General features: G+C 69.2%; 83 protein-coding genes (1 of these 83 running past the window's edge). 37 read left to right on the top strand and 46 right to left on the bottom strand.

Annotated elements, in window-relative coordinates; translation table 11 throughout:
• Positions 1-455: 455 nt before the first annotated feature.
• The 3 genes from ACT53U_RS11125 to ACT53U_RS11115 form a co-directional block, all read right to left on the bottom strand.
• The gene (locus tag ACT53U_RS11125; RefSeq protein WP_476155022.1) at positions 456-806 is read right to left on the bottom strand and encodes a hypothetical protein; all 351 of its coding nucleotides are present in this window, start codon (positions 804-806) and stop codon (positions 456-458) included.
• A 116-nt stretch (positions 807-922) separates the two neighbouring features.
• Positions 923-1,729: a tRNA1(Val) (adenine(37)-N6)-methyltransferase gene (locus tag ACT53U_RS11120; RefSeq protein WP_476155021.1), complete on the bottom strand. Its 807-nt coding sequence runs from the start codon at positions 1,727-1,729 to the stop codon at positions 923-925.
• A complete protein-coding gene (locus ACT53U_RS11115; RefSeq protein ID WP_476155019.1) occupies positions 1,726-1,959 on the bottom strand; it encodes a putative signal transducing protein in 234 nt (77 codons plus the stop codon). The genes ACT53U_RS11120 and ACT53U_RS11115 overlap by 4 nt, the downstream gene beginning before the upstream one ends.
• 240 nt (positions 1,960-2,199) lie before the next feature.
• On the opposite strand from ACT53U_RS11115, the gene ACT53U_RS11110 reads away from it, so the two are divergent.
• The 4 genes from ACT53U_RS11110 to ACT53U_RS11095 all read left to right on the top strand — a co-directional run bounded on the left by ACT53U_RS11110 (position 2,200) and on the right by ACT53U_RS11095 (position 5,319).
• Positions 2,200-3,219 carry a polyprenyl synthetase family protein gene (locus ACT53U_RS11110; RefSeq protein WP_476155074.1) on the top strand — a complete coding sequence of 340 codons (1,020 nt, stop codon included), beginning with the start codon at positions 2,200-2,202 and terminating at the stop codon, positions 3,217-3,219.
• A gap of 90 nt (positions 3,220-3,309) precedes the next feature.
• A complete protein-coding gene (locus ACT53U_RS11105) occupies positions 3,310-3,714 on the top strand; it encodes a DUF350 domain-containing protein (protein ID WP_476155017.1) in 405 nt (134 codons plus the stop codon).
• A gap of 85 nt (positions 3,715-3,799) precedes the next feature.
• Positions 3,800-4,165, top strand: a complete 366-nt coding sequence (locus ACT53U_RS11100) for a hypothetical protein (RefSeq protein WP_476155015.1) — start codon at positions 3,800-3,802, stop codon at positions 4,163-4,165.
• Entirely contained in the window at positions 4,162-5,319 is a 1,158-nt protein-coding gene (locus tag ACT53U_RS11095; RefSeq protein WP_476155013.1) for a glutathionylspermidine synthase family protein, read from the top strand. The genes ACT53U_RS11100 and ACT53U_RS11095 overlap by 4 nt, the downstream gene beginning before the upstream one ends.
• Positions 5,320-5,322: 3 nt before the next feature.
• Here ACT53U_RS11095 and ACT53U_RS11090 read toward each other — a convergent pair whose 3' ends face one another.
• Positions 5,323-6,168, bottom strand: coding sequence for a 4-(cytidine 5'-diphospho)-2-C-methyl-D-erythritol kinase (locus tag ACT53U_RS11090; RefSeq protein WP_476155011.1), 846 nt, complete (start codon positions 6,166-6,168; stop codon positions 5,323-5,325).
• Positions 6,165-8,147, bottom strand: a complete 1,983-nt coding sequence (locus ACT53U_RS11085) for a tetratricopeptide repeat protein (RefSeq protein WP_476155009.1) — start codon at positions 8,145-8,147, stop codon at positions 6,165-6,167. The genes ACT53U_RS11090 and ACT53U_RS11085 overlap by 4 nt, the downstream gene beginning before the upstream one ends.
• Positions 8,148-8,527: 380 nt before the next feature.
• Between ACT53U_RS11085 and ppdK the strand changes: the two genes are divergently transcribed.
• The gene (ppdK, locus tag ACT53U_RS11080) at positions 8,528-11,197 is read left to right on the top strand and encodes a pyruvate, phosphate dikinase (RefSeq protein ID WP_476155007.1); all 2,670 of its coding nucleotides are present in this window, start codon (positions 8,528-8,530) and stop codon (positions 11,195-11,197) included.
• Positions 11,198-11,391: 194 nt separating this feature from the next.
• Positions 11,392-12,426, top strand: coding sequence for a Tle-like phospholipase domain-containing protein (locus tag ACT53U_RS11075; protein WP_476155005.1), 1,035 nt, complete (start codon positions 11,392-11,394; stop codon positions 12,424-12,426).
• A 49-nt stretch (positions 12,427-12,475) separates the two neighbouring features.
• Here ACT53U_RS11075 and ACT53U_RS11070 read toward each other — a convergent pair whose 3' ends face one another.
• From ACT53U_RS11070 to ACT53U_RS11060, 3 genes are all read right to left on the bottom strand, one after another.
• Entirely contained in the window at positions 12,476-13,783 is a 1,308-nt protein-coding gene (locus ACT53U_RS11070; RefSeq protein WP_476155003.1) for a class I SAM-dependent RNA methyltransferase, read from the bottom strand.
• Positions 13,784-13,868: 85 nt separating this feature from the next.
• Positions 13,869-14,609 (bottom strand): TlyA family RNA methyltransferase, encoded by a 741-nt coding sequence (locus ACT53U_RS11065; RefSeq protein WP_476155002.1) that lies wholly within the window; start codon positions 14,607-14,609, stop codon positions 13,869-13,871.
• Between the two features lie 13 nt (positions 14,610-14,622).
• A complete protein-coding gene (locus ACT53U_RS11060) occupies positions 14,623-14,805 on the bottom strand; it encodes a hypothetical protein (protein WP_476155001.1) in 183 nt (60 codons plus the stop codon).
• Between the two features lie 155 nt (positions 14,806-14,960).
• Between ACT53U_RS11060 and ACT53U_RS11055 the strand changes: the two genes are divergently transcribed.
• A complete protein-coding gene (locus tag ACT53U_RS11055; protein WP_476154999.1) occupies positions 14,961-15,179 on the top strand; it encodes a hypothetical protein in 219 nt (72 codons plus the stop codon).
• A 55-nt stretch (positions 15,180-15,234) separates the two neighbouring features.
• Positions 15,235-16,557 (top strand): nicotinate phosphoribosyltransferase, encoded by a 1,323-nt coding sequence (locus ACT53U_RS11050; RefSeq protein ID WP_476154997.1) that lies wholly within the window; start codon positions 15,235-15,237, stop codon positions 16,555-16,557.
• Between the two features lie 10 nt (positions 16,558-16,567).
• Here the strand turns inward: ACT53U_RS11050 and ACT53U_RS11045 are convergent, their stop codons facing one another.
• Positions 16,568-18,508 carry a methyl-accepting chemotaxis protein gene (locus ACT53U_RS11045; RefSeq protein ID WP_476154995.1) on the bottom strand — a complete coding sequence of 647 codons (1,941 nt, stop codon included), beginning with the start codon at positions 18,506-18,508 and terminating at the stop codon, positions 16,568-16,570.
• Positions 18,509-18,639: 131 nt separating this feature from the next.
• On the opposite strand from ACT53U_RS11045, the gene ACT53U_RS11040 reads away from it, so the two are divergent.
• A complete protein-coding gene (locus tag ACT53U_RS11040; RefSeq protein ID WP_476154994.1) occupies positions 18,640-19,128 on the top strand; it encodes a YaiI/YqxD family protein in 489 nt (162 codons plus the stop codon).
• Here ACT53U_RS11040 and ACT53U_RS11035 read toward each other — a convergent pair whose 3' ends face one another.
• The 9 genes from ACT53U_RS11035 to ACT53U_RS10995 all read right to left on the bottom strand — a co-directional run bounded on the left by ACT53U_RS11035 (position 19,129) and on the right by ACT53U_RS10995 (position 28,665).
• Entirely contained in the window at positions 19,129-19,830 is a 702-nt protein-coding gene (locus ACT53U_RS11035; protein WP_476154992.1) for a DsbA family protein, read from the bottom strand.
• A complete protein-coding gene (ribB, locus tag ACT53U_RS11030; protein WP_476154990.1) occupies positions 19,827-21,173 on the bottom strand; it encodes a 3,4-dihydroxy-2-butanone-4-phosphate synthase in 1,347 nt (448 codons plus the stop codon). The genes ACT53U_RS11035 and ribB overlap by 4 nt, the downstream gene beginning before the upstream one ends.
• Before the next feature lie 126 nt (positions 21,174-21,299).
• A complete protein-coding gene (locus ACT53U_RS11025; protein ID WP_476154988.1) occupies positions 21,300-22,985 on the bottom strand; it encodes a methyl-accepting chemotaxis protein in 1,686 nt (561 codons plus the stop codon).
• Between the two features lie 246 nt (positions 22,986-23,231).
• A complete protein-coding gene (gene aroC, locus ACT53U_RS11020; RefSeq protein ID WP_476154986.1) occupies positions 23,232-24,335 on the bottom strand; it encodes a chorismate synthase in 1,104 nt (367 codons plus the stop codon).
• A 96-nt stretch (positions 24,336-24,431) separates the two neighbouring features.
• Positions 24,432-24,845 (bottom strand): hypothetical protein, encoded by a 414-nt coding sequence (locus ACT53U_RS11015; protein WP_476154984.1) that lies wholly within the window; start codon positions 24,843-24,845, stop codon positions 24,432-24,434.
• 135 nt (positions 24,846-24,980) lie between these two features.
• The gene (locus ACT53U_RS11010) at positions 24,981-25,802 is read right to left on the bottom strand and encodes a dienelactone hydrolase family protein (protein ID WP_476154982.1); all 822 of its coding nucleotides are present in this window, start codon (positions 25,800-25,802) and stop codon (positions 24,981-24,983) included.
• A 72-nt stretch (positions 25,803-25,874) separates the two neighbouring features.
• Complete coding sequence (locus tag ACT53U_RS11005) at positions 25,875-26,468, bottom strand: histidine phosphatase family protein (RefSeq protein WP_476154981.1); 594 nt, start codon at positions 26,466-26,468, stop codon at positions 25,875-25,877.
• 563 nt (positions 26,469-27,031) lie between these two features.
• Entirely contained in the window at positions 27,032-27,517 is a 486-nt protein-coding gene (locus ACT53U_RS11000; protein ID WP_476154980.1) for a hypothetical protein, read from the bottom strand.
• A gap of 8 nt (positions 27,518-27,525) precedes the next feature.
• Positions 27,526-28,665: an ImmA/IrrE family metallo-endopeptidase gene (locus ACT53U_RS10995; RefSeq protein WP_476154979.1), complete on the bottom strand. Its 1,140-nt coding sequence runs from the start codon at positions 28,663-28,665 to the stop codon at positions 27,526-27,528.
• A 109-nt stretch (positions 28,666-28,774) separates the two neighbouring features.
• Between ACT53U_RS10995 and ACT53U_RS10990 the strand changes: the two genes are divergently transcribed.
• Positions 28,775-29,671 (top strand): IS1 family transposase, encoded by an 897-nt coding sequence (locus tag ACT53U_RS10990; protein WP_476154977.1) that lies wholly within the window; start codon positions 28,775-28,777, stop codon positions 29,669-29,671.
• A 724-nt stretch (positions 29,672-30,395) separates the two neighbouring features.
• Here ACT53U_RS10990 and fabI read toward each other — a convergent pair.
• Both fabI and ACT53U_RS10980 read right to left on the bottom strand, forming a co-directional pair.
• On the bottom strand, positions 30,396-31,214 hold the full coding sequence (gene fabI / locus ACT53U_RS10985; protein WP_476154975.1) for an enoyl-ACP reductase FabI: 819 nt from the start codon (positions 31,212-31,214) through the stop codon (positions 30,396-30,398).
• Positions 31,215-31,325: 111 nt separating this feature from the next.
• Positions 31,326-32,039 carry an SOS response-associated peptidase gene (locus ACT53U_RS10980; protein WP_476154973.1) on the bottom strand — a complete coding sequence of 238 codons (714 nt, stop codon included), beginning with the start codon at positions 32,037-32,039 and terminating at the stop codon, positions 31,326-31,328.
• 103 nt (positions 32,040-32,142) lie between these two features.
• Here ACT53U_RS10980 and ACT53U_RS10975 point away from each other — a divergent pair, with 103 nt between their 5' ends.
• The 4 genes from ACT53U_RS10975 (at position 32,143) to ACT53U_RS10960 (ending at position 34,068) form a co-directional block, all read left to right on the top strand.
• Positions 32,143-32,673 carry a hypothetical protein gene (locus ACT53U_RS10975; RefSeq protein WP_476154971.1) on the top strand — a complete coding sequence of 177 codons (531 nt, stop codon included), beginning with the start codon at positions 32,143-32,145 and terminating at the stop codon, positions 32,671-32,673.
• A 5-nt stretch (positions 32,674-32,678) separates the two neighbouring features.
• Complete coding sequence (locus ACT53U_RS10970; protein ID WP_476154969.1) at positions 32,679-33,182, top strand: NUDIX hydrolase; 504 nt, start codon at positions 32,679-32,681, stop codon at positions 33,180-33,182.
• Complete coding sequence (locus tag ACT53U_RS10965; RefSeq protein ID WP_476154968.1) at positions 33,166-33,579, top strand: TIGR02301 family protein; 414 nt, start codon at positions 33,166-33,168, stop codon at positions 33,577-33,579. Before ACT53U_RS10970 ends, ACT53U_RS10965 begins: the two co-directional genes overlap by 17 nt.
• 228 nt (positions 33,580-33,807) lie before the next feature.
• Positions 33,808-34,068 carry a hypothetical protein gene (locus ACT53U_RS10960; protein ID WP_476154966.1) on the top strand — a complete coding sequence of 87 codons (261 nt, stop codon included), beginning with the start codon at positions 33,808-33,810 and terminating at the stop codon, positions 34,066-34,068.
• Here ACT53U_RS10960 and ACT53U_RS10955 read toward each other — a convergent pair.
• Positions 34,060-34,701, bottom strand: a complete 642-nt coding sequence (locus ACT53U_RS10955; RefSeq protein ID WP_476154965.1) for a LysE family translocator — start codon at positions 34,699-34,701, stop codon at positions 34,060-34,062. The genes ACT53U_RS10960 and ACT53U_RS10955 overlap by 9 nt on opposite strands.
• A gap of 142 nt (positions 34,702-34,843) precedes the next feature.
• Here ACT53U_RS10955 and ACT53U_RS10950 point away from each other — a divergent pair, with 142 nt between their 5' ends.
• The 5 genes from ACT53U_RS10950 to ACT53U_RS10930 all read left to right on the top strand — a co-directional run bounded on the left by ACT53U_RS10950 (position 34,844) and on the right by ACT53U_RS10930 (position 39,525).
• Entirely contained in the window at positions 34,844-35,575 is a 732-nt protein-coding gene (locus ACT53U_RS10950; protein ID WP_476154963.1) for a hypothetical protein, read from the top strand.
• Between the two features lie 343 nt (positions 35,576-35,918).
• Positions 35,919-36,791: a CAF17-like 4Fe-4S cluster assembly/insertion protein YgfZ gene (gene ygfZ / locus ACT53U_RS10945; RefSeq protein WP_476154961.1), complete on the top strand. Its 873-nt coding sequence runs from the start codon at positions 35,919-35,921 to the stop codon at positions 36,789-36,791.
• A 500-nt stretch (positions 36,792-37,291) separates the two neighbouring features.
• Complete coding sequence (locus tag ACT53U_RS10940; RefSeq protein ID WP_476154960.1) at positions 37,292-37,903, top strand: HD domain-containing protein; 612 nt, start codon at positions 37,292-37,294, stop codon at positions 37,901-37,903.
• A 105-nt stretch (positions 37,904-38,008) separates the two neighbouring features.
• Positions 38,009-38,533, top strand: coding sequence for a tyrosine phosphatase family protein (locus ACT53U_RS10935; RefSeq protein WP_476154958.1), 525 nt, complete (start codon positions 38,009-38,011; stop codon positions 38,531-38,533).
• Positions 38,530-39,525: an NUDIX hydrolase gene (locus ACT53U_RS10930; RefSeq protein ID WP_476154956.1), complete on the top strand. Its 996-nt coding sequence runs from the start codon at positions 38,530-38,532 to the stop codon at positions 39,523-39,525. The genes ACT53U_RS10935 and ACT53U_RS10930 overlap by 4 nt, the downstream gene beginning before the upstream one ends.
• Here the strand turns inward: ACT53U_RS10930 and ACT53U_RS10925 are convergent.
• The 3 genes from ACT53U_RS10925 to ACT53U_RS10915 form a co-directional block, all read right to left on the bottom strand.
• The gene (locus ACT53U_RS10925; protein ID WP_476154955.1) at positions 39,514-40,461 is read right to left on the bottom strand and encodes a hypothetical protein; all 948 of its coding nucleotides are present in this window, start codon (positions 40,459-40,461) and stop codon (positions 39,514-39,516) included. The two genes, ACT53U_RS10930 and ACT53U_RS10925, sit on opposite strands and share 12 nt — an antisense overlap.
• 74 nt (positions 40,462-40,535) lie before the next feature.
• Positions 40,536-40,886 carry an arsenate reductase (glutaredoxin) gene (arsC, locus tag ACT53U_RS10920; protein ID WP_476154953.1) on the bottom strand — a complete coding sequence of 117 codons (351 nt, stop codon included), beginning with the start codon at positions 40,884-40,886 and terminating at the stop codon, positions 40,536-40,538.
• 81 nt (positions 40,887-40,967) lie between these two features.
• Positions 40,968-42,206, bottom strand: coding sequence for an MFS transporter (locus ACT53U_RS10915; protein ID WP_476154951.1), 1,239 nt, complete (start codon positions 42,204-42,206; stop codon positions 40,968-40,970).
• Positions 42,207-42,529: 323 nt separating this feature from the next.
• Between ACT53U_RS10915 and nadA the strand changes: the two genes are divergently transcribed.
• The 3 genes from nadA to nadC all read left to right on the top strand — a co-directional run bounded on the left by nadA (position 42,530) and on the right by nadC (position 46,366).
• Positions 42,530-43,789, top strand: a complete 1,260-nt coding sequence (nadA, locus tag ACT53U_RS10910) for a quinolinate synthase NadA (protein WP_476154949.1) — start codon at positions 42,530-42,532, stop codon at positions 43,787-43,789.
• A 76-nt stretch (positions 43,790-43,865) separates the two neighbouring features.
• The gene (locus ACT53U_RS10905; RefSeq protein ID WP_476154947.1) at positions 43,866-45,491 is read left to right on the top strand and encodes an L-aspartate oxidase; all 1,626 of its coding nucleotides are present in this window, start codon (positions 43,866-43,868) and stop codon (positions 45,489-45,491) included.
• Positions 45,488-46,366, top strand: coding sequence for a carboxylating nicotinate-nucleotide diphosphorylase (gene nadC, locus ACT53U_RS10900; RefSeq protein WP_476154945.1), 879 nt, complete (start codon positions 45,488-45,490; stop codon positions 46,364-46,366). Before ACT53U_RS10905 ends, nadC begins: the two co-directional genes overlap by 4 nt.
• 70 nt (positions 46,367-46,436) lie before the next feature.
• Here nadC and ACT53U_RS10895 read toward each other — a convergent pair whose 3' ends face one another.
• Positions 46,437-47,462, bottom strand: coding sequence for a hypothetical protein (locus ACT53U_RS10895; protein ID WP_476154943.1), 1,026 nt, complete (start codon positions 47,460-47,462; stop codon positions 46,437-46,439).
• 187 nt (positions 47,463-47,649) lie between these two features.
• Positions 47,650-48,624, bottom strand: coding sequence for an ArgK/MeaB family GTPase (locus tag ACT53U_RS10890; protein WP_476154941.1), 975 nt, complete (start codon positions 48,622-48,624; stop codon positions 47,650-47,652).
• Between the two features lie 42 nt (positions 48,625-48,666).
• Here ACT53U_RS10890 and ACT53U_RS10885 point away from each other — a divergent pair, with 42 nt between their 5' ends.
• From ACT53U_RS10885 to ACT53U_RS10860, 6 genes are all read left to right on the top strand, one after another.
• On the top strand, positions 48,667-49,635 hold the full coding sequence (locus tag ACT53U_RS10885; RefSeq protein ID WP_476154939.1) for a pYEATS domain-containing protein: 969 nt from the start codon (positions 48,667-48,669) through the stop codon (positions 49,633-49,635).
• 56 nt (positions 49,636-49,691) lie between these two features.
• A complete protein-coding gene (locus tag ACT53U_RS10880; protein WP_476154937.1) occupies positions 49,692-50,141 on the top strand; it encodes a hypothetical protein in 450 nt (149 codons plus the stop codon).
• Between the two features lie 80 nt (positions 50,142-50,221).
• The gene (locus tag ACT53U_RS10875) at positions 50,222-50,740 is read left to right on the top strand and encodes a DUF3124 domain-containing protein (protein WP_476154935.1); all 519 of its coding nucleotides are present in this window, start codon (positions 50,222-50,224) and stop codon (positions 50,738-50,740) included.
• Positions 50,741-51,049: 309 nt separating this feature from the next.
• Positions 51,050-52,165 carry a branched-chain amino acid ABC transporter substrate-binding protein gene (locus tag ACT53U_RS10870; RefSeq protein WP_476154933.1) on the top strand — a complete coding sequence of 372 codons (1,116 nt, stop codon included), beginning with the start codon at positions 51,050-51,052 and terminating at the stop codon, positions 52,163-52,165.
• Positions 52,166-52,366: 201 nt separating this feature from the next.
• Positions 52,367-53,299 (top strand): ZIP family metal transporter, encoded by a 933-nt coding sequence (locus ACT53U_RS10865; RefSeq protein ID WP_476154931.1) that lies wholly within the window; start codon positions 52,367-52,369, stop codon positions 53,297-53,299.
• Positions 53,300-53,356: 57 nt separating this feature from the next.
• A complete protein-coding gene (locus tag ACT53U_RS10860; protein ID WP_476154929.1) occupies positions 53,357-53,839 on the top strand; it encodes a Dps family protein in 483 nt (160 codons plus the stop codon).
• 447 nt (positions 53,840-54,286) lie between these two features.
• Here ACT53U_RS10860 and hutU read toward each other — a convergent pair whose 3' ends face one another.
• The 4 genes from hutU to hutI all read right to left on the bottom strand — a co-directional run bounded on the left by hutU (position 54,287) and on the right by hutI (position 59,774).
• A complete protein-coding gene (gene hutU, locus ACT53U_RS10855; protein WP_476154927.1) occupies positions 54,287-55,954 on the bottom strand; it encodes a urocanate hydratase in 1,668 nt (555 codons plus the stop codon).
• Positions 55,955-56,175: 221 nt separating this feature from the next.
• A complete protein-coding gene (gene hutG, locus ACT53U_RS10850; protein WP_476154925.1) occupies positions 56,176-56,991 on the bottom strand; it encodes an N-formylglutamate deformylase in 816 nt (271 codons plus the stop codon).
• Positions 56,988-58,559, bottom strand: coding sequence for a histidine ammonia-lyase (hutH, locus tag ACT53U_RS10845; protein WP_476154923.1), 1,572 nt, complete (start codon positions 58,557-58,559; stop codon positions 56,988-56,990). Before hutH ends, hutG begins: the two co-directional genes overlap by 4 nt.
• Positions 58,560-58,562: 3 nt before the next feature.
• Positions 58,563-59,774: an imidazolonepropionase gene (hutI, locus tag ACT53U_RS10840; protein WP_476155072.1), complete on the bottom strand. Its 1,212-nt coding sequence runs from the start codon at positions 59,772-59,774 to the stop codon at positions 58,563-58,565.
• A gap of 110 nt (positions 59,775-59,884) precedes the next feature.
• Here hutI and ACT53U_RS10835 point away from each other — a divergent pair, with 110 nt between their 5' ends.
• Positions 59,885-61,255: a formimidoylglutamate deiminase gene (locus ACT53U_RS10835; protein ID WP_476154921.1), complete on the top strand. Its 1,371-nt coding sequence runs from the start codon at positions 59,885-59,887 to the stop codon at positions 61,253-61,255.
• A 243-nt stretch (positions 61,256-61,498) separates the two neighbouring features.
• Here ACT53U_RS10835 and ACT53U_RS10830 read toward each other — a convergent pair whose 3' ends face one another.
• Both ACT53U_RS10830 and ACT53U_RS10825 read right to left on the bottom strand, forming a co-directional pair.
• Complete coding sequence (locus ACT53U_RS10830; RefSeq protein ID WP_476154919.1) at positions 61,499-62,233, bottom strand: UTRA domain-containing protein; 735 nt, start codon at positions 62,231-62,233, stop codon at positions 61,499-61,501.
• 91 nt (positions 62,234-62,324) lie between these two features.
• Positions 62,325-62,645, bottom strand: a complete 321-nt coding sequence (locus ACT53U_RS10825; protein WP_476135207.1) for an NIPSNAP family protein — start codon at positions 62,643-62,645, stop codon at positions 62,325-62,327.
• A gap of 214 nt (positions 62,646-62,859) precedes the next feature.
• On the opposite strand from ACT53U_RS10825, the gene ACT53U_RS10820 reads away from it, so the two are divergent.
• A complete protein-coding gene (locus ACT53U_RS10820; RefSeq protein ID WP_476154917.1) occupies positions 62,860-63,435 on the top strand; it encodes a DJ-1/PfpI family protein in 576 nt (191 codons plus the stop codon).
• Between the two features lie 89 nt (positions 63,436-63,524).
• Positions 63,525-63,854 (top strand): ribbon-helix-helix domain-containing protein, encoded by a 330-nt coding sequence (locus tag ACT53U_RS10815; RefSeq protein ID WP_476154916.1) that lies wholly within the window; start codon positions 63,525-63,527, stop codon positions 63,852-63,854.
• A gap of 76 nt (positions 63,855-63,930) precedes the next feature.
• On the opposite strand, the gene glyS is transcribed toward ACT53U_RS10815, so the two are convergent.
• The gene (gene glyS, locus ACT53U_RS10810; RefSeq protein WP_476154914.1) at positions 63,931-66,213 is read right to left on the bottom strand and encodes a glycine--tRNA ligase subunit beta; all 2,283 of its coding nucleotides are present in this window, start codon (positions 66,211-66,213) and stop codon (positions 63,931-63,933) included.
• Between the two features lie 137 nt (positions 66,214-66,350).
• Entirely contained in the window at positions 66,351-67,022 is a 672-nt protein-coding gene (locus ACT53U_RS10805; RefSeq protein WP_476154912.1) for an NAD(P)-dependent oxidoreductase, read from the bottom strand.
• Positions 67,023-67,188: 166 nt separating this feature from the next.
• Here ACT53U_RS10805 and ACT53U_RS10800 point away from each other — a divergent pair, with 166 nt between their 5' ends.
• On the top strand, positions 67,189-67,584 hold the full coding sequence (locus tag ACT53U_RS10800; RefSeq protein ID WP_476155070.1) for a winged helix-turn-helix transcriptional regulator: 396 nt from the start codon (positions 67,189-67,191) through the stop codon (positions 67,582-67,584).
• 15 nt (positions 67,585-67,599) lie between these two features.
• On the opposite strand, the gene ACT53U_RS10795 is transcribed toward ACT53U_RS10800, so the two are convergent.
• Complete coding sequence (locus tag ACT53U_RS10795) at positions 67,600-68,034, bottom strand: DoxX family protein (RefSeq protein ID WP_476154911.1); 435 nt, start codon at positions 68,032-68,034, stop codon at positions 67,600-67,602.
• A 179-nt stretch (positions 68,035-68,213) separates the two neighbouring features.
• Complete coding sequence (locus ACT53U_RS10790; protein WP_476155068.1) at positions 68,214-69,125, bottom strand: glycine--tRNA ligase subunit alpha; 912 nt, start codon at positions 69,123-69,125, stop codon at positions 68,214-68,216.
• A gap of 217 nt (positions 69,126-69,342) precedes the next feature.
• Between ACT53U_RS10790 and ACT53U_RS10785 the strand changes: the two genes are divergently transcribed.
• Complete coding sequence (locus ACT53U_RS10785) at positions 69,343-69,675, top strand: hypothetical protein (RefSeq protein WP_476154909.1); 333 nt, start codon at positions 69,343-69,345, stop codon at positions 69,673-69,675.
• A 107-nt stretch (positions 69,676-69,782) separates the two neighbouring features.
• On the opposite strand, the gene ACT53U_RS10780 is transcribed toward ACT53U_RS10785, so the two are convergent.
• On the bottom strand, positions 69,783-70,061 hold the full coding sequence (locus tag ACT53U_RS10780) for a hypothetical protein (protein WP_476154908.1): 279 nt from the start codon (positions 70,059-70,061) through the stop codon (positions 69,783-69,785).
• A gap of 401 nt (positions 70,062-70,462) precedes the next feature.
• Positions 70,463-71,404, bottom strand: a complete 942-nt coding sequence (locus tag ACT53U_RS10775; RefSeq protein ID WP_476154906.1) for a uracil-DNA glycosylase — start codon at positions 71,402-71,404, stop codon at positions 70,463-70,465.
• 325 nt (positions 71,405-71,729) lie between these two features.
• Between ACT53U_RS10775 and ACT53U_RS10770 the strand changes: the two genes are divergently transcribed.
• Positions 71,730-73,406, top strand: coding sequence for an electron transfer flavoprotein-ubiquinone oxidoreductase (locus tag ACT53U_RS10770; protein ID WP_476154904.1), 1,677 nt, complete (start codon positions 71,730-71,732; stop codon positions 73,404-73,406).
• A gap of 146 nt (positions 73,407-73,552) precedes the next feature.
• Here ACT53U_RS10770 and ACT53U_RS10765 read toward each other — a convergent pair whose 3' ends face one another.
• Together ACT53U_RS10765 and ACT53U_RS10760 are read right to left on the bottom strand one after the other, a co-directional pair.
• A complete protein-coding gene (locus tag ACT53U_RS10765) occupies positions 73,553-74,212 on the bottom strand; it encodes a DedA family protein (protein ID WP_476154902.1) in 660 nt (219 codons plus the stop codon).
• 44 nt (positions 74,213-74,256) lie between these two features.
• Entirely contained in the window at positions 74,257-74,943 is a 687-nt protein-coding gene (locus ACT53U_RS10760) for a glycosyltransferase (protein ID WP_476154901.1), read from the bottom strand.
• 163 nt (positions 74,944-75,106) lie between these two features.
• Here ACT53U_RS10760 and ACT53U_RS10755 point away from each other — a divergent pair, with 163 nt between their 5' ends.
• The 3 genes from ACT53U_RS10755 to ACT53U_RS10745 are packed head-to-tail and all read left to right on the top strand — an operon-like array spanning position 75,107 to position 77,410.
• Positions 75,107-76,237, top strand: coding sequence for a PA0069 family radical SAM protein (locus tag ACT53U_RS10755; RefSeq protein WP_476154900.1), 1,131 nt, complete (start codon positions 75,107-75,109; stop codon positions 76,235-76,237).
• An 11-nt stretch (positions 76,238-76,248) separates the two neighbouring features.
• Positions 76,249-76,692 carry a VOC family protein gene (locus tag ACT53U_RS10750; protein WP_476154898.1) on the top strand — a complete coding sequence of 148 codons (444 nt, stop codon included), beginning with the start codon at positions 76,249-76,251 and terminating at the stop codon, positions 76,690-76,692.
• Positions 76,679-77,410: a ribonuclease HII gene (locus ACT53U_RS10745; RefSeq protein WP_476154896.1), complete on the top strand. Its 732-nt coding sequence runs from the start codon at positions 76,679-76,681 to the stop codon at positions 77,408-77,410. The genes ACT53U_RS10750 and ACT53U_RS10745 overlap by 14 nt, the downstream gene beginning before the upstream one ends.
• A gap of 117 nt (positions 77,411-77,527) precedes the next feature.
• Here ACT53U_RS10745 and ACT53U_RS10740 read toward each other — a convergent pair whose 3' ends face one another.
• The 6 genes from ACT53U_RS10740 to ACT53U_RS10715 all read right to left on the bottom strand — a co-directional run.
• Complete coding sequence (locus ACT53U_RS10740) at positions 77,528-78,019, bottom strand: F0F1 ATP synthase subunit B family protein (RefSeq protein ID WP_476154895.1); 492 nt, start codon at positions 78,017-78,019, stop codon at positions 77,528-77,530.
• A 10-nt stretch (positions 78,020-78,029) separates the two neighbouring features.
• Positions 78,030-78,572: a F0F1 ATP synthase subunit B gene (locus tag ACT53U_RS10735; protein WP_476154894.1), complete on the bottom strand. Its 543-nt coding sequence runs from the start codon at positions 78,570-78,572 to the stop codon at positions 78,030-78,032.
• Between the two features lie 121 nt (positions 78,573-78,693).
• A complete protein-coding gene (locus ACT53U_RS10730; protein ID WP_217931114.1) occupies positions 78,694-78,918 on the bottom strand; it encodes a F0F1 ATP synthase subunit C in 225 nt (74 codons plus the stop codon).
• A gap of 58 nt (positions 78,919-78,976) precedes the next feature.
• Positions 78,977-79,735, bottom strand: a complete 759-nt coding sequence (locus ACT53U_RS10725; protein ID WP_476154892.1) for a F0F1 ATP synthase subunit A — start codon at positions 79,733-79,735, stop codon at positions 78,977-78,979.
• Between the two features lie 143 nt (positions 79,736-79,878).
• Entirely contained in the window at positions 79,879-80,307 is a 429-nt protein-coding gene (locus ACT53U_RS10720) for an AtpZ/AtpI family protein (RefSeq protein ID WP_476154891.1), read from the bottom strand.
• A gap of 327 nt (positions 80,308-80,634) precedes the next feature.
• On the bottom strand, positions 80,635-82,358 hold the 3' end of the coding sequence (locus ACT53U_RS10715; RefSeq protein WP_476154889.1) for a chromosome segregation SMC family protein. The gene runs 1,732 nt beyond the window's last position; 1,724 of the gene's 3,456 nt are visible here — the last part of the coding sequence; the start codon falls outside the window, past its right edge; the stop codon is at positions 80,635-80,637.

The following is an 82,358-nucleotide window of genomic DNA, read 5'->3' as shown; positions in this document are numbered from 1 at the left end:
GCTCTCGGCTCTCGGCTCTCGGCTCTCGGCTCTCGGCTCTCGGCTCTCGGCTCTCGGCTCTCGGCTCTCGGCTCTCGGCTCTCGGCAAAAAGGGCATCCATCCGTGTCAACGTCCATCATAAAAATGCATGACTCATGCATTTTTATGATGGGAATGACGGCCGAGTTGCGGGCAAGTGCGTGCATCGCGGATGATGCACGAGGCTTGGCACGCCGAGACGGAACACCGGAGCACGAAACGTCGAGACGGAACTCGAACCCATCGCAAGCCGAGAGACACGACGGGCGCCACGGCCGCGAACGTCGACAACCCCGGCGCGGCAGCACGACGGCCGTGTCGTGTCTTCCGATCCACCGCGTTCGGGCAGCGGCGTCCGAGATCGTGTCTTCGAGCGACCGGGCGCGACCGGCGGGCGGCGTCGAAGGTCACCCGCCGGACCGAACGCGAAACCGCCTCAGCGGTTCAGGTCGACCGAGCCCCAGCAGTCCGGGCCCTTCCAGGTGCCGGCGATGTTGTGGGCGGTGACCTTGCCGGTGAAGTGGACGTCGCCCTTGGGCGAGGCCATCACCGCGGTGAAGGAACCGTCCGACTTGACCGTGCCCGAGGCGCGATCGCCGGAACCTTCGTAGGCGTAGCCGATCAGTTCGATCGAGCCGCCCGAGACGTTGCCGTTCATCGGCGTGACGCCGGCACAGACCGCGCCGCGACCACCGGCGACCGACGAGGCGCCCGAATAGCTGTCGGCGAACGCCGGAGCGGCGGAGGCGGCGAGAGCGAGGGCGAAGATCGGGGCGAGAAGGCGCATGACGAAACTCCGAATGCACGAGCCGTCCGAGCGACGGCGAGGCGCACGTTAGACGAGGCGGCGCGGGCTGGAAACCACTTCGCGGTCACAGGTCCGGGAATTCCTGCCCTGCCGCGTCATCCGTTGCTCGCGATGATCTCGTCGCCCGCGAGATCCGCCCGACCGCGCAGGATCGCGTCGGCCGCAGGAAGATAGAGGTCGGAGCCCTCGGGGTGGAGCACCAGCCCCGGCAGGATCGAGGGCCGCGCCCGCGAGCCCTTGGTCGCAGTCACCAGCAGGCGATGGGCGGGCGCATCGGCGCGCGGGTGGACCGGGCGGACGGCGACGTCGCCGAAGCGGCCGGAAAGGGCGGCGAGGATTTCGTCGAGCCCGTCGCCGCGGAAGATCAGGCCGAGCCGGCCCTTCGGCGCCAGGACCGAGGCGGCGACGCGCATCCAGTCGGTGAGCGTACCCTCGGCGAAGACATGGGCGGCGGCGCGGCGCGCGTCGGGCGAGGGGCGGACGCTGCCGGGGGCGAAGAAGGGCGGGTTGACGATCACCCGGTCGAAGCTCTCGCGCGGCAGGGCGGCGTCGCGGACCGCGCCCCGGCGCAGCACGTCGACCATCGCGACCGTGACACGGGCGCCGAAGGCGGCGTTCTCCCCCCGCGACGCATTGGCGCGGGCGAGCGTCGCCGCTTCCTCGTCGCGCTCGGCGAGGACGACGGCGAGGCCGGGCGCGCGGGCGGCGGCGAGCAGCCCCGCCGTACCGACGCCGGCGCCGAGATCGACGAGACGGCCGGTCGCAGCGCTCGGTACCAGTGCCGCGAGCAGCACCGCGTCGAGACCGGCGCGGTGGCGGCCCTTCGCCGGCTGCTCGATCGAGACGCGGCCGTCGTGGAAACGGTCGAGCGTGGTCGCGAGCCCGTTGATCGGCGCGCTCATCGGCGGTTCTCGGCCACCAGTTCGCTGCCGAGGCCGGCTTCGGCGAGCAGTCGGCGGGCGGCGGTCTCGTCCTCGTCGGCGACGAGGAGGCGACGCGGGAAGGCGCCGATCGCCCCTTCGAGGGTGGAGATCGCGGCATCGGCCACCAGGACCGGCACGTCGATGCCGGCGAGCAGCGCCTCGACCGCCGAGATCAGCACCGGATCGTTGCTCCTGACGATTTCGCGCATGGCACGCCTCCCTCCCCTCCTGCCTAGGCCCTGCGGCGGGCGGGGGCAAGGGTGCGCTCCCCCAGAGCACGACTTGAGGCGGCGGCGGCGGTTGCCTATTCTCCGACCGCGGCGTGAAAACGACGGCGCGAAAGAGATTCGAGGCCGTCTTGCCTTCTGGTATCGACGGCGCCCGAGGGGAATGCTACGCCCCTCGAGGGATTTGGGACCGATCTGTCGGTCGATGACGAGGTGTCGGTTGTGGGCGTCGTGGTTTCTCTCGAGGACGGCAAGAAGCGTCCGGAAGCATCGGTCGAACCGCTGGTGCGGCTGGTGGCCGCCGACATGGACCGCGTCAACGCGCTGATCCTGTCGAAGGCCGGCTCCGACGTGACGATGATCCCGGAGGTCGCCAACCACCTGATCTCGTCGGGCGGCAAGCGGCTCCGGCCGATGCTGACGCTCGCCGCGGCCCAGATGTGCGGCCATTCCGGCGACGGTCACGTCAAGCTCGCCATGGCGGTCGAGTTCATGCACACCGCGACGCTGCTGCACGACGACGTCGTCGACGAGAGCGACATGCGGCGCGGCAAGCTCGCCGCGCGCAAGCTGTGGGGCAACCAGGCGAGCGTGCTGGTCGGCGACTTCCTGCTCGGCCAGGCCTTCCGCGTCATGGTCGAGGTCGGCTCGATGCAGGCGCTGGGCGTGCTGTCGGATGCCGCCGCGATCATCGCCGAGGGCGAGGTGATGCAGCTCGCCGCCGCCAAGAACATGGCGACGACCGAGGACGAGTATCTCGCCGTCATCCGCGCCAAGACCGCCGCGCTGTTCTCGGCCGCGGCGGAAGTCGGGCCGATCATCGCCGGCTCGGGCCGCGACGCCGAGGCCGCCTTCCGCTCCTACGGCACCAATCTCGGCCTCGCCTTCCAACTGGTCGACGACGCGCTCGACTACGGTGGTTCCTCCGCCCAGCTCGGCAAGAACATCGGCGACGACTTCCGCGAAGGCAAGATCACGCTTCCCGTCGTGCTCGCCTATCGCCGCGGCTCCGACGAGGACCGCGCCTTCTGGAAGCGCTGCCTGCAGGACGGCGGGGCAGCCGAGGGCGACCTCGAGAACGCCATCGAACTGCTGAAGAAGCACGACGCCATCGCCACCACGGTCGAACGCGCCCGCCACTACGGCGCCATGGCCAAGGATGCGCTCGCGCCCTTCAAGGACGGACCGCACAAGCGAGCGCTGGTCGAAGTGGTGGATTTCTGCATCAGCCGGGTGCACTGAGGCCCGTGACGAAAGGCGTGCCGGCGACCGATTGAATCGGGTCGCCGCCGCCCCTACTCTTCTCGCGTCCCATCGACGCGAGGCGAAGCCGTGCCCGACCTGATCGCGAATCTCGTTTCCTTCTTCGCCTATTTCGTCGGGGCGCTGGCCTATGGCGGCCTGTTCGGGCTGATCTACACGCGGCTGACCCCGCATCGCGAGTTCCACCTCATCGTCGGCGAGCGCAATGCCACGGCGGCGATCGCCTTCGGCGGCAGTCTCGTCGGCTATGCGCTCGCGGCCTCGGCGGCGATCCACAATGCCCGATCGATCGCCGAGTTCGCCGTGTGGGGCCTGGTCGCCGTGGTGACGCAGGTCGTCGCCTATCTGGCGGCGCGGATCTTCCACCACGACCTGTCGGACGCGATCGAGCGCAACGTGCTCTCGGCCGGCGTCTGGGTCGCGGCGGTGTCGATCGCCGTCGGCCTCGTCTCCGCCGCCTGCATGAGCCCGTGAGATGGCGAGGCGCACCACCCCTCCCCCGGACGGGCGACCGCCACGCAAGGCATTCGGCCGCCGCGGCGTCGCACCGCCCCCGGTCATGCAGGAGGTCGCCCCGCCCGAGCCGCCGGGCAGACGACGCATCCGCCGCATCGCGCTCGGCGTGACGGCGGCGACCGCCCTCTCCGCCTTCGCCTGGGACGGCGGCTGGTTCTCCCGCAAACCGGACTGCGATCCGAGCGACCCGATGGCAGCGGCCGAGCCCGAATGCCGCGACCGCAAGGCCGAGCCGGCCCAAGCGACCAGCCGTTCGAGCGGCGGCGGCGGTTGGCACTACTGGGGTTGGTCGTCGTTCTCGCGTTCGTCGAACACGGTGACGCACGTCTCGACGTCGACGCCGACCGCGTCGGTCCAATTCGGCGGCTTCGGCAAGACCGGCGCCGCATTCCACGGGGGCGGCTCATGAGGCGCGAGCCCTCGCCGGTCAGACCCGATGCGGCGGCGCGTTTCGCGGCGATCGGCTTCGACTTCGCCACCATCGACGGCGAAGCCTATTGGGACGAGAGCGCGCGGTATGTCTTCACCCTCGACCAGATCGAGCAGGGACCGGAGGCGGCGACCGAGGAACTGGCGGCGCTGTGCGACGAGCTGGTCGACCGCGTGGTGCGCGACGAGGCGGCCCTCGCCCGGCTGAAGATCCCGGAACACGCCTGGGGTCCGATCGCCGAGAGCCGGCGGCGGGGCGATCCCTCGCTCTACGGCCGCTTCGACTTCTCCTGGGACGGCGCGGGCCCGCCGAAGCTCCTCGAATACAACGCCGACACGCCGACCGGCCTGCTCGAGGCGGCCGTCGTCCAGTGGCAGTGGCTCGAGGACATGGTGGCGCGCGGGGCGCTGCCGGAGGAGGCCGACCAGTTCAACTCGCTGCACGAGAAACTGGTCGAGCGCTGGCGGACGATCGCCGGCGCCGGGCCGCTGCATCTCGCCTGCATGCGCGAGAGCCGCGAGGACTCCGGCACGACCGACTATCTCGAGCATTGCGCTCGTTTGGCCGGCATCGAGACGATCGGCTTCGACATGGGCGACGTCGGCCACGACGGTTTTCGCCTCGTCGACCGGCGGGCGATGCCGATCGATCTGCTGTTCAAGCTCTACCCGTGGGAATGGGCATTCGCCGACGAGTTCGGCCGCTCGGACGCGGTCGGGCGCACGCGCTTCTTCGAGCCGCCGTGGAAGCTGATCCTCTCGAACAAGGGCATGCTCGCGCTGCTGTGGGAGATGGCGCCGGGCCACCCCAACCTGCTGCCGACCTTCTTCGAGGACGACCCGAAGGCGCGCATCCTCGGCGACCACTACGCCCGCAAGCCGCTGTTCTCGCGCGAGGGCGCCGACGTCCGCCTCGTCGATGGGGGAACCCGCGCGGAGGGACCGGCCGGTGGCTATGGCGCCGAAGGATGGATCCGCCAGACGCTGGCGCCGTTGCCGCGCTTCGGCGAACGCTTCCCGGTGATCGGCTCCTGGGTGGTGGGCAACGAGGCCGCCGGCATGGGGATCCGCGAGGACGTCTCGCCGGTCACCACCGACCGGGCGTGGTTCCTGCCCCACGTCATCCTCGACTGACCGTCAGGCCGCGAAGATCCCGAAACACGTCGCCCCCGAACCCGACATGCGCGCGAAGAGGCAGCCGGGGCGGGCGCGCTGGGCGGCGAGCGTCTCGGCGATCGACGGGGCGATGGAAATCGCCGCCGCCTCGAGGTCGTTGCGCGTCGCGCCGAGCCAGTCGACGAGGGCCGCCACGTCGGCGAAGCGCTCGGGGAGCGGCGGCAGCGGCGGATTCTCGCGGGAGGCGAGCGCGCGGAAGACCGCCGGCGTCGAGACCGGCACGCCGGAGTTGGCGAGTTCCAGTCGGAAGGGCGGCAGGGGTGCGATCGGCGCGATCTCGTCGCCGATGCCGCGGGCGCGCAGCGCTTCGCCGATCACGCACATCGGCACGTCGGCACCGAGCGGCAGGGAAAGCGCCGCCAGACGCTCGCGGCCGAGATCGAGACCCCAGAGCCGATCGAGCAGGCGCAGCGTCGCCGCCGCGTCGGAGGAGCCGCCGCCGACGCCCGAGGCGACGGACAGGTGCTTTTCCAGCCGCAGATCGACCGGGAAGACCGATCGGCCGCGGCGGGCCGCCTCGTCGGCGAGGAGGCGGGCGGCGCGCAGGACGAGATTGTCGTCGCCGGCCGAGAGACCCGCGGCGTGGGGGCCGTCGATCGCCAGCGACACGCGCGCGCCGGTGCCCGCGGCGCGGGCGGCCGAGACGGTGTCAGACCAGCCGCCGTGGACGACCAGCGTGTCGAGCAGGTGATAGCCGTCGGCGCGACGGCCGGTGACGTGCAGCGCCAGATTGACCTTGGCGGGCGCCGCCTCGACCGCGATCGAAGCGGGGCCTTCCCGTTCCGGCGCGGCGGCCGGGGCCGTCACTTGGCCTCCGGCGCCGGCGTCGCGGGGGCGGCGGGAGCCGGGGCTTCGGGCGCCGGAGCGGCCGGCGTCGTGGCGGCAGGAGCGGCAGCGGCAGGAGCAGCCGGCCCGGGCGCCGGAGCGGCAGGAGCAGAGGCGGCGGCAGGGGCCGGCGCCTCTGTGGTCGGAGCAGGAGAGGCCGCCTGGGGCGCGGGCGCCGGAGCGGCGGGGGCGGCATCGGCGGCCTTGGCGGGGCGCGAGGCGGCGTCGTCGATCCAGCCGTTCTTCAGCTTGGCCTCGATCTTCGCCTTGTCGTCGGGCTCCGGCTTCATGTCGAGGGCATGGCGCCACTGGAACGTCGCCTCGAGCGTGCGGCCGACCTTCCAATAGGCATCGCCGAGATGGTCGTTGATGACCGGATCGTCGGGCTTCAAGAGGATCGCCTTCTCGAGCTCGGTCACCGCCTCGTCGTAACGGCCGAGCTTGAAATAGGCCCAGGCGAGACTGTCGACGATGTAGCCGTCGTCGGACTTCAGCTCGACCGCCTTCTTCACCAGTTCCAATCCCTTGTCGAGATTGATGCCCATGTCGATCCAGGAATAGCCGAGATAGTTGAGCACGTGCGGCTCGTTCGGCATCAGCTCGAGCGCCTTGTAGAAGTCGGCCTCGGCCTTGGGCCACTGCTTGGTGCGCTCGTAGGCGATGCCGCGATAGTAGAAGAACGACCAGTCGTTCTTCGTCGGCTTGTCGATCAGGTCGATGGCGCGGGTATAGACCTTGGCGGCTTCCTCGAAGTTCTTGGCGGCGCGCAGCACGTCGCCGAGCGCGACGATCGCCTCGAGATCCTTGGGCGTGCGCTTGATCACCGCTTCGAGGTGACGGGTCGCCTCGGCGTGGTTCTGCAGCAGCGTGTAGTAGCGGCCAACCTGGATGTCGGCGACCGGGCGCAGGCGCGAGGCGTCGGGGATGCGGTCGAGCAGGGCGATCGCCTTCTCGTACTGCTTCATCTGGCCCTCGAGGCCGGCGAGCGAGACGAGCGGCAGTTCGGCCGAGGGGTCGAGCCACAGCGCCAGCTGGAGATACATGGCGGCGATGTCCTCGCCGCCGTCGCGCGCCAGCGCCGAGCCGATGCCGTAGAGGAATTCGGCGGCGCCCGCCTGCGGCGTCGTGATCATCGCCGCCGGCTTGCGGCCGGCCTCGATGTCGGCGCGCAGCGCGGTCATCACCGGATGGTCCGGCACCTTGGTCGCGAACTCCGAGAGGACAGCCAGCGCCTCGTCCCTGCGGCCGATGCGGGCGAGATGGCGCGCCCAGGCCTCGACGATGCGCAGCGCGTTGCGATCGGCGTCGAAGGCGGTCTTCAGCCGCTTCGTCGCCTCGTCGGTCTTACCGGCGCGCTCGGCCATCAGGCCGACGTGGTAGTTCTTGAAGACGCCGTACCAGTCGAGGCCGCCGACCTTGTCGACCACTCGGGCGGCGCCGGCGAAGTCGCCGCGGCCGCTCTCGGCCCAGCCGGTCAGGACGGCGACGGTCAGATCGGAAAGCGGGCGCGGCTGGACGGCGCCGAGGTTGGACTTCACCCGGTCCCAGCGGCCGCGCTTCAGCGCGTCGACGCCGAGGACGAGACGGGCGAGCGGATGCTGGCGAGCGGTGCGCACCAGCCCCTCGGCGAGGCCGACGGCCTCCGCCATCCGCCCGTCGGCGAGCAGCAGCTGGAAGGTGCGCTCGGCCAGCGCCAGATTGCCGGGATCGAGCGTCAGCGCGTTGTCGAGATAGGTGGCGGCGGCCGTCACGTCGCGCGACTGGCCGGCGAAGCGGCCGGCGAGATAGGAGCCGGCCAACGTCGGCGGCGTCTGGATCGACAGGAAGTCCGGTTCGCCCTGCGCGGCTTCGGCGAGAGTGCCGGAGAGAACCAGCGCGAGGCCGGCGAGTGCCGCCCGAGGCCGGGCACGACGAAGACCCGAGACGGCGCGGAGGATGACGGTGCCGGACGACATGCGCATGAAACTCTTTCGATTTCCCGCGAGCGCGGGCTCGCGTCCTTGACTGGCGATACGATCCGACACGCCGGGAGCGGGGACCGGGAGACTGAAAGATGACCGAGGGATGTGGCTTTCCCGAGACGCGTCCGGCCGGTTCCTGCGGCCGGGCGAGAATGGCCTTTTCCCGCCGCGATGTGAAGCACGTTTCGCCCGGACCGCCGGAACCGCGACGTTTCGGTGGATTATTCGGGCAAGAGACGTGCCGGACCCGACGCGACGTTTCGCCATTCGTGCGACTTGGGACTTGCGTCGGGGGGTAACCGGATGCAAAGCATCGATGATCGCCGAGGACCGTCGGAGAGGGCCCACGTTCACTCGGGGACGGAGACGGGAGTGGTCCTATGACGAAGTGGGTGTACTCGTTCGGCGGCGGTTCGGCCGACGGAACGGCGGAGATGAAGGCGCTGCTCGGCGGCAAGGGCGCCAATCTGGCGGAAATGTCCAACCTCGGCATCCCGGTGCCGCCCGGCTTCACCATCACGACCGAGGTCTGCACCGCGTTCTACGCCGGCGGTCGCACCTACCCGGTCGAACTGGCGGTGCAGGTCGACGCCGCGCTCGATCGCATGAGCGCGATCACCGGCAAGCGATTCGGCGATCTCGCCGATCCGCTCCTCGTCTCGGTGCGCTCCGGCGCCCGCGCCTCGATGCCGGGCATGATGGACACGGTCCTCAACCTCGGCCTCAACGACACGACCGTCGTGGCGCTGGAGACGGTGGCGGGCGACGCCCGCTTCGCCTGGGACAGCTATCGCCGCTTCATCCAGATGTATTCCAACGTCGTGCTCGACCTCGAGCATCACGAATTCGAGGAGATCCTCGAGGAGTACAAGGAGCTGAACGGCTACGTCCTCGACACCGACCTGACGGCCGACGACTGGAAGAAGGTCATCGTCTCCTACAAGGCGCTGGTCGAGCGCGAGACCGAGAAGCCCTTCCCGCAGGATCCGCGCGAGCAGCTGTGGGGCGCGATCGGCGCCGTCTTCGGCTCGTGGATGAACGCCCGCGCCATCACCTATCGCCGGCTCCACGACATCCCGGAGAGCTGGGGTACCGCGGTCAACGTCCAGGCCATGGTCTTCGGCAACATGGGCGAGACCTCGGCCACCGGCGTCGCCTTCTCGCGCAACCCGTCGACCGGCGACAAGCGGCTCTACGGCGAGTTCCTGGTCAACGCCCAGGGCGAGGACGTGGTCGCCGGCATCCGCACGCCGCAGAACCTGACGGAAGCGGCGCGGATCGAGGCGGGCTCCGACAAGCCGAGCCTCGAGACGGTGATGCCGGCCGCCTATGCCGAGTTCGTCGCCATCTGCGAGCGGCTGGAGAAGCACTACCGCGACATGCAGGACGTCGAGTTCACCGTCGAACGCGGCAAGCTGTGGATGCTCCAGTGCCGCATCGGCAAGCGCACCACCAAGGCGGCGTTGAAGATGGCGGTCGACATGGTGGCCGAAGGCCTGATCACGCCGAAGGAGGCGATCGGCCGGATCGACGCGGCCGGGCTCGACCAGCTGCTGCATCCGACCATCGACCCGAAGGCGGACCGCAAGATCTTCGCCCACGGCCTGCCGGCCTCGCCGGGCGCGGCCTGCGGCGAGATCGTCTTCACCTCGGAAGAGGCCGAAGCCGCCACCCAGGCCGGCCGCAAGGTCGTGCTGGTGCGCGTCGAGACGAGCCCGGAGGACATCCACGGCATGCATGCCTCGGAGGGCATCCTGACCACCCGCGGCGGCATGACCAGCCACGCGGCGGTCGTCGCCCGCGGCATGGGCAAGCCCTGCGTCTCCGGCGCCGGCTCGATTCGCATCGACTATCACGCCGGCACGATGACCGCCGACGGCGTCACCCTGCGTCGCGGCGACAAGATCACCATCGACGGCGCCGCCGGTCAGGTGCTGGTCGGCCAGGTTCCCATGCAGCGGCCGGAACTCTCCGGCGACTTCGCCACCCTGATGGGCTGGGCCGACGAGGTCCGTCGCATGGGGGTTCGCGCCAATGCCGAGACCCCGGCGGACGCCAAGGTCGCGCGCTCCTTCGGCGCCGAGGGCATCGGTCTGTGCCGCACCGAGCACATGTTCTTCGACGAGGGTCGCATCGTCGCGGTGCGCGAGATGATCCTCGCCGACACCGAGAAGGAACGGCGCGAGGCGCTGTCGAAGCTGCTGCCGATGCAGCGCGCCGACTTCGTCGCGCTGTTCGAGATCATGCACGGGCTTCCGGTGACGATCCGTCTGCTCGACCCGCCGCTGCACGAGTTCCTGCCCAAGACCGACGAGGAGATCGCCGAGGTCTCCGCCGCCATGGGCGTGCCGGCGGCGAAGCTCAAGGAGCGGGCGGAGGCGCTGCACGAGTTCAACCCGATGCTTGGCCATCGCGGCGTGCGTCTCGCCATCTCCTATCCCGAGATCTACGAGATGCAGGTCCGGGCGATCTTCGAGGCGGCGATCCAGGCCGCCAAGGAGACCGGCGAACACGTGGTGCCCGAGATCATGGTGCCGCTGGTCGGCATCAAGTCGGAGCTCGACTTCGTCAAGGCACGCATCGACGCCGTGGCGAAGGAAGTGGCCGACAGGACCGGCGTCGCGCTCGACTACCACGTCGGCACGATGATCGAGCTGCCGCGTGCGGCGATCACCGCCGACAAGATCGCGGAAGTCGCGGAGTTCTTCTCCTTCGGCACCAACGATCTGACGCAGACGACCTTCGGCCTGTCGCGCGACGACGCCTCGAAGTTCCTCAACACCTACCTGCGCGGCGGCTTCCTCGAGCACGACCCCTTCGTCACCATCGACAAGGAGGGCGTCGGTTCGATGATCGAGCTGGCGGCGGAACGCGGACGCAAGACGCGCCCGAACATCAAGCTCGGCATCTGCGGCGAGCACGGCGGCGACCCGGCCTCGGTGCGCTTCTGCGAGACGGTCGGCCTCGACTACGTCTCCTGCTCGCCCTTCCGCGTGCCGATCGCGAGGCTCGCGGCGGCCCAGGCGGCGTTGCTGCACGCCAAGGGGTGAGGGATCGGGCAAAACCCGATTGCTCCCGACAGACGATGAACGAGGCCCCCGCGAGGGGGCCTTCTTCGTTTCGTCGACTGCGGACGGCGTCACCGCCTCGCCGAGGCGATTGACGGATCACTCGATACCATCATTAATTGCAATTCGTCTCGGTACGACGATGGGCAAACTCTCGAGAACGGGAACGACGGGCTATGATCAGGTTCGCTTCCGCCGTATCGGCGATCGTCGTTTCCTTCCTGCTGTCGATCGCGAGCGCCACAGCCGCCTGCAAAGACGTCGAGGTGGCCCCATTCGCCGCTTTTCCGCCCTCGACGATCGACCACTGCTACGGCCCCGACGGATGGAACTACAACCGCAGCCTCGTGTCCCGGCACTATGGGCTCTACGCCGCCATGGCGAGCGACACCTACGTCGACGATTGGGCCAGCCACAGAGCCTTCCGCCTCGACGAGAAGGACATGATCGGCGAGGGTGATCGTACGAGAACCGGCTGGATCCGGTTGCCGCGCCCACCCGCCTTCGCGAACGGTCTCGGCTACGACGTCTATTACAACCGTCGCCTCCCACGCCCCGCCGTCGTCGTCGCGTTCCGCGGAACCGACGGCTGGTTGGATATGGACTTGTTTTCGAACGGCTCCTGGTTCTTCGGCTGGTTCTTCTGTGATCAGTATTGTCTGGCCGAGAAGGAATTCGCGAAGATCCTCGCGGCGGCACGGACCAGGCTCGGACCGAACATCGACGTCGTCGCCACCGGACATTCGCTCGGCGGCGGTCTCGCCCGTCACGTCGCGGCGCTGTTTCCCGACATCACCGTCGTCACCTTCAACAGCTCGTTCGTGACCGATACGGTGGCCGCCCCGTATACGCCGCGCGTCTCCGTTCGCGTCTACGAAACCGGAGAGCCGTTCGAAGAGATCGATCGCGGATATCGGAAGCTGTGGCTTCGCACCTCTAGCGGAAACAACGCCCGCGATGCCGAGTACCGCACGGACATGACTCTCGCGAAAAACTTCGACGTGACGAACGTGTTCCGTGAGCACAACATGGAAAATCTCGCCGCCGGTCTGCTGCGCTCGGCCATTGTCTGCAGGGCCGAGAAGGACGAGGAGTGTGCCGCGGACGATCGCTTGTCGCGCCTGATCTACTGCCGCTACATCGACGACCGGACGCAACGGAGAGACGACCTGGTGGACGCAACCGTCTGCCCCGATTCCAGACGCAGGTGAACCCTACCGGAACGCCATCCATAGAAAGAGGCGAATGGCGCCCTTCCCCTCACGCCTTGCGCGTGAAGACCACCACCGCCTCGACGTGATGCGTCCACAGGAACTGGTCGATGGGGGTGACCTCGCCCATGGTCCAGCCGGCGTCGATCAGATAGCGGGCGTCGCGGGCGAGCGTCGCCGGGTTGCAGGAGACCGCCACGATCACCGGCACCGACGACTTCGCCAGTTCCTTGAACTGCGGTGCGGCGCCGTCGCGCGGCGGGTCGATCACCACCGCGTCGAAGGCCAGTTCCTTGCCCATCAGCGGGCGGCGATAGAGATCGCGCACCTCGACGGTCACCGGCTTCAGGCCCTGGGCGTGGCGGGCGGCGAAGGAGAGGCTGTCCAGCGCCGAGCGCTCGCTCTCCACTGCATGGACCTGGACCTTGCGGGCGAGCCTCAGGGCGAAGGTGCCGCAGCCGGCGAAGAGATCGGCGACGCGGGCCGGGCCCTTGGCGCGCTTGGGGCGGGTGGCGAGCGCCTCGTCGATCGCCTTCTCCACCAGCTTGGCCATGGCCTCTTCGGCCTCCGGCACCGCCTGGAGGAAGGCGCCGGGCTGGGGCATCACCGGGATGGCGCCGAAACGGACGACCGGCGGCGTCGCCTCGACGACGATCTCGCGCTCGATCGCGAAACGGGCGAAGCCGAGTTCGAGGGCGAGCGCGATCGCCTGCTGGCGGCGTTCGGGCGCGAGCGTCGCGTCGCCGGCCGAGACGTCGAGGCCGGTCTCGGTGTCGATCACCGTGAAGACCGCGCCCTTGGCGCCGAAGGTCAGCAGATGGGACATCTTGGCGAGCTTCGGCATGGCGGCGCGGATGCGCGGCGACACGACGAGGCAGGCGGAGGCGTCGACGACGTCGTGCGACAGCCGGGCACGGAAGCCGACCGCCGGGCTGCCCGTGCGGCGCTGCACCGCGATCACGGCGCGGCGGCGCGAGGCGGGGCCGGTAGCGACGGTCTCGGCCACATCGGGCTCGAGGCCGCGATCGGCGAAGGCGGCGCGCACCTGTGCCCGCTTCCAGGCGAGATAGGGCGTCTGGTCCCAGTGCTGCAGCGAGCAACCGCCGCAGGCGGCGAAGACCGGACAGGCCGGCTCGACTCGGTCGGGGCTCGGCGTCAGCACCTCGACGACTCGGCCGCGTTCGGTCGGGCCCTCGCCGTCGACGACGATCGCCACCGTCTCGCCCGGCAGCGCACCGCCGACGAAGAGCTTCTTCTCGCCCGCTTCCGTCTCGAAGACGGCGAGGCCGTCGCCCTTGTGGGCGATGTCCGATATGGCGACGGTCAACCGGTCGTCGCGGGGCGCAGAGGCGTTCACGGGGGTATCGTCCTCGAATGTCACGGGCGCCCTTTTGCACGAAGTGGCGCCGATTAGCGATAGGGAACCGCGCGTATGCCGCGTTTCATTCCCCGTCTTTCACCGCGGCGAGCACGTGCTCGCGGTTGCCGTCGCCGCCGGCGATGGCCGCTTCGGCCCGGCCGAGGACGCGCCAACCCTCGGTGGCGAGGAGATCGGCGATACGGTCGACGGTAGCCAGTGCCGCCGCCTCGTCGCGGACGATGCCGCCCCTGCCGAGCCCTTCGCGACCGACCTCGAACTGCGGTTTGACCAGGAAGACGCCCTTCGCCCCCGGTGCCGCGAGCCGCAGGGCGGGCGGCAGGGCGAGCGTCAACGAGATGAAGCTGACGTCGGCGACGACGAAGTCGGGCGCCACGTCGAGATGTTCGGGGTCGAGATCGCGGGCGTTGAGCCCCTCGATCGAACGGACGCGGGGGTCGGCGGCGACCACTTCGGCCAACTGGCCGTGGCCGACGTCGATCGCGGTGACGTGTTTCGCCCCGCGGTCGAGCAACACCTGCGTGAAGCCGCCGGTCGAGGCGCCGACGTCGAGGCAGACGCAGCCTTCGGGCGAAAGCGCGAATCCGTCGAGCGCACCGACCAGCTTCAGCGCCGCGCGCGACACCCAGCGCGCCGCGGGATCGTCGAGGGCGATCACCGTGTCGGCGGCGACGGGGGCGGCGGGGCGCGTCTCGATCCGGCCGTCGACCGTCACGGTGCCGCGGGCGACGGCGTCGCGGGCCCGCGCACGGGTCGGCGCGAGGCCTCGTTCGACGAGGGCGAGGTCGAGGCGCTGGCGGGTCATGGTCGGGGGTGGCTCACAGGCACGCGGCCATGCCGCCGGCGATCGTGTCGAAGAAGACACCGTCACCGAAACGCCCCCAGGCCCACAGCGCCACGCCGACCAGCACGGCGAGCGTCGGCAGGCCCAGCCACAGGAGCGGGCGCGGCACGGCGGGTGCGGGCGTGCGGGGTTCAGCCCCGAGGGCGACGTCGTTCATGGGCGCCAGTCTACGCCATCGGGAGGCCGCGGCAAAGCGGGCGGCACGGCCTTTGCCTCTACACCTCCGTCGACCGTCACGGGCGCCCGGGTCCGTCCGGTTTGCGACAGGGAGCGTCGTCGTGTCGACGCGTTTGTCGAACGAAGGGGAAAAGCATGGCCACACACATGGTGAAGGTCGCCTACGAAGGCGCGGTGACCAAGGCGCTGAAGAATGCGGAAGCCGGTCTGACGAGCGGCGGCGCCATCGTCTACGAGGTCGAGGGCGTGCCCGCGAGCCTGACCCTCGACGACGTGATCGAGGCGGTGAAGCGCGTCGGCGGCAAACCCGCCCACAAGGACCACGTCGTCAAGTGGGCCGACCTCGCCGCATGAGACCCGTGACGGTGGCGGTGGTTGCATCGTCGAGGGTCGCGGGTAATCTCCACCCATGACCCTCGACATCGCCACCCGCGTCTACGACCACGGCTTCCGCATCGACCCGATCGTGCGGACGCTGCTCGACACCGACTTCTACAAGTTCCTGATGGTGCAGTTGATCCGCAAGGTGGCGCCGACCACGCGGGCGACCTTCGCGCTGCAGAACAGGACGAGGAGCGTGCGGCTCGCCGACATCGTCGACGAACGCGAGCTGCGCGATCAGCTCGACCATGCCCGCACCATCCGCTTCCAGAAGAACGAACTGATCTGGCTCGCCGGCAACACGTTCTACGGCGTGCGCCAGATCTTCTCGGCCGACTTCCTCGACTGGCTCGCCCGCTTCCGCCTGCCGGAATACGAGCTCGCCCGCACCGCCGACGGGCAGTACGAGCTGACCTTCGAGGGCGACTGGGCCGACGTCTCGATGTGGGAGATCCCGGCGCTCGCCATCGTCAACGAGCTGCGCGCCCGGGCCGCCATGAAGGGCATGAACCGCTTCGAGCTCGACGTGCTCTATGCGCGTGCCAAGGCCAAGGTCTGGGCGAAGATCGAACGGCTGCGCACACTCGAACGCGAGATCGGCGCGAGCGTGCCCGTCGCCGAGTTCGGCACCCGCCGCCGCCACGGCTTCTTGTGGCAGAAGTGGTGCGTCGATGCGCTGAAGGAGGGGCTGGGGGCGAGTTTCTCGGGCACGTCCAACGTCAAGATGGCGATGGACGCGGCGCTCGAAGCCATCGGCACCAATGCCCACGAGCTGCCGATGGTCTACGGCGCGCTCGCCCGCGACGACGCCGAACTCCGCCAAGCACCCTTCCGCGTGCTGGAGGACTGGGCGCGGATGTATCACGGCAATCTGCTGGTGATCCTGCCGGACGCCTTCGGCTCGACCGCCTTCTTCCGCGACGCGCCCGACTGGGCGGCGGACTGGAAGGGCGTGCGCCCCGACAGCAAGGAACCGATCGCCGCCTGCGACGAGATCATCGCCTGGTGGCAGGCGCGCGGGCGCGATCCGAGCGAGAAGCTGATCGTGCTCTCCGACGGCATGGACATCGACACGATCGAGAAGGCGGCACGCCATCTCGTCGGTCGCTGCCGCTTCTCGATCGGCTGGGGGACGCATCTCACCAACGACTTCGCCGGCTGTGCGCCTGCCGGCAGCCATCCCGACCTCGAGGCGATCTCGATCGTCTGCAAGGTGGTCGCTGCCGACGGGCGGCCCGCCGTCAAGCTCTCCGACAACCCGGAGAAGGCGACCGGCCCGGCCGACGAGGTCGCGCGCTACCTGCGCGTCTTCGGCGCGGAAGGCTTCGAACGGCAGGCGGTCGTGGTGTGAGCGAGGGCGCTCACGCCCGCCGCAGATCCTCGATGTAGGTGTGGATCTCGCGGTCGAGGTCCTGACGGAAGCGGCCGAGCTCTCGGGCCGTGGCGACCACGCCTTCGGAGGCGCGATCGGTGGCGGTGGCGTCCTCGCGCACCGCGGCGACGGCGACCGACACGGTGCGGGCGCCGCCGGCGGCGCGCTGGACGTTCTCGGCGATCTCGCGGGTGGCACTCTCCTGGTCGCCCATGACGCCGGACATCTCGTGGGCGAGCGCCGACAGATCGCGGATGGTCCCGCCGATCGAGGCGATCGCCTCGACGACGCGGCGGGTCTCGCCCTGGATGTGGGAGACCTGGGCGGCGATCGCCTCGGTGGCGCCGGTCGTCTGGTTGGCGAGCTGTTTCACCTCGGCCGCGACGACGGCGAAGCCTTTGCCCGCCTCGCCGGCGCGGGCCGCCTCGATGGTGGCGTTGAGGGCGAGGAGATTGGTCTGGGCGGCGATCGAGTTGATCAGCGAGACGACCTCGCCGATCGTGTCGCCGGAGGCGGCGAGCGTGCGCACCACCTCGTCGGTGCGGCTGGCCTCGTCGAGCGCGCGGCCGGCGATCTCGGCGGAATGGTCGACCCGGCGCAGGATCTCGCGCACCGAACTCGCCAGTTCCTCGGCGGCGGCGGCGACGGCGCCGACCGTGGTCGAGGTCTCGTCGGCATCGTGCAGGGCGACGCTCGAGCGCTCGGTGGTGCGTTCGGCGACGGAATGCATGCCGGCGGCGGTCTCTTCCATCCGTGTGGCGGCTTGGTTCATCTCGTCGAGCAGGCGGCCGATGGTGGAGACGAAGGTGTCGGTCAACGCCTGACGGCGGCGTCCGCGCTCGTGGCGGGCCTCTTCCTCGCGATGGGCCTGCTCTTCGACGCCGGCCTCGGTCTTCAGGGCGAGTTTCAGCGCGTCGACGGCGCGGGCGAGCGCGGCGATCTCGTCGATGCCGTCGACCTGCGGCGTCGCGGCGTCGACGTCGCCGGCGGTGATCCGCGCCACCGCCTCGGTGACGCGGACGACGGGCCGGCCGATGTCGCGCTCTAGCCACCAGATCAGGCCGCCGCCGATGACCAGCAACACGGCGCCGATGGCGGCGAAGACCGCGACCATGCCGTCGCGGGTCGCCTCGAGTTCGGAGCGGTCGGCGGCGAGGATCGCCCGGCCGATCGGTTTGCCGGAATAGTCGGAGAGAACGCGCGATTCGACCGACCAGTTGCGGCCGTCGATCGTCGTCGTGCCGAGCCGGGTCTCGCCCGAGCGCGCGGCGGCGGCGAAAGACTCCAGGGAACCGGAGGCGAACACCTCCGGCGCGGCGCCGGGCTTGGTCGGATCGATCACCAGCGCGATCTCGAGGCCGGTGCGGGCAGCGAAGTCGCGGGCGAAGGACTTGCCGAAGGCGAGGCCGAACTCCACGGTGCCGACCGGCTTGGCGTCGACGCGGACCGGCACCACGGCACGAATGCCGATGCCCTGGACGCCCGATTCGAGCCCCACCACCTCGCGGCCGTCGCGATTGGCCTCGACCACCGTGTGGCGGAAGGACGAGAGATCGTCGCCGAACTTGTCGAGCTTGTGGAGCCGGAGGAAAGACGTCGCCGGGGCGAGATGGAACTGGAACTGGTCGAAGCCGTCCTGCTTCAAGCCCTCGAAGGTCGGCGCCAGACGGGCGGCCAGATCCTCGCGGTCGCGGCCGGCGAAGACGGCGGCGACGTCGGGCTGGGCGGCGACGAAGCGGGCGAGAGAACGCGCCCGCTGGCCCTGGGCGGAGATCTCCGCCGTCAGTTGCCGCGCCCCGCTCTCCAGTTGACGGGCGGTGCCGACTTCGACGAAGTGTCCGCCGAACCACAATCCGGCGGCAACGCAACCGGCCGCAGCGATCGCCATGCCGGTACCGATACCCATGACCAGGCGCGTCTTCAGATGCATGAACGTTCGCTCCCACCGCTTTTCGCCGGAATGGTGCATATTCGTGATTAACGAAGTGTTCTTGGCCGCCTGAAATGTCGTAGTGCCGGACGTGCGATACGATCCGGCGGAGTTCGTCCAAGGTGAAACCGATGGCGTTACGCAACATCCCCGAGGTCTTCGTCGATGCCGACGCCTGTCCGGTGAAGGACGAGACCTTCCGCGTGGCGACACGCTGGAAGGCGAAGACCCATGTGGTGGCCAACAGCTGGATGCGCATCCCCGACGATCCGTCGATCGAACGGGTGGTGGTGGCGCAAGGGCTGAACGTCGCCGACGACTGGATCGCCGAGCGCGTCGGACCGGGGTCGGTCGTCGTCACCAACGACGTGCCGCTCGCCGATCGCTGCGTGAAGGCGGGGGCACGGGTGGTGGCGCCGTCGGGGCGGGTGTTCGACGCCGCCTCGATCGGCATGGCGCTGGCGACCCGCGATCTGATGGAGGACCTGCGTTCGGCCGGCCAGACGACCGGCGGGCCGCGCCCCTTCGGCCCGCGCGAGCGGCAGAACTTTCTCCAATCGATGGAGCGCGAGATGCGGCGGGCGGCGCAGGATCTGGCGCGACGCCCGCCGGAGGGGTGATCAGGCGTTGCCGGCCGCCGGCATCAGGCGAGCGACGAGACCGTCGACGTCTTCGAAGATCGCGCGCGGCTCGACCGGCTCGATCCCCATCTGAGTGACGCGCAGCACCGTCGGCACGCCGCGGGCGCCGACCGCCGACATCAGCTCGCGGGCGAGGCCGGCGCGCTGGTTGAGCAGGTCGATCGCGCCGTCCTCCTCCGCGAGGAAGGCCTCGACGACGTCCTCGGCAATGCCGGTCTCGCGCAGCACCGCGGCGCAGGTCGCCTCGTCGGTGACGTTGCGGCCGTCGACCCAGCGGGCCGCCTGGAGGGCATGGAGCACGGCGAGCGCCTTCGCGGGCGCACGCAGCTGCACCGTCGCCAGCGCCAGCGTCGCCGGACCGCTGTCGAACTTGCTCTCGAAGTCGCCGAGCACCTTCTCGCGGTAGACCTCCGAGAAGACCTGACCGGTCAGTTCGGCGATGCGCTGGTCGTTCTTCCAGGCGTAGTCGGCGAATTCGGGCGTCATCGGCCGATCGCCGATGAAGAGGCCGGAGGCGAGCACCACCAGCGGCAGGCCCGCCGCCTCGATCCGGGCGAGCGCCGGGGCAGCACCCCAGCACCAGCCGCAGAGCGGATCGACGATGGCGACGATCGTGCCGGGGGCGAGGATCTCGACCTCTTCCGAGGTCTCGACCGCGGGACGGGTCTCGCTCTCGCTCATCGCGCGCGCTCCAGCGTCTCGGTGCCTTCGATGGCGATGCCGAAGCCCTCGAGACCGACGTAGCGGCGCTCCTTCGAGGCGATCAGGCGGATCGAGGAGACGCCGAGGTCCTTGAGGATCTGGGCGCCGACGCCGATCTCGCGCCAGTTCTCGGCGCGGTGGGAGGCCGAGACATGGGCCTCGACCTCGGCGGCGGCGAGCGGGTCGGCGCCGGCCTCGGGCTCGCGGGTCGGCTTGGCGACGCCGACGGAGCCTTCGCGCAGGTAGACGACGACGCCGCGGCCCTCGCGCGCCATGCGCGCCATCAGCGCGTCGACGGTGCTCGACTTGCCGAAGACGTCCTCGACCACCGATTCCAGATGCAGGCGCACCGGCACCGAGCGGCCGTCGCGAATGTCGCCGAAGACAATGGCGAGGTGGTGCATCGGGTCGAAGGGCGTCGAATAGGAGATGGCGCGGGCGCGGCCGGCCGGGGTCTCGACGTCGAATTCGGCGATGCGCTCGACCAGGCGCTCGTTGCGCTGGCGATAGGCGATGAGGTCGGCGACCGAGACGATCTCGAGGCCGTGCTCCTCGGCGAACTTCGCCACGTCGGGGCCGCGCTTCACCGTGCCGTCGTCGTTGACCAGCTCGCAGATGACGCCGACCGGCGGCAGTTTGGCGAGGCGGCAGAGATCGACCGCGGCTTCCGTGTGGCCGGAACGGACCAGCACGCCGCCGTCCTTGGCGATCAGCGGGAAGACGTGGCCGGGGCGGACGAAGTCCATCGGGCCGACGTTGGGATTGGCCAGCGCGCGGGCGGTGTTGCAGCGCTCCTCGGCCGAGATGCCGGTGGTGAGCCCGTGGCGATAGTCGATCGTCACGGTGAAGGCGGTGCCGAGCGGGGCGTCGTTGGCGGCGATCATCGGCTCCAGATGGAGCTTGCGGGCGAGATCGCGCGGGATCGGCGTGCAGACGATGCCGGAGGTGTGGCGCACGATGAAGGCCAGCTTCTCGGGCGTCGCATGGACCGCCGCGACGATCAGATCGCCTTCGTTCTCGCGATCGTCGTCGTCGGTCACGACCACGATCTCGCCGCGCTCGAAGGCACGCAGGGCAGCGGCGACACGGGACTGGTTCATCATCGTCTCCTCGCGGGCGCGGGACTTCGTGTCCAGCCCCAGAAAGTCATCGGGCGTCACCGCGCCGCGGGTGGCGGACGCGATCTTCTCGGCGGTCTCGCGCGAGACCCAGACGCCGGGATCGTTGCACAGCGCCGTGATCGCCGCCGGCGACAGGCCGACGCGGCGGGCAAAGCCGCTGCGGGTCTCTTTCGTACGGGCGAGCCATTGGTCCAAGCGCATGACGACGATGAATAACGCTGCGACCTTTCAGTGGCAATGAAAATGCAGCCGCGATTTCATCACATGAACGCGAAGGACCGTCGCCATGGCGGCGACGGTCCCGTCGAATTCGCGACGATCGTTCGATCAGGCGGCGCGGATGCCGGCGACGAAGCCGTCGATGTCGGCGCGCAGGCGCTCGGAGTGGCGGGCGAGTTCGCCGGCCGAAGCGAGGACCTGGGAGGCGGCGGCGCTCACCTCCTCGGCGGCGCGCGAGACGCCGACGATGTTGGAGGAGACTTCCGCCGTGCCGGTGGCGACCTGATCGATCGCCTCGGCGATCGCCTCGGTGGTCGTCTCCTCCTCGACGACGGCGCCGGCGATGGCCGACGAGATCTCGTTCATCGAGACGATGGTGCGGCCGATCTCGGCGATCTCGGTGGAGGCGAGCCGCGTCGTCGACTGGACGCTGTCGATGCGGGCGGCGATCTCGGCGGTCGCCTTGGCGGTCTGTTCGGCGAGGCCCTTGACCTCGGCGGCGACGACGGCGAAGCCGCGACCCGCCTCGCCGGCGCGCGCCGCCTCGATCGTGGCGTTGAGGGCGAGGAGATTGGTCTGCGCCGCGATGTCCTCGATCAGACCGACGATCGAGCCGATCTTCTCGACCGTCTGGGCGAGTTCGGCGACGCGGCGATTGGTGACCTCGGCTTCCGCGACCGCCTTGCCGGCGATCTCGGTCTGGCGACCGACTCGCTCGCCGACGTCGCGGGCGGCCCCCGCCAGCGCCTCGGCGGAGGCGGCGACGGTGCGCACGTTCTGCGTCGCCTCTTCCGATGCGGAAGAGACGGCGAGCGACTGGTTGGTGGTCTCTTCGGCCGAAGCGGTCAGCGTCGAGGCGGTCGCCTGCAGCTCGGTGGCGGCGGCGGCGACCTGTTCGACCACGCCGGAGACCGAGGCCTCGAGACTGTCGGCGAGCTCGACCATGGCGCGATGGCGCTCGGCGGCGAGACGCGAGGCGGCCTCGGCGTTCTCGGCCTCGAGCCGGTGCTTGGCGATCGCGTCGTTGCGGAAGACCTCGACGGCGCGCGCCATCAGACCGACCTCGTCGCCACGATCGACACCGGCGACCGCCGTATCGGCATCGCCGGCGGCGAGGCTCTCCATGCGGTCGGCGAGGCGGCGGAGCGGCCGCGACACGCCGGCCACCGCCACCCACAGGGCGAGGCCGAAGACCAGCGCGGCCGCGGCGCCGACGGCGATCTCGTTGACCAGGATCGCGGCCTCGGCGCGGGCGTCGGCGGCCTTGGCGGCAGCGATCGCATCCCGGGTCATGGCGTCGATGGTCTTGGCGATGCCGTTCTTCAGCGTGTCGAGCGGCTCGTCGAAACGGCCGATCAATATGGTCAGCGCCTCGTCGCGGCGGCCCTCGGCGGCGATCTCGCCGGCGCGACGGGCGGTCTCCACCACCTTGTCGAAGGCGGCGACGAAGCCGTCGATCTCGGCGGCACGGCTCGGCAGGGCGGCTGCGGCTTCGTGGGCGAGACGGGTGAATTCGGTGCGGGCACCCTCGAACCGCCCGAAGAACTCGCGGACCGCCGCCGGCTCGTCGCGCGACAGTCCGCGATAGGCGATGTCGCCGGAGCGGAAGGCCTGCTGGTTGGCGCGGGCGAGCAGGGTGGCGGCGAGCGACTCTCCCATGGTCACGGCCTGCGCCCGTTCGGACACGTCACGCGCGGTCCGCGCGCCGAAGAAGACGGCCCCGCCGGCGACCAGCGCCATCACCACCAGACCGGTCACGATCTTCTTCGGAATGGCCACGTCGACGATACGCATGTTCAACTCCCGATCGCATTTGAATTTGCGCAGAAGCTGAGCCACAGGTATTGACAAATCATTTCTTACGTAGAGTAAGTTCTGATGAGGGCTACGACTTTGGTATTGTTACGTATGACTATTATGCGTCAAACAAAGATCAGCCATCTTCAAATGCATCGCTGTTCTTGATTTTTGATACATTAGATATTCGATATATATCGACGTCGACGAAACGGCGACTCTTCGTCCGGTTGTACGAGGCGCTCAACGGCCGGTCTGGCCGCGATGTCTCAGGGCGTGATCGACGAGCGTGATCGCCATCATCGCCTCGACGACCGGCACGGCGCGGATGCCGACGCAAGGGTCGTGGCGGCCCTTGGTGATCAGCTCGACGTCGTGGCCTTCGCGATCGATCGTGCGGCGCGGCGTCAGGATCGACGAGGTCGGCTTGACGGCGAGGCGGGCGACGATCGGCTGGCCGGTCGAGATGCCGCCGAGAATGCCGCCGGCGTGGTTCGACAGGAAGGTCGGCCCGTCGTTGCCCATCCGCATCTCATCGGCGTTGTCGATGCCGGTCAGTTCGGCCGCCTCGAAGCCGGCGCCGATCTCGACGCCCTTGACGGCGTTGATCGACATGAGGGCGGACGCGATGTCCTGATCGAGCTTTCCGTAGAGCGGCGCGCCCCAGCCGACGGGAACACCTTCGGCGACGACCTCCAGAATGGCGCCGATCGACGAATGCGCCAGACGAATACCTTCGAGATACTCTTCGAAACGGGCGACACTGTCGGCATCGGGCGAGAAGAACGGGTTGCGGTCGACTTGCGACCAGTCCCAGTTGGCGCGATCGATCGCCTCGGTGCCGATCTGCACGAGGGCGGCGCGGATGGTGACGCCGCCCGGCACCAGCGCGTTCAGCACCTGCCGCGCCACGGCGCCGGCCGCCACGCGCGACGCCGTCTCGCGCGCCGAGGAGCGCCCGCCGCCGCGATAGTCGCGCAGGCCGTATTTGGCGTCGTAGGCATAGTCGGCGTGGCCGGGGCGATACTTGTCGCGGATGTCGCCGTAGTCCTTGGAGCGCTGGTCGGTGTTGCGGATCATCAGTGCGATCGGCGTCCCCGTGGTGCGCAGACCGTCGGTGGTATCGTCCTCGAAGACGCCGGAGAGCACCTCGACGCGGTCGTCTTCCTGGCGCTGGGTGACGAACTTCGACTGGCCCGGCTTGCGGCGGTCACATTCGGCCTGCAGCGCCTCGAGGTCGAGGCGAATGCCGGGCGGGCAGCCGTCGACCACCGCGCCGATGGCGGGACCGTGGCTCTCGCCCCAGGTGGTGACGCGGAACAGGTGACCGAAGGTGTTGTGCGACATCGCGGCGAAGATCCCCAGAACGTGCTCGACGTCTAGGGGATCGCCGGCAGCGGGTCAAATCCCGGGCGCACGCTCCGACCCTCCCGAGGGTCGACTTCAGCGGACGGTCAACTCGAAGACCCGCGTCTCCGTCATCATGCGAATCCCGGTGGAATCGAGCGGGGCCTTCGTTTCGAACGCCACCACGTCGGGACCATGGTAGCCGGAGGCCGATTTGTAGATCACCCGCAAACCGGGAAAGGACATGCCGTCACACGAGCCGCCCTTGACCTTGACCGCCCCGCGATCGATCGACACGGTTCCGTGCCGAGGCTGGGTGGTGATCTGTAGGGTCGGCACCGGTCCGGCGGTGCAGGCTTCTCGCATATAGGTCGAGTGCTGGAACAGCGTGGCGAGCTCTCCCGACTTCACGACCTTCTGTCCGGTCATGGCCGCGGCCGTCCCGGCAACAGCGAGCGACACGGCGGCGAGAAGCACCCCCGTCACGGCAATCCGGCTGGCAATACCCATGGGTTCGTCCTCCGCGCCGGCGGTCGAACCGAGACGGCTCGACAATCGCCAGCGCCCCCAGACTGCCGTCCGCCCGCAGGGAATGCTACTAAAAAGTGTTCATCGGCGACAATACACCCCAATCACACCTCGCCGTCACCCCAGCGTGGTCTTGAGGAAATGCAGCGTCCGCTCCCAGGCGAGCGCGGCGTCCTCGGCATCCCAACGGGCGCCGGTCGGATTGGCGAAGGCGTGGTCGGCGTCGTACCAGTAGACGGTGAGGCGCTCGGTCTTGCCGGCCTCCTTCATCGCCTTTTCGAAGTCGGCCACCATGGCGGCATTGATCGACTGGTCGCGGGTGCCGAAGTGGCCGATCACCGGGCCGACGAGCTTCTTGAGCTGTTCGGCCGGCTTGCGGACGTTGCCGTAGTAGATGACCGTCGCGTCGACCGGGGTGGCGGTCGAGGTCTCGAGCGACCAACCGCCGCCGAAGCACCAGCCGCAGGTGCCGACCTTGCCGGTCGAGCGGGCATGGCCGCGGGCGAAGGCGACGGCGGCGACCATCGCCGCGGTGGCGCGCACCGGATCGAGCGAGGCCATCAGCGTCTTCGCCTCGTTGGCGTCGGCGGCGACCTTGCCGAAGAGATCGACGGCGATCACCAGGAAGCCCTTGGCGGCGAACTCGCCCGCCACCGCCTTGATCTGGTCGTTGAGGCCCCACCATTCGTGGATGATCACCAGCGCCGGCGCCTTCTCGGTGACGGGGTAGGCGATCGCGGCCGACATCGGCGCGCCACCCTCGACCGGGATCGAGACCATCTCGACGCCCGAGGCGGCGGCGGCGGCCAGCTTCGGGTCGAACAGCACCGCCGCGATCGGCAGACCGGCGAGCCCCATCAGGAAGGCGCGACGGTCGGCCTCCGGGATCACCGGGGGCGGCATGTGGGCGTGACTTCCGCAGCCTTCGAGCGTGCACATGGGGCAGAACCATCCGCGTTTGAGGCCCTCTGGCGGGGCCGTTCCTCCACGCCCGTCAGCCGGGCGCGACGATCATAACCACGAACCGGCGCGGTCCTTCCACACGAATATGCGATCTTGCGGCACCAGGAGGTGAGCCAGCGTGCGGTCGTCGTTCGCCTCGATCACGTGGCGGAGCGCACGGAAGACGCCGCCGTGCGAGACGATCACCATGTCGCCGGAGGTCTGGCCGAGCCAGCGGGCGATGCGCGCGGAGAGCTGGACGTAGTTCTCGCCCTCCGGCGGCACGAAGTTCCACTTGTCGGCGTGCACGGCCTCGTAGCCTTCGGGATCGTCGCGGGCGACCTCGTCGTAGGTCTTGCCCTCCCACAGGCCGAAGGTGACCTCGCGCAGGTCGGGGACGACGGTGTAGGCCTCGGGATCGAGCCCGCCGGCGATGCGCACGCGCTCCATCGTCTCGCGGGTGCGCCCGAGCGGGCTCGCGAACCAGGAAAGCGACGCCGGATCGATGCCGTTTGCGGCGAAATGGGCGGCGAGCGCGCGGCCGTTGCCGTCGGCCTGGGCGCGGCCGGTCTCGTTCAGCGGAATGTCCTGGACACCCTGCAGTCGGCCGGCGGCGTTCCAGTCGGTCTGGCCGTGGCGGATGTGGAAGATGGTTCTCGTCACGTCGTCCTCATCGGCCCTGCCCGTTCGCGCCTGCGAGAAGATCTAGCGCGGATGCGTGACGGTCTCAACGAGGGATGCCGGCCGATCGACGCGGAGCCGACCGGCGCGAGGCGCGGAGGGGGGTAGTGGGTCAGTTTGAAATTGAGAGGGATTGACGGTAGACTGCGAACGATCGCTATTGGGGGACACCATTGAGCCCCATAAGTTGATGCGGGCCAATCTGCGCGCCGGCCCTGCGCCCTTCGGGGATGACGTATCTGGTGCGAGGCATGCCCTACATACGCAAGGGCTCAAGGGCCACATCATCCCGATGTGGAGGCAATAGCGGTCACCGAAAAGCCCATGACGAAAACACCGAAGCGCCCCCGCGATCCGAACCAACTCGCAAAGTTCATTGTGGACTTGGCGACGGAGGGAAAAACGGTGCGGGAGCCAACGCCTAAAGAGGCTCGCGCCAGCAAGGGCGGGGCGAAAGGTGGTCCGGCGCGGGCGCGGGCACTCACACCTGCTGAGCGCTCGGAAATTGCACGTCTAGCGGCAGAGGCACGTTGGAAAAAGGGCAGCTAGGCCGCCCTTCCCGTGTCGTCTTCGTCCGGCGCATTGAGCCGAAGTTCGATATCGAAGGTCAAATCCATCGGAAGATCGATCGGTTCTTTGTCAGGATTGACCGAATTCCAATGCATGAGATCCAGGGTAAGCTGCAGCCCGTCACCGACCATCTGTTCGCGACGCGTAACCGCCGATTTGAGCATCGGACCACGGTCGGCCTCATCGATATCGATCCAGAAATCGCGCTGTTTCCCGCCACGCCACTCCTGGAAATGATGGTTTGCGCGGTAGTTTTTTCCGGTGTTCCGATCTCTCCGCGTCTCCTCTCGTGCAGCATCGGCAAATTGCTGCGCGAGAATATCGAGAGGGTCTTTGGGAATCGGCAGCGGCCAACCCTTCTTGGCGGCCCAACCAGCCACTTCCTTCATTTCAATTTCGCGATTTCCAGTCTCGTCTTTGTAAGCCCGGATAATTCGCTGCATTTCGCGTTTCTTCGACATGCTAGCTCCTATTGTTCAACAGGATACACACTTCCCCATCCATCGACAGTCGCATTTGGAAGTACTATCTGGCGCACCTTGACCAAATAATTCTGGAACCGTGTATAGTTGTTAGTCTTATGGCGTATCTGACCGGCAATTAGTCCTGGATGGACATTGATCATCTTCGCAAAAGCCTGGATGTCCCTGTCGTGAAAGAATGGCGCCTTGCGTGCAATGAATGCATCCATCATTTTCTGCGGAACACAGAATTCAGCCGCAGCTTCATTAGCAATTCGCTCTTCCTCGGAAATATCTTTTGCTTCTGAGGAGTCGGCAGATAGGTCAGAGTCCAACATGACTTTATCTTTTCCGTGCTCCTGTAAGACGTGCTCAATCTCGTGCCGAAGCACGAACCAAAAATTGTCTAACCGGTCAAAACGAGTCGTCATTGCGATAACTGGGGACCGATCATTCAGCCAAAAGCACACGCCATCTATTTTTGCCCCCGGGAGAGACTCAACAATTAGGTAGCGGACACCGGCTTCTGCCAAAATCCTAGGCACCTTCCTTGTTGCGTCCGGCGATATAAGTAGCGCCTTCAGCTTCATAAGCGCCGATCGCAATCCTTCAGGACTATATCTCGCAACCATCATTTCGTCGGCAATCTTGCGGACGCGATATAGCCAAGCAATTTGAACTGCTGATGCCGGCTCACTTACCTCTGTTTTCTTGGCAGAGTGCGGAAGTATTTCTATATCTTCTACCCGATTAGTACCGAAGAACCGGACCAGCTCACCCTCAATCGAGGGGTCGCGCACATCCTTGGCATTGATCCACCCACGCTTGATCATATCCGCCAATGGAAGACCGTGATGTATAGCCGCCCTCGTCTTACGCTTGGGGTCGGGCTGCGCAACGATCCGCGCGCGAGCTAGATCATACGAACATTGCAAAGCTAGAAAAACGCTAGCATCGACGCCGAATACCTCTTCTAGCAAGAGCGCGATGTCGGCAGTCATCGGCTGACGATCTGATGCATACCGGCCGACCTTCGCCTCATCCATTCCGAGCACGACCGCTAGCGTGCGCTTCGTCCACCCCCTTTCAGACAGGAGGCCATCGAGTAGTTGCCCTGGCGTTTTGTACTGAGACATGTCGGTCTTCATGGGGAGAATCCTTGCCGCATAACGGCGTTATCAAAATAGCAAAATTTTAAAAAACTGCAAACTGACCCATATACTTGACTTGCGGGGTGTTGTCGGCTAGTTTGAAGCCATGAACAAGCTGCCCACACACGAACGCGCGCGCATCCTCCACCTTCTCTGCGAAGGGCAGTCGATCCGCGCCATCACGCGACTGACCGGCGCCAGCAAGAACACCGTCATCAAGCTCCTGGTCGATGCCGGTAAGGCATGTATGGCCTATCACGACGCCAACGTTCGGAACGTGGCGTCGAAGCGCATCCAGGTCGACGAGATTTGGTCGTTCACCTACGCCAAGCAGAAGAACGTCGCGGACGCCAAGGCCGCGCCGGATGGCGCGGGAGACACTTGGACATGGACGGCGATCGATGCGGACTCGAAGATCATCGTCTCCTACTTCGTCGGGGGTCGCGACGGCGAGTGCGCCAAGTGGTTCATGGACGACGTCGCCTCGCGCCTCGCCACCCGCGTTCAACTGACCAGCGACGGGCACAAGGCGTATCTCGAAGCCGTTGAAGGCGCATTCGGCGCCGACGTCGACTATGCGCAGCTCGTGAAGATCTACGGCGCGGCTCCTGAGAGTGCGAAAGGGCGCTATAGCCCAGCCGATTGCACAGGCATCAAGAAAACGCCGATCGAAGGCAAGCCCGATCTCGATCATGTCAGCACGTCGTATGTGGAGCGGCACAATCTCACGATGCGCATGCACATGCGTCGCTTCACCCGACTCACGAATGCCTTTTCCAAGAAGGTCGAGAACCACGCTTACGCAGTCGCGCTCCACATGATGTACTATAACTTCGTGCGCATCCATTCGAAGCTGCGCATGTCGCCGGCTATGGCCGCTGGCGTGTCCGATCGCTTGTGGGAAGTACCGGACATCGTCGCGCTGGTGGAGGCTGCCGAAACGGCGGAAGAGAGCAAGCCGCGCGGTCCTTACAAAAAGCGCGGGTCAGAAAATTCAAACTGACCCACTGCCCGGAGGGGGCGGAAGTTGAATGGGCAGTTCGGCTTATGCGAAGAACGATCGGATGGGATGCGCGGATCAGGTTGACGCGACGGAGCGCATAGACGCGAACCAGTGTGTCGTGGCCCGGCTCCAAGTATACCCGGCTCGGTCCGGGGGACATTCCCCTGGAACCTGGCGATTGCCGCGATCAGGGCAAAATCCAGTTCTTCAAAAACCGCCACCAGTTCGATCCATTCTGAAGCGTCTCGACTGTGGCTACCGGCAACAGGACGATCCATGCCAACGTCCGTCGGGTCAGTGCTACTGTAACCTTCTGATGCCCGCCATCAGAGCAAGGACCTTCACGCTCGAACCGGAACAGCGGATCCGGATCGGGGCGCGGAAGATGATCGAGTTTTGGAGAGCGTTTCATCGCGGGCACACCTCGCCATTGGCAAATCAGGTGAAACCCACAGGGGTTATAGGGGGGCTTAAGACGTTTCCGTGTCAAACGCGATGCCCGTACGACCCACCAGTTTCTTGATTATTTATATTTTTCAAAAACTTACACCATACAAATCACGTGACCAAAAATGCCCAAGAGACCTGGCAGATGCCTTCATCTCGACACCACAAATCAAACCTCTGAAAACATTACATAAGTTATGACACCCTACGAATAGACTACGGGCGCGCTCGGTGTCCCGGGCGCGCCCATGCAATCGTCAAACGATGCCCTGAGGGATCACTCCTTCACCACCGAAATATCCGGCGCATCGACCGCCTTCATGCCGACGACGTGGTAGCCGGCGTCGACGTGGTGGATCTCACCGGTCACGCCGCGGCCGAGGTCGGAGATGAGGTAGAGCGCGCTCGCGCCCACTTCCTCGATCGACACGGTGCGCTTCAGCGGGGCGTTGTACTCGTTCCACTTCAGAATGTAGCGGAAGTCGCCGATGCCGGAGGCGGCCAGCGTCTTGATCGGGCCGGCGGAGATCGCGTTGACGCGGATGGCCTTGGCGCCGAGGTCGACGGCGAGATAGCGCACCGACGCCTCGAGCGCGGCCTTGGCGACGCCCATGACGTTGTAGTGCGGCATGACCTTCTCGGCGCCGTAATAGGTCAGCGTGACGATCGAACCGCCGTCCGGCATCAGCTTCTCGGCGCGCTGGGCGATCGCGGTCAGCGAATAGACCGAGATGTTCATCGTGCGGTCGAAGTTCGCCGACGTGGTGTCGACGTAGCGGCCGGTCAGCTCGTCCTTGTCGGAGAAGGCGATGGCGTGGACGAGGAAGTCGATCTTGCCCCACACGCGCTCGATTTCGGCGAAGACCGCGTCGATCGTGGTCGGGTCGGTGACGTCGCAATGGCCGACGACGATGCCGCCGAGTTCGGCGGCGAGCGGCTCGACGCGCTTCTTCAGGGCGTCGCCCTGGTAGGTGAGCGCGATCTCCGCACCCGCGTCGCGCGCCGCCTTGGCGATGCCCCACGCGATCGAGCGGTTGTTGGCCACGCCCATCACCAGACCACGCTTGCCGGCCATGAGGCCCTTGGTGTCGGCCATCGAATTGCCCTTCGTTCTTCCGTTTTCGTGGCGGGTTCTATGACACGGGCGTCCGAGAGCCGCAAGCAGGCGGGTGCCGGACGATGACGCGAGCGACGCCGTCGGTGCGACTCAGAAGAGATCGAGCTGGCCGCCGCCATCCGCGCCGCCCCCGTCCTCGCCGCTCGGCGGACGTCGCGGCGCGACGGTGCGCGACGGACGCGGCGGCTTCGGCGGCGGGGCGATCTCGACCAGATCGAAGAGTTCGTCGGGCGCCGGCACCAGCAGGCGGCGGGCGACCTCGACGCCGACGGTCGGGTCGAGCCAGACGGCGAAGTCTTCCGGCGCGAGCACCGCCGGCATGCGGTCATGGATGGCACCGACGGTGGCATTGGCATCGACCGTCAGGATCGCCGCGGTGTCGACCTCCGACCCGTCGGGCGATGACCAGGTCTCGGCGAGGCCGGCAAAGGCGACGATGCCGCCGCCGCGCGGCACGAGGTGGAACGGCGTCCGCCGATTGCCGTCGCGGCGCCACTCGACGAAGCCGGTCGCCGGCACGAGGCAGCGGCCGTGGCGCATCGCCCCGCGGAACGACGGCTTCTCCGCCGCGGTCTCGGCGCGGGCGTTGATCAGCAGCGAGAAGGCGGCGGGGTCCTTCACCCAGGTCGGCCAGAACCCCCAGCGCACCAGACGGAAGTGGCGGCGCCCCTCGGAAAGCACGACGACGGCGATCGGTTCGGTCGGACGGATGTCGTCGCGGGCGGGGAAGTTGGGTTGCTCGTCGTATTCGAACAGCCGACGAACCTCCTCGGGCGGCGCGGCGAGCATGAAGCGTCCGCACATGTCGTTCTCTCCTCGACGGAATCTCTGTCGGACGGCTGTCACGTAAGCGAAATGGTAACGCCTGGAAACCAAAATCGGAAACAGAACGACCGAGCAGGAAGACATGGGACCGGCACACGCGACCATCGACGAGGATCCGACCGACCGTCTTCGGCCGGAGAAGCTCGCCGCTGCGAACATCAACCCGGTGACCCGGCTCGCGACCGATTATCTCAATCACTTCAACGACGTCGTCATGATGCTCGAACTCGTTCCGGACATGCCGGAATGTATCGAGGACGTGGTGGGCTGGGTGCCCGTCACCTACGACGACTATTTCCGCAACTCCCATTTCCGCGAACGCGAGTTGGCGGTTCTGGCCTGGGAACATGCCGACCCCGACGTGCGCTCGGAATTCGACGCCGCCGTCACCCATCTCGACTGCGCCATGGCGGAGGCGATCTGCCTCGCCGAGCGTTGCGACGGCACCGACGGGGAAGCCGGCGAACGGCTGCGCGACTGCGTCGTCGGCCGCCTCAAGCCGCTGATCGCCACGGCTTCGGCCATCGTCAACGGCACCGCCGCACAGCGGGCCGGCTTCGACGACGGCACCGATCCCGGCGCGCAGGCGGCGATCGACGAACTCTTCCACTGATCGCCGTGGACGACGCCGCGCCCCACCGCCGCGACGCCGTCTCGGTCGTCGTCTGTCGCGACGACGCGGTCCTGCTCGTCCGGCGCGGCCGGGCGCCCTCGGCCGGTCGCTGGGCGCCGCCGGGCGGGCGCATCGAGGCCGGCGAGACGGCACGCGACGCCGCGATCCGCGAACTGCGCGAGGAGACCGGCCTCGCGGCCGAGATCATCGGCGACGTCGGCATCCGCGAGGTCGCGAGCCGCGACGCCGACGGCACGCCGACGCTCTTCGCCATCGCCGTCTTCGTCGCGGTCGCAGGCCCCGACGAACCGGTCCCCGGCGACGACGCCGCCGAGGCGCGCTTCGTCCCCCGCACGGCCGCCGCCGACCTCGATCTCGTCGCCGGGCTGATGCCCTGGCTCGAACGGGCCTTTCGCCTCCACGATGGATATCGCGCCGCGAACGGGGTAAGGAACGCGGAGTCCGGCGGGGCGGCCGAGGGACGAGGACGAGATGGCGAAGACGGCTGAGGGCACCACGAGCTTGCGCCGACGGGCGGTACGCTGGACGGCGGGGCTCCTCGTCGCGGCAGCAACGATCGCGCCGGCCTTCGCGGCGGAAGAGGCCTCGCTCGACGACACGCTCGCCAATCTCGCCGAAACGCTCGGCGCGCTGCAGCACCTGCGTCCGCTGTGCGGCGCCCAGGACGGCAACGCCTGGCGCGACCAGATGAACGCCGTGCTCGATGCCGTCCAGCCGACGCGCGAGAAGCGGCTGACGATCGTCGACCGTTTCAACCAGTCCTATCGCAGCAGCGTCGCGGCACAGCGCGGCTGCACGGCCGCAGCCCGTCTCCTGGCCGAGACCTACCGCAAGCGCGGCGAGGCGCTGGGGCGCGACATCCTCACGCGCTGGGGCCACACCTGACCGCACGTCGGACGGTTCCGTGGCATTCGAACCACGGCATTAACCATTTCGACACGAATTTTAACACTCGTTAAGAATATGGCCCAGGACGGCGCGACCGCTGGGTAACGCCGTGCTATTTCTCGTGTCGGGAGGGGATGCCGACGAAGCATCCCGAGGGACACGCCGCCGGACCCGTTCACGGCGGCAACGGTCGGCTGCACGCCGACGGGACACGACGAGACCGACATGCTCGACGAGACGAGCCTTCACGAGATCGAGCCGACGCTGGCGGAGAAGAAGCGCGCCGCCTACGAGATGGTCGCCGACGCCATGGCCGAGGCCGAGGCCGAGGGCATCGATCGCGACATCGTCGCCCAGGCGGCGCTGTTCGCCGTGGTCTCCGATCTGGTCGCCACCTGGGGCGAGGTCGAGGTCGCCGATTTCGTCGAGCGCATGGTCGACCGCGTGCTCGCCGGCGAGTTCACCATCAACCGCTCGCTACAGTGACGGCAGGCCGCCGAAGGCCAGCCGCGCCAGCACCAGAACACCGAAGACCACCAGGATCGATCCCGCCACGAGGTTGATCCGCGCCAGCATGGCGTCGGTCATGCGATCGCGCAGCGCCGCCACCGCGGTCGCCACCAGGAGCCACCAGCCCGAGCCGCCCGACACGACGCCGAGCACGAACATGCCGGCGGCGAGCCAGTCGCCGGGCTGCGGCGCCCAGCTACCGAGCGAACCGAACAACGCCAGGAAGCCCAGCACCGTCGCCGGATTGGTGATGGTCATGCCGAAGGTCGCCGCGGCCGTCGCCCAGGGCGGACCGCCGTCGCCGTCGTCGGCGTCGAGATGGGGATGGGCGCGGGCCGTGCGGATGCCGAAGGCGATCAGCAGAAGGCCGCCGATCAACTGCAGCCAGAACGAATGGCCCTCGACGAAGCCCGAGACCGCGGTGATGCCGAAGGCGGCGACCGCGGCGAAGAGGCCGTCGGCGGTGACGGCGCCGAGGCCGGCGGCGAGACCGGAGAGGAAGCCCGAGCGGAAGGCACGCTGGACGCAGAGGATGTTGACCGGCCCGACGGGGGCGGAAAAGACGACGCCGACACCGAGACCGGTGAGGAGGAGCGGCAGGCTCGACATCGCGGCGCGGTCCCTCTTCTTCGGTTTCGGTTCGACGGTCGCTTGTGCGGCCGCCCCTCATGGATAACATGCCGGCCGGTGCTTCGGCACCGAAAGCGGGTTCGACCACGAGCCCGCGTCACGGTCAAGCGGGTCGGTTTTCATGACGTTGCACAGCCATACGACCGGTTCACGACGGCGGCGCCTCCTCGCGGCGGCCCTCGTCGCCGCACTGGCGTCCGTCCCGGCCCTCTCGTCCACCGTCTTCGCGCAGGACGCCGGCCCTGCCAAGAAGGTCGGCACCGAGCGAATCGTCGTCACACCGCCCGCCCCCGCCGCCCCGTCGACGCCCGCGGCCCCCGCTCCGACGCCGGCCCCGGCCGGTACCGCCGCTGCTCCCGCGACCGCCCCGACCCAGCCGAGCGGGCCGCTGCCGGAGGTGCACAAGGGTGAGGCCGACCTGCCGCCGGCGGTCGCCAAGATGCGCAAGCGCCTGCTCGACGCGGCCTATTCCGGCGACATGCAGCGGCTGAAGATGGTCATCCAGTCGAACGAGATGCCGCCGGTCTTCTCGGTCAACGAGATCGGCGACCCGATCGACTTCCTGGAGAAACAGTCGGGCGACGGCAAGGGTCTGGAGATCCTGGCGATCATGACCGACGTGCTCGAATCGAGCTGGGTCCACGTCAACGCCGGCAAGCCGCAGGACATGTACATCTGGCCGTCCTACGCGGCGCTGCCGGTCGACAAGCTCGAGCCGGCGCAGTTGGTCGAGCTCTACAAGATCGTCACCTCCTCCGACTTCGAGGAGATGAAGGGCTCGGGCCGCTACACGTTCTATTCCGTCGGCATCGGCCCCGACGGCACGTGGCATTGGTTCCGCCCGGCCGACTGACGTCGCCGGGACGCGGGCACTGTTTCCGCCCGGCCGGCCGACGTCGGCGGGAGAAGCACCCTGTTCGGCTTCACCCTGAGGTGCTCGCGCAGCGAGCCTCGAAGGGCGAAGCCACAACGGGCCGTGCCGCAGGGCATGCCCGCGACGGTCCTCGCCCATCGGTCCTTCGCCCTTCGAGGCCCGGCTGCGCCGGGCACCTCAGGATGAAGGACCTCCGCACGGACCCGCCGACCGACGTCGCCACCCCTCTCCCCGCTCGCAAATCTCTCGCGATGCACCATATTTGCTCTCGCCTCCCCGCCGCCTTCGGGCGATCCTCGGGGAGAACGAGAGGAGCGACGGAATGAGCGGGAAGATCGCACGGCGGGACGATCGCGGCGTGGTTCGGGTCGCGGGCGAGGAGGCGGCGACCTTCCTCCACGGCGTCGTCACCTGCACGACCAAGACGCTCGCGCCCGGCGAGGGACGCCTCGGCGCGTTGCTGACGCCGCAGGGCAAGATCCTCTTCGACTTCTTCCTGACGCCCCACGGCGACGGGTTCCTGATCGAGGTCGATCGGGCGATCCTCGCCGACTTCGTCAAGCGCCTCGGCTTCTACCGTCTGCGCGCCAAGATCGCGATCACCGACGTCTCCGCCGACTGGGCCGTCGCCATCGCCTTCGACGGCGACGCGCCGGCGATCCCCGGCGCCGTCGCCTTCGCCGATCCGCGGGTCGCCGGGCTCGGCACCCATCTCCTCGTCCCCGCCGCCGTCGCACCGGCCGCGACCGCCGCGCTCGACGACTGGCACGCGCTCAGGATCGGCCTCGGCGTGCCGGAGAGCGGCCGCGACTTCCCCCTCGGCGACGTCTTCCCGCACGACGTCGACATGGACGACCTCGACGGCGTCGACTTCAGGAAGGGCTGTTTCGTCGGTCAGGAAGTGGTGTCGCGGATGAAGCACCGCGGCACGGCGCGCAAGCGCATCGTCAAGGTCGTGGCCCGCGAGGCGCGTCCCGCCTGGCCCGACGCCGGCTCCGAGATCGTCTGCGGCGACAAGGCTCTGGGCACGCTCGGCTCGTTCTGCGGCACCGCCGCGCTGGCGCTGGTGCGGCTCGACAAGGCCAAGGCGGCGATCGATTCGGGCGACGCGATCGAGGTCGGCGGCGTCACCGTGGCGCTCGCGATCCCGGATTTCGCCAGCTTCGACTGGCCGGCGGAGGCGACGGCCGACTGAGGGCGTCGCGCCGCCGTCTTTGCCGAACAGCCTAACGGCACTGACACTCGGTCGAACTGCAATCGCAGCTGAGGTTGGGACAACACGGCGGATCATCTGCGGAGCATCTGTAATATCGCCCGCCACACGATGCCGCGATCTCCGTCTTTGGAATTGGCGTAAGGTTGTCGTGTTTCACTCCGGCGAGAACATGCGTCGGAGCCGTGATGACTGATCGCTCCACGGTCGATCCTGTCACTTCGGCGATCGATGGCTGCGCCAAAGCGATCAATCCGAGGACAATTGCAACGAGAGTGCTGCGGATCATGATCTTCTCCCTCTCATTCTTAAATCGATTAATAACACTTATGCGAGCATGGCGCCAGACCTGCATTTGCTGCCACGTGCATACCCGAAGCTGGCGTGCGGCAGGTCTCTCTCGGGCTCTCGGTGGATGGCTTCAATCGCTCCGCGACATGAACTAGACAGAGTCGTTACGTACTGTTTCACGGACGACTCGGATGCCGCCCCGTTCCACTCCGCCGCGCGCCTGGCAGCGCATGCTCTCCGGTCGTCGGCTCGATCTGCTCGATCCCTCGCCGCTCGACGTCGAGATCGACGACATCGCCCACGGCCTCGCCCGCGTGGCGCGCTGGAACGGCCAGACGTTCGGCGATCACGCCTTCTCGGTGGCGCAGCACTGCGTGCTGGTCGAGGAACTGGCGCTGCGGCTGGAGCCGAAGCTCGAGCCCAAGTATCGCCTGACGGTGCTGCTGCACGACGCGCCGGAATATGTCATCGGCGACATGATCTCGCCCTTCAAGGCGGTCGTCGGCGGCGGCTACAAGGCGGTCGAGGCGCGGCTCGAGGCAGCGATCCACATCCGCTTCGGTCTGCCGGCGACGCTGCCGGCCGCGATCAAAGCGCTGACCAAACAGGCCGATCACGTCTCGGCCTATTTCGAGGCGGTGGAGCTCGCCGGCTTCGGCGCGGAAGAGGCCGCCAAGATCTTCGGTCGGCCGAAGGGCTTTCCCGAACGGCTCGGGCTCGACCCCTGGCCGGTCGGCGAGGCGCAGGCGCGTTTCCTCGCCCGCTTCCGCGAACTCGACGCGCTGGTCCACCCGCCGAAGTGAGGGGGTCGCCGGAGTGACGGTGGTCGCCTAAGTGAGTGGGTCTGACCGTCTTGCGACCGACATCCGGCGGGTTCAGGATTTCTCATCCTCCAAACGGGAGACCGCATGCCGAGCCTTCACGTCTGTTCGCTGTCGAAACTCGCCGACACCGTCGCCGCGAGCGGGGCGAGCCATGTCGCCACGCTGATCAACGCCGGCACGCCGGTCACCCGGCCGGCGTCGATCCCGGAGGCGAACCATCTGTTCCTCGGCTTCAACGACATCGTCGAACCGATGGCCGGGATGATCCCGGTCGGCGAGGCGGAGATCCTGCGCCTCTTCGACTTCGTCGACGGCTGGGACCGCGCCCGGCCGATGGTGTTCCATTGCTGGGCCGGCATCTCGCGGTCGACCGCCGGGGCCTATGTCGCCGCCTGCCGGCTGATGCCGGGCCGCGACGAGGCCGACATCGCCCGCGAACTGCGCACCAAGTCGCCGTCGGCGACGCCCAATCTCCGTCTCGTGCGCATCGCCGACACGCTGCTCCGCCGCGACGGCCGCATGGTCGCCGCCATCGAGGCGATCGGCCGCGGCCGCGACGCCTTCGAGGGCCAGCCCTTCGTCCTGCCGATCGCGGACGGCGCGCCATGAGCGAGGCGGGCGGCGGCGGCATCGAGATCGGCCTCAACGCGGCGATCGTCGCGGTCGTCGAGGGCGAGCCATCGGTGCTGACGCTCGGGCGCGGCCCGAGCGATGCCCCGACCGACGCCCTGCCCTTCGGCCCGTTCGATCCCGTCCGCCACCGCACGCTGGAACTCGGCCTGCGCGCCTGGGTCGAGGCGCAGACGGCGCTGCATCTCGGCCACGTCGAGCAGCTCTACACCTTCGGCGACCGCGGCCGGCTGGCACGCGCCGGCGACCAGAGCCCGCACGTCGTCTCGGTCGGCTATCTGGCGCTGACCCGGCTCGAGGGCGTGGCGGAGGGCGCGGCGCGGGCGGTGCTTTCCGCCAACGCCGCCGAGTTTCGGCCGTGGTACGACCATTTCCCCTGGGAGGACTGGCGCCACGGCCGGCCTTCCGTGCTCGACGAGGCGATCCTGCCGGCGATGCGGGCATGGCGGGCGGAAGACCCGCGCCATCGCGACATCGGCCGGGCGCTCGACCGGGCGGAACGGCTCAGCCTCTATTTCGGCGAGGACGGCAGTCCCTGGGACGAGGAGAAGGTGCTGGAGCGCTACGAGACGCTCTACGAGGCCGGTCTCGTCGCCGAGGCACGGCGCGACGGACGCGCCTGCAGCAACGCCTGCCCACCGCTCGGCCGCGCCATGGCCTTCGACCACCGCCGCATCCTGGCGACCGCGATCTCGCGGCTGCGCGCCAAGCTCAAGTATCGCCCGGTGGTCTTCGAGCTGATGCCGGAGAGCTTCACCCTGACCGAGCTGCAGAAGACCGTCGAGGCGATCTCGGGGCGGCATCTGCACAAGCAGAACTTCCGCCGGCTGGTCGAGACCGCCGCCCTGGTCGAGGCGACCGGCGAGACCTCGCTCGTCACCGGCGGCCGGCCGGCGAGCCTCTACCGCTTCCGCCGCGAGGTGCTGCGCGAGCGCCCGGCGCCGGGGCTGCGCCTCGGCTCACGGGGCTGAGGGCGGCGCGGGCGCCAGGATCTCCCGCACCACCTTGGTCACCGGCACGTGGCCGACGAAGTCGGTGTTGGTGTGGTGCCAGGCCTCGAGTTCCACCGCGGGCGGCGCCTTGCGGCGATGGGCGAAGTCGCCGACGCGGTCCCAGGCGCCGATCACCTCGACGACATGGGCGCAGGCGCGCGGCATCTTCACCCGCGCCGAGATCGAGACGATGGTCAGCGCGGCGCACATCGCCTCGGAACGGGCGCGATCGGTGCGCTGGAGCGCGTGGAGCGCGTCGGCGATCACCAGATTGCCCCTGGAATGGCCGACGAGCGCGTCGAGCTTCAGCCGCTCGTCGCGCAGCAGCGCCAGCAGCGTCTCCGCATCGCGATGGTCGTGCGGCGGCTGTTCGCCGAAGGCGCCCGTCTCGAGACCGCGGATCCAGTCGAGCGAGCGGTCGACCTGTTCGCGCAGGTGGTAGCGGCCGTCGAGACCCGCGGCCCAGGCGAAGCCGCCGGAGGCCTCGGTCAGGAGGTCGGCGAGCCCCCAACCGGAGACGAGTGCCGCGACCGGCCGGCCGAGCGCATCGGCGACGTTGCGGCCGAAGGCGGCGGTGCCGAGCGCCGAGCCGCCGACGCCGGCGACCGCGATCGTGTCGACCGAGGCGCCGCCGGCCGCCATGAAGGCCTCGACGTCGGCACAGACCGTGAGGCGGCCCTCGCCGGAGGGCGGCACGAGGAGGATGGTTCCCTCGCAGGCCGCGGACGGCGCGAGGTCGGTCGCCTCCTCGCGGGTGACGACCTTGACGTCGTAGAAGAGCGCGTCGAGCAGCACGTTGCGGCGGCGGAAGACGTCGAGCAGCGCAGCGCTCGACGGGCGGCCGAACAGCCGCCACGGCAACGTCATCGCATCCGTCCAGCGCGCGATGCCGGCGGAGATGAAGTCGTCTGCCACGTCTCGTTTCCTCCCGTTTCGCCGATCATAGACCCGCGACGGCGCAAGGGCCAACGGCGACGTCGGGCGTAGCCTCAGAGAAGCTCGCGCACGCTCTCGACCGGACGGCAGAGCCGCGCGCCCTTGCGTGTCGAGACGATCGGGCGGTTCATCAGGATCGGATGGGCGAGGATGGCGTCGATCAGCTCGTCGTCGGTCTTGGCCGGATCGCCGAGGCCGAGTTCGGCGAAGGGCGTGCCCTTCTCGCGCAGGATCGCCCGCACCGGCACGCCCATCTTCGCGACGAGGGCGACGAGTTCCTCACGCGTCGGCGGCGTCTTCAGATAGAGCACGACCTTCGGCGCGACGCCGGCTTCCTGGAGGATCGCCAGCACGTTGCGCGAGGTGCCGCAGGCGGGATTGTGCCAGATGGTGACGTCGGACATGGGATCTCCTCGCGAACGTGGGTGTCCGCGAGGGATAGCCGAGGCGATCGTTCCGGGCAATCGCGCCGGGACGGTCCCGTCTCACTCCGCCGGGGCGGGCATCGCCATCGGCTCGCGCACCACCGCGCGTTCGCGGATCGGCAGGTGGACGAGACCGGCGAAGATGCCGAGCGCCACACCCATCCACCACACCGGATCGTAGCTCTTGTTCAGGTCGTAGAGCGCGCCGCCGAGCCAGACGCCGAGGAACGAGCCGACCTGATGGGAGAAGAACACCAGACCGCCGAGCATGGCGAGGTAACGCGTGCCGAACATCAGCGCGACCAGCGCGTTGGTCGGCGGCACGGTGGAGAGCCACAGGATGCCCATGGTGGCGGCGAAGAGCACCACGGTCACCGGCGAGGCCGGCGCCATCAGGAAGAGGACGAAGACCACCGAGCGGGCGAAATAGATGAAGCTCAGGATCCAGCGCTTGGGGATGCGCATGCCGAGGATGCCCGAGCCGAGCGAGCCGACGACGTTGAAGGCACCGATCAGCATCAAGGAGATCACACCCCACTTCGGCTCCATGCCGATGTCGCGCAGGTAGGCCGGGAAATGGGTGGTGATGAAAGCGACCTGGAAGCCGCAGACGAAGAAGCCGGCGACGAGCAGCAGGTAGGAACGATGGCCGAGCGCCTCCTTCAGCGCCTCGCCGATCGACTGGTCGTGGCCGTGGAACATGCGCGCGCCGGGCTTGCCCTGCAGCGGGATGGCCAGCAGCGGGATCAGGCCCATGATCGCGGCGAGGATAGTCAGGCTGTCGTGCCAGCCGAAGTTGACGATCAACCCTTGCGTCAGCGGCGAGAAGAAGAACTGGCCGAAGGAACCGGCCGCCGTGGCGAAGCCGAAGACGAGGCTGCGCTTCTCCTGCGTCACGACGCGGCCGAAGGCGGCCATGACGATGCCGAAGGCGGAGCCGGCGACGCCGAAACCGACCATGACGCCGGCGAGATGGAAGGAGAGCGGCGTCGAGGCCCAGCTCATCCACTGGATGCCGATGGCATAGATCACGGCGCCGACGGCGAGCGTCTTGGCGGTGCCGAAACGGTCGGCCGCCGCGCCGAAGGCCATGGCGCCGACGCCCCACAGCAGGTTCTGCCAGGCCATGGCGAGAGCGAAGGTCTCGCGCCCCCAGCCGCGCTCGGCGGTGATCGGCGTCAGGTAGAAGCCCATCGACGAGCGCGGACCGAAGTTGATCGCGGCGATGAGGCAGCCGCAGACCACGATCAGCCAGAGGGGGAAACGCAAGCCCGCGTCGGGGCGCTCGCTGCCGGTCATCGGAATTTCCTCCTCCGCCGGAGCCTCGGCCTACGCGCGGCATTCTCTCTCGCGCGGCGCGGACGGGCTCTCTCTGCGTAGGAATACGCAGGCCGGACACGTTCGAAAAGTCAAAAGAGATGCGGCGATCGATCGATGAATTTGATGAATTTCCGCCCGCCGTCGATTTTCATGACGGACATGCGACGAGGGTCTGTTCAAGCCGGAACGACGCCCCTATATTTCAGCCGTCCGTGTAACGGGACGAACGCCGGGTGTTCGCCGGTGTTTTTTCGGGTCTCATATATGCTCAAAATGAGCATAAGACCTCGGGGAGAAACGGAATGACGGATGCGGTCGAGGCCGAGGTGATGGCCGGCGAGGCGATCTCGAAGAAGGCGAAGGCTCCGCGCCGCGCCGCCGCGAGCACGCGCGCGAAGTCCGGCGCCGCCGCGAAGGTCGCGGGCAAGCCTGCCCCGCGCGCCAAGGCTGCGACCAAGGCGACCGCCAAGGCCGCGCCCCGCAAGGCTGCCCCCCGCAAGCCCGCAGCGAAGAAGGCTGCGAAGCCGCAGACCGCCGCCGAGCGCTTCGGCGTGCTGCCGATGCCCACCCTCGAGTACACGCCCGAGATCGCAGAAGCCACGGCGCATCTCTACGCCAAGGTCGCCCACGTGATCCCCGAGATCGAGTGGCCGTTCCACGCGCCCTACGTCCACGCCATCAACGAGCTGAAGAAGATCCGCAAGGCGGTCGTGCTGGCGCACAACTACATGACGCCGGAGATCTTCCACTGCGTCGCCGATTTCGTCGGCGACAGCCTGCAGCTCGCCCGCCTCGCGGCGAAGACCGACGCCGAGGTGATCGTCCAGGGCGGCGTCCACTTCATGGCCGAGACCTCGAAGGTTCTCGCGCCGGAGAAGACCGTGCTGATCCCCGACGGCAAGGCGGGCTGCTCGCTCGCCGCGTCGATCACGGCGGAAGACGTCCGTCTGCTGCGTCGCCGGTTCCCCGGCGTGCCGATCGTCGCCTATGTCAACACCTCGGCCGAGGTGAAGGCGGAGGTCGACATGACCTGCACCTCGTCGAACGCTGTCGAGGTGGTCGAGAGCTTCGGCGTGGACCGCGTCATCTGCCTGCCCGACCAGTATCTGGCGCGCTGGGTGGCGGCCAATTCCAAGGTGAAGATCATCACCTGGAAGGGCGCCTGCGAGGTGCACGAGCGCTTCACCGGCGCCGAGCTCGAGGCCTATCGCGCCGACGATCCGAACGTCACGATCATCGCCCATCCGGAGTGTCCGCCGGACGTGATCGGCGCTGCCGACTTCGCCGGCTCGACCGCCAAGATGATCGACTACGTCAAGACGCTGCCGCAGGGCGCCCGCGTCGTGCTGATCACCGAATGCTCGATGGCCGACAACGTCTCCTGCGAGGCGCCGGGCATCGAGTTCGTGCGGCCGTGCAATCTGTGCCCGCACATGAAGCGGATCACCCTGCCGAAGATCCTCGACGCGCTCCTGAACATGACCGAGGAGGTCGTCGTCGACCCCGCGGTGGGCCTGCGCGCCAAGGCGGCGGTCGAACGCATGATCAACCTGAAGAACTGACCTCGCCAGAGGCCGCAGGGGAGGCTCGCGCCTCCCCCCTCGTCCGGACGCACGCGCCGGACCGGAGGGCCCGCCGTTGCCGCAGACCACGACCCATTCCCATGAACTCGCGAGCCCCCGCACGCAGGACGGCATCGACGACGTCGTCATCATCGGCGGCGGGCTCGCCGGCATCTTCTGCGCCCTGATGCTGGCGCCACGGCCGGTGACGGTGCTGACCGCCGCACCGCTCGGCGGCGGCGGCTCGTCCTATTGGGCGCAGGGCGGCATGGCGGCGGCGGTCGCCGACGGCGACCATCCCGACAAGCACCTCGCCGACACGATCGCGGCGGGCGCCGGAACGGTCGACGCCAAGATCGCCGGGCTGATGACGCGCGAGGCGGCGGCCCGTATCGCCGATCTCCTCGCCTTCGGCGTGCCCTTCGATCGCGACGGCGCCGGCAAACTGGCGGTCGGCCGCGAGGCGGCCCATTCGGAGCGGCGCATCGTCCATGTCCGCGGCGATGCCGCCGGCAAGGAGATCATGGCGACGCTGGTCGACCGGGCCCGCGCGACGCCGTCGATCCGCATCCTCGAAGGTTTCGTCGCCGAGAGCCTGACCCGCGACGGCCGCTCGATCCGCGGCGTGGTGGCGCGGCCGAACGAGGGGCGGGCACTGACCACGGTCGAGTTCCCGGCCCATGCCGTGGTGCTCGCCTCCGGCGGCATCGGCCATCTCTACCGGGTGACGACCAACCCGCCGCAGTCGAACGGCCATGGGCTGGCCATGGCGGCGCGGATCGGGGCGATCGTCGCCGATCCGGAGTTCGTGCAGTTCCACCCGACCGCCATCGACATCGGCCGCGATCCGGCGCCGCTCGCCACCGAGGCGCTGCGCGGCGAGGGCGCGATCCTCGTCGACCGCAACGGCCGCCGCTTCATGGCCGACTATCACAAGGACCTCGAACTCGCGCCGCGCGACGTCGTCGCCCGCGCCATCCATGCCGAGCGCACGGCGGGCCGCGGTGCCTTCCTCGACGCCCGCGAGGCGGTGGGCGAGGCCTTTCCGAAGAAGTTCCCGACGGTGTGGGAGACCTGCACCTCGGCCGGGCTCGACCCGCGCGTCGTGCCGATCCCGGTCGCGCCGGCGCAGCACTACCACATGGGCGGCGTGCTCTCCGACGCCAACGGCCGCACCTCGGTCGACGGGCTGTGGGCCTGCGGCGAGGTCGCCTCGACCGGCGTCCACGGGGCGAACCGGCTGGCGTCCAACTCGCTGCTCGAGGCCGTGGTCTTCGCCGCCCGCATCGCCCGCGACATCCAGGGCCTGCTGCCCTCGCCGAAGGTCGCGCGCTGGGCGATCGATCGCGGCGAGGCGGAGGCCGAACTGCCGGGCGGCGGCACCTCCGACGTCGTCGAGACGGTGCGCGACCTGATGGCGACCCATGTCGGCGTGATCCGCACCGGCGAAGGGCTCTCGACCGCGCTGACGCAGATCGACGCGCTCGCCAAGGGCCGGCTCGACGTCGGCACGCTCAACACGCTGACCGCCGCGCGGCTGGTGACGGCGGCGGCGCTCGCCCGTACCGAGAGCCGCGGCGGGCACTGGCGCTCGGACTTCCCCGAAACCGATCCGGCGCAGGCGCGCCGCACCTATCTGACGCTCGACGAGGCCAAGGCGATCACCGCCGGCGCCGTCGCGCGGGAGGCGGAGACCGCATGACGACCAAGCCCGAAACGCCCGCCTTCCTGCCCGAACTGCCGCGCCTGCTGGTCGACCGCGCCGTCGAGGCGGCGCTGCTCGAGGACCTCGGCCGCGCCGGCGACATCACCGCCCAGGCGACGATCCCGCCCTCGGCCAAGGCGGTCGCCACCTTCGTGACGCGCAAGACCGGCGTCGTCGCCGGCCTCGACTTCGCCCGCCGCGCCATGGCGATGATGGATCCGGCGATCCGCTTCTCCGAACTCGCCGGCGACGGCACCCGGGTTTCGCCCGGCGACGTCATCGCTCGGGTCGAAGGCTCGGCCCGCGCCGTGCTCTCGGCCGAACGGGTGGCACTGAACTATCTCGGCCGCCTGTCGGGCATCGCCTCGGCGACCGCGATGTTCGCCGACCGCATCGCCCACACCAGGACCAAGATCGTCTGCACCCGCAAGACGACGCCGGGTCTGCGCGCCTTCGAGAAATACGCGGTCAAGTGCGGCGGCGGGGCGAACCATCGCTTCGGCCTCGACGACGCGGTGCTGATCAAGGACAACCACATCGCCGTCTGCGGCTCGGTCGCCGAGACGATCCGGCGGGCGCGCGCCTTCGTCGGTCATCTCGTCAAGATCGAGGTCGAGGTCGACACGCTCGATCAGCTGCGCGAGGCGATGACCGAGCGCCCCGACGCGGTGCTGCTCGACAACATGGGGCCGGACGTGCTGCGACAGGCGGTCGCCATCGTCGCCGGCCGCGCGGTGACGGAAGCCTCCGGCGGCGTCGGCCCCGACACGGTGGCGGCGATCGCGGAATCGGGCGTCGACCTGATCTCGACCGGCTGGATCACCCACTCCGCCCCGGTACTCGACATCGGCCTCGACATCGACGTGCGCTGAGCACGACGACGCCGGGACACGAAAAAGGGGGCCGCGAGGCCCCCTTGGTCTTTCGGCACATCGCTCGCGATCACGGCGGCAGCTGGTCGTCGCCGGTCTTGGCGGCGGCGTCCTGCTCTTCGTCGCCGAGCAGCGACTTGAAGCGATATTCGACGTCGTTCGAATTGGCGTAGCCCATCATCGGCACGTCGGGCTGGGCCCAGATGCGCGAGCGCGGCGGCAGCTGCGCCACCTGGCCTTCCGGCACCGGCGGCAGCAGCACGCGGTTGTGACCGGGCTTGCCGACCGCGACGGTGGCGACCACCGACGGCGTCACGACGCGACCGGGACCGGAGCGCACCATGGCGACGACGATCGGCTCGCGATCGGTCTCGGGCGTCTTGACGATGGCGACGCGCGGCAGGGACTTCTCCGACTGCGGCGCGGTCCACGAGGCGATGGTGGCGACCGGCGGCCAGCCGTCCTGCGACGGCGGCACGACGGCGAGCGTCGGCTTGGTGAAGATGTCGCGATCGGTGGTGCGGCCGAGCGGGGCCGGCGAATAGAGGCGGTCGGACTTGCCGCCGCGATTGATGGTCGGCGGCACGCGGCGCTGGTCGCCGGGGGCCGCCGGCTGCGCCGAGGGCACCGAGCCGGTCACGTCGGGATCGATGACGGTGTCGGGCACCACCTTCGGCACGTCGCGCGGCGGCTGATCGGCCTCGGCGACGACGATCGGCTTGACGTCGACGGTGGCGACGACGACGGGCTTCACCTCGGTGGCGGCGACCACGGTCGGCTTCGCCTCGGCCTCGTCGCGGGCGGCGACCATCGGCTTGGGTGCGACCACCGCGCCGTCCATCGAGAGCGGCAGCTGGTTGGCGGCCTGATGCACGGCGGCGGCTGCGGCGGCGAGGCGCACGTCGCGCACGCCGTCCCAGTCGGCCATCCAGACGTCGGCGTTGCGGTTGGCCCAGCGCAGCGGCGGCTCGCCCGAGGGGGCATTGCCGAGCACGGCGGCGGCGACCAGACCAAAGAAGAGGACGGGGGCCACCCGCATGCGCGAGGTGGACTTCACCCGACGGGCCTTGTGACGGCCACGGCGATCATTCGGCATACGCGATACCAGCTCCGAACAACGCGTCGGAAACCCGCCCGTGACAGTCCTGCCACGGTCCACGGATTCCCTCCGGATCGAAGCCATGATCGCCAGGTAACCTCGAGAAAGCGTTAAAGGTGGGGCGAGAGCCGCGAATTTCCTCGCGTTCGCGTCTCCGCCCCCGATGCCGTCCGCCGAGACATGGTTACTCGGGACGCTCGCCGCCGGCCGAAAGCCGCCCGGAGAGCGCGCGATCGAGCCGGCGGATGGCGCCGAAGGGCCCCTCCCCCGGTCGCTCGAGATCACCCGCGACCGCGGCGAGCCCACGCGCCCCGAAACGCACGCGGATCGCATCCTCGACCCAGTGGCGGGCCTGCGCGCCGCGCCGTGCCGCCCGGCGTCCGGCCTCGGCGAGCCAGGCGCGATGGCTCGCGACCGCCACGGCGAGATCGTCGAGGCCGGTGCCGGCGGTCGAGGAGACGAGCACGACGGGGGCGATCCAGTCGCCCGGCCGATGCGAGGCGAGCGTCAGAGCGCCGGCGACGTCGGCCATGGCGCGGCGGGCGGGGTCGCCCATGTCGGCCTTGGTGACGCAGACGACGTCGGGCAGCTCCATCACGCCGGCCTTCATGAACTGCAGGCTGTCGCCGGAGCCCGGCTGGATGCAGAGAAGGACGGTGTCGGCAACGAAGGCGATGTCGCCCTCCGACTGGCCGATGCCGACGCTCTCCACCACCACGAGATCGTGGACCGCCCGCATCAGCACGATCGCCGCGACCGCGTGGTCGGAGAGACCGCCGAGCCGGTCGCGCGCCGCCATCGAGCGGACGAAGACGCCCTGATCGTCGGGATCGGTGCGCAGCCGCGTGCGGTCGCCGAGCAGCGCGCCGCCGGTGAAGCGCGACGAGGGATCGACCGCGACGACGCCGACGGTGCGGCCGGCCGCGCGCGCCTCGCGGATGAGGGCATTGGTCAGCGTCGACTTGCCGACGCCCGGCGGGCCGGTGAGGCCGAGCACGTCGCCGGCGCCGTTTTCCGCCGCCTCGTCGAGGAGACGGGCGAGTTCGGCCGTGCCGTGCGCCGTCTCCACCAGCGTCAGGGCGCGGGCGAGGGCCGGCTTGCCGCCGGCGCGGATCGTGGCGAGGGAGGGGAAGGCGCGCGCGTTCATGGCGCGCACCATTGCGGATGTCCTGCGCTCCGGCAAGTCGACGGATCTCGGACTTTGGAGAATCCGGTTGTACTCACGAAAAACCTCGCGCATTGTTTTCATGACCGTCGCCCCTCGGTTCCGGCCGTCGTCTGCACCTCACTGCGGAGGCCCCCCATGGCAAGTGCGCGCCCCTCTTTCGACAAGGACGCCGGCAGGAGTGGGACCGGACGTCTCGGCCTCGGTCTGATCGCGGTCACGGCCCTGACGGCAGGCGCCTGGCATCTCGCCTCGACCTTCTTTCCCACGCTGTACGGTGCACCGCTGACCAACGACGCCGTCGACCCGGCGTTGAAGCTCTTCGGCATCAGCCTGATCGCCTGGGTTCTGCTGCGCTCGGGCGACGTGCTGCGGCTGAAGTTCGGCGACAAGGAGTTCGAGGTGCGCCGTGAGGTGGCGGCTGTGACGGCGAGCGCCAACGACACCGCGACGACGACGAAGAGCGAGATCGACACCCTCAAGAAGCGTGTCGGCGACCTCGAGGCGTGGCGCGCGTCCTTCGCCGACCATCTCGTCGCCGAGCCGATGGTCCAGACGGCGGTGGAGACGACGGACGCGCGGGCAACGGTGCCCGCGACCGAGACACCGACGACGGTCGAGCCCCGGAAGATGCCGCCCCTGAAGCCGGCGACCGTGCGCGACGACATCAACAAGGGCCGGTTCGGAGGCCACGCGGCACGCGACGGCTACGCCCTCTCCGTGACGTTCTACAACGCGTCCGCGGACGATCCGGTGGTCCCGCTCGAACTCTTCGTCACACGCACCGACGGCCTGTCGCTGACGGAGAACGTGCACTTCTTCCTCCACGACAGTTTCGCCCGGCGCGAACTGGTCTTCTCGGCCATCGACGGCGTGGCGAGCACCGGCAGGCTGCTGGTGTGGGGCGGCTTCACCGTCGGGGCCTGGGTCGAGGGGACAGAGACCCTGCTCGAACTCGATCTGTCGCTCGAACCGAACGCACCGCTGGTGATCCGAACGAAATGACGCCGACCGCCGTCGGTCGAAGCGCCCGCCCGTCTTCTCCAACCGAGGTCGTCGCCATGCAGATCACCCTGCTCTCCTGGATCGTCGGTGGCATCACCGTAGGCGGTTCCGCATTCTTCGCCCTCGTCGTGCTGGCACGCCTGCTGAAGGCCGACTCCTGGTCGCTGACCGACGCATTGTCGGAAGAGGTCGAGCTGACCCTGCTCGACGCGACGGCGGCGCCGGTGCGCGATCCGAACGGGACCGTGGTGAAGGTGACGCAGCTCAAGGCGAGCGTCAGCCGGCTCATCGCTCTGTTCGGGCTGATCGGCCTCCTGATGTCGTATCTCGGCTTCGCGTTGGTGTTGCTCGTCGCCTTCTCGGCGGAGGCGAAACTGTCGCAGGAGACGATCGATTCCGCCGGTGCCGTCGTGAAGTTCCTGCTCTCCGGGATGTCGATGTTCGCGCCCTATCTCGTCAACAAGTTCGCATCGGTGTTCCAGGACCTGCGCGGCAGGCTCGGATGACGCGGCATCGACGATCGGGCGTGGACGCCGCGGGGCTGGAGCGCTAGCCTCTCCGCCGTACAGGATCGTCGAGGGACTCGATGCGCATCGTTCTTGCAGTCTGCGTCGCGGCGCTGATCGGCCTCACCGAAGCGCAGGCGGCGGACGAGCCACAGCTCCCCCCCGCCCTCGCTCCCTTCGCCACCTCGGTCGAACCGGCACCGGCGAGCTTCTCCGGTCTGCCGGGGCGGACCTATGTGCCGGTCTATTCCAGCGTCATGGCGATGGGCGGCGGCACGCGGATCGACTTCGCGATCACCCTGTCGATCCACAACGGCTCGGCCACCCGGTCGATCGTGATCGAGCGCATCGACTATTTCGACACCGCCGGCAAGCTGGTCGAGGCCCATCTCGACCGGCCGGTCTCGCTCAAGCCCTACGGCACGATGCAGGTGGTGGTCGCCCAGCCCGACACCCGCGGCGGGCTCGGTGCCAACTTCGTCGTCGACTGGACGGCGCCGACGGCGACGATCGAGCCGATCGTCGAGGCGGTGATGCTCGCCTCCCACGGCACCCAGGGCTACTCCTTCCTCGCCACCGGCCGCAAGGTCGAGCGCTGACGGCCGAATTCGGCCGAAAAACCGGGTCCGCAAGGCTACGGACCCGGTCGCTCGGCCGTGGTCGCGACGGCTTTTCCGGGCTCGGGTAATTTTCCCCGCGCACGGCGATTTTTTGGCGCGAATGCACTGGTTTCTTCCCCGTTCGGCCCCAATTGGGAGAAATTGCTCGCGAAATGGGCCGAGTGCCCATGTCTCGAGCGCATTTCTCCCCTGCGGATGCGTCGCTTCTCGAGCGCTCGTCCAGGCGTAGGGAAGCGACGAAGACGGCGGCCGAGGAGGCCGCGACGAAGAAGAAGGACGTCCCGAGACATGAAGACCCGCCTCATCCTCGCCGGCCTGGCGCTGGCGCTCGCCACCGGCACCGCCCATGCCCAGGTCAAGATCGGCGTCGCCGGCCCGATGACCGGCGCGCTGGCCGTCTACGGCCAGCAGCTGAAGAACGGCGCCGAGATGGCGGTCGCCGATCTCTCCGCCAAGGGCGGCGTGCTCGGCCAGAAGCTCGAGCTCAAGGTCGGCGACGATCAGGCCGATCCCAAGCAGGGCGTCTCGGTCGCCAACAAGATGTCGGGCGACGGCGTCAAGTTCGTCGCGGGTCACCTGAACTCGGGCGTCTCGATCGCCGCCTCCGACGTCTACGCCGAGAACGGCATCATCGAGATCTCGCCCTCGACCACCAACCCGAGCTACACCGAGCGCAAGCTCGCCAACGTCTTCCGCACCTGCGGCCGCGACGACCAGCAGGGCAAGGTGGCCGGCGCCTATCTCGCCAAGGCCTTCGCCGGCAAGAAGGTCGCGGTGCTCGACGACAAGACCACCTACGGCAAGGGCCTGTCGGACGAGACCCGCAAGGCGCTCGAGGCGGCCGGCATGAAGCCGGTGCTGGTGGAATCCGTCAACGGCGGCGACAAGGACTACGGCGCGCTCGTCTCCAAGATCAAGGCGGCCCAGGCCGACGTGGTCTATTTCGGCGGCACCCATGCCGACGCCGGCCTGATCATCCGCCAGATGCGCGACCAGGGCGTCAAGGCGCCGCTGATGGGCGGTGACGGCATCAACTCGGCCGAACTCGCGGCGATCGCCGGCGATGCGGGCATCGAAGGCACGCTGATGACCTTCTCGCCCGATCCGCGCAAGATCCCCGGCGCCAGCGAAGTGGTCGCCCGCTTCCGCGCCAAGCAGATCGAGCCGGAATCCTTCACGCTCTACACCTACGCCGCCGTCGAAGTGTGGGCGCAGGCGGTGGAAGCCGCCAAGTCGACCGACGCCGGCAAGGTCGCCGCCGTAATCCACTCGGGTCGCACCTTCAACACCGTCGTCGGCCCGCTCTCCTACGACACCAAGGGCGACATCACCACGCCGGCCTATGTCGTCTACCAGTGGAAGAAGAACGCCGACGGCAAGATCGACTACGCCGAAGTGCAGTGAGGCCGACAGGCGCGCCGTTCGCGGTGCGCCGACGTCTCCCTCCCGGGCCGTTCGGCCCGGCCGCATGACCGACATCACGAGGGCGGGGAACGCGCGCGCGTTTCCCGCCCTCGTCGTTCTTGCTCTTGCACATTATTCGCAATAAAGTCGAGACCAGGATCGGCGCGGCGCCATCGGAGCATGCCGCACGGGAGAAACGTCATGTCCATGGACTCACGGGTCGAGAACGCACCCTGGACCGTCACGCTCGGCGCGCACGTGCGGCGCAACCCGGTGACGGCGGCGGGCCTCGGTCTGGCGCTGGCGGCGGTGCTGGTGCTGCTCGGGGCGAGCCTGCGCGATCTCGTCGCCGGCGAGGCCTCGGACGGATTGAAGCTCGGCATCATCGGCGGTTTCGCCGGTTTCGCGGCGACGGCGCTCGGCGCCCTGCCGGCGCTGATGCTGCGGGAGATGCCGCAGAAGCTCTCCGACGTGCTGCTCGGCGGCGCGGCCGGCATGATGCTGGCGGCCTCCGCCTTCTCGCTGATCATTCCCGGCCTCGAGGCGGGCACCACGCTCTCCGGCTCGAAGTCGGCCGCGGCGCTGATCGTCGTCGCCGGCATGGGGCTCGGCGTGCTGCTGATGCTCGGCCTCGACGCCTTCACCCCGCACGAGCACGAGACCGTCGGCCCCTGCGGGCCGGGCGTCGAGCGTTTCGGCCGGGTCTGGCTCTTCGTCTTCGCCATCGCGCTCCACAATCTGCCGGAAGGCATGGCGATCGGCGTCGGCTTCTCCCATGCCGACATGGCGGTCGGCCTGCCACTGACCACGGCGATCGCGCTGCAGGACATTCCGGAGGGCCTCGCCGTCGCTCTGGCGATGCGCGGTGCCGGCTTCTCGGCCGGGCGCTCGGTCGTCATGGCGGTGGCGACCGGCCTGCTCGAGCCGATCGGCGCGGTGCTCGGCGTCGGTCTGACCGGCGGGCTCGAGATCGCCTATCCGATCGGTCTCGGCCTCGCCGCCGGCGCCATGCTCTTCGTCGTCTCGCACGAGGTCATTCCCGAGACCCATCGCAACGGCCACCAGACGCCGGCGACGGTCGGGCTGATGGCCGGCTTCGCGCTGATGATGGTGCTCGACACCACCCTCGGCTGATCCAACTCACGGCCCGAGGCGAGGCATCGCCCCGACCACCCAACCAGGAGACCCTTCATGTCCGGCATTCCGCAGATCAACATCGGCATCGACGAGGCCACCCGCAAGACGATCGCCGACGGCCTGTCGTCGTTCCTCGCCGACAGCTACACGCTCTATCTGATGACGCACAATTTCCATTGGAACGTGAAGGGGCCGATGTTCAACACGCTGCACCTGATGTTCATGGGGCAGTACACCGAGCAGTGGACGGCGCTCGACGCCATCGCCGAACGCATCCGTTCGCTCGGCTTCCCGGCGCCCGGCACCTACAAGGAATTCGTGGCGCGGGCCTCGATCGCCGAGGTCGAGGGCGTGCCGAAGGCGCTCGACATGGTCCGCCATCTGGTCTCCGCCCAGGAAGCGACTGCCCGCACGGCGCGGGCGCTGTTCCCGGTGGTGAACGCCGCCGACGACCAGCCGACGGCGGATCTCCTGACCCAGCGCATCGACGTCCACGAGAAGACCGCCTGGATGCTGCGTTCGCTGCTCGAGGAGTGATAGCCAGACGGGAGCTCGGGCTCGCCTTTCGCCGCACGGCTTCACGAACTCCGCCCCGACCGGACGCGGTGCTCCCCCTCCCCTCAGGGGAGGCGTAAGGGGTGGGGTGATCGGCCCGTCAGGGCCGGAGGGTGTCCGCATCCTCCAAGGACGCCGCGCCGCCGAACCCCACCCGCCTCGCTGCGCTCGGCACCCTCCCCTGATGGGAGGGTGAAGACGCGGCGATGCCGTGCGCGATGCTTCGAGACGGGCGCCCGTGGGCGCCCTCCTCAGCATGAGGCGTCTGTCTTTGCCGGGAAATCCTTCAGAGCCTCATCCTGAGGAGCGCCGCAGGCGCGTCTCGAAGGATCGCGCACGGACGTCGATCCGAGCCTCGACGGAGTTCCGCAGAGATCCCTCGAGGCGAGGATGAAGGCGCGGCGGGCTCCCCGTCGCGCCGTCGTCGTGTCAGCCGAGGATACCCGGCAGATCGAGGCCCTTCTCGCGCGCCCAGTCGCGGGCGATGTCGTAGCCGGCGTCGGCATGGCGCATGACGCCGGTCGCCGGATCGTTCCACAGCACACGACCGAGACGGGCCGCCGCCGCCTCGCTGCCGTCGGCGACGATCACCATGCCGGCGTGCTGGGAGAAGCCCATGCCGACGCCGCCGCCGTGGTGCAGCGACACCCAGGTCGCGCCCGAGGCGCAGTTGAGCAGCGCGTTCAGGAGCGGCCAGTCGGAGACGGCGTCGGAGCCGTCCATCATCGCTTCCGTCTCGCGGTTGGGCGAGGCGACGGAACCGCTGTCGAGGTGATCGCGGCCGATGACGATCGGCGCCTTCAGCTCGCCCTTCGCCACCATCTCGTTGAAGGCCAGCCCCAAGCGATGGCGATCGCCGAGGCCGACCCAGCAGATCCGCGCCGGCAGGCCCTGGAACCGAATGCGCTCGGCCGCCATGTCGAGCCAGTTGTGGAGATGGGCGTCGTCGGGGATCAGCTCCTTCACCTTGGCGTCGGTCTTGGCGATGTCCTCCGGGTCGCCGGAGAGCGCCGCCCAACGGAAGGGGCCGATGCCGCGGCAGAACAGCGGGCGGATGTAGGCCGGAACGAAGCCGGGGAAGGCGAAGGCGTCGGCGACGCCCTCCTCAAGCGCCATCTGGCGGATGTTGTTGCCGTAGTCGGTGACCGGCACGCCGTCGCGCCACCAGCCGAGCATCGCCTCGACATGGGTCGCCATCGAGGCGCGGGCGGCCTTGGCGACGCCCTTCGGGTCGCTCGCCCGGCGGCTCTCCCACTCCTCCAGCGTCCAGCCGACGGGCAGGTAGCCGTTGACGGGGTCGTGGGCGGAGGTCTGGTCGGTGACGAGATCGGGGCGGATGCCGCGGCGGCGCATCTCGGGCAGGATCTCGGCGCAGTTGCCCAGAAGCCCGACGGAGATCGGCCGACCGTCGATCCGGGCGCGCTCGATCATCGCCATCGCCTCGTCGAGCGTGTCGGCGCGGGCGTCGAGATAGCCGGTGCGCAGGCGGAAATCGATGCTCGACGGCCGGCATTCGACGGCGAGACACGAGGCGCCGGCCATGGTGGCGGCGAGCGGCTGGGCGCCGCCCATGCCGCCGAGGCCGCCGGTCAGGATCCAGCGTCCCTGCCACGAGCCGCCGTGATGGCGCCGCGCCGCTTCGGCGAAGGTCTCGTAGGTGCCCTGAACGATGCCCTGGCTGCCGATGTAGATCCACGAGCCGGCCGTCATCTGGCCGTACATCATCAGCCCCTTGCGATCGAGCTCGTCGAAATGCTCCCAGGTCGCCCAGCGCGGCACGAGGTTGGAATTGGCGATGAGGACGCGCGGCGCGTCGGCATGGGTGCGGAAGACGCCGACCGGCTTGCCCGACTGCACCACCAGCGTCTGGTCGTCTTCCAGCCGCCGCAGCGTCTCGACGATGCGATCGAAGCTCTCCCAGTCGCGCGCCGCCCGGCCGATGCCGCCGTAGACGACGAGGTCCGACGGCCGCTCGGCGACCTCCGGATCGAGATTGTTCATCAGCATCCGCAGGGCGGCCTCGGTCTGCCAGCTCTTGGCGGACCTCTCGGCCCCGCGCGGGGCTCGGACGACGCGGGTATTGTCGATGCGGGTCATGGGGGCGTTTCCTCGGTTGCCGGGTCCGGAACCCGAAATCTGGAATTCGGAAGGTCTCTGATCCCGTTCGGCTTCACCCTGAGGTGCCCGACAGCGTCGGGCCTCGAAGGGCGAAGGCGTCGACGGGCGGTGCCACTCGGCCCTTCGCGCCTCACGAGGCTCGCTTGCGCGAGCACCTCAGGACGAAGGGCCTCCGCACGGCGCCGGAATGTTCACACGCCTCACCCCCGCGCGAAGGCCAGCGCCGCCACGAGCACGCTGCGCAGGGTGTCGGCGACGGGTTCCGCCCAGCTCTCGTCGAAGGACGGCGGCCAGTTCGTCTCGTCGATCGCCACCGGCTCGCGCAGATATCCCCGCATCGCCAGTTCCATCTGGATCGCATGGACGCCCGTCTCGGGCCGGCCGCGGCTGCGGGTGATCCAGCCGCCCTTGAACCGACCATCGACGACATGGCCGAGGTTGCTCGCCGCGCAAGGAGCGGCGACCGCCGCGGTCAGTGCCGGATCGCAGGCCGTCCCGCCGTTGGTGCCGATGTTGAACTGCGGCAGACGGCCGTCGAAGAGGCGCGGGATCGTCGAGCGGATCGAGTGGCAATCGTAGAGGACGACGCGTTCGTGGAGCGCGCGGAGCCGCGCGATCTCGCCGTCGAGGGCGGCGTGCCACGGGTCGAACCAACGAGCGCGACGTTCTACGATTTCGGCGGCGTCGGGCTCCTCGCTCGGTCGATACAGCGGTTCGCCGTCGAAGGTCTCGGTCGGGCAGAGGCCGGTCGTCGTCTGGCCCGGATAGAGCGAGGCGCCGGAGGGATCGCGGTTGAGGTCGATCACCGAGCGCGACACCGTCGTGCCGATCAGCGTGGCGCCGAGGTCTCGCGCGAAGGCATAGAGCCGATCGACGTGCCAATCGGCATCGCGGCGGGCGCGCCAGGGCGAGACGAAGCGCTCGTCGAGCCCGGCGAGGCCGGTGCCGGCGTGCGGGAAGGTCAGGATCAGCGGCGCCGTGCCGCGTTCGACGGTGACGAAGTCGGCTTCGCTCATGGCGCCACGTCCAGTTCGGGGAGATCCACGGAGGCGGCGGCGGTCTCGATCGTGCCGTCGAGGATCATCGCGGTGGCAGCCGCGATGTCGGGGGCGAAGAAGCGGTCGTCGTCGAGCGCCGGCACGCGGGCGCGCACCGCAGCGCGGACGCGCTCGAGCACCGGGCTCGAGGTGAGCGGCGCGTGGAAGTCGCAGCCTTGAGCGGCGGCGAGCAGTTCGATCGCCAGCACGTTCGCCACGTTGCGCACCATGCGATGGAGCCGGTAGGCGCCGTGGGCGGCCATCGAGACGTGGTCTTCCTGATTGGCCGAGGTCGGGATCGAATCGACGCTCGCCGGGTGCGCCATCTGCTTGTTCTCGGAGACCAGCGCCGCCGCCGTCACCTGCGGGATCATGAAGCCGGAGTTCAGCCCCGGCCGCGGCGTCAGGAAGGCCGGCAGGCGCGACAGCACCGGGTCGACCAGCAGCGACACGCGGCGTTCGGCGATCGAGCCGATCTCGCACAGCGCCAGCGCGACGATGTCGGCGGCGAAGGCAACCGGCTCGGCGTGGAAATTGCCGCCCGAGATCGCCTCGGGGCGGCCGTCGGCATCGACGAAGATCAGCGGATTGTCGGTGACGCCGTTCGCCTCGCGCTCCAGCGTCACGGCGACGGAGCGCAGGATGTCGAGGGCGGCGCCCATCACCTGCGGCTGGCAGCGCAGGCAATAAGGGTCCTGGATGCGGTCGTCGCCGGTGCCGTGGCTGGCGCGGATGGCGGAACCGGCCATCAGCGCGCGCAGCGTCGCCGCCGTCTCGATCTGGCCGGGGTGGCGGCGCAGGCTCTGGATGCGGATGTCGAAGGGACCGTCGGAGCCCTTGGCGGCATCGGTCGTGAGCGCGCCCACCACCAGCGCGGCGCGCAGCACCCGTTCGGCGCCGAAGAGCGCGTGGAGGGCGTTGGCTGTCGAGAACTGGGTGCCGTTGAGAAGCGCCAGCCCCTCCTTCGGCCCGAGAACGACGGGGGCGAGGCCGGCGCGGGCCAGCGCGTCGCTCGCCGTCATGCGCTCGCCGCGGAAGAAGGCCTCGCCGACGCCGATCATCGCCGCCGTCATGTGGGAGAGCGGTGCGAGATCGCCCGAGGCGCCGACCGAGCCCTGCGCCGGGACGAGCGGCAGCACGTCGCGCGCCAGCATCGCCTCGAGCAGGCGGGCCGTCTCGAGCCGGACGCCCGAGGCGCCCTGACCGAGATTGGCGAGCTTCAGCGCCATCATCAGCCGGACGATCGCCGGATCGAGCGGCTCGCCGACGCCGGAGGCGTGGCTGATCACCAGATTGCGCTGGAGTTGCTCGAGATCGGCGTCGTCGATCCGGACCGAGGCGAGTTTGCCGAAGCCGGTGTTGATGCCGTAGACCGGCGCGCCGGCGGCGACGATCGCCGCGACCGCCTGCGCCCCCGCCTCGATCGCCGGCACGGCGGAGGCATCGAGCGAGACCGCGGCGCCGGCCGAGACGGCGCGCCATTCGGCGAGCGTCACGTTACCGGGTACGAGGGTCACCGGAGCGGGGGGCGCGGGGTTCGTCGTCATGGGTCACCGTCCGTTGCGGATGCGTGCGTGAAGAGGAAGGGCGCCGAGCGCCTCGACGAGGGCGGCGAGGCTGTCGACCGACCAGATCGCCAGATCGCAGGCCTTGCCGGCCTCCAACGTGCCGATCGTGTCCGCCCGCCCGAGCGCGCGGGCGGCGTGGCGGGTGACGCCGAGGAGGCATTCCTCGACCGTCAGGCCGAAGCGCACCGCGGCGAAGTTCATGGCGAGCAGCAGCGACGTCATCGGCGAGGTGCCGGGGTTGCAGTCGGTCGAAACCGCCATCGCCACGCCGTGGCGACGGAAGGCGTCGATCGGCGGCAGTCGCGTCTCGCGCAGCATGTGGAAGGCGCCGGGCAGCAGCACCGCCACCGTCCCGGCCGCGGCCATCGCCGCCGCGCCGGCCCCGTCGGTCCATTCGAGATGGTCGGCCGAGAGCGCCGCAAACCGCGCCGCGAGCCCGGCACCGCCGAGGTTCGAGAGCTGGTCGGCATGGAGCTTCACCGGCAGGTCGGCGCGCGTCGCAGCTTCGAAGACGCGGGCGACCTCGTCGGGCGAGAAGGCGATCGTCTCGCAGAAGGCGTCGACCGCATCGATCAGCCCTTCGCCGGCGAAGGCCTCGATCATCGCGACGACGCTGTTGAGGTAAGCCGCCCTGTCGCCCTTCGCCTCCGGCGGCAGGGCATGGGCACCGAGGAAGGTCGTGGCGACGCCGACGTCACGGATCGCACCGAGTCGCCGGGCGGCCTCGAGCATGCGGCGCTCGGTGGCGGGTTCCAGGCCGTAGCCGGACTTGATCTCGACCGTGGTGACGCCGTCGGCGAGGAGGCGATCGAGCCGCGGCAGGCTCTCGGCGACGAGGGTGTCGAGGCTCGCCGCTCGCGTCGCCCGGACCGTCGCGGCGATGCCGCCGCCGGCCGCCGCGATCTCGGCATAGGTCGCGCCCTCGAGCCGGGCCTCGAACTCACGCGCGCGGTTGCCGGCATGGACGAGATGGGTGTGGCAGTCGATCAGGCCGGGGGTGATCCAGCGGCCGTCGCAGTCGACGGTCGACGCGGCCTTCAGATCCGCCGGCAGGTCGGCACGCGATCCGACGAAGGCGATGCGGCCGGCCCGCGCGGCGATCGCGCCGTCGGCGATCACACCGAGGCCCGGCCGATCCGCCGCCATGGTGGCGAGGCGGGCGTTGATCCAGAGCGTGTCGACGTCGAAGGCCATGGGCATGCCGAAGGTTCGAGGGCATCCGATTTCAATCGATCAGGACCTTGCTCCGGGTCGCCGTCTCTGTCAATATGTCTAGACATAATATTCGCGAGAGGACGCCGACGATGGAGACCGCGATCTTCGAACGAGCGCTGACGCCGCAGGGTTGGCGCGACGACGTCCGCGTCTCCTGGCAGGACGGCCGCATCGTCTCGGTCACCCACGGCGAGGCCGCGACGGGCGAGGGGCCGCGCATCGCCGGCGTCACGGTCCCGGGCGTCGGCAATCTCCATTCCCACGCCTTCCAGCGCGGCTTCGCCGGCCTCGCCGAGCGGCGCGGGCCGGGGGCGGAGGATCATTTCTGGACCTGGCGCGAGGCGATGTACCGGTTCGCACATGCGATGACGCCGGAGCACCTCGCGGCGCTCGCGGCGATGGCACAGGTCGAGATGCTGGAGAGCGGCTTCACCGCCGTCGCCGAGTTCCACTATCTCCACCACGCAGTCGACGGCCGGCCCTACGACGAGCCGGCGGAGATGGCCTTCGCTGTGGCGGAAGCGGCGGCGGCGACCGGCATCGGCCTGACGCTGCTGCCGGTCTTCTACGCCCACGGCGGCTTCGACGACCGGCCGACCGGACCGGGCCAGCGGCGTTTCGCGAGCGATCTCGACCTCTTCGCCCGACTGCACGAAGGCGCCGCTCGCGCCGTGGCGCCGCTCGCCGGGGCCTGCGTCGGCATCGCGCCGCATTCGCTCCGGGCGGTGAACGGGTCGGAGCTCGCGGCGCTCGTCGCGGCGCATCCGGCGGGGCCGGTGCACATCCACGTCGCCGAGCAGGTGGGCGAGGTCGAGGACTGTCTCGCCGCGACGGGACTGCGGCCGGTCGAGCGCCTGTTCGATCTGGCCGAGGTCGATGCGCGCTGGTGCCTCGTCCATGCGACCCATGTGACGGAGGCCGAGATCGGCCGCGTTGCCGCCTCGGGCGCGGTCGCAGGCCTCTGCCCGATCACCGAGGCCGATCTCGGCGACGGGGTCTTCCCCGCCGTCGACTTCCGCGCCCGCGGCGGCCGCTACGGGGTCGGCAGCGATTCCAACGTGTTGATCTCGCTGCCGCAGGAGCTGCGTCTGCTGGAGCAGAGCCAACGCCTCGTCGATCGCGCCCGCAACCGCCTCGCCGAGCCGCCGCGGTCGACCGGGCGCTCTCTGTTCGACGCGGCGCTCGCCGGTGGTGGGCAGGCGCTGGGGCGGGAGACGAGCGGGCTCACCATCGGCGCGGCGGCGGATTTCGTGGTGCTCGATACCGACCACCCTGCCCTCTTCGGCCGTCGCGACGACGCGGTGCTCGATGCCTGGATCTTCGCGGCGGCGACGAACCCGGTCCGCGCCGTGTGGGCCGCAGGCCGGCAGGTGGTCGCGGATGGCCGCCACGTCGCCCGCGAGCAGGTCGAGGCGGCCCATCGGCGCACGGTCGTCGCGCTGGCGGAAGCGGCGGGATGAGGTTCGGCCGAGCGCCTAGGGAGCCCCTTTTCCGCCCTTTCCACCGGAACTGCCATCGATGATCTCCCGAGGCGTCGCCGCTCCCACCCTCCCCTCAGGGGAGGGTGCCGAGCGTCGCGAGGCGGGTGGGGTTCGGCGGTTCGGCATCCTCGGCGGGCGCGTTCTCGGCCCTGACGGGCCGTTCACCCCACCCCTTGCCCCTCCCCTGATGGGAGGGGAGATGGGCCGTGCCGATACGCTCGGTCACCCCGCGTCGGAGCGAAACCGGCCGACGAGGCGGCGTTTGTCGCCGGGGTGGACGAAGCGCGCCCAGGTGATGGGCACGCCGTCGCGCCAGGTGCGACGCTCGACCACGAGACAGGCGGTGCCCGTCTTCACCGTCAGCAAGGCCGCCGTCTCGCGGCTCGCGGCTTCCGCCGAGATGACGTGTTCGGCGTCGGACCACGGCACGTGGGCGAGCAGCCAGGCGCTCGGCGGGCGGGTGGCGAAGGGCTCCTCCGCCGCCTCCGGCACGGCGGCGAGATTGATCAGGCGTTCCTCGATCTGCAACGCCGCGCCGTCCGAGACGTGCCGCACCAGAAGCCGCAACACCGGCGCCCCTTCCTCGAGGCCGAGAGGGGCGGCTTCCGGGTCGTCGGGCTCGAGGCGGGCGCGATCGAGGATCTCGAAACCGTAGACACCGCCGAGCCGCTCGACCTCGGCGACGATGTCCCAGATCTCGAGCAGCGGCCGCTCCGGCGGGCGATCGGCGACGACGGTGCCGGCGCGCTTCTTGCGCGTGACGATGCCCTCCGCGGCGAGGCTGCCGAGCGCACGGTTCACCGTCATGCGGGCGGCGCCGTAGCGCTCCATGATCTCGAGTTCCTTCGGGATCTTGGCGTGCGGCTTCCAACGGCCGTCGCGGATCGGCTCGAGCAGGGCTCGGCGGATCTGCTGCCAGAGCGGCCCGCGGCCGTCGAGGTCTCCGAGTTGCTGCATGCGTCGCGTCGCCGTTGCCGTGACGACCCGAAGGGCTTTCGAATCGCGTTCCGATCGTCGCCCATCGGGTCGGTCGATGGCAAACGGCGCCTCACTTCACCGGCGAGAAGGCGGTGGGCGACAGGATCCGGTTCTCCATGTCGACCAGCACGTCGGCCTCCGCCATCGCCTTCAGATAGACGGCGAAGGCGGGGTCGGCGGCCATCTCCTTGCGGCGCGCCTCGCGGTCGGCCTGACTGTCGAAGCCCCACATGTGGACGACCGTGTTCAGCCGCCCCTCGAGCCCGGTGTACCAGCCGAGGCAGCGGCCGAGATACTTCTGCTGCAGCGGCCAGGCGAGCGTCTCGTAGATGGCGACGAAGTCGGCGACGCGGCCGGGCTTGCAGGTGTAGATGCGCAGGTCGACGATCATGGGTCTGTTCCTCGGCTCGTGCCGCGACGGGGCGGGATCGGGCGAGACTAGCGGATTCGCCGGCCGCGGTGGGCGCGGGCCTCGAATGGCTCGGCCGCGCGGCGCGCGTAGTAGCGGAGTGTTACCCGACCGTCGCGGTTTCGGCCGATGCTCTCCACAACCCTCCGGCCCTCTCCCCCCGAGACGGCGGCAGAGAGGGTACGGGAGAGATGTCATGTCCAAGAAGATCCTGTTCCTCGTCGGCGACTTCGTCGAAGACTACGAGGCGATGGTGCCGTTCCAGACGCTCGCCGCGGTCGGCCATTCCGTCCATGCGGTCTGTCCGGGCAAGAAGGCGGGCGAGAGCATCGCCACGTCGATCCACGACTTCGAAGGCCAGCAGACCTATTCGGAGAAGCGCGGCCACAACTTCGCGATCAATGCCGACTTCCCGGCCTCGCACGAAGGTTGGGACGCGCTGGTCATCCCCGGCGGCCGCGCGCCGGAATATCTCCGCCTCGATGCCGGGGTGATCGCGCTCGTCCAGGGCTTCGCCAAGGCCGGCAAGCCGATCGCTGCGATCTGCCACGGCGCCCAGATCCTCGCGGCGGCCGGGGTCATCGGCGGACGCAAGGTCTCGGCCTATCCGGCCTGCGCGCCGGAGGTGCGGCTCGCCGGCGCCGAATATGCAGACATCGCCATCGACGGCGCCTACACCGATGGTAATCTGGTGACGGCGCCCGCCTGGCCCGCCCATCCGGCATGGATGGCGCAGTTCCTGGCGGTGCTCGGCACCCGCATCACCCACTGAGGCGGCGCGGGGCCGTGGCCGTTTGCACCGGGGCGAGAGATCCCTCGAAGGGACATGCTCCGGCGCGGTTCGGGAGGAGACCGAAACCGATGTGCCATGTCTTCGCATCCACCGATCCGGCGCTCTTCGAGCCGACGACGCGCTCCGTGCGCATCGCCGGCGTCGTCACCAGCCTGCGCCTCGAGGCCGCCTTCTGGCGGATCGTCGACGACATCGCCCGCGCCGCGGGGCTATCGACCGCGCGGTTCCTCTCCACCCTCTACGACGAGGTGGTGGAACTGCGCGGCGAAGTCGGCAACTTCGCCTCGCTGCTCCGGGTGATCGCGCTCAGATGGGTCTCGGGCGAGGTCAACGGCGTCGCCGATCCGGGTGTCTTCGCGCGGCCGGCGGCGCTGGCGGCCTTCGTCGCCGACGCGTGAGGGGGCCAGGCCCCGAAACGCGAAGAGCCCGCCGGATCGCTCCGACGGGCTCCTGATGTCTCTGTCCGTGCCGGCGTCAGCCGATGCGCGAGAAATCCGCGACGGTGGCGCAGGCGGCGCGGATGGCGGCGAGCAGCTTCAGCCGGTTCTCGCGCACGCCCTTGTCGTCGGCGTTGACGAGGATGCCGTCGAAGAAGGCGTCGACCGGACCGCGCAGGGACGCGAGCGCCGTCATGGCGGCGGCGAAGTCCTCGGCGGCCACGGCCTTGGCGGCGGCGGCGGTCGCGGTCTCGACCGCGGCGGCGAGCGCCTTCTCGGCCGGCTCGGCGAGGAGCGACGCGTCGATCGCGCCGGCATAGGCGCGGCCGTCCTTCTTCTCCTCCTTGTCGAGGATGTTGGCGGCGCGCTTGTAGCCGGCGAGGAGCGAGGCCCCGTCCTCGGTCGCGAGGAAGGTGCCGAGCGCGTCGACGCGCTTCACCACCAGGACGAGGTCGTCCTGCGGGTTCTCGGGCGTGCCGAGCGCGAAGACGGCGTCGACGAGGTCATGCCGCGCGCCCTGGTCGCGCAGCTGCACCTTGAGGCGATCGGCGAAGAAGGCGAGGAGATCGGAAACGGCGTCCACTTCGGTCTTTAGTGCAACCGCATCTTCAACCACATGTTGCTCAAGCCCGACGATCGAACCGGCGAAATCCGCCCAACTGCCCTGCAAAAACTTCTTGCAAATCGCGTCGTATTCTACCTCAAGCGAAAGAGAGTTCCTCTCATTTTCCCAATATTTATTAACAGATTGGCGAACTACGGACCGAAGCGAATACAGCATCGCCGGCACCAGCTTCAGCCGGACCCCGTTCTCCAGCAGGATGCGGATCACGCCGAGTGCGGCGCGACGCAGCGCGTAGGGGTCCTTCGAACCCGTCGGCTTCTCGTCGATCGCCCAGAAGCCGGTCAGCACGTCGAGCTTGTCGGCGAGCGCGACGGCGATCGACACCGGGTCGGACGGTACGCGGTCGGACGGGCCCTGCGGCTTCCAGTGATCCTCGATCGCCGCGGCGACGTCGATCGACTCGCCCTGCGCCATCGCATAGGTGCGGCCCATCAGGCCCTGGACCTCGGGGAACTCGCCGACGACCTCGGTCATGAGGTCGGCCTTGGCGAGTTCGGCGGCGCGCTTCGCCTTGGCGACGTCGCCACCGACCAGCGGCGCCAGTTCACCGGCGAGGCGGATCAGACGATCGACGCGGGCGCCCTGCGTTCCGAGCTTCTCGTGGAACACCACGTTCAGCGCGCGCAGCTTCGCCAGACGCTGGTCGAGGATCGGGCCTGCATCCTTGTAGTCCGGCAGGTCGGCGAGGTCGGTGTGGAAGAAGTGGCGGGCATCCGACAGGCGGGCGCGGATGACGCGGCCGTTGCCGGCGACGATCTTCTTGCCGCCGTCCTTGGCCTCGAGGTTCGAGACCAGCAGGAACTTGTTGGCGAGCTTCTGGTCGATGTGGTGCGAGCGCAGCACGAAGCACTTCTGGTTGGCGCGGATGGTGGCGCGGATCACCTCCGGCGGAACTTCGAGGAACTCCTCCTCGAAGGTGCCCATCAGCGTCACCGGCCATTCGACGAGGCCTGCGACCTCGTCGAGCAGGCCGTCGTCCTCGACCAGCTCGAGGCCCTGCGCGAAGGCGAGCGACTTGGCGTCCTCGAGGATGATGTGCTTGCGGCGCTCGGTGTCGAGAATAACTCGAGCGTTCTGCAGCTTCTGGACATAGTCCTCGAAGCGCTTCACCGAGAAGGGCGCGGGCGCCAGGAAGCGGTGGCCGCGGGTGATGTTGCCGGCATGGATGCCGTCGACCTCGAAGGGGACGATCTCCGGCTCTTCCAACTCGGTGCCGAAGGTGCAGACGATCGAGTGGAGCGGACGCACCCAGCGGAGCGTGCCCGTGCCCCAGCGCTGCGACTTCGGCCAGGGGAAGGCGCGGATCGTCGCCGGCACCAGTTCGGCCAGCACGTCGATCGCCTTGCGGCCGGGCTTCACCGTCTCGGCGACGTAATAATCGCCCTTCTTGTCGGAGACGACGGTCGCCTGATCGAGCGAGGCAAGGCCGGCGCCCTTGAGGAAGCCCTGGATCGCCTGGTCGGGCGCGCCGACGCGCGGGCCCTTCTTCTCCTCGCGCACGTCGGCGCCCTTGGCGGGCACGCCGACGACGTGCAGCGTCAGGCGGCGCGGCGTGGCATAGGCGCTGGCGCCCTCGTAATGGAGGCCCGCGGCAACCAGCCCGTCGGTGATCATCTTCTTCAGATCCTCCGACGCCTTCTTCTGCATGCGGGCGGGGATCTCTTCGGAGAACAGTTCGAGAAGCAGTTCGGGCATGGTCGGCTCTGGTCCGGCTCGGAAAACGGGTCGCGTCGAGGCATAGAGCCGGGGCGCGACGGTGTCCAGCCCGAGACGCGCGAAAGGCCGGATCGCTCCGGCCCTTCGGTGGGTTCGAGACGCCATCCGAGGCGTCGTCAGGCGGCCGCGACGGTGAAACGGGCGCGGACGTGGGCCGGCTTCTCGATCTCGTCGAGGATCGCCACCGCGAGGTCGGCGCGCGAGATCGTCGCGGGGGCGGGACCGGCGAAGAGGACCTCGTCCTTGCCGACGCGGTACTTGCCGGTGCGCGGGGCATCGGCCGCCGGGTCGTAGGGGCCGTAGCCGGCCGGCGGCGACAGGAAGGTCCAGTCGAGGCCGTTGCCGGCGCGACCGGCGACGTAGTCGGAATGGAGATCGCGGGCGGCTGAGGCGGCGGCACGGACGAACTCGGGGAACTCCGGCGTATCGACCAGTTGCACGCCCGGCGCGACGAAGAGCGAGCCGGCGCCGCCGACCACCAGGAGCCGCTTGACGCCCGAGGCGATCACGCCGGCGTCGATCGCCTTGGCGCCGACGGTGAACTTCGGCGCGATCTCGGGATCGGTCCAGCCGGGGTTGAAGGCGGAGATCACGGCATCGGCGCCCTTGACGGCAGCCGCGACGGAGGCCGCGTCGTAGGCATCGGCCTTCACCACGGTCAGGCCGGCGCGGGGGGCGATCTTGGCCGGATCGCGGGCGAGCGCCACGACCTCATGGCCGCGCGACAGGGCTTCTTCCAGAACGGGGGCGCCGACGAAACCGGTGGCGCCGATCAGGGCGATCTTCATGGCAGGTCCTCCTTCGGATCGAGGGACGGCACGACCGAATGGCGGTTCGATTGTGCGATCAGGTTACGAATGGTAACTTGATCGCATGAAGTGACTTCGTGCGGAAGGACGCATGTTCATGAATGCAAGGCACACGCAAGGAACCGCCCCGGTCGGCGACCGTTCGATGGCCGAGATCCGGGTGATCGCCGGCGTCACCGGACCGGTCGCCGACGCGCGGATGCTCTGCCCGGTCCGCGACGTGCTCGATCGGCTGGGCGATGCCTGGAGCGTGCTGGTGATCCTGCGGCTCGGCGACGGGCCGCTGCGCTTCAACGCGCTGAAGCGGGCGGTCGGGGCGATCTCGCAGCGGATGCTGACGGTGACGCTCCGCAGCCTCGAACGCGACGGTCTGATCAGCCGCACCGTCCGGCCGACCAACCCGCCGCAGGTCGAATATGCCCTGACCGACCTCGGTCACTCGCTCGCCGGACCGATCGGGTCGCTCGCCGACTGGGCCGTCACCCGACAGGCCGAGATCGGCGAGAACCGCCGCCGCTTCGACGCGGCGGCGGAGGTGTGAGCGGCATCGCCGCGATCACTCGGCCGCGACGGGGGCCGGCGCGGCGGCGAAGCGGGCGCGCAGCACCGGCATCCATTCCTTGGCGGCGATGGCGAGGCAGATCAGCGCCCAGAAGATCGGGTATTCGAAGCCGCCCTTGTTCCACAGCCACTTGAAGCCGCCGACCTCGAACAGCGCCGCTGCCGCGACGAAGAGCGCGCCGGCCGCCGCGGGTGCCGCGAAGCGGGTGAAGAGGCCGAGCACCAGGCAGAGGCCCGACAGTCCTTCGACCGCCGCCGCCAGCCAGAGGAAGAACTCCGGCGCCGGAAAACCCGCCTTGGTGAAGAAGCCGAGAATGGCGGCGTGGTCGACAAACTTGCCGGCTACGTGCGGGAGCATGAAGAGCCCGGCCGTGATGCGGATGATGTTGTCGCCGTTGGTGAGATCGAAACGCGAAAGATCGATGGACATGTTGTTTTCTCCTCGTCGGTGTGACGATGAGACCATCGATGGCGGCAAAAAGCCTTGATCTGATTTCGCGAAGATCGGCGCACTCATCGTTCGACGATGGGAAACACCTTACGAGAAAACCGAAACGCCGCGCTCGGGCGAGCGCGGCGTTCGAAGATCCGTGTCGGTCGGGGTGCGCCTCACGCGGCGCCGCCGCCCGCCGTGGCGAGCCATGCCTTGCCGCAGGCCTTGGCGAGTTCGCGGACGCGCAGGATGTAGCTCTGGCGCTCGGTCACCGAGATGACGCCGCGGGCGTCGAGCAGGTTGAAGACGTGGGAGGCCTTGATGCACTGGTCGTAGGCCGGCTGCGCCATCAGGTGACGCTTCTCCTCCGGGCCGTCCCAACCGGCGGCGAGATACTTCTTCGCCGCGGCTTCGGCCATGCGGAACTGCTCGAAGAGCATCTCGACGTCGGCGTGTTCGAAGTTGTGGCGGGAATATTCCTTCTCCGCCTGCAGGAAGACGTCGCCGTAGGTGACCTTCTCGTGGCCGTCGCGGCCGTTGAAGTTGAGGTCGTAGACGTTGTCGACGCCCTGCACGTACATGGCGAGGCGCTCGAGGCCGTAGGTCAGTTCGCCGGAGACGGGCGAGCACTCGAAGCCGGCGACCTGCTGGAAATAGGTGAACTGCGACACTTCCATGCCGTCGCACCAGCATTCCCAGCCGAGACCCCAGGCGCCGAGCGTCGGGCTCTCCCAGTCGTCCTCGACGAAGCGGATGTCGTGGGTGGCGGCGTCGACGCCGATCGCCGCGAGGGACTTCAGGTAGAGGTCCTGGAGATCGGCGGGCGACGGCTTCAGGATCACCTGGAACTGGTAGTAGTGCTGCAGCCGGTTGGGGTTCTCGCCGTAGCGGCCGTCCTTGGGGCGGCGCGAGGGCTGGACATAGGCGGCGCGCCAGGGCTTGGGGCCGAGCGCGCGCAGCGTCGTCGCCGGATGGAAGGTGCCGGCGCCGACCTCCATGTCGTAGGGCTGGAGCACGACGCAGCCGTAATCCGCCCAGAAGCGCTGGAGAGTGAGGATCAGCCCCTGGAAGGAGCGATCGGGGCGCATGTGGGCGGGCGTGTCGGAAGCGATCATGGGGCGAGGTCCGGGGAGAAAATCGTGCCGGACCCTAGCCATCGCCGGCGGCTCGCGTCAACCGACATCGCGCCCCTCGCTTTTTTTCCATTCGTTTCCATTTTTCTTTGAACCGGCTCGCGGGCCGCAACGACAGACGAGCAAGAACGGCTCGATGGTCGGGCCGGAACAGTGAACCCGGGAGGTTCCCATGCCCATCGCGATCCGCAACGCCTTCGTCGCCCTCGCCGCCGTCCTCGCCGTCGCCGGCACCTCGTTCGAAGCCCAGGCCCAGCGCGCGGCCGTCGGCCGCAGCACCCCGTCCACCGCCGGCTCGACCGGCACCGACGGCGGTGGTGGCGGCGGTCAGGTCATGCTGCTCGGCCAGCCGGGCAACTGCCCGCCCACCATCGCCTGCGCGCCGGACCGGCAGCGCGAGCCCGAGCGTCCGCGGACGCCGAAGCACTCCCGCGCCAAGCAGATCTGCGACGTCGCCACCGTCGACCGCACCGGCGAGCGCGTTCGGCACTGCATCGATCGTTGAGATCGATCGCAGCCTGCCCGCGGCTTCGGCCATGACGACGAAAGAGGCCCCGCGCGTTGCGCGGGGCCTCTTTCGTTTCCGGAGCACCGATGGCGGTCGGGGGCGCCTCAGGCGCGCGAATAGGCCTTCGAGGCGTCCTGCGACGAGACGCGGGGCCGCGACGCGGCCTCTTCCTGCGCAGCGACGAGGCGGCCGATGGCGGTCGAGTCGAGCTTCTCGGCGGCGACCTCGGAAGCCGTCCGGGGCAGCCAGTCCCGGGATCCGCCGGTGTCGCCGTCGACCGATGCGGTCGCAGCCTCGGCGGCACGTGCGGAAGCAGCGGTCTCTCGCGCTGCACGAATGGGCTGGATGACGTTGAAAGAAGATCCGACGGACCCGATGGACATGACCCGACCTCCCTGTTCTGGCCTCCCCCGCTCCCGATCCACAATATTCGCCCGACTCTCCTGACGGCCGCTTTCCCGATTATTTATAATTGTCTCGAGCCGCAATGGTGGCTGCATGAGATGCATATTTGAATACGCAATTACCTCACACGTAAGTATATTGGTTAACGATTCGTATTCGAATACACATTGAATTCTACAGTATTCGCGAGCACATCTTCGCGTCACACTGCACAGGAGACTCGTCGCGCACCGACGGATCCGAGGCGGAAGGAGGCATCGATGTTCGTGACGCTCCGCGAGACCTCGGCATGAGCGCTGTCGTCTCCACGCTCGCGGCGAACGGAAGCGCCCTCGCCGACGGCTCGGAAGCGGGGCATCTGCGCGGCGGAGACTGCGGATCAGCCGAAGGAATCGAGCCGGCGGCGAATGGCGAGGAGATCGCGCCAGGCGAAGCGCTTCTGCGCCGGCTGGCGCAGCAGATAGGCCGGGTGCAGCGTCGGCATGGCCGGGATCTCGCCGGTCGAGGTGGCATAGGAGAGCCAACGGCCGCGCAGGCGGGTGATGCCGAGCGTCGTGCCGGTCAGTGCCGCCGCCGAGGCGCCACCGAGGAAGACCAGCACCTCCGGCGCCACCAGTTCGATCTGGCGCATGACGAAGGGCTTGCAGATCTCGGTCTCCTGCGGCGTCGGCGTGCGGTTGCCCGGCGGGCGCCAGGGCACGACGTTGGCGATGTAGACCTCGGAGCGCTTCATGCCGATCGCCGCCAGCATGCGGTCGAGCAGATGGCCGGAACGGCCGACGAAGGGAATGCCGGCCTCGTCCTCGTCGCGGCCGGGCGCCTCGCCGACGAACATCACGCGGGCGCCGGCGGCGCCGTCGGAGAAGACCAGCCGGCGGGCGGTGAGGCGCAGATTGCAGCCCTCGAAACGTTCCATCGCCTCGCGCAGCGCCTCGAGACTCGGGGCGCGCGCCGCCAGTTCGCGCGCGGCGACGACGCCGGCATCGCCGGGCACCGCGGCGCCGAGGCTCGGCCGGGCGACCGGCTGGGGCGGCGGCTCGAAGCGACGCTCGGCGGCGGGCAGCGGCATGCGCGAGCGGTCGGGCGCCGCCCGATCGGGCGCGGTCGCAGCCGTCTCGGCCGCCGCGGCATCGGGACGCGGGGCGGGGCGGCCGGCGAAACGCTCGGCGACGGCGGCGGCACGCTGCCGGCGCTCCTCGGCCTCGCGGGCGGTCTCGGCGAAGCGATCGACCGGGTCGTCGCCCAGGCAGACGTCGACGCCGACGGCCGAATACCAATCGACCAGGGCGACGAGTTCGGCGTGGGAGAGGGGCGACGGCATGGGGATGCGACGACTTTCCCAATACGACACTTTCTTCTGCCTTGGCGGAAGGTTCGAAAGCGTCTAAGTGGTCTTCGGAGCCTGCGGCTGCGCGCGAGCGCGAAATCCCGGGCATGATAGACCGTGGATCGCCGACGCGCGATACCGCGGCACGGACGGGACGGAATTTTCGCGGCGCCGATCGCCGGCCGTCCCCCGAAAAGAGGGCATGCGGCGGAGACGTCGCGAGGGGCGGGCATCGACGTCGGGGGGCCGGCGACGAGGTCCGTTCGGGGAGATCGCAGCGCGGGCAGGCCCCGCGCCGAGCTTTGAGGAGTTTCGTGGAATGAGCGCGGCAGCCGAGCTTCCCGAGCGGGAGAGCATGGAATTCGACGTGGTGATCGTCGGTGCGGGCCCTGCGGGCCTCGCCGCCGCCATTCGCCTGAAGGAGATCGCCGCCGAGAAGGGCGAGGACATCTCCGTCGTGGTGCTCGAGAAGGGCTCCGAGGTCGGTGCCCACATCCTCTCCGGTGCCGTCGTCGATCCGATCGCCGTCGATCGCCTCGTTCCGGGCTGGCGCGAGGAGGCGGATCATCCGTTCAAGACCGCCGTCACCGAGGACCAGTTCCTGGTGCTGACGCCGGGCGCGAGCATCCGCCTGCCCAACTTCGCCATGCCGAAGCTGATGAACAACCACGGCAACTACGTCGTCAGCCTCGGCAACGTCTGCCGCTGGCTCGCGGCCAAGGCCGAGGCGCTGGGCGTCGAGATCTATCCGGGCTTCGCGGCCTCCGAGATCCTCTACGACGACGCGGGCGCGGTGATCGGCGTCGCCACCGGCGACATGGGCGTCGGCCGCGACGGCGAGCCCAAGGACAGCTTCACCCGCGGCATGGCGCTGCTCGCCAAGTACACGCTGATCGGCGAGGGCGTGCGCGGCTCGCTCGCCAAGCAGCTGATCGCCAGGTACGGGCTCGACAAGGACGCCGACGTGCCGAAGTTCGGCATCGGCATCAAGGAACTGTGGCAGGTCGATCCGGCGAAGCACAAGCCGGGTCTCGTCCAGCATTCCTTCGGCTGGCCGCTCGATTTCAAGACCGGCGGCGGCTCGTTCCTCTACCACATCGAGGACAATCAGGTCGTCGTGGGCTTCGTGGTCCATCTCAACTACGAGAACCCCTACCTGTCGCCCTTCGAGGAGTTCCAGCGCTTCAAGACGCATCCGAAGATCCGCGGCGTCTTCGAGGGCGGCAAGCGCATCGCCTACGGCGCGCGCGCCATCACCGAGGGCGGATATCAGTCCGTGCCGAAGGTGTCGTTCCCGGGCGGTGCGCTGATCGGCTGTTCGGCCGGCTTCCTCAACGTGCCGCGCATCAAGGGCAGCCACAACGCCATGCTGTCGGGCATGCTGGCGGCGGAGAAGATCGCCGAGGCGATCGCCGCGGGCCGCGCCCACGACGAGCCGATCGAGTTCGAACGCGCCTGGCGCGGCTCCGACATCGGCAAGGACCTGAAGAAGGTCCGCAACGTCAAGCCGCTGTGGTCGAAGCTCGGCACCATCCTCGGCGTGTCGCTCGGCGGTCTCGACATGTGGACCAACGAGCTCTTCGGCTTCTCGCTGTTCGGCACGCTGAAGCACGGCAAGACCGACGCGGCCTCGCTGAAGCCGGCGGCGGAATGCACGCCGATCGTCTATCCGAAGCCCGACGGCAAGGTCTCCTTCGACCGGCTCTCCTCGGTGTTCCTGTCGAACACCAACCACGAGGAGGATCAGCCGATCCACCTGAAGCTCGCCGACCCGGCACTGCAGAAGTCGTCCGAGCTCGGCGTCTACGCCGGTCCGTCGACGCGCTACTGCCCGGCGGGCGTCTACGAGTGGATGGAGAAGGACGGCGAGGACACGTTCGTGATCAACGCGCAGAACTGCGTCCACTGCAAGACCTGCGACATCAAGGACCCGAACGGCAACATCACCTGGACGACGCCGGAAGGCGCCGGTGGGCCGAACTATCCCAACATGTGATCGACGCCGATCGAGACGAGATCAAACGCCCGGGGGAGACCTCGGGCGTTTCGCGTTTCACGGACGGTTCGGGGCTTCGGATTTACCGGATACGGCAGGACGGGTCGTCCGCCGCGGAGAGGGACGTGCGCGATGCCGGCCCACCCTCACGGTTCGCCGGCACCCTCCCCCACACCCCGTTTGAGCAGGCGCGGCAGCAGGCGACGGGCGACCAGCACGGTGCCGACCAGTACCACCAGCAGCGCCGCCACGACGGCGATCGCCGCCTCGCGGTCGCCCTCGCCGAAGAGCTTCCACGCCCAGGCGCCCATCGAACCCGGCGCGATCAGCACCGGGATCCACAGGACCGCCGAGCCGAAGTTGGCGATCTGGAAGGGGATCACCGGCATCGCCGACATGCCGGCGACCGTCGGCACGCTGGCGCGCAGGGGGCCGATGAAGCGGCCGATCAGGATCGCCGTCCAGCCCCAGCGGGCGAAGACGTTGCGTGCGGCCGCCAGCGTCTCGGGATGGCGCGAGAAGGGCCAGATGCGCTCGACGTGCGGGCCGAGGCGCAGGCCGACCCAATAGGAGATCGCGTCGCCCAGCGCCGCACCGAGTGCGCCGCCGATCCAGATGTCGAGGAAGGGCAGTTGCCCGGTGCCGATCAGCGCGCCCGCCGCCATCATCACACCGGTCGCCGGGACCAGCACGCCGACGACGACCAGCGATTCGCCGAAGGCCATCAGGCCGAAGACGAGACCCGCCCAGGCCTGGTTGCGCTCGACGAAGGCGAGGAGATCGGTGAAGGTTTGCGCGATGTCCATGGCACCCATGATCGCAGAGAGATCGTGGCGGCGTCGAGACGGTATCAGCGATCGGCGGACAGTCCGTCCGGTCCGACCGGCAGGCCGATCGCCGCCAGTGCCAGCACCGCGAGGCCGGCGGCCGAGGGGACCGCGGCGCCGCCGCTGCCCGGCGGCAGCACGACCGCCTCGACCCGCAGCACCCGCCGCGTCGTCCGGCCGAGCGCGGCGACGAGGGCGCGGTGATCGCCGCGGCCCGCCGTCCGCACCGCCTTCTCCAGCCGGTCGCGCGCCACCAGCAGGCCCTGCTCGCGCAGGGGCGAGCCGAAGAGGCGCTGCGACAGGGTGACGAGGTGCTCGGCGAGGCGGGCGCGCCAGTCGAAGTCGTCCCAGGCGAGGCGGAAAACGGCGACGGTGTCGTCGGCCCGCCCGGTCCGTTCGACCCGTTCGACGAAGCTCGCCGCCTCGCGGAACCAGTCGCCCTCGAGGAAGACGTCGGGCGGCAGGATCAGGAACCACGGTGCCCGCCGCGCCGCCGCCACGCCCGCCGCGACCCGGCCCGCCCAGTCGGCCGGCCCGTCGATGAGCGTGCAGCCGGCGGCATCGGCGACGATGCGGGTGCCGTCGGTCGAGCCGTGGTCGACCACGATCACCTCGCGCACCACGCCCTCGGCCGCCGCCGCGACCAGCGACGACAGCGTGCGGGCGAGGCCCTCCTCGGCGTTTCTCGTCGGAATGACGACGGACAACATGGGCTCGACGACCTCGTCCCCGGCGGATCGCCCCCGCGATCGCCTTTTTCGCAGATCCGTCATACACGCGCGCGGCGCCGCCTGCCAGCGTGGGAAAGCCGCGGGACGCCGCGATGCGAAGGATGTTCTTGTCTTGTTCTCACTTCCGACGCATGATCGGGGCATGAATCGGATCGAGCCCACGTCGTCCTCCCCCGTTGCCGCCGGCGTCCCGGCGGAAGGCGCCGTCGTCGCCGATCGGCGGCGTGGACGCGGCGCGACCGCCAATGCCTCGGGCCGCTACGAGCGCGAACGGCGCGAGGCCTTCGACGACGGCTGGGGCGATCTCGACGATCTGCCGGCCTTCGCCACCACCGTGACGATCGAAAAGCCGAAGACGATCATCACGCGGAATTCGTCGCCGGACATCGGCTTCGACCGCTCGATCAACCCCTATCGCGGCTGCGAGCACGGCTGCTCCTACTGCTATGCCCGGCCGACCCACGCCTACATGGGCCTGTCGCCGGGGCTCGACTTCGAGAGCCGCCTCTTCGCCAAGCCCGACGCGGCGCGGCTGCTGGAGCGCGAGCTCGCCGCGCCCGGCTATCGGCCGAAGCCGATCGCGCTCGGCACCAACACCGATCCCTATCAGCCGATCGAACGGCGCTGGCGGATCACCCGCGAGGTGCTCGAGGTGCTCGCCCGCACCGATCATCCGGTGACGATCGTCACCAAGTCGGCGCTGGTCGCCCGCGACATCGACATCCTGGCGCCGATGGCGGCGAAGGGCCTGGCGCGGGTGGCGATGTCGGTCACTTCGCTCGACCGTCGCCTGTCGCGCTCGATGGAGCCGCGTGCGTCGAGCCCGGAGAAGCGGCTCGCGGCACTGAAGGCGCTGTCGGAGGCCGGCATTCCGACCGGTGTCCTGGTCGCGCCGATCATCCCGGCGCTGAACGATCCCGAGATCGAGGCGATCCTCGAGGCGGCCGCCGCCGTCGGGGTCGGCGAGGCCGGCTGGGTGCTGCTGCGCCTGCCGCTCGAAGTCACCGAAATCTTCAAGGGCTGGCTCGTCGAACACCATCCCGACCGCTATCGTCACGTCCTGTCGATCCTGCGTGCCATGCGCGACGGCAAGGACTACGACGCGGCCTGGGGGCGGCGAATGCGGGGCAGCGGGCCCTACGCCGACCAGATCCGTCGCCGTTTCGAACTGGCGCTGAAGCGGCTCGGCATCGCCAAGCCGAAGCGCGACGCGCTCGACTGCGACCGCTTCCGCCCGCCGGAACTCGCCGGCCGGCAACTGTCGCTGTTCTGAAGGAGAACCCGATGTCGATCCGCCTGTCGCTCGTCACCCTCGGCGTCGCCGACGTCGACCGGGCGACCGCCTTCTACGTCGCCCTCGGCGCGCGGGTGGGTGCCGCGAGCAACGAACACGTCACCTTCTTCGACATGAACGGGGTGATCCTCGCGCTCTACGGGCGCACCGCGCTCGCCGAAGACGCGATGGTGGCCGCCGACGGCACCGGCTTTTCCGGCATCACCCTCGCCTGGAATCGCGACAGCCGCGAGGCGGTCGATGCCGGGCTCGAGGCTGCGGTCGCGGCCGGTGGACGCCTGGTGAAGCCGGGGAAGCAAGTCTTCTGGGGCGGCTATTCCGGCTATTTCGCCGACCCCGACGGCCACCTCTGGGAGGTGGCGCACAACCCGTTCTTCCCCATCGACGGCGAGGGCATCACCCGCCTGCCGGAGGGCGACCATGGCCAAGCGTGAGACGAAGGCAAAGGTCGCCACGACAGCGGCGGGGCCGGACGATTCGCTGGAGCGTGCCCATGGCGCGCCCGGCTCGCGGATCGCCGGCGTCGACGAGGCGGGGCGTGGGCCGATCGCCGGACCTGTCGTCACCGCCGCCGTGGTGCTCGACTGGTCGAAGGTACCAGTCGGGCTGAACGATTCGAAGAAACTGACGGCGGCCAGGCGCGAGGCACTGTTCGAGGCGATCCTCGCCGATCACAGCGTGGCGATCGCGCTCTCCTCGGTGGAGCGGATCGACGGGACCGACATCCGCGCCGCGACGCTCGACGCGATGCGACGGGCGGTGAAGGGGCTGGCCGTGCCGCCCGACCATGTGCTGATCGACGGCATCGACGTGCCGCCGGGCCTGCCGTGTCCCGGCACGGCGGTCGTCGAAGGCGATGCGCGGTCTCTCACGATCGCCGCCGCCTCGATCGTCGCCAAGGTGCTGCGCGATCGGCTGATGGAGAAGGCGGGGGCCGAGCATCCGGGCTACGGGCTCGAGAAGCACAAGGGCTACGGCACCGCCGACCACATGGCGGCACTCTCCCGCCTCGGCGCGACGGCCCTTCACCGCCGCAGCTTCGCCCCGGTCGCCCGCGCCCTCGGCCTGCCGCCGAAGGAGAAGCCGGTGCCCAAGGCGCGCCCCGCGCGGCCGGAGACGGCGGGCGGATCGCAGGGCGATCTCTTCGGGTGAGCCGAGGCGGCCCGCGACCTGCGCTCCACCGGTGATGCGCCCCACCCGGCCCCGAAAACGAAGAACCCGCGCCTCTCGCGAGACGCGGGTTCGAATTCGTTGCGAAGTGCAGCCGGCTCAGTTGAGCTTGGCGGCGACCTCGGCGATGCCCTTGGCGACCAGCACGTCACCCGAGGGGCCGGCGACCTTGGCGGCCATCAGCTTCTCGGCAGCGGCGACCGCGAGGTCGGTGGCGCGCGAGCGGACTTCCGCCACCGCCTGGGCTTCCGCCTGGGCGATCTTGGATTCGGCCGCCTTGGTACGGCGGGCGATCAGATCCTCGAGCGCCTTTTCGGCCTCTGTGGTGGCGAACTCGGCCTGGGCCTTGGCTTCCGCCACGATCGACTGGGCCTCGAGTTCGGCGTCGGCGGCCTTCTGCTTGTAGGCGGAAAGCAGCGCGGCGGCTTCCTCGCGCAGGCGCTTGGCCTCGGCGAGTTCGGCCTCGATCGCGGCGACCTTGCCGTCGAGCGCAGCGCCGATCTTGCCCGGAACCTTCAGGGCGACGATGACGCCGAAGAAGATGAGAAGCGAGATGAAGGCCCAGAGAGAGGCGAGAGACGTCGCGTCCATGAGTTTCTCCTCACTTCGCCGCGGCGACGGCAGCGGCGATCTCGTCACGCGAGACACCGTCACCGACCAGCGACGAGACCAGGGCTTCGGCGGTGTCGACCGCGATGCCGTCGACCTCGGCGAGCGCCTTGGTCTTGATGTCGGCGATGCGGCTCTCCGCCTCGGCGATCTTGGAGGCGAGCCCGGTCTCGGCATCGGCGCGCTTGGCGTCGATCGAGGCGGTCAGCGCCGCACGGGTTTCGGAGGCGATCTCCTGGGACTTCTTGCGGGCCGCGGCGAGCGAGGCTTCGTAGGCGGCGCCGGCCGCTTCCGAATCCGCCTTGAGGCGGTTCGCTTCCTCGAGGTCGGCGGCGATCTTGCCGTGACGCGTCTCGAGAATGCCGCCGATGCGCGGCAGGGCGACCTTGGCCATCAGCACGTAGAAGAGGCCGAAGGTGATCGCGAGCCAGAGGAGCTGCGAGGCGAAGGTCGAGCTGTCGAACGGGGGGAAGGCCCCGCCGTGCTGCGCGCCGCCGTGCTGCACCTCTGCCGTGGTGTGGACTTGTTCCGCCATCTCGACCGTCCTGGGATGAACCGAAGTCACCACCGCCGGGAAGACGGCGGCAGTGGGGTCGCATGCGTCACCGGCCGCCCGACGGACGGCCGGTGAACCCGAATTCGTGCGTCTTCGCCGATCAGGCGAAGAGCAGGATCAGGGCGACGAGGAGCGAGAAGATGCCGAGAGCTTCGGTAACGGCGAAGCCGAAGATCAGGCGGCCGAACTGGCCGTCGGCAGCCGCCGGGTTGCGCAGCGCGCCGGCGAGGTAGTTGCCGAAGATGGTGCCGAGACCGATGCCAGCACCGGCCATGCCGAGGGTGGCGATACCGGCGCCGAGGTACTTCGCAGCTTGCGGATCCATCTGAATGCTCCTTCGGGTAGTCGACTGTTGGGATGGGTACTTCCGCGGTCTCCCGGCCTCAGTGGCCGGGGTGGATCGCGTCGTTCAGGTACATGCAGGTCAGAACGGTGAAGACGTAGGCCTGCAGGAAGGCGACCAGGAACTCGAGCGCGGTCAGCGCCACCGCCATGGCGAGCGGCAGGACCGAGCCGACCATGCCGACGGTGCCGGCGGCCGAGAGCGTCACGACGAAGCCCGCGAAGACCTTCAGCGTGATGTGGCCGGCCAGCATGTTGGCGAAGAGACGAACCGAGAGGCTGATCGGACGAGAGAGAAACGAGATGATCTCGATCATCGTCACCAGCGGGATCAGGGCGCCCGGCACGCCCGACGGCACGAAGAGGCCGAAGAAATGGAAGCCGTGCTTCCAGATGCCGTAGACGATCACGGTACCGATGACCAGGATCGCCAGGGCGAAGGTCACGATGATGTGGGAGGTGATCGTGAAGAAGTAGGGGATCATGCCCAGCAGGTTCGCGACCAGCACGAACATGAAGAGCGAGAACACCATCGGGAAGAACTTCATGCCGGCCTTGCCCGCGGCGTCGCGCAGCGTGTCGGCGACGAAGGAGTAGGCCATCTCGGCGACGAGCTGCCAGCGGTTCGGCACCAGCGAACGACCCGACGAGGCGAGCACCAGGAACGCCGTCGCCACGATCACCGTCACCGCCATGAAGAGCGACGAGTTGGTGAAGGACACGTCGTAGTGGCCCACCTGGATCGGAAGGATCTTGGTGATGTGGAACTGATGGATCGGATCGACCTTGTCGGCTGCCACCTGTCAGTCTCCGCTTCTTTCGTCCCGGCCGAACCGGCCGAACCCCGCCCGCGCATCACGCGCCAACTGCCCGCGGGCTCGCGCCCCCGGACCCTCGATTCCCGTTTCGGCCCTTCGCATAGCACGCCGCGTCGCCGCGCGCTCTACGCCCTTGGACCATGATCGTCGTCCGGCGATACCGGCCGCGATCCGGAATTTCCCTTCTCGCGCAGCCGTGCCCCCGCATCGGCCACCACGCCTTCGGCTCGCAGGACGTTGAGCACGCCGGCCGCGAAGCCGAGAAGAAGGAGGATGATCAACCCGAAGGGAGCGGTGCCCAGCGCCCGATCGACCGCCCATCCGAGACCGCCGCCGACGATCACGCCGGCCACGAATTCGGAGGCGATCTTGGTCGCCTGAGCGAAGCCGGAGGACCTTGCCTTCGCCTTCGCCGCCTCTTCCGCCGCCCGTCTCGCCTCGAGGGTCTCCCCCAGCCGATCCAGACGCGCGGCGAGCGCCGCTTCCTCGGCGGTTGCCGCGGGCCGCTTTCCTGCCCCGTCCGCCGGATCCCGTCCCTCAGATCGATCGATCATGGCCGAGATCCCTCGCTCGAGGCAATGCTTCCCGCAGGCTCGGCCATGGCCGATCCCACCTTCGAAACCGGGCGCACCATAGTGGCCGGGGAAAAGCCTGTCAAGGATACCAGACTTTAGTTTATCGCCATGAAATCAATGGGATAATTGGTGCTGCACGATGTTTTTGCGTATCCGGCGCCGACACCCTCGCCGCCCCGTGCGGGCGCGGGCGACGCGAGCGGGCGCGGGCGATCCCCTCATCGTTGCGATGCACGTCGAAACCGGGGGATCGGGGCCCCGAGAGAATCGGTCGTGGCCGCGCGAGAATCGCCGGCGCGGCAGCGCTCACGCCGGCTCGACGATGCGGGCGGCGACCTCGAGGTCGACCGAGACGAGGCGGGAGACGCCGCGTTCCGACATGGTGACGCCGAAGAGTCGATTCATCCGCGCCATGGTGATCGGATTGTGGGTGATGACGACGAAGCGGGTGTCGGTCAGCCGCGCCATGCGGTCGAGCAGGTCGCAGTAGCGTTCGACGTTGGCGTCGTCGAGCGGCGCGTCGACCTCGTCGAGGACGCAGATCGGCGCCGGATTGGTGAGGAAGACGGCGAAGATCAGCGCCAGCGCGGTCAGCGCCTGTTCGCCGCCGGAGAGCAGCGTCAGCGTCGCCGGCTTCTTGCCGGGCGGGCGGGCGAGGATCTCGAGGCCGGCTTCGAGCGGATCGTCCGATTCGACCAGTTGCAGCTCGGCATCGCCGCCGCCGAAGAGGTGGGTGAAGAGCTCGCGGAAATGGCCGTTGACCCGGTCGAAGGCGCCGAGCAGGCGCTCGCGGGCCTCGCGGTTGAGCGTACCGATCGAGGCGCGCAGGCGGCGGATCGCCTCGACCAACTCGTCGCGCTCGCCGGCGAGCGTCTCGCGGCGGGTCTCGACCTCGGAGAGTTCGGCCTCGGCGGCGAGATTGACCTGACCGAGCTTCTCGCGCTCGACCCGCAGCCGCTCCAGCCGGCGCTCGGTCGCGGTCTCGTCGGGTGGCGGAGCATCGGGCGCGAGACCCAGGCGATGGGCGAGCGCCTCGGGCTCGATCGAGAAGGCCTCGGCGATGGCGTCGGCGATCTCGGCGCGGCGGGAGGCGGCGGCGACGAGCCGTTCCTCGGCGCGGCCCTTGGTCTCGCGGGCGGTCGACAGCGCCTCGAGCGCGGCACGGGCGAGATGATCGGCCTCGGCCTGGGCGCGCTCGCCGAGCGTCAGCGCGTCGGAAGCGGCCGCGCGGGCGACCTCGGCGCGGGCGATCTCGCCGGCGAGGCGGACGCGGGCGTCGTCGAGATCGGCGGGGCGATCGAGAAGTTCATCACGCTCGGCCTCGGCCTCGGCACGACGTTCGGCGACGAGGGCGGCCTGTCGCTCGGCGCTCGCGGCACGCGCCGCCCAACCCTGGCGTTCGGTCTCGATGGCGCGGCGGCGACGTTCGCGCGCTTCCGCCTCGCGCAGATGGGTCTGGCGGGCGGCGCGGGCCTCGGCGACCGAGGCGCGTTCGATCGAGACGCGGGCGCGAGCCTCGGCGAGGTCGATCTCGAGGACGCGGGTCTCGGGCAGATCGGCGGCGTCGGCGCGGGCCGCCTCGGCGCGGGCGGTCGCCTCCTCGCGCTCGGCCTCGAGGCGGGCGGCGGTCTCGACGAGACGGGCGAGCGCCGCGGCGCGGGTCGCCGCCTCGCGCTCCAGCCGGCCGAGGAGTTCGCGCGCCGCCGTCTCGTCGCGGCGGGCGAGGCGCAGCGCCTCGCGGGCGGCGGTCTCGGCGCTCGTGGCGCGGGTCTCGGCGGCGGTCGCGGCCTCTCGGGCGAGGCGAGCGGCCTCGACGGCGTCACGCGCGGCGGCGATCAGGCCGTCTAGTTCGGCGAGACGGTTGCGGGCGGAAAGGCGCCGCGCCGCGGCGGTCGGGGCGTCGGCGGCGACGGTCAGACCGTCCCAGCGCCAGAGGTCGCCGTCGCGCGAGACGAGACGCTGGCCCGGCACGAGGGCGAAACGCAGGCGGGCGCCTTCGGCCCGCTCGACGAGGCCGATCTGGGCGAGCC

Source organism: Pinisolibacter sp. DMC19, from assembly GCF_056313985.1.
Note: the sequence above shows the minus strand (reverse complement) of the source record. Positions and strands in the feature narration are given on the sequence as shown.

Excerpts from the sequence above, each read along its gene's own strand:
- ACT53U_RS11125 (WP_476155022.1), bottom strand. The coding sequence starts at position 806 with ATGCGCCTTCTCGCCCCGATCTTCGCCCTCGCTCTCGCCGCCTCCGCC.
- ACT53U_RS11120 (WP_476155021.1), bottom strand. The coding sequence starts at position 1,729 with ATGAGCGCGCCGATCAACGGGCTCGCGACCACGCTCGACCGTTTCCAC.
- ACT53U_RS11115 (WP_476155019.1), bottom strand. The coding sequence starts at position 1,959 with ATGCGCGAAATCGTCAGGAGCAACGATCCGGTGCTGATCTCGGCGGTC.
- ACT53U_RS11100 (WP_476155015.1), top strand. The coding sequence starts at position 3,800 with ATGCAGGAGGTCGCCCCGCCCGAGCCGCCGGGCAGACGACGCATCCGC.
- ACT53U_RS11095 (WP_476155013.1), top strand. The coding sequence starts at position 4,162 with ATGAGGCGCGAGCCCTCGCCGGTCAGACCCGATGCGGCGGCGCGTTTC.
- ACT53U_RS11085 (WP_476155009.1), bottom strand. The coding sequence starts at position 8,147 with ATGCGCATGTCGTCCGGCACCGTCATCCTCCGCGCCGTCTCGGGTCTT.
- ppdK (WP_476155007.1), top strand. The coding sequence starts at position 8,528 with ATGACGAAGTGGGTGTACTCGTTCGGCGGCGGTTCGGCCGACGGAACG.
- ACT53U_RS11075 (WP_476155005.1), top strand. The coding sequence starts at position 11,392 with ATGATCAGGTTCGCTTCCGCCGTATCGGCGATCGTCGTTTCCTTCCTG.
- ACT53U_RS11065 (WP_476155002.1), bottom strand. The coding sequence starts at position 14,609 with ATGACCCGCCAGCGCCTCGACCTCGCCCTCGTCGAACGAGGCCTCGCG.
- ACT53U_RS11060 (WP_476155001.1), bottom strand. The coding sequence starts at position 14,805 with ATGAACGACGTCGCCCTCGGGGCTGAACCCCGCACGCCCGCACCCGCC.
- ACT53U_RS11055 (WP_476154999.1), top strand. The coding sequence starts at position 14,961 with ATGGCCACACACATGGTGAAGGTCGCCTACGAAGGCGCGGTGACCAAG.
- ACT53U_RS11050 (WP_476154997.1), top strand. The coding sequence starts at position 15,235 with ATGACCCTCGACATCGCCACCCGCGTCTACGACCACGGCTTCCGCATC.
- ACT53U_RS11045 (WP_476154995.1), bottom strand. The coding sequence starts at position 18,508 with ATGCATCTGAAGACGCGCCTGGTCATGGGTATCGGTACCGGCATGGCG.
- ACT53U_RS11040 (WP_476154994.1), top strand. The coding sequence starts at position 18,640 with ATGGCGTTACGCAACATCCCCGAGGTCTTCGTCGATGCCGACGCCTGT.
- ACT53U_RS11035 (WP_476154992.1), bottom strand. The coding sequence starts at position 19,830 with ATGAGCGAGAGCGAGACCCGTCCCGCGGTCGAGACCTCGGAAGAGGTC.
- ribB (WP_476154990.1), bottom strand. The coding sequence starts at position 21,173 with ATGCGCTTGGACCAATGGCTCGCCCGTACGAAAGAGACCCGCAGCGGC.
- ACT53U_RS11025 (WP_476154988.1), bottom strand. The coding sequence starts at position 22,985 with ATGCGTATCGTCGACGTGGCCATTCCGAAGAAGATCGTGACCGGTCTG.
- aroC (WP_476154986.1), bottom strand. The coding sequence starts at position 24,335 with ATGTCGCACAACACCTTCGGTCACCTGTTCCGCGTCACCACCTGGGGC.
- ACT53U_RS11015 (WP_476154984.1), bottom strand. The coding sequence starts at position 24,845 with ATGGGTATTGCCAGCCGGATTGCCGTGACGGGGGTGCTTCTCGCCGCC.
- ACT53U_RS11010 (WP_476154982.1), bottom strand. The coding sequence starts at position 25,802 with ATGTGCACGCTCGAAGGCTGCGGAAGTCACGCCCACATGCCGCCCCCG.
- ACT53U_RS11000 (WP_476154980.1), bottom strand. The coding sequence starts at position 27,517 with ATGTCGAAGAAACGCGAAATGCAGCGAATTATCCGGGCTTACAAAGAC.
- ACT53U_RS10995 (WP_476154979.1), bottom strand. The coding sequence starts at position 28,665 with ATGAAGACCGACATGTCTCAGTACAAAACGCCAGGGCAACTACTCGAT.
- ACT53U_RS10990 (WP_476154977.1), top strand. The coding sequence starts at position 28,775 with ATGAACAAGCTGCCCACACACGAACGCGCGCGCATCCTCCACCTTCTC.
- fabI (WP_476154975.1), bottom strand. The coding sequence starts at position 31,214 with ATGGCCGACACCAAGGGCCTCATGGCCGGCAAGCGTGGTCTGGTGATG.
- ACT53U_RS10980 (WP_476154973.1), bottom strand. The coding sequence starts at position 32,039 with ATGTGCGGACGCTTCATGCTCGCCGCGCCGCCCGAGGAGGTTCGTCGG.
- ACT53U_RS10975 (WP_476154971.1), top strand. The coding sequence starts at position 32,143 with ATGGGACCGGCACACGCGACCATCGACGAGGATCCGACCGACCGTCTT.
- ACT53U_RS10965 (WP_476154968.1), top strand. The coding sequence starts at position 33,166 with ATGGCGAAGACGGCTGAGGGCACCACGAGCTTGCGCCGACGGGCGGTA.
- ACT53U_RS10960 (WP_476154966.1), top strand. The coding sequence starts at position 33,808 with ATGCTCGACGAGACGAGCCTTCACGAGATCGAGCCGACGCTGGCGGAG.
- ACT53U_RS10955 (WP_476154965.1), bottom strand. The coding sequence starts at position 34,701 with ATGTCGAGCCTGCCGCTCCTCCTCACCGGTCTCGGTGTCGGCGTCGTC.
- ACT53U_RS10950 (WP_476154963.1), top strand. The coding sequence starts at position 34,844 with ATGACGTTGCACAGCCATACGACCGGTTCACGACGGCGGCGCCTCCTC.
- ygfZ (WP_476154961.1), top strand. The coding sequence starts at position 35,919 with ATGAGCGGGAAGATCGCACGGCGGGACGATCGCGGCGTGGTTCGGGTC.
- ACT53U_RS10940 (WP_476154960.1), top strand. The coding sequence starts at position 37,292 with ATGCCGCCCCGTTCCACTCCGCCGCGCGCCTGGCAGCGCATGCTCTCC.
- ACT53U_RS10935 (WP_476154958.1), top strand. The coding sequence starts at position 38,009 with ATGCCGAGCCTTCACGTCTGTTCGCTGTCGAAACTCGCCGACACCGTC.
- ACT53U_RS10930 (WP_476154956.1), top strand. The coding sequence starts at position 38,530 with ATGAGCGAGGCGGGCGGCGGCGGCATCGAGATCGGCCTCAACGCGGCG.
- arsC (WP_476154953.1), bottom strand. The coding sequence starts at position 40,886 with ATGTCCGACGTCACCATCTGGCACAATCCCGCCTGCGGCACCTCGCGC.
- ACT53U_RS10915 (WP_476154951.1), bottom strand. The coding sequence starts at position 42,206 with ATGACCGGCAGCGAGCGCCCCGACGCGGGCTTGCGTTTCCCCCTCTGG.
- nadA (WP_476154949.1), top strand. The coding sequence starts at position 42,530 with ATGACGGATGCGGTCGAGGCCGAGGTGATGGCCGGCGAGGCGATCTCG.
- nadC (WP_476154945.1), top strand. The coding sequence starts at position 45,488 with ATGACGACCAAGCCCGAAACGCCCGCCTTCCTGCCCGAACTGCCGCGC.
- ACT53U_RS10895 (WP_476154943.1), bottom strand. The coding sequence starts at position 47,462 with ATGCCGAATGATCGCCGTGGCCGTCACAAGGCCCGTCGGGTGAAGTCC.
- ACT53U_RS10890 (WP_476154941.1), bottom strand. The coding sequence starts at position 48,624 with ATGGTGCGCGCCATGAACGCGCGCGCCTTCCCCTCCCTCGCCACGATC.
- ACT53U_RS10880 (WP_476154937.1), top strand. The coding sequence starts at position 49,692 with ATGCAGATCACCCTGCTCTCCTGGATCGTCGGTGGCATCACCGTAGGC.
- ACT53U_RS10875 (WP_476154935.1), top strand. The coding sequence starts at position 50,222 with ATGCGCATCGTTCTTGCAGTCTGCGTCGCGGCGCTGATCGGCCTCACC.
- ACT53U_RS10870 (WP_476154933.1), top strand. The coding sequence starts at position 51,050 with ATGAAGACCCGCCTCATCCTCGCCGGCCTGGCGCTGGCGCTCGCCACC.
- ACT53U_RS10865 (WP_476154931.1), top strand. The coding sequence starts at position 52,367 with ATGTCCATGGACTCACGGGTCGAGAACGCACCCTGGACCGTCACGCTC.
- ACT53U_RS10860 (WP_476154929.1), top strand. The coding sequence starts at position 53,357 with ATGTCCGGCATTCCGCAGATCAACATCGGCATCGACGAGGCCACCCGC.
- hutU (WP_476154927.1), bottom strand. The coding sequence starts at position 55,954 with ATGACCCGCATCGACAATACCCGCGTCGTCCGAGCCCCGCGCGGGGCC.
- hutG (WP_476154925.1), bottom strand. The coding sequence starts at position 56,991 with ATGAGCGAAGCCGACTTCGTCACCGTCGAACGCGGCACGGCGCCGCTG.
- hutH (WP_476154923.1), bottom strand. The coding sequence starts at position 58,559 with ATGACGACGAACCCCGCGCCCCCCGCTCCGGTGACCCTCGTACCCGGT.
- hutI (WP_476155072.1), bottom strand. The coding sequence starts at position 59,774 with ATGGCCTTCGACGTCGACACGCTCTGGATCAACGCCCGCCTCGCCACC.
- ACT53U_RS10835 (WP_476154921.1), top strand. The coding sequence starts at position 59,885 with ATGGAGACCGCGATCTTCGAACGAGCGCTGACGCCGCAGGGTTGGCGC.
- ACT53U_RS10830 (WP_476154919.1), bottom strand. The coding sequence starts at position 62,233 with ATGCAGCAACTCGGAGACCTCGACGGCCGCGGGCCGCTCTGGCAGCAG.
- ACT53U_RS10825 (WP_476135207.1), bottom strand. The coding sequence starts at position 62,645 with ATGATCGTCGACCTGCGCATCTACACCTGCAAGCCCGGCCGCGTCGCC.
- ACT53U_RS10820 (WP_476154917.1), top strand. The coding sequence starts at position 62,860 with ATGTCCAAGAAGATCCTGTTCCTCGTCGGCGACTTCGTCGAAGACTAC.
- ACT53U_RS10815 (WP_476154916.1), top strand. The coding sequence starts at position 63,525 with ATGTGCCATGTCTTCGCATCCACCGATCCGGCGCTCTTCGAGCCGACG.
- glyS (WP_476154914.1), bottom strand. The coding sequence starts at position 66,213 with ATGCCCGAACTGCTTCTCGAACTGTTCTCCGAAGAGATCCCCGCCCGC.
- ACT53U_RS10805 (WP_476154912.1), bottom strand. The coding sequence starts at position 67,022 with ATGAAGATCGCCCTGATCGGCGCCACCGGTTTCGTCGGCGCCCCCGTT.
- ACT53U_RS10800 (WP_476155070.1), top strand. The coding sequence starts at position 67,189 with ATGGCCGAGATCCGGGTGATCGCCGGCGTCACCGGACCGGTCGCCGAC.
- ACT53U_RS10795 (WP_476154911.1), bottom strand. The coding sequence starts at position 68,034 with ATGTCCATCGATCTTTCGCGTTTCGATCTCACCAACGGCGACAACATC.
- ACT53U_RS10790 (WP_476155068.1), bottom strand. The coding sequence starts at position 69,125 with ATGCGCCCCGATCGCTCCTTCCAGGGGCTGATCCTCACTCTCCAGCGC.
- ACT53U_RS10785 (WP_476154909.1), top strand. The coding sequence starts at position 69,343 with ATGCCCATCGCGATCCGCAACGCCTTCGTCGCCCTCGCCGCCGTCCTC.
- ACT53U_RS10780 (WP_476154908.1), bottom strand. The coding sequence starts at position 70,061 with ATGTCCATCGGGTCCGTCGGATCTTCTTTCAACGTCATCCAGCCCATT.
- ACT53U_RS10775 (WP_476154906.1), bottom strand. The coding sequence starts at position 71,404 with ATGCCGTCGCCCCTCTCCCACGCCGAACTCGTCGCCCTGGTCGATTGG.
- ACT53U_RS10770 (WP_476154904.1), top strand. The coding sequence starts at position 71,730 with ATGAGCGCGGCAGCCGAGCTTCCCGAGCGGGAGAGCATGGAATTCGAC.
- ACT53U_RS10765 (WP_476154902.1), bottom strand. The coding sequence starts at position 74,212 with ATGGACATCGCGCAAACCTTCACCGATCTCCTCGCCTTCGTCGAGCGC.
- ACT53U_RS10760 (WP_476154901.1), bottom strand. The coding sequence starts at position 74,943 with ATGTTGTCCGTCGTCATTCCGACGAGAAACGCCGAGGAGGGCCTCGCC.
- ACT53U_RS10755 (WP_476154900.1), top strand. The coding sequence starts at position 75,107 with ATGAATCGGATCGAGCCCACGTCGTCCTCCCCCGTTGCCGCCGGCGTC.
- ACT53U_RS10750 (WP_476154898.1), top strand. The coding sequence starts at position 76,249 with ATGTCGATCCGCCTGTCGCTCGTCACCCTCGGCGTCGCCGACGTCGAC.
- ACT53U_RS10745 (WP_476154896.1), top strand. The coding sequence starts at position 76,679 with ATGGCCAAGCGTGAGACGAAGGCAAAGGTCGCCACGACAGCGGCGGGG.
- ACT53U_RS10740 (WP_476154895.1), bottom strand. The coding sequence starts at position 78,019 with ATGGACGCGACGTCTCTCGCCTCTCTCTGGGCCTTCATCTCGCTTCTC.
- ACT53U_RS10735 (WP_476154894.1), bottom strand. The coding sequence starts at position 78,572 with ATGGCGGAACAAGTCCACACCACGGCAGAGGTGCAGCACGGCGGCGCG.
- ACT53U_RS10730 (WP_217931114.1), bottom strand. The coding sequence starts at position 78,918 with ATGGATCCGCAAGCTGCGAAGTACCTCGGCGCCGGTATCGCCACCCTC.
- ACT53U_RS10720 (WP_476154891.1), bottom strand. The coding sequence starts at position 80,307 with ATGATCGATCGATCTGAGGGACGGGATCCGGCGGACGGGGCAGGAAAG.